The sequence below is a fragment of the Kitasatospora sp. NPDC096147 genome (assembly GCF_044763225.1).
Classification (GTDB): Bacteria; Actinomycetota; Actinomycetes; order Streptomycetales; family Streptomycetaceae; genus Kitasatospora.
In genome coordinates this window covers 4,879-118,042 of the sequence record NZ_JBIWFX010000012.1, presented here as the reverse complement: position 1 = coordinate 118,042, position 113,164 = coordinate 4,879, and the positions used below count along the sequence as shown (strand labels likewise).

General features: G+C 73.9%; 103 protein-coding genes and 1 pseudogene (1 of these 104 cut by a window edge). 58 read left to right on the top strand and 46 right to left on the bottom strand.

The genetic code is table 11. The annotated features are described in order from the left end of the window. A protein-coding gene (locus tag ACIRBX_RS29785) for an MFS transporter (protein WP_402301539.1) crosses the window boundary here: on the bottom strand, positions 1-482 show its 5' end (the start). It extends 814 nt beyond the left edge of the window; the window shows 482 of its 1,296 coding nt (coding positions 1-482); it begins with the start codon at positions 480-482; the stop codon falls past the left edge of the window. Between the two features lie 64 nt (positions 483-546). Between ACIRBX_RS29785 and ACIRBX_RS29780 the strand changes: the two genes are divergently transcribed. The 5 genes from ACIRBX_RS29780 to ACIRBX_RS29760 all read left to right on the top strand — a co-directional run bounded on the left by ACIRBX_RS29780 (position 547) and on the right by ACIRBX_RS29760 (position 6,259). Further along, the gene (locus ACIRBX_RS29780; protein WP_402301536.1) at positions 547-1,503 is read left to right on the top strand and encodes a LysR family transcriptional regulator; all 957 of its coding nucleotides are present in this window, start codon (positions 547-549) and stop codon (positions 1,501-1,503) included. Positions 1,504-1,852: 349 nt separating this feature from the next. Continuing rightward, positions 1,853-2,818: a polysaccharide deacetylase family protein gene (locus tag ACIRBX_RS29775; RefSeq protein WP_402301534.1), complete on the top strand. Its 966-nt coding sequence runs from the start codon at positions 1,853-1,855 to the stop codon at positions 2,816-2,818. 41 nt (positions 2,819-2,859) lie between these two features. Next, positions 2,860-3,882: a GNAT family N-acetyltransferase gene (locus ACIRBX_RS29770; protein ID WP_402301531.1), complete on the top strand. Its 1,023-nt coding sequence runs from the start codon at positions 2,860-2,862 to the stop codon at positions 3,880-3,882. A 550-nt stretch (positions 3,883-4,432) separates the two neighbouring features. Then, complete coding sequence (locus ACIRBX_RS29765) at positions 4,433-5,578, top strand: adenosine deaminase (protein WP_402301529.1); 1,146 nt, start codon at positions 4,433-4,435, stop codon at positions 5,576-5,578. Between the two features lie 219 nt (positions 5,579-5,797). Next, the gene (locus ACIRBX_RS29760; RefSeq protein ID WP_402301526.1) at positions 5,798-6,259 is read left to right on the top strand and encodes a hypothetical protein; all 462 of its coding nucleotides are present in this window, start codon (positions 5,798-5,800) and stop codon (positions 6,257-6,259) included. Between the two features lie 339 nt (positions 6,260-6,598). Here the strand turns inward: ACIRBX_RS29760 and ACIRBX_RS29755 are convergent, their stop codons facing one another. Continuing rightward, complete coding sequence (locus ACIRBX_RS29755; RefSeq protein ID WP_402301524.1) at positions 6,599-6,778, bottom strand: PspC domain-containing protein; 180 nt, start codon at positions 6,776-6,778, stop codon at positions 6,599-6,601. Between the two features lie 294 nt (positions 6,779-7,072). Here ACIRBX_RS29755 and ACIRBX_RS29750 point away from each other — a divergent pair, with 294 nt between their 5' ends. Beyond that, complete coding sequence (locus ACIRBX_RS29750) at positions 7,073-7,816, top strand: hypothetical protein (protein ID WP_402301522.1); 744 nt, start codon at positions 7,073-7,075, stop codon at positions 7,814-7,816. Here the strand turns inward: ACIRBX_RS29750 and ACIRBX_RS29745 are convergent. The 4 genes from ACIRBX_RS29745 to ACIRBX_RS29730 form a co-directional block, all read right to left on the bottom strand. Continuing rightward, the gene (locus ACIRBX_RS29745; RefSeq protein WP_402301520.1) at positions 7,801-8,409 is read right to left on the bottom strand and encodes a VanZ family protein; all 609 of its coding nucleotides are present in this window, start codon (positions 8,407-8,409) and stop codon (positions 7,801-7,803) included. The genes ACIRBX_RS29750 and ACIRBX_RS29745 overlap by 16 nt on opposite strands. 90 nt (positions 8,410-8,499) lie before the next feature. Continuing rightward, positions 8,500-8,823 (bottom strand): hypothetical protein, encoded by a 324-nt coding sequence (locus ACIRBX_RS29740; protein ID WP_402301517.1) that lies wholly within the window; start codon positions 8,821-8,823, stop codon positions 8,500-8,502. Beyond that, on the bottom strand, positions 8,820-10,301 hold the full coding sequence (locus tag ACIRBX_RS29735) for an ATP-binding protein (RefSeq protein WP_402301515.1): 1,482 nt from the start codon (positions 10,299-10,301) through the stop codon (positions 8,820-8,822). The genes ACIRBX_RS29740 and ACIRBX_RS29735 overlap by 4 nt, the downstream gene beginning before the upstream one ends. Before the next feature lie 41 nt (positions 10,302-10,342). Beyond that, positions 10,343-11,026: a response regulator gene (locus ACIRBX_RS29730; protein ID WP_402301513.1), complete on the bottom strand. Its 684-nt coding sequence runs from the start codon at positions 11,024-11,026 to the stop codon at positions 10,343-10,345. Between the two features lie 234 nt (positions 11,027-11,260). On the opposite strand from ACIRBX_RS29730, the gene ACIRBX_RS29725 reads away from it, so the two are divergent. Further along, positions 11,261-12,166 (top strand): SigE family RNA polymerase sigma factor, encoded by a 906-nt coding sequence (locus ACIRBX_RS29725; protein WP_402301511.1) that lies wholly within the window; start codon positions 11,261-11,263, stop codon positions 12,164-12,166. 163 nt (positions 12,167-12,329) lie between these two features. Here the strand turns inward: ACIRBX_RS29725 and ACIRBX_RS29720 are convergent, their stop codons facing one another. The 5 genes from ACIRBX_RS29720 to deoC all read right to left on the bottom strand — a co-directional run bounded on the left by ACIRBX_RS29720 (position 12,330) and on the right by deoC (position 17,090). Next, on the bottom strand, positions 12,330-12,974 hold the full coding sequence (locus tag ACIRBX_RS29720) for an ATP-binding protein (protein WP_402301509.1): 645 nt from the start codon (positions 12,972-12,974) through the stop codon (positions 12,330-12,332). A 49-nt stretch (positions 12,975-13,023) separates the two neighbouring features. Then, positions 13,024-13,428 (bottom strand): hypothetical protein, encoded by a 405-nt coding sequence (locus ACIRBX_RS29715; protein WP_402301507.1) that lies wholly within the window; start codon positions 13,426-13,428, stop codon positions 13,024-13,026. Positions 13,429-13,730: 302 nt separating this feature from the next. Next, the gene (locus ACIRBX_RS29710; protein WP_402301505.1) at positions 13,731-14,627 is read right to left on the bottom strand and encodes an aldehyde dehydrogenase family protein; all 897 of its coding nucleotides are present in this window, start codon (positions 14,625-14,627) and stop codon (positions 13,731-13,733) included. Then, positions 14,620-16,098, bottom strand: a complete 1,479-nt coding sequence (locus tag ACIRBX_RS29705) for an aldehyde dehydrogenase family protein (protein WP_402301503.1) — start codon at positions 16,096-16,098, stop codon at positions 14,620-14,622. Before ACIRBX_RS29705 ends, ACIRBX_RS29710 begins: the two co-directional genes overlap by 8 nt. A 5-nt stretch (positions 16,099-16,103) precedes the next feature. After that, positions 16,104-17,090 carry a deoxyribose-phosphate aldolase gene (gene deoC, locus ACIRBX_RS29700; RefSeq protein ID WP_402301501.1) on the bottom strand — a complete coding sequence of 329 codons (987 nt, stop codon included), beginning with the start codon at positions 17,088-17,090 and terminating at the stop codon, positions 16,104-16,106. A 567-nt stretch (positions 17,091-17,657) separates the two neighbouring features. On the opposite strand from deoC, the gene ACIRBX_RS29695 reads away from it, so the two are divergent. The 7 genes from ACIRBX_RS29695 (at position 17,658) to ACIRBX_RS29665 (ending at position 22,977) form a co-directional block, all read left to right on the top strand. Continuing rightward, positions 17,658-18,266 (top strand): TetR family transcriptional regulator, encoded by a 609-nt coding sequence (locus ACIRBX_RS29695; protein ID WP_402301499.1) that lies wholly within the window; start codon positions 17,658-17,660, stop codon positions 18,264-18,266. After that, on the top strand, positions 18,263-18,988 hold the full coding sequence (locus tag ACIRBX_RS29690) for a leucine-rich repeat domain-containing protein (protein ID WP_402301497.1): 726 nt from the start codon (positions 18,263-18,265) through the stop codon (positions 18,986-18,988). The genes ACIRBX_RS29695 and ACIRBX_RS29690 overlap by 4 nt, the downstream gene beginning before the upstream one ends. A 51-nt stretch (positions 18,989-19,039) precedes the next feature. Then, entirely contained in the window at positions 19,040-19,753 is a 714-nt protein-coding gene (locus ACIRBX_RS29685) for an ABC transporter ATP-binding protein (protein ID WP_402301495.1), read from the top strand. Continuing rightward, positions 19,750-20,547 carry an ABC transporter permease gene (locus ACIRBX_RS29680; RefSeq protein ID WP_402301493.1) on the top strand — a complete coding sequence of 266 codons (798 nt, stop codon included), beginning with the start codon at positions 19,750-19,752 and terminating at the stop codon, positions 20,545-20,547. Before ACIRBX_RS29685 ends, ACIRBX_RS29680 begins: the two co-directional genes overlap by 4 nt. Positions 20,548-20,612: 65 nt before the next feature. Further along, entirely contained in the window at positions 20,613-21,158 is a 546-nt protein-coding gene (locus ACIRBX_RS29675) for a hypothetical protein (RefSeq protein ID WP_402301490.1), read from the top strand. Between the two features lie 221 nt (positions 21,159-21,379). Continuing rightward, the gene (locus tag ACIRBX_RS29670; protein WP_402301488.1) at positions 21,380-22,057 is read left to right on the top strand and encodes a PH domain-containing protein; all 678 of its coding nucleotides are present in this window, start codon (positions 21,380-21,382) and stop codon (positions 22,055-22,057) included. After that, on the top strand, positions 22,057-22,977 hold the full coding sequence (locus ACIRBX_RS29665) for a class I SAM-dependent methyltransferase (RefSeq protein WP_402301486.1): 921 nt from the start codon (positions 22,057-22,059) through the stop codon (positions 22,975-22,977). The genes ACIRBX_RS29670 and ACIRBX_RS29665 overlap by 1 nt, the downstream gene beginning before the upstream one ends. A gap of 138 nt (positions 22,978-23,115) precedes the next feature. Here ACIRBX_RS29665 and ACIRBX_RS29660 read toward each other — a convergent pair whose 3' ends face one another. From ACIRBX_RS29660 to ACIRBX_RS29650, 3 genes are all read right to left on the bottom strand, one after another. Next, on the bottom strand, positions 23,116-24,795 hold the full coding sequence (locus ACIRBX_RS29660) for a phospho-sugar mutase (RefSeq protein ID WP_402301484.1): 1,680 nt from the start codon (positions 24,793-24,795) through the stop codon (positions 23,116-23,118). A 100-nt stretch (positions 24,796-24,895) separates the two neighbouring features. Next, on the bottom strand, positions 24,896-25,717 hold the full coding sequence (locus tag ACIRBX_RS29655; protein ID WP_402301482.1) for a purine-nucleoside phosphorylase: 822 nt from the start codon (positions 25,715-25,717) through the stop codon (positions 24,896-24,898). 160 nt (positions 25,718-25,877) lie between these two features. Beyond that, on the bottom strand, positions 25,878-26,315 hold the full coding sequence (locus ACIRBX_RS29650) for a gamma-glutamylcyclotransferase (protein ID WP_402301480.1): 438 nt from the start codon (positions 26,313-26,315) through the stop codon (positions 25,878-25,880). Between the two features lie 135 nt (positions 26,316-26,450). Between ACIRBX_RS29650 and ACIRBX_RS29645 the strand changes: the two genes are divergently transcribed. Both ACIRBX_RS29645 and ACIRBX_RS29640 read left to right on the top strand, forming a co-directional pair. Further along, the gene (locus tag ACIRBX_RS29645) at positions 26,451-27,932 is read left to right on the top strand and encodes an NAD(P)H-quinone dehydrogenase (RefSeq protein ID WP_402301478.1); all 1,482 of its coding nucleotides are present in this window, start codon (positions 26,451-26,453) and stop codon (positions 27,930-27,932) included. A 223-nt stretch (positions 27,933-28,155) separates the two neighbouring features. Beyond that, positions 28,156-29,046: a DeoR/GlpR family DNA-binding transcription regulator gene (locus tag ACIRBX_RS29640; protein WP_402301721.1), complete on the top strand. Its 891-nt coding sequence runs from the start codon at positions 28,156-28,158 to the stop codon at positions 29,044-29,046. Positions 29,047-29,145: 99 nt separating this feature from the next. On the opposite strand, the gene ACIRBX_RS29635 is transcribed toward ACIRBX_RS29640, so the two are convergent. Both ACIRBX_RS29635 and ACIRBX_RS29630 read right to left on the bottom strand, forming a co-directional pair. Next, positions 29,146-30,921 carry an acetyl/propionyl/methylcrotonyl-CoA carboxylase subunit alpha gene (locus ACIRBX_RS29635; RefSeq protein WP_402301476.1) on the bottom strand — a complete coding sequence of 592 codons (1,776 nt, stop codon included), beginning with the start codon at positions 30,919-30,921 and terminating at the stop codon, positions 29,146-29,148. Positions 30,922-31,155: 234 nt separating this feature from the next. Next, complete coding sequence (locus tag ACIRBX_RS29630) at positions 31,156-31,899, bottom strand: hypothetical protein (RefSeq protein WP_402301474.1); 744 nt, start codon at positions 31,897-31,899, stop codon at positions 31,156-31,158. Positions 31,900-32,154: 255 nt separating this feature from the next. Here ACIRBX_RS29630 and ACIRBX_RS29625 point away from each other — a divergent pair, with 255 nt between their 5' ends. Beyond that, positions 32,155-32,901, top strand: a complete 747-nt coding sequence (locus ACIRBX_RS29625) for an alpha/beta hydrolase (protein WP_402301471.1) — start codon at positions 32,155-32,157, stop codon at positions 32,899-32,901. 34 nt (positions 32,902-32,935) lie between these two features. Here the strand turns inward: ACIRBX_RS29625 and ACIRBX_RS29620 are convergent, their stop codons facing one another. The 4 genes from ACIRBX_RS29620 to ACIRBX_RS29605 all read right to left on the bottom strand — a co-directional run bounded on the left by ACIRBX_RS29620 (position 32,936) and on the right by ACIRBX_RS29605 (position 35,708). Beyond that, the gene (locus ACIRBX_RS29620; protein ID WP_402301468.1) at positions 32,936-33,532 is read right to left on the bottom strand and encodes a Maf family protein; all 597 of its coding nucleotides are present in this window, start codon (positions 33,530-33,532) and stop codon (positions 32,936-32,938) included. 150 nt (positions 33,533-33,682) lie between these two features. After that, a complete protein-coding gene (gene mmpB, locus ACIRBX_RS29615) occupies positions 33,683-33,808 on the bottom strand; it encodes a morphogenic membrane protein MmpB (protein WP_402301466.1) in 126 nt (41 codons plus the stop codon). A 53-nt stretch (positions 33,809-33,861) separates the two neighbouring features. Continuing rightward, a complete protein-coding gene (locus ACIRBX_RS29610; protein ID WP_402301463.1) occupies positions 33,862-34,083 on the bottom strand; it encodes an acyl-CoA carboxylase subunit epsilon in 222 nt (73 codons plus the stop codon). Between the two features lie 32 nt (positions 34,084-34,115). After that, the gene (locus ACIRBX_RS29605) at positions 34,116-35,708 is read right to left on the bottom strand and encodes an acyl-CoA carboxylase subunit beta (RefSeq protein WP_402301460.1); all 1,593 of its coding nucleotides are present in this window, start codon (positions 35,706-35,708) and stop codon (positions 34,116-34,118) included. Positions 35,709-35,902: 194 nt separating this feature from the next. On the opposite strand from ACIRBX_RS29605, the gene ACIRBX_RS29600 reads away from it, so the two are divergent. The 5 genes and pseudogenes from ACIRBX_RS29600 (at position 35,903) to ACIRBX_RS29580 (ending at position 41,274) form a co-directional block, all read left to right on the top strand. Continuing rightward, positions 35,903-36,652 carry a hypothetical protein gene (locus ACIRBX_RS29600; protein WP_402301457.1) on the top strand — a complete coding sequence of 250 codons (750 nt, stop codon included), beginning with the start codon at positions 35,903-35,905 and terminating at the stop codon, positions 36,650-36,652. 115 nt (positions 36,653-36,767) lie between these two features. Next, entirely contained in the window at positions 36,768-37,586 is an 819-nt protein-coding gene (locus ACIRBX_RS29595) for a biotin--[acetyl-CoA-carboxylase] ligase (protein ID WP_402301718.1), read from the top strand. Between the two features lie 179 nt (positions 37,587-37,765). Further along, positions 37,766-38,872, top strand: a complete 1,107-nt coding sequence (locus ACIRBX_RS29590) for an adenylate/guanylate cyclase domain-containing protein (RefSeq protein WP_402301454.1) — start codon at positions 37,766-37,768, stop codon at positions 38,870-38,872. 138 nt (positions 38,873-39,010) lie between these two features. Then, positions 39,011-40,195, top strand: a pseudogene (locus ACIRBX_RS29585) (diguanylate cyclase domain-containing protein); the annotation flags it as partial. 731 nt (positions 40,196-40,926) lie between these two features. Further along, entirely contained in the window at positions 40,927-41,274 is a 348-nt protein-coding gene (locus tag ACIRBX_RS29580; protein WP_402301451.1) for a hypothetical protein, read from the top strand. A gap of 3 nt (positions 41,275-41,277) precedes the next feature. Here ACIRBX_RS29580 and ACIRBX_RS29575 read toward each other — a convergent pair whose 3' ends face one another. Further along, positions 41,278-41,871 (bottom strand): TetR/AcrR family transcriptional regulator, encoded by a 594-nt coding sequence (locus ACIRBX_RS29575; protein WP_402301448.1) that lies wholly within the window; start codon positions 41,869-41,871, stop codon positions 41,278-41,280. A gap of 128 nt (positions 41,872-41,999) precedes the next feature. Between ACIRBX_RS29575 and ACIRBX_RS29570 the strand changes: the two genes are divergently transcribed. Continuing rightward, complete coding sequence (locus ACIRBX_RS29570; RefSeq protein WP_402301445.1) at positions 42,000-43,184, top strand: macrolide family glycosyltransferase; 1,185 nt, start codon at positions 42,000-42,002, stop codon at positions 43,182-43,184. 21 nt (positions 43,185-43,205) lie between these two features. After that, the gene (locus ACIRBX_RS29565; protein WP_402301442.1) at positions 43,206-43,685 is read left to right on the top strand and encodes a hypothetical protein; all 480 of its coding nucleotides are present in this window, start codon (positions 43,206-43,208) and stop codon (positions 43,683-43,685) included. A gap of 132 nt (positions 43,686-43,817) precedes the next feature. Here ACIRBX_RS29565 and ACIRBX_RS29560 read toward each other — a convergent pair whose 3' ends face one another. Next, the gene (locus ACIRBX_RS29560; protein WP_402301439.1) at positions 43,818-44,687 is read right to left on the bottom strand and encodes a MurR/RpiR family transcriptional regulator; all 870 of its coding nucleotides are present in this window, start codon (positions 44,685-44,687) and stop codon (positions 43,818-43,820) included. 198 nt (positions 44,688-44,885) lie between these two features. Between ACIRBX_RS29560 and ACIRBX_RS29555 the strand changes: the two genes are divergently transcribed. Further along, entirely contained in the window at positions 44,886-45,269 is a 384-nt protein-coding gene (locus ACIRBX_RS29555) for a hypothetical protein (RefSeq protein ID WP_402301436.1), read from the top strand. Between the two features lie 375 nt (positions 45,270-45,644). Here the strand turns inward: ACIRBX_RS29555 and hutH are convergent, their stop codons facing one another. Further along, complete coding sequence (hutH, locus tag ACIRBX_RS29550) at positions 45,645-47,225, bottom strand: histidine ammonia-lyase (protein ID WP_402301433.1); 1,581 nt, start codon at positions 47,223-47,225, stop codon at positions 45,645-45,647. Between the two features lie 95 nt (positions 47,226-47,320). On the opposite strand from hutH, the gene fdhD reads away from it, so the two are divergent. Together fdhD and ACIRBX_RS29540 are read left to right on the top strand one after the other, a co-directional pair. Continuing rightward, positions 47,321-48,139 carry a formate dehydrogenase accessory sulfurtransferase FdhD gene (gene fdhD / locus ACIRBX_RS29545; protein ID WP_402301430.1) on the top strand — a complete coding sequence of 273 codons (819 nt, stop codon included), beginning with the start codon at positions 47,321-47,323 and terminating at the stop codon, positions 48,137-48,139. Positions 48,140-48,235: 96 nt separating this feature from the next. Then, positions 48,236-48,580 (top strand): hypothetical protein, encoded by a 345-nt coding sequence (locus ACIRBX_RS29540; RefSeq protein WP_402301427.1) that lies wholly within the window; start codon positions 48,236-48,238, stop codon positions 48,578-48,580. 7 nt (positions 48,581-48,587) lie between these two features. Here the strand turns inward: ACIRBX_RS29540 and ACIRBX_RS29535 are convergent, their stop codons facing one another. Further along, positions 48,588-49,148: a Uma2 family endonuclease gene (locus ACIRBX_RS29535; RefSeq protein WP_402301424.1), complete on the bottom strand. Its 561-nt coding sequence runs from the start codon at positions 49,146-49,148 to the stop codon at positions 48,588-48,590. Between the two features lie 143 nt (positions 49,149-49,291). Here ACIRBX_RS29535 and hutU point away from each other — a divergent pair, with 143 nt between their 5' ends. The 4 genes from hutU (at position 49,292) to hutI (ending at position 54,772) form a co-directional block, all read left to right on the top strand. Continuing rightward, complete coding sequence (gene hutU / locus ACIRBX_RS29530; protein WP_402301421.1) at positions 49,292-50,965, top strand: urocanate hydratase; 1,674 nt, start codon at positions 49,292-49,294, stop codon at positions 50,963-50,965. A 17-nt stretch (positions 50,966-50,982) separates the two neighbouring features. Continuing rightward, positions 50,983-52,167 (top strand): allantoate amidohydrolase, encoded by a 1,185-nt coding sequence (locus ACIRBX_RS29525; RefSeq protein ID WP_402301715.1) that lies wholly within the window; start codon positions 50,983-50,985, stop codon positions 52,165-52,167. Next, positions 52,158-53,516: a formimidoylglutamate deiminase gene (locus tag ACIRBX_RS29520; protein WP_402301418.1), complete on the top strand. Its 1,359-nt coding sequence runs from the start codon at positions 52,158-52,160 to the stop codon at positions 53,514-53,516. Before ACIRBX_RS29525 ends, ACIRBX_RS29520 begins: the two co-directional genes overlap by 10 nt. Positions 53,517-53,605: 89 nt before the next feature. Next, positions 53,606-54,772: an imidazolonepropionase gene (gene hutI, locus ACIRBX_RS29515; protein ID WP_402301415.1), complete on the top strand. Its 1,167-nt coding sequence runs from the start codon at positions 53,606-53,608 to the stop codon at positions 54,770-54,772. A gap of 88 nt (positions 54,773-54,860) precedes the next feature. On the opposite strand, the gene ACIRBX_RS29510 is transcribed toward hutI, so the two are convergent. After that, positions 54,861-56,369: a peptide MFS transporter gene (locus ACIRBX_RS29510; RefSeq protein ID WP_402301412.1), complete on the bottom strand. Its 1,509-nt coding sequence runs from the start codon at positions 56,367-56,369 to the stop codon at positions 54,861-54,863. Between the two features lie 304 nt (positions 56,370-56,673). On the opposite strand from ACIRBX_RS29510, the gene ACIRBX_RS29505 reads away from it, so the two are divergent. Both ACIRBX_RS29505 and ACIRBX_RS29500 read left to right on the top strand, forming a co-directional pair. Further along, positions 56,674-57,348 (top strand): response regulator transcription factor, encoded by a 675-nt coding sequence (locus tag ACIRBX_RS29505; protein WP_402301409.1) that lies wholly within the window; start codon positions 56,674-56,676, stop codon positions 57,346-57,348. Between the two features lie 32 nt (positions 57,349-57,380). Then, complete coding sequence (locus ACIRBX_RS29500; protein WP_402301406.1) at positions 57,381-58,631, top strand: ATP-binding protein; 1,251 nt, start codon at positions 57,381-57,383, stop codon at positions 58,629-58,631. A gap of 63 nt (positions 58,632-58,694) precedes the next feature. On the opposite strand, the gene ACIRBX_RS29495 is transcribed toward ACIRBX_RS29500, so the two are convergent. Next, on the bottom strand, positions 58,695-59,216 hold the full coding sequence (locus ACIRBX_RS29495) for a GtrA family protein (protein WP_402301404.1): 522 nt from the start codon (positions 59,214-59,216) through the stop codon (positions 58,695-58,697). Positions 59,217-59,420: 204 nt separating this feature from the next. On the opposite strand from ACIRBX_RS29495, the gene ACIRBX_RS29490 reads away from it, so the two are divergent. From ACIRBX_RS29490 to ACIRBX_RS29480, 3 genes are all read left to right on the top strand, one after another. Continuing rightward, positions 59,421-60,578 carry a 5-(carboxyamino)imidazole ribonucleotide synthase gene (locus tag ACIRBX_RS29490; protein ID WP_402301401.1) on the top strand — a complete coding sequence of 386 codons (1,158 nt, stop codon included), beginning with the start codon at positions 59,421-59,423 and terminating at the stop codon, positions 60,576-60,578. Further along, entirely contained in the window at positions 60,575-61,102 is a 528-nt protein-coding gene (gene purE, locus ACIRBX_RS29485; protein WP_402301398.1) for a 5-(carboxyamino)imidazole ribonucleotide mutase, read from the top strand. The genes ACIRBX_RS29490 and purE overlap by 4 nt, the downstream gene beginning before the upstream one ends. Before the next feature lie 96 nt (positions 61,103-61,198). After that, the gene (locus ACIRBX_RS29480) at positions 61,199-62,149 is read left to right on the top strand and encodes a TAXI family TRAP transporter solute-binding subunit (RefSeq protein WP_402301395.1); all 951 of its coding nucleotides are present in this window, start codon (positions 61,199-61,201) and stop codon (positions 62,147-62,149) included. Here the strand turns inward: ACIRBX_RS29480 and ACIRBX_RS29475 are convergent. The 3 genes from ACIRBX_RS29475 to ACIRBX_RS29465 form a co-directional block, all read right to left on the bottom strand. Further along, positions 62,131-63,462 carry an ATP-binding protein gene (locus ACIRBX_RS29475; RefSeq protein ID WP_402301392.1) on the bottom strand — a complete coding sequence of 444 codons (1,332 nt, stop codon included), beginning with the start codon at positions 63,460-63,462 and terminating at the stop codon, positions 62,131-62,133. The two genes, ACIRBX_RS29480 and ACIRBX_RS29475, sit on opposite strands and share 19 nt — an antisense overlap. A gap of 718 nt (positions 63,463-64,180) precedes the next feature. Further along, on the bottom strand, positions 64,181-64,843 hold the full coding sequence (locus ACIRBX_RS29470) for a response regulator transcription factor (protein ID WP_402301389.1): 663 nt from the start codon (positions 64,841-64,843) through the stop codon (positions 64,181-64,183). Between the two features lie 22 nt (positions 64,844-64,865). Next, positions 64,866-66,170 (bottom strand): MFS transporter, encoded by a 1,305-nt coding sequence (locus ACIRBX_RS29465; RefSeq protein ID WP_402301387.1) that lies wholly within the window; start codon positions 66,168-66,170, stop codon positions 64,866-64,868. Positions 66,171-66,307: 137 nt separating this feature from the next. Here ACIRBX_RS29465 and ACIRBX_RS29460 point away from each other — a divergent pair, with 137 nt between their 5' ends. Further along, a complete protein-coding gene (locus ACIRBX_RS29460) occupies positions 66,308-67,507 on the top strand; it encodes a dipeptidase (protein ID WP_402301385.1) in 1,200 nt (399 codons plus the stop codon). Between the two features lie 386 nt (positions 67,508-67,893). Beyond that, a complete protein-coding gene (locus ACIRBX_RS29455) occupies positions 67,894-68,700 on the top strand; it encodes a DUF1028 domain-containing protein (protein ID WP_402301382.1) in 807 nt (268 codons plus the stop codon). Positions 68,701-68,810: 110 nt separating this feature from the next. On the opposite strand, the gene ACIRBX_RS29450 is transcribed toward ACIRBX_RS29455, so the two are convergent. Beyond that, positions 68,811-69,212, bottom strand: a complete 402-nt coding sequence (locus ACIRBX_RS29450; RefSeq protein WP_402301379.1) for a CoA-binding protein — start codon at positions 69,210-69,212, stop codon at positions 68,811-68,813. A 29-nt stretch (positions 69,213-69,241) separates the two neighbouring features. Continuing rightward, the gene (locus tag ACIRBX_RS29445) at positions 69,242-70,585 is read right to left on the bottom strand and encodes a UDP-glucose dehydrogenase family protein (RefSeq protein WP_402301376.1); all 1,344 of its coding nucleotides are present in this window, start codon (positions 70,583-70,585) and stop codon (positions 69,242-69,244) included. Between the two features lie 139 nt (positions 70,586-70,724). Here ACIRBX_RS29445 and ACIRBX_RS29440 point away from each other — a divergent pair, with 139 nt between their 5' ends. Together ACIRBX_RS29440 and ACIRBX_RS29435 are read left to right on the top strand one after the other, a co-directional pair. Further along, a complete protein-coding gene (locus tag ACIRBX_RS29440) occupies positions 70,725-71,870 on the top strand; it encodes an LCP family protein (protein WP_402301373.1) in 1,146 nt (381 codons plus the stop codon). 103 nt (positions 71,871-71,973) lie between these two features. After that, positions 71,974-73,137 (top strand): acyl-CoA dehydrogenase family protein, encoded by a 1,164-nt coding sequence (locus ACIRBX_RS29435; protein ID WP_402301371.1) that lies wholly within the window; start codon positions 71,974-71,976, stop codon positions 73,135-73,137. Positions 73,138-73,139: 2 nt separating this feature from the next. Here the strand turns inward: ACIRBX_RS29435 and ACIRBX_RS29430 are convergent, their stop codons facing one another. The 3 genes from ACIRBX_RS29430 to ACIRBX_RS29420 are packed head-to-tail and all read right to left on the bottom strand — an operon-like array spanning position 73,140 to position 76,147. After that, a complete protein-coding gene (locus ACIRBX_RS29430) occupies positions 73,140-73,616 on the bottom strand; it encodes a hypothetical protein (RefSeq protein ID WP_402301368.1) in 477 nt (158 codons plus the stop codon). A gap of 46 nt (positions 73,617-73,662) precedes the next feature. Then, on the bottom strand, positions 73,663-74,631 hold the full coding sequence (locus ACIRBX_RS29425; RefSeq protein WP_402301365.1) for an LCP family protein: 969 nt from the start codon (positions 74,629-74,631) through the stop codon (positions 73,663-73,665). Between the two features lie 55 nt (positions 74,632-74,686). Further along, entirely contained in the window at positions 74,687-76,147 is a 1,461-nt protein-coding gene (locus ACIRBX_RS29420) for an LCP family protein (RefSeq protein WP_402301363.1), read from the bottom strand. A gap of 367 nt (positions 76,148-76,514) precedes the next feature. Here ACIRBX_RS29420 and ssuE point away from each other — a divergent pair, with 367 nt between their 5' ends. From ssuE to ACIRBX_RS29405, 3 genes are all read left to right on the top strand, one after another. Beyond that, positions 76,515-77,072 (top strand): NADPH-dependent FMN reductase, encoded by a 558-nt coding sequence (gene ssuE, locus ACIRBX_RS29415; protein WP_402301360.1) that lies wholly within the window; start codon positions 76,515-76,517, stop codon positions 77,070-77,072. 264 nt (positions 77,073-77,336) lie between these two features. Continuing rightward, positions 77,337-78,068 (top strand): ABC transporter ATP-binding protein, encoded by a 732-nt coding sequence (locus ACIRBX_RS29410; RefSeq protein ID WP_402301713.1) that lies wholly within the window; start codon positions 77,337-77,339, stop codon positions 78,066-78,068. A 17-nt stretch (positions 78,069-78,085) separates the two neighbouring features. Continuing rightward, a complete protein-coding gene (locus tag ACIRBX_RS29405) occupies positions 78,086-80,650 on the top strand; it encodes an ABC transporter permease (RefSeq protein WP_402301357.1) in 2,565 nt (854 codons plus the stop codon). 77 nt (positions 80,651-80,727) lie between these two features. Here the strand turns inward: ACIRBX_RS29405 and ACIRBX_RS29400 are convergent, their stop codons facing one another. Continuing rightward, positions 80,728-81,291 (bottom strand): EF-hand domain-containing protein, encoded by a 564-nt coding sequence (locus ACIRBX_RS29400; protein WP_402301354.1) that lies wholly within the window; start codon positions 81,289-81,291, stop codon positions 80,728-80,730. 137 nt (positions 81,292-81,428) lie between these two features. On the opposite strand from ACIRBX_RS29400, the gene ACIRBX_RS29395 reads away from it, so the two are divergent. Next, positions 81,429-82,466: a hypothetical protein gene (locus ACIRBX_RS29395; protein WP_402301351.1), complete on the top strand. Its 1,038-nt coding sequence runs from the start codon at positions 81,429-81,431 to the stop codon at positions 82,464-82,466. A 10-nt stretch (positions 82,467-82,476) separates the two neighbouring features. Then, entirely contained in the window at positions 82,477-83,022 is a 546-nt protein-coding gene (locus ACIRBX_RS29390; RefSeq protein ID WP_402301348.1) for a Uma2 family endonuclease, read from the top strand. Between the two features lie 7 nt (positions 83,023-83,029). On the opposite strand, the gene ACIRBX_RS29385 is transcribed toward ACIRBX_RS29390, so the two are convergent. Continuing rightward, positions 83,030-83,161, bottom strand: coding sequence for a hypothetical protein (locus tag ACIRBX_RS29385; protein WP_402301346.1), 132 nt, complete (start codon positions 83,159-83,161; stop codon positions 83,030-83,032). Positions 83,162-83,407: 246 nt separating this feature from the next. Here ACIRBX_RS29385 and ACIRBX_RS29380 point away from each other — a divergent pair, with 246 nt between their 5' ends. Beyond that, positions 83,408-85,204, top strand: a complete 1,797-nt coding sequence (locus tag ACIRBX_RS29380) for a hypothetical protein (RefSeq protein ID WP_402301343.1) — start codon at positions 83,408-83,410, stop codon at positions 85,202-85,204. 80 nt (positions 85,205-85,284) lie between these two features. On the opposite strand, the gene ACIRBX_RS29375 is transcribed toward ACIRBX_RS29380, so the two are convergent. Beyond that, entirely contained in the window at positions 85,285-86,802 is a 1,518-nt protein-coding gene (locus ACIRBX_RS29375) for an LCP family protein (protein WP_402301340.1), read from the bottom strand. A gap of 218 nt (positions 86,803-87,020) precedes the next feature. On the opposite strand from ACIRBX_RS29375, the gene ACIRBX_RS29370 reads away from it, so the two are divergent. Further along, entirely contained in the window at positions 87,021-87,626 is a 606-nt protein-coding gene (locus ACIRBX_RS29370) for an acyltransferase (protein WP_402301337.1), read from the top strand. 18 nt (positions 87,627-87,644) lie between these two features. Here the strand turns inward: ACIRBX_RS29370 and ACIRBX_RS29365 are convergent, their stop codons facing one another. The 4 genes from ACIRBX_RS29365 to ACIRBX_RS29350 form a co-directional block, all read right to left on the bottom strand. Next, entirely contained in the window at positions 87,645-89,210 is a 1,566-nt protein-coding gene (locus ACIRBX_RS29365; RefSeq protein ID WP_402301334.1) for an LCP family protein, read from the bottom strand. 135 nt (positions 89,211-89,345) lie between these two features. Next, a complete protein-coding gene (locus ACIRBX_RS29360; protein ID WP_402301331.1) occupies positions 89,346-91,004 on the bottom strand; it encodes an LCP family protein in 1,659 nt (552 codons plus the stop codon). Positions 91,005-91,138: 134 nt separating this feature from the next. Beyond that, positions 91,139-92,431: an LCP family protein gene (locus tag ACIRBX_RS29355; protein ID WP_402301328.1), complete on the bottom strand. Its 1,293-nt coding sequence runs from the start codon at positions 92,429-92,431 to the stop codon at positions 91,139-91,141. Between the two features lie 36 nt (positions 92,432-92,467). Then, positions 92,468-93,262 carry a TIGR03089 family protein gene (locus tag ACIRBX_RS29350; RefSeq protein WP_402301325.1) on the bottom strand — a complete coding sequence of 265 codons (795 nt, stop codon included), beginning with the start codon at positions 93,260-93,262 and terminating at the stop codon, positions 92,468-92,470. Between the two features lie 101 nt (positions 93,263-93,363). On the opposite strand from ACIRBX_RS29350, the gene ACIRBX_RS29345 reads away from it, so the two are divergent. Next, positions 93,364-94,416, top strand: a complete 1,053-nt coding sequence (locus ACIRBX_RS29345; protein WP_402301322.1) for a peptidoglycan recognition protein — start codon at positions 93,364-93,366, stop codon at positions 94,414-94,416. Positions 94,417-95,008: 592 nt separating this feature from the next. Beyond that, positions 95,009-95,917: a DNA-3-methyladenine glycosylase family protein gene (locus ACIRBX_RS29340; protein ID WP_402301319.1), complete on the top strand. Its 909-nt coding sequence runs from the start codon at positions 95,009-95,011 to the stop codon at positions 95,915-95,917. A gap of 222 nt (positions 95,918-96,139) precedes the next feature. On the opposite strand, the gene ACIRBX_RS29335 is transcribed toward ACIRBX_RS29340, so the two are convergent. Genes ACIRBX_RS29335 through ACIRBX_RS29320 form a run of 4 tightly spaced genes read right to left on the bottom strand, consistent with a single transcriptional unit; the run spans position 96,140 to position 99,369 of the window. Further along, positions 96,140-96,421, bottom strand: a complete 282-nt coding sequence (locus tag ACIRBX_RS29335) for a VOC family protein (RefSeq protein ID WP_402301316.1) — start codon at positions 96,419-96,421, stop codon at positions 96,140-96,142. Further along, complete coding sequence (locus tag ACIRBX_RS29330) at positions 96,418-97,707, bottom strand: coenzyme F420-0:L-glutamate ligase (RefSeq protein WP_402301313.1); 1,290 nt, start codon at positions 97,705-97,707, stop codon at positions 96,418-96,420. The genes ACIRBX_RS29335 and ACIRBX_RS29330 overlap by 4 nt, the downstream gene beginning before the upstream one ends. Continuing rightward, positions 97,704-98,663 carry a 2-phospho-L-lactate transferase gene (gene cofD / locus ACIRBX_RS29325; RefSeq protein ID WP_402301311.1) on the bottom strand — a complete coding sequence of 320 codons (960 nt, stop codon included), beginning with the start codon at positions 98,661-98,663 and terminating at the stop codon, positions 97,704-97,706. Before cofD ends, ACIRBX_RS29330 begins: the two co-directional genes overlap by 4 nt. A gap of 46 nt (positions 98,664-98,709) precedes the next feature. After that, positions 98,710-99,369, bottom strand: coding sequence for a cysteine dioxygenase (locus ACIRBX_RS29320; protein WP_402301308.1), 660 nt, complete (start codon positions 99,367-99,369; stop codon positions 98,710-98,712). Positions 99,370-100,045: 676 nt separating this feature from the next. On the opposite strand from ACIRBX_RS29320, the gene ACIRBX_RS29315 reads away from it, so the two are divergent. The 3 genes from ACIRBX_RS29315 (at position 100,046) to ACIRBX_RS29305 (ending at position 106,057) form a co-directional block, all read left to right on the top strand. Further along, positions 100,046-100,318: a WhiB family transcriptional regulator gene (locus tag ACIRBX_RS29315; RefSeq protein ID WP_104816397.1), complete on the top strand. Its 273-nt coding sequence runs from the start codon at positions 100,046-100,048 to the stop codon at positions 100,316-100,318. 294 nt (positions 100,319-100,612) lie between these two features. Next, positions 100,613-104,383 carry a glycosyltransferase gene (locus ACIRBX_RS29310; RefSeq protein WP_402301305.1) on the top strand — a complete coding sequence of 1,257 codons (3,771 nt, stop codon included), beginning with the start codon at positions 100,613-100,615 and terminating at the stop codon, positions 104,381-104,383. Positions 104,384-104,392: 9 nt separating this feature from the next. Next, entirely contained in the window at positions 104,393-106,057 is a 1,665-nt protein-coding gene (locus ACIRBX_RS29305) for a DUF5719 family protein (RefSeq protein WP_402301302.1), read from the top strand. Between the two features lie 81 nt (positions 106,058-106,138). Here the strand turns inward: ACIRBX_RS29305 and ACIRBX_RS29300 are convergent, their stop codons facing one another. Next, positions 106,139-106,591 (bottom strand): metallopeptidase family protein, encoded by a 453-nt coding sequence (locus ACIRBX_RS29300; protein ID WP_402301299.1) that lies wholly within the window; start codon positions 106,589-106,591, stop codon positions 106,139-106,141. Positions 106,592-106,721: 130 nt separating this feature from the next. Here ACIRBX_RS29300 and ACIRBX_RS29295 point away from each other — a divergent pair, with 130 nt between their 5' ends. From ACIRBX_RS29295 to ahcY, 6 genes are all read left to right on the top strand, one after another. Further along, positions 106,722-107,087 carry a DUF3499 domain-containing protein gene (locus tag ACIRBX_RS29295; protein ID WP_402301296.1) on the top strand — a complete coding sequence of 122 codons (366 nt, stop codon included), beginning with the start codon at positions 106,722-106,724 and terminating at the stop codon, positions 107,085-107,087. Between the two features lie 136 nt (positions 107,088-107,223). Next, on the top strand, positions 107,224-108,609 hold the full coding sequence (locus tag ACIRBX_RS29290; protein ID WP_402301293.1) for a phosphomannomutase/phosphoglucomutase: 1,386 nt from the start codon (positions 107,224-107,226) through the stop codon (positions 108,607-108,609). A gap of 98 nt (positions 108,610-108,707) precedes the next feature. Continuing rightward, on the top strand, positions 108,708-108,893 hold the full coding sequence (locus ACIRBX_RS29285) for a Trm112 family protein (RefSeq protein ID WP_402301290.1): 186 nt from the start codon (positions 108,708-108,710) through the stop codon (positions 108,891-108,893). A 72-nt stretch (positions 108,894-108,965) separates the two neighbouring features. Continuing rightward, positions 108,966-110,180: an SIS domain-containing protein gene (locus tag ACIRBX_RS29280; protein WP_402301288.1), complete on the top strand. Its 1,215-nt coding sequence runs from the start codon at positions 108,966-108,968 to the stop codon at positions 110,178-110,180. A gap of 131 nt (positions 110,181-110,311) precedes the next feature. Further along, positions 110,312-111,277, top strand: a complete 966-nt coding sequence (locus ACIRBX_RS29275; RefSeq protein WP_402301285.1) for a cation diffusion facilitator family transporter — start codon at positions 110,312-110,314, stop codon at positions 111,275-111,277. A gap of 296 nt (positions 111,278-111,573) precedes the next feature. Further along, on the top strand, positions 111,574-113,007 hold the full coding sequence (gene ahcY / locus ACIRBX_RS29270) for an adenosylhomocysteinase (RefSeq protein WP_402301282.1): 1,434 nt from the start codon (positions 111,574-111,576) through the stop codon (positions 113,005-113,007). Positions 113,008-113,164 lie beyond the last annotated feature (157 nt).

The following is a 113,164-nucleotide window of genomic DNA, read 5'->3' as shown; positions in this document are numbered from 1 at the left end:
ACCTCCTCGGCCAGGTAGGCCATCGCGGTGGCCGGCAGCCCGGCCAGCGCGGCGCCCTGGAGGCCGCGCAGCACCACCAGGGTGGTCAGGTCCGGGGCGAACGGGAGCGCCACGGCCAGCAGCGAGGCGGCCAGCACCGAGCCGGTCATCACCGCCGTCCGCCCGTACCGGTCGGCCAGCGCACTGGCCGGCAGCAGGGCCAGCGCGAGCCCGAGGGTGGCCACCGAGGCGGTCCAACTGGCCTGCCCGGGCGTGATGTCGAGGTCGTCCGAGAGGATCGGCAGCAGGCCCTGGGTGGAGTACAGCAGGACGAAGGTGGCGACCCCGGCGGCGAACAGCGCGAGGTTGGCCCGGCGGAGCGTGCGGCTCCCGGGCAGGTGCCGGGTGTCGGCGCCTTCAGTGGCGGCGGTGGCGGCAGGGGACGGCGAGGTGGAGGCACCCGGCAGCTCGGCTGCGGATGCCCCGGTACTGGCAGGCGGCATGACGACGACGCTAGACCTGCCACCGCTGATGCGTCCAATGCATGGAACGGCGAGAATCGATGCCATGGAGCATGAGAGCAGTTCACCGCCGGCCACCCTCGCCGAGCTCGGCCCGGAGGGTGATCTGGCCGCCCTGGCACCGCAGTTGGCGCAGTTCGCGGCGGTGGCCCGGCTGGAGCACGTGACCCGGGCCGCCGAGCTGCTGGGCATGCCGCAGCCCACGCTGTCCCGGTCGGTGGCCCGGCTGGAGGCCGAGCTCGGGGTGCGGCTGCTGGCGAGGCAGGGGCGGACGGTCCGGCTGACCAGGGCGGGGCGGCTGCTGCTCGGCTCGGTGGAACGGGCGCTGGCCGAGCTGGAGCGCGGCGCCGAGGCGGCCCGGGCGGAGGCCGATCCGGCGGCCGGCCGGGTGGCCTTCGGCTTCCTGCACACGATGGGCTCGGACGCGGTGCCGGCCCTGCTGCGCGGCTTCCGGGCCGGGCACCCGAAGGTCCGGTTCCAGCTGGTGCAGGACTACGGCGCCGCGATGCTGGAGCGGCTGCGGGCGGGGGAGCTGGACCTCTGCCTGGTCTCCCCGCTGCCGGACGCCCCGGATCTGACGGCCCGTCCGCTGGACGAGCAGCGGCTGCACCTGGTGGTGCCGGCCGACCACCGGCTGGCCGGCCGGCGGCGGATCCGGCTGGCCGAGGCGGCCGAGGACCCGTTCGTGGTGGTGGAGCAGGGCTACGGCCTGCGGGTGATCACCGAGGGCTTCTGCGCGGAGGCGGGCTTCGCGCCCCGGATCGCCTTCGAGGGCGAGGAGGCGGAGACCCTGCGCGGCCTGGTGGCGGCCGGGCTCGGGGTGGCGCTGCTGCCGCCCGCGCTGGTGCCCCGGCCGGGCGTGGTCGAGCTGGAGGTGACCGCCCCGCGCACCCGTCGGGCGATCGGCCTGGCCTGGGTGACGGGCCGTCCGCTCACCCCGCCGGTGGCGGCGTTCCGGGAGTTCGTGCTGTCCCGCCGGGGGCGGCTGCTGGATCACGACTGAGCACGCCTGGCGGTAGCGGTCCGGGAACGGGCCGACCGTCCGGGGCGGTCGGCGGCTACCCTGGGAGCCCGAGGCACCGGGGTGGCCCCAAGGTGGTTCCGGGCAGGGGGAGTTGACGGAAGAGTTCCACTTCCCCCGGCCGGGCCTCCGCACGGCCGTCACCAGGTCTTCACCGAAGCGGTCCGGCCCGATCAGGCTCGGCCCGGTTCGTTCCCGCACCTCAGCGCAGGGCATCGGATTTTGGCCAGGAGCGATTGAAGTTCCCGAACTTATACCGCTCTTTACCAAACTGAGGGATATTGATGGGGGGAGGCAGCCCATGCCTGCGGTGAAGGGAACAGGGGGAGACGTGTCGGAGCAGGACACCGTCGCGCGCCTCGGCGCCAAGGCCGAGCCGGGTGAGGCCCGGCGCCAGCGGATCGACACTGTGCTGCGGCGTTCACCGCTGCAGCCGCTGTTCCGGGCGCGGGCCGCCCAGCGGCTCTCGGTGCTCGCCTACCACGGCGTGGACGACCCGCAGAGCTTCACCGCCCAGATGGAGCGCCTGGTGCGGACGGCGGTGCCGGTCTCGCTGGCCACCGTCGAGCGTGCCGTGCAGGAGGGACGCCCGCTGCCGCCGCGCAGCGTGCTGGTCACCTTCGACGACGGCGACCGCACCCTGCTGACCCGGGGCGCCCCGGTGCTGGCCCGGCTGGGCATCCCGGCCGCCGCCTTCCTGGTGGCCGAACTCATCGACGGGGACCAGCCGTTCTGGTGGAGCGAGGCCCCCGCGCTGGCCGCCCGGGGCGGCACCGCCGAGGCACTGGCCGGGCTCGCGCCCGGTGCGGTGGTCCGCCGGCTCAAGACCCTGCCGGACGTCGAACGGCGGCGCAGCCTGGAGGAGTTGCGCGACACCGCCGCCGTCCAGGCGCCGCGGCAGCAGCAGTTGAGCTCGCTGGAGCTGCTCGACCTGCTGGCCGCCGGTGTGGCGATCGGCAACCACACCCTCGGTCACCCCTGCCTGGACCGCTGCGAGGAGCCGGTGATCCGGGTCGAGCTGATCCGGGCGCACCAGCTGCTCACCGGCTGGCTGGGCAGCGAGCCGACCGCCTTCGCCTACCCCAACGGCAACTTCGACCCCCGGGCCGACACCGTGCTGCGGGAGCTCGGCTACCGGCTGGGCTTCCTGTTCGACCACCGGCAGGACCAGCTGCTGCCGCCGAATCCGCTCCGGATCAGCCGACTTCGGGTGAACTCCGACACCAGCCCGGCCCGGTTCGACACAATCCTCTCGGGGCTGCACCCGGCGGTGCACCGGCTGCGCGGCGGCTGCTGAGGCCCCGGGGGGTCTCGAACGGATCGGTGGGGGTGGGGCTGGTGCCGGAGCTGTACGCGCCGGGGGAACTGACGGACGAACTGATCGCCGGATGGCGGGAGTTGGTCGCCGACGACCCGGGGGCCTCGTGGTTCGCCACGCCGGACTGGGTGCTGGCCTGGTGGGAGACGCTCGGTCGGCGCGGCCCGGCCGAGATCGCCTTCTGGCGGGCCGCCGACGGCACCGTCGAGGCGGTCGCCCCGCTCCACCGCACCCGGCTGCGGCTGCACCCCCGGGCGCCGCTCACCGTCCGCTGCCTCACCCCGCTCGGCAGCGGGCCCGGCGCGGCGGACCACGGCACCTTCGCCTGCCGCCCCGGGCGGCGGGCCGAACTCCGGGCCTGGCTGGCGGCGCGCGGCGGGCGGGAGACCCTCTGGCTGCCCGACCTCGACCCCGGCGCGGCCGACCTGCTGCCGGCCGGGGCCCGGCAGGTGGCGGCGCAGTCCTGCCCCCGGGTCGGGCTGGCGGACGGCTTCGACGCGCTCGGCTCCAAGCAGTTCCGCTCCGATCTCCGGCGCTACGGGCGGAAGTTGGCCGCCGCCGGGGTCACCTTCCGCTGGGTCGCCCCGGGCACCGCTCCGGCCGACCTGCTGCCCGCGATCGTCCGGCTGCACCGGCTGCGGCGGGACGCCCTCGGCAAGTCCACCACCTTCGACGAGGACCGGCTGCCGCTGCACCAGCTGCTGGTCTCCCGCTCGGGCACGGACGCCGGCCCCGCCTTCCTGATCGCCGAGCAGGACGGCACGGTGATCGGCGGGCTCTACGGCTTCCAGTGGGGCGACGCCTTCGCCTACTACCAGATCGGCTGGGACCCGGAGTGGGCCCCGCTGCGGCTCGGCACCGCGATCATCGCCGAGGCGGTCCGGGCCGCCGCCGAGCGGAAGCTCGCCACCTTCGACTTCCTCCGGGGCACCGAGCCCTACAAGTACCGCTTCGACGCGACCGACCGCGACGACACCACCTGGCTGGTCCCGCGCGGCGCAGCCGGGTCCCTGCTCACCCTGAAGCACCGCCTCAAGGGCTGACGCGGTCTCGCCTGCGGCGGGTCGGCGGCTGTCCTGTGGGGGTGACGGGCGCGCAGCCGGTGGTGGGGTTGCGGGTCGGGTCGGGTCTGTCTGCTGTGGGGGCCGGGGGCGTGGTGTGGCGGGTCGTGTGGTCTCGCCTGTGGCGGGGCGGCGGCTGTCCTGCGGGGGTGACGGGCGCGCTGCCGGTGCCGCGTTGACGGCCAACTGACGGGGCGTCATCAGGTGGCGGGGCTGCGGATCGGGCCCGTCCGTTGCGCGGGGCGGGGCGGCGGGCGGGGCGGTCCTGCGGAGGCGACGAGCGTGCTGCCGGGGCGGGGTTGGGCCTGCGTGCGCGGGGCGCGCGCGGTGCGGCGGGCACCGGGGGCGGGGCATGGTGGTGCGTCCCGGGGGCGGGCCACCGGGCGCCGTCCGTGCCGTCCTGCGGGTGCTTGCCGCAGGCCTGCTCCCGTCCCGTCCGGCGTCGGTCCGGCGGTGGCGTCCTGCTGGGCCGTTCGGTGGAATCCGGAATTCGGCGTGGTGGATCTACGCGCGTAGGGGCTACACTCCCGCAATGGAGAAGCAGACTGCCATCACGGGCACCACAGGCCCCCGCATCCCCACCGCCGACCAGATCGCCCGCGCACCGAAGGTGCTCCTGCACGACCACCTGGACGGCGGTCTGCGTCCCGAGACCATCGTCGAGCTGGCCGCCGCCGTCGGGTACGAGGGGCTGCCGACCACTGACCCCAAGGAGCTGGGGGTGTGGTTCCGCGAGGCGGCCGACTCCGGCTCGCTGGTGCGGTACCTGGAGACCTTCGCGCACACCTGCGCGGTGATGCAGACCCGCGAGGCGCTGGTCCGGGTCGCCGCCGACTGTGCCGAGGACCTGGCCGCCGACGGCGTGGTCTACGCCGAGGTGCGGTACGCGCCGGAGCAGCACCTGGAGAAGGGCCTGACCCTCGACGAGGTGGTCGAGGCGGTCAACGAGGGCTTCCGCCTCGGTGAGGCGAACGCCCGGGAGAAGGGCCACCGGATCCGGGTCGGCACCCTGCTGACCGCGATGCGGCACGCCGCCCGCTCGCAGGAGATCGCCGAGCTGGCCAACCGCTACCGGGACCAGGGAGTGGTCGGCTTCGACATCGCCGGTGCCGAGGCGGGCCACCCGCCGACCCGGCACCAGGGCGCCTTCGACTACCTCAAGGGCGAGAACAACCACTTCACCATCCACGCCGGCGAGGCCTTCGGCCTGCCGTCGATCTGGGAGGCGCTGCAGTGCTGCGGGGCGGACCGCCTCGGCCACGGCGTGCGGATCATCGACGACATCACGGTGAACGAGGACGGCTCCGTGGAGCTGGGCCGGCTCGCCGCGTACGTCCGGGACAAGCGCGTCCCGCTGGAGATGTGCCCGACCTCCAACCTCCAGACCGCAGCGGCGAGTTCGTACGCCGAACACCCGATCGGGCTGCTCAGCCGGCTGAAGTTCCGGGTCACCGTCAACACCGACAACCGGCTGATGAGCGGCACCTCGATGAGCCAGGAGTTCGGGCACCTGGTGGAGGCCTTCGGCTACACCCTCGCCGACATGGAGTGGTTCACGGTGAACGCGATGAAGTCCGCGTTCCTGCCCTTCGACGAGCGGCTGGCGATGATCAACGACGTGATCAAGCCGGGCTACGCCGAGCTCAAGGCCGAATGGCTGTTCAGCTCGGGCGCCTGACGACCCCTCGGTGGCCCGGATGGCCGAACGGATGAGCGCGGAACCGTGACCCACGGGTCCGCGCTCATCTGACGAATGGGCCAAGTGAGTTAACCGTCTTTGATCCGCGTGCGAGGCAGTCACTACGGTGTGCCAGTCACAGCTGACACGGCGTAGCGGTGGGCACTCCTGGGTGCATGCCGTCGCGTCGGCCACCGACGAGGACACGAGGACCAACTCATGAAGCAGGCCACTCTGAAGGCTGCCGGGACCGCTGCGCTCGGCGTCGCGATCGCGGCCGTTGCTGCCGGTTCCGCCTCCGCTGCCGCGCCGGGCGGGCTCGGGGGTCCGACCAGCTTGCTCACCAACTCCGGTGCGCTGACCGGTGCGGCGACCGGCACCGTCAGCAAGCTGCCCGCCACCGGCCCGGTCACCGAGGCCGTCGGCAGCCTCAACCCGGACGTGGCCGGCCCGGTCGCGCAGGCCCCGGAGGCGGCCCAGCCGATGACCGCCCCGGTCACCGACCAGACCGCCCCCGCGGTGGACGCCGCAGCCGCCCCGGTCGCCGACGCCGCGACCCCGCGCGCGCTGCCGGTGCCGCTGCCCGGCGCGGAGGGTCTCGACAAGACCCCGGTCGGCAGCGTGACCGGCCTGGTCGGCGGCGGCCTGCCCGGTGGCGGCCTCCCGGGCATCGGCGGCTGATCCGCCCCGTCCGGCATCCGGCCCGCCGTCCGCGCCCTCGGCTGCGGACGGCGGACCTCGGTCAGGCCCGCTCCCCGTCCGGGGCGGGCCTGCGGTGTGTCCGGGCCCGTGCCGCCCGTGCCGCCCGGAGGGAAGTGCGGCAGCCGGGCCCGCGCGTCCGCACCGGAGCTCGTCCGGCTCCCGGGCCGGCCCGAGTGCCCGGACCGAGTGCCCGGGCAGCTGAGGGCCCGTCACGCCCGGGAGCCCCCGGCCGGCTCGCGGAGGAGTCGGCCGGGGGCTCCGGTCGTACGGGTCGAAGGGGCGGCGGGGGAGGCGTGGGAGTCAGCGCGGAGCCGGGGCTCACGGCTCCTGGGGCAGCAGCAGCCAGAGGGCCAGGTAGATCAGGAACTGCGGGCCGGGGAGCAGGCAGGAGACGATGGCGATGATCCGGACCGTCCACGGGGCCAGCCCGAAACGCTTGGCGAGCCCGGCGCAGACGCCGGCGATGACGCGGTTGTGGCGGGGGCGGGCGAGGGCCATTCTGATCAGCTCCGTCTGACTGGTGCCCGGCTCCGGTCTCTCCGGCGGGCATGACTCCATACTCCCGTCCGGATCGCTCCGGGCCGTCCGCCTGGATGCTGATCCCGGACCCCGCCTTCTCACCGGGCCGGAGTACGCCCGGGGTCAGGGTCCGGCTCGGGGTTACCCCGAGGCGCTCCGGCCGGGGCCGGCCGAAAGCGTTCGGTCCGGTGCGGAGCCGTTCGATAGGGTGCACCGCCCCCTCGGTCCCTGAGGCGGTGTCAGCTCTCGATCACGCTCCCGAGGTACCCACCCATGCGCACTGCCCGTGGCCTGGCAACGGCCCTGCTCACCACCGCGATCGTGACCGGTGCGGCCGGGTGCAGGCCCGGTGCGGGCACCACCGCCGAGCCGGCCGCCGGTGCCACCGCCACCGAAACCGGCGTCCTGCGGGACGGGGGCCGGCTGGCCCGCAGCGAGGGGGCGGCGGCTGCCGCCTCCTCGGCCATGGTCACGCTGGACTTCACGGTGGACGGCCGCCCGCTGACCGGTGAGGTGCTGACCGACACCACCGGCCGCTGTCTGGGCAGGCTGGCCTCCGGCGCGGGCCGGGCCGAGGTGCTGGCAGCGGACGAGACCGTCTGGATCCGCCCGGACGCCGCCTTCGCCGCCGACTGGTTCGCCCCGGGCCCGGCCGGCCAGCCTGCGGTGGGCCGCTACCTGCAGTTCAAGGGCGGCAAGGCGCCCGAGGCGCTGGCCGGGGCCTGTGCGGCCTTCCCGGCCAATGTCCAGGTCGCCCAGGCACTGCTCCTCGGGGTGACGGAGACCGGTCGCCGGACGGTGGGATCACGGGAGGCCACCGTCTACGCCGCGCGACTGCGGACCGGGGTGACCGAGTTCGCCGTGGCGGCCGACGGGGCGCCGCTGCTGGTCCAACTGGTGCGCACCGAGGGGCCGGCGCGGGGCTCGTACACCTTCGACTACTACTCCTCGAAGGTCGACGTGCCGATGCCGCCGGGCGGCGAGGTGTCCGACGGGCTGCCCTACCTCAAGGGCTGAGCCCGCAGCGGGCGCGGGTTCGGCGCGGTGGCCGACGGGGCCGGAGTGGGGGCGGGCGTCGGGGTGAGCGGCTGACCGGGCGTCAGGACCGGGGCCGGTGCGGAGCCGGCCCTCCTACGGCCGGCTCCGCACCAGGCCCGGGCGGCCGGGACGACGGCCAGGTGGGCCAGGCCCACCCCGACGGTGCCGAGCAGCAGGTTGTCCACGTTCAGCACGTGGCCCGGGGCCCAGCCCTTGAGGATCTCCAGCGCGGTGGCGATCAGCGCCGCGCAGCCGGTGGTGCGCAGCAGCGAAGGCAGCCAGCGGGCCCGCAGCCGGCCGCCGGCCAGCGGCAGCAGCACCCCGAGCGGGGCCAGCGGCAGCAGCTCGCCCGCCAACTGCCGGGCGCCCGCGGGCCAGCCGAGCTCGAACGCGTACCGGACCGAGCCGAACGGCGTCAGGTTGGCCGGGCTGGTCCATCCGACGTCCACCGGCCGCAGGATCACCCACCCGGCCAGCCCCAGGTAGGCCGCCAGCAGCAGCACACCCACCTGCCGCAGCCTGGCCGACACCTCCGCCGCCCCGCTGCGCCCCGTCTCCGCCTGCTCGGTCACACCCCCCACGACGTGGCCCTCCGGTCGAACGGTTCCACGGCGGGGCGGGTGACGCTCGTTACGGGGAGGAGGCCGAGCGGGCGGGCCGGGTCACGGGCAGGCCGAGGGGTTCACCTTCGCCGGGGGCGTCGGGGTCGGGGTGGCGGGGGTGGGCACGGGGGTCGGGGAGGCGCTGAAGAAGGGGGCCGGGGAGATCGCCGGCGCCTTGGCGGCCGGGGCGGTGGGGGAGCCCGGCGCGGTCACGGAGGGCGTGGAGACGGGGGCCTCGGGGATCCGGACCGGGCTGGGGCAGGCGGTCCGCCCGGCCGGGGCACCCGCGTCGACCGGGACGGCGGTGGGGCGGATGCCGCAGCCGGTCAGGCCGGCCAGGGCGAGCGCCAGCGCGGTGCCGGCCAGGAGCTGACGGGGGGTCACTGGGCGGCCTCCTCGGGGCGCAGCGGCAGGGTGAGGGTGAAGACCGCGCCGCCGTCGGGGGAGTTGGCGGCGGTGATGGTGCCGCCGTGGATCCGGGCGTTGGCCATCGCGATGGACAGGCCGAGGCCGCTGCCCTCGGACCGGGCCCGGCCCTTGTCGGCCTTGTAGAAGCGGTCGAAGACGTGCGGCAGCACGTCCTCCGGGATGCCGGGGCCGCTGTCGGAGACCTCGATGACCACCGACTCGTCCTCCTGACGGACCTTCACCCGGACCGGCGAGCCGCCGTGCTTGAGCGCGTTGCCGATCAGGTTGGCGAAGACCACGTCGAGCCGCCGCGGGTCGACCACGGCCAGCACGCCGCGCGGCGCGTCCAGCTCCACCGCGTCGTACCAGGCCCGGCCGTCGATGCAGGACATGATCAGGTCGGCGACGTCCACCTCGTCGGCGACCAGCTTGGCGGTGCCCGCGTCGAAGCGGGTCACCTCCATCAGGTTCTCCACCAGGTCGGAGAGTCGCCGGGTCTCGCTGACCACCAGTCGGACGGCCGGCTCGATCATCGGGTCCAGCGATTCCGCCTCGTCCTCCAGGATGTCCGTCACGGCGGTCATCGCGGTCAGCGGGGTGCGCAGTTCGTGCGACATGTCGGCGACGAACCGGCGGCTCTGCGCCTCCCGGGCGCTGAGCTCCGCGACCTGCTCGGAGAGCGCCTCCGCGGTGCGGTTGAACGTCCGTGCCAGGTCCGAGAGTTCGTCCGCCCCCTCGACCTCCAGCCGGGTGTCCAGCCGCCCCTCGCCGAGCTGCCGGGCGGCCTCGCCGAGCCGCCGGACCGGCCGCAGCACGGTGGCCGCCGCCGCCTGGGCGATCAGCGCGGAGCCGATCAGCGCCAGCAGGGTGGCGATCGCCAGCGACCAGCCGAGGGTGTTCAGGTCGGTCCGCTCGGTGGCCAGCGACTTGAACATGTAGGCGGTCAGGTCGGTGTTCACCACCCGGGTGCCGCCGACCAGGTAGGGGCCGTCCTGGTTCACCCGCTGCCAGTACAGGTGGTACTCGTACGGCTGGCCGGCGGTGACCGGGCGGGGCACGTCGACGATCCCCCGGAGCGGGGCCGGCACGTGCGCCTCGGTGAAGCGGGTCGGGTTCGAGGAGGCGACGCAGCCGGTCACCTTCGGGTCGACCACCACCACGTCGTAGTTGAGTCCCGAGGAGCCCACCTGCTGCGCCAGGTAGGTGAGTTCGGCGCAGGCGGGGTGGGCGGAGAGCGAGCTGACGTTCCGGGAGACGGAGCCCCGGAAGTCGTTCAGCGCGGTGTTCTGGGCGCGCTTGAGCACCCCGTCCCGGTTCAGCCAGTAGGCGATGCCGGAGGCGGAGCAGGCGGTGGTCAGGGCCACCACGGCGAACACCGCGACCAGCCGCACCCGGAGCGAGCGCAGGTGGTGGCCGAGCCCCGGGTGGCGGGGCGCGGTCTGGGGGTCGGTCACGTCGGCAGGTTCTCCGGTCACGTCGGCTCAGCTGGGGCGGCTCAGGGCTGGTTCGGCGGGTCGAGCCGGTAGCCCACCCCGCGCACGGTGCGGATCAGCGTCGGCGCGGACGGCACGTCCTCCACCTTGGCCCGCAGCCGCTGCACGCAGGCGTCCACCAGCCGGGAGTCGCCCAGGTAGTCGTGCTCCCAGACCAGCCGGAGCAGCTGCTGCCGGGACAGCGCCTGGCCCGGCCGGCGGCTCAGCTCCAGCAGCAACCGCAGCTCGGTGGGGGTGAGTTGGAGGTCCGCGCCGTCCTTGGTGACGGTCATCGCCGAGCGGTCGATGACCACGCTGCCGTAGGTGGAGGAGTCCGAGCTCTCCCGCTCGCCCCGGCGCAGCACGGCCCTGATCCGGGCGTCCAGCACCCGGGGCTGCACCGGCTTGACCACGTAGTCGTCGGCGCCGGACTCCAGGCCGACCACCACGTCGATGTCGTCGGAGCGGGCGGTGAGCAGGATGATCGGCAGCTGGTCGGTGCGGCGGATCCGGCGGCAGACCTCGAAGCCGTCGATCCCGGGCAGCATGACGTCGAGCACGATCAGGTCCGGACGCTGCTCCTTGAACAGCTTGAGGCCGTCCTCGCCCGAGGCGGCGGCGGCCACGCGATGACCCTGGCGGGTGAGGGCGAGTTCGAGGCCGGTCCGGATGGCGTCGTCGTCCTCGATCAGAAGGAGGAAAGGCACGGGCTCATTCTGGACCACGAGGCGCCGGGCTTCACCCACCAGGGGAGGACGTTCGAGTCCTCTGCAACCGGAACCCCGGGTTCGGGCGTCCCCGTCCGATGGGCCGTGTGCGGTGGGCTCTGTGACAGCCCTGTGACAGTCGGCGGACACCTCCATCACAACGGGGCGGCAGTATTTTCCATGTCGCCGCAGTTCCCGGGCGGCAGGAACCGTACCGACCCATGGGGGTGCACGATGAACGCCACGCTCCGGACCCGCAGCAGCAACGCGGTTGTCAACCACGCGCGTTCGTCCCGCACGCACTTCGAGGTGAGGACGGACGAGAACTCCGGTGCCGTGATCGTACGGGGGTGCGCACACAGCACCGGGTCCCGCCGCCTCGGCGGGACGAGGGGGGAGTTGTACGGGATCGGCCGCTCGGGGAGTGCGGCCGACTCCGCTCCGACCATGACGCTGCGCGGGGTGCTCCCGGTCGCCGGTCAGGGTCGGGAGAGCGCCGGTGCCACGCTGCTGCGGCTCACGCCGCAGCCCGTGGTGCCCGCCCAGCCCGCCGCCCCGGCGGCGGAGGCGGCCCCGGCCGCCACCGCGTTCCAGCAGGCGACGGTCGAGCCCGGTGACAACATCGCCGAGTTCACCGCCTACGTGCAGGCCCGCCGGGCCTCGCTGTTCGCCACCGCGTACCACCTGACCGGCGACCGCTTCGAGGCCGAGGACCTGCTGCAGAGCGCGCTGTTCTCCACCTACCGCGCCTGGGACCGGATCACCGACAAGGCCGCGGTCGGCGGGTACCTGCGCCGCACCATGACCAACCTGCACATCTCCGCCTGGCGCCGCCGCAAGGTCGCCGAGTACCCGACCGAGGAGCTGCCGGAGACCGCCGGCGACACCGACGCGATGGGCGGCACCGAGCTGCGCGCCGTGCTCTGGCAGGCGCTGGCCAAGCTGCCGGAGAACCAGCGCACCATGCTGGTGCTCCGCTACTACGAGGGCCGGACCGACCCGGAGATCGCCGGCATCCTCGGCATCAGCGTCGGCACCGTCAAGAGCAGCATCTGGCGCGCCCTGCGCCGGCTGCGCGACGACGACCAGCTCAACCGCAACGGCGACACCGTGCGCGCCTTCGGCGAGCTGGTGGCGTAACGCCGCACAGGACTCCCGTCGGGGGACGGGAAAGGTCACGTCAGGGATACCGGAGGCCGGCTCGGGGGAGCAGCATCCGGATGAGAGCGTGACCGACACGGAAGGGCCCGGTGCCGGGGAGCGGCACCGGGCCCTTCTGCGCGTTCGGCAGGGGGCGGGCGGGTCAGGCGGGCTGGGGCTGGCGGACCGTCAGGGCGCGGACCCGCTGCTCGGCCTCCGGGCCGGTGCAGGCCTGGGCGCCCAGCTCCACCTGGCGGGCCACGATGCCGCGCTCGGCGCGCATCAGCCGCCAGCCGCGCCGGATCAGCAGCGGCACCGACTTGCGGCCCTCCCGGACGTCCCGGCGGAACCGCCGCCAGGCGGTGGTGGTGGGGCGGTTGCGCAGGCAGATCGCCTCGCCGAGCAGGCCCTCGGCCGCGCAGAGGTTCACCAGCTCGGCCGCGAATATCCCCTCGGCGATGAAGGCCGGCGCCCCGCCCAGGTCGAACTCCCGGCTGCCGGCCCGCCCGTTGGCCGGGATCGAGTACACCGGCACCTCGGCCCGGCCGGCATCCGCGAGCTGCCGGAGGGTGGCCAGGGCCTGGTCCAGGTGCCAGGAGAGCGGCGAGTCCCAGTCGATCCCGCCGCCCGCCTCGGCCGGCAGCTGGGGCAGCGTCGGATCGTCGCCGTCCTTGTAGAAGTCGTCGAGCTGGAGCACCGGCAGCCCGGTCCGCTCGGCCAGCGAGGACTTGCCCGAACCGGAGGGCCCGGACAGCAGGACGACCAGCGCGCGGGACGTCGGGGCGGGGTTCACGGGGGAGTCACTCACGAGACACCAGTCTGACGCACTCCCCGGGGATACCGAAACCGACGGGACGTCAGTTCTTCGCCGCCGCCCCGGCCAGGGCCGCCCCGAGGGCCGGCAGGTACCGGCTGTGCACCTGGACGTGCACCGGGCCGCCGCCGTCCCCGGGTTCGTACCGCTTGGCCGCCCAGTCCTCGCTGTGCCAGGCCTCGGGCTCCGGGTCCACCAGCTCCCCGCCGACCGGGAACACCAGGTACGGGTACTCCCGCGACCCGAACGCCGCCTCCGCCCGCCCGGGCGTGAACAGCAGGCTCCCGTTGGTGTACCCGTCCGGCCACCCCGCCCGCCCGGACCGCACCGCGCACGGCAGCCGGACCGGCTTCCCGGCCGCCCACCGGCGGACCGCCCGCCGGGCCCGCAGCGCGCGCAACGGCCCGTCGCTCGCGAGCAGGGCCAGTTCGCCGAAGATCTCCCACATGCCGTGCCCCCAGGATCGTTCCTCTGCTCCCGACCCTAAGCCGCAGCTCAGCCGGGGTGCACCACCCCTCGGAGGGTCTCGCCCCTAGGGGGTCCGGGCGTCCCGTACGCCTGCGGGCGGAGCCCGGAGCCGGGTCCGTGCCCCGCGTCCGGCTGCCCCGCTGCCACTCGCCGGAGGCGGAGAAAGGGCGACGGGCCCGCGCAAGGGGGGGAGATGCGCGGACCCGTCCAGGCCGTCCGGGCCCTGGGGGGGTGAGGGCACTGGGGACGACCAGTCTGTGTGGAGTTTTCCCTGACGGGAGGTCAGACACCCATCGGGTGCCAGACCGTCTTGGTCTCCAGGAACGAGAGTAGCCGCTCGGTTCCGGGGGCATTGGTCCAGTCCAGGCCGGACTGGTCCGCCGCCGGGCGGAACACCCGCTTCAGGGTATCCGCGGCCAGCACCTCCAGCTCGGTCGCCGCGCCGGGGCCCTCCGGGGCGATCGCCCCGGCCAGGTCCAGCCCGTTGACGTCCTGGTGCGAGGCGAGGGTCGGAGCGATGTCCGCCGTCTTCCCCGAGATGACGTTGACCACACCGCCCGGCAGGTCCGAGGTGGCCAGCACCTCGCCCAGCGAGAGCGCGGGCAGCGGAGCCTCCGCCGCCGCCGCGACGACCACCGTGTTGCCCGCCGCGATCGCCGGGGCGATCACCGAGACCAGGCCGAGGAAGGAGAAGCCCGTCCCGGACTGCGGGGCCACCACGCCGACCACGCCCGAGGGTTCGGGGGTGGAGATGTTGAAGAACGGCCCGGCGACCGGGTTGGTGTTCCCGGCGATCTGGGCGATCTTGTCGGTCCAGCCCGCGTACCAGACCCAGCGGTCGATCGCGGCGTCCACCAGCGCGGCGGCCTTCTTGGCGCCGATGCCCTCGGCGGCGGCCACCTCGGCGGCGAACTGCTCGCGCCGGCCCTGGAGCATCTCGGCGATCCGGTACAGCACCTGGCCACGGTTGTACGCGGTGGTGCCGGACCAGCCCTTGACCGCGCCACGGGCGGCCTGCACCGCGTCCCGGGTGTCCTTGCGGGTGCCGAGCGGCGCGTTGGCCAGCCACTGGCCCTTCGAGTCGGTCACCTCGTACACCCGCCCGCTCTCGGAGCGGGGGAACTTCCCGCCGACGTACAGCTTGTAGGTCTTGAAGACGCTCAGGGTGGTCTCAGACATCGAGGTACGCCTCCAGGCCGTGGCGACCGCCCTCGCGGCCGTAGCCCGACTCCTTGTAGCCGCCGAACGGCGAGGTCGGGTCGAACTTGTTGAAGGTGTTGGCCCAGACCACACCGGCCTTGAGCTGGTTCGCCATCCAGAGGATGCGCGAGCCCTTCTCGGTCCAGATGCCGGCCGACAGGCCGTACGGGGTGTTGTTGGCCTTCTCGACCGCCTCGGCGGGGGTGCGGAAGGTCAGCACCGAGAGCACCGGGCCGAAGATCTCCTCGCGGGCGATCCGGTGCGCCTGCGAGACGCCGGTGAACAGGGTGGGGCGGAACCAGTAACCGGCGCCCGGGAGTTCGCACTCCGGGGCCCAGCGCTCGGCACCCTCCAGCTCGCCGATCTCGGACAGCTCGGTGATCCGGGCGAGCTGCGCGGCCGAGTTGATCGCGCCGACGTCGGTGTTCTTGTCCAGCGGGTCGCCGACCCGCAGGGTGGACATCCGGCGCTTGAGGGCGTCCAGCAGCTCGTCCTGGATCGACTCCTGGACCAGCAGGCGCGAGCCCGCGCAGCAGACGTGGCCCTGGTTGAAGAAGATGCCGTTGACGATGCCCTCGACCGCCTGGTCGATCGGCGCGTCGTCGAAGACGATGTTCGCGGCCTTGCCGCCGAGCTCCAGCGAGAGCTTCTTGCGGGTGCCCGCGACCTGCTTGGCGATGGCCCGGCCGACGGGGGTGGAGCCGGTGAAGGCCACCTTGTTGACGTCCGGGTGGGCGGTCAGCGCGGCGCCGGTGCGGCCGTCGCCGGTGACGATGTTGACCACGCCCTTGGGCAGACCGGCCTGGCGGCAGATCTCGGCGAACCGCAGCGCGGTCAGCGGGGTGGTCTGGGCCGGCTTGAGCACGACCGTGTTGCCGGTGGCCAGCGCGGGGGCGATCTTCCAGGCCAGCATCAGCAGCGGGAAGTTCCACGGGATGACCTGGCCGGCCACGCCGAGCGGCTTCGGGCTCGCGCCGTAGCCGGCGTAGTCCAGCTTGTCGGCCCAGCCCGCGTAGTAGAAGAAGTGCGCGGCGACCAGCGGCAGGTCGACGTCCCGGGTCTCCCGGATCGGCTTGCCGTTGTCGATCGACTCCAGCACGGCCAGCTCGCGCGAGCGCTCCTGGACGATCCGGGCGATCCGGAACAGGTACTTGGCCCGCTCGCTGCCCGGCAGCGCCGACCAGTCGGCGAACGCCCGGCGGGCGGCCGCGACCGCGCGGTCCACGTCCTCGTCGGTGCCCTGGGCGAACTCGGCGAGCACCTGCTCGGTGGCCGGGTTGACGGTCTTCAGCGCCTCGCTGCCGGAGGAGTCGACGAAGGCGCCGTCGATGAAGTGCCCGTAGGAGGTGGCGATGTCACCGGCGGCGGCCGGGGACTCGGGGGCCGGGGCGTAGCTGAAGAGGCCGCCCGCGGGGGCTTCCGCCTTGGCGTTGTTCTTGTTCTTGGCCACGAGGATCAGTCCACCGTCACGTAGTCGGGACCGGAGTACCGGCCGGTGGTCAGCTTCTGACGCTGCATCAGCAGGTCGTTGAGCAGGCTGGAGGCGCCGAAGCGGAACCAGTGCGGGGTCAGCCAGTCGTCGCCCAGCGTCTCGTTCACCATGACCAGGTACTTCATGGCGTCCTTGGTGGTCTTGATGCCACCGGCGGGCTTCACGCCGACCTGGATGCCGGTCTGCCGCTTGAAGTCCCGGACGGCCTCCAGCATCAGCAGGGTGACCGGGGGAGTGGCGTTGACCGTCACCTTGCCGGTGGAGGTCTTGATGAAGTCGGCACCGGCCAGCATGGCCAGCCAGGAGGCCCGGCGGACGTTGTCGTAGGTCTGCAGCTCGCCGGTCTCGAAGATCACCTTGAGGTGGGCGGCGGTGCCGTCGGGGCGCTTGCACGCCTCCTTGACCGCGACGATCTCGTTGAAGACGTCCAGGTACCGGCCGGAGAGGAAGGCCCCCCGGTCGATCACCATGTCGATCTCGTCGGCGCCGGCGGCCACCGCGTCGGCGGTGTCGGCCAGCTTGACCGGCAGCGCGGCGCGGCCGGCCGGGAAGGCGGTGGCCACCGAGGCCACCTGGATGTCGGTGCCGGCCAGGGCGGCCTTGGCGGTGGCGACCATGTCCGGGTAGACGCAGATCGCGGCGACCCGGGGTGCGGTCGGGTCCGTCGGGTCGGGGTTCCGGCCCTTGGTGCACAGGGCGCGCACCTTGCCGACCGTGTCCGCGCCTTCCAGCGTGGTCAGGTCGATCATCGAGATCGCCAGGTCGATGGCGTACGCCTTCGCCGTGGTCTTGATCGAACGGGTGCCGAGGGTGGCGGCGCGGGCTTCCAGGCCGACGGCGTCGACGCCGGGCAGGCCGTGCAGGAAACGGCGGAGCGAGGCCTCGGACGCCGCAACGTCCTGAAGGCCGCCGCCCGCAGCGCCGGGGGCATTGGCTGCAACAGTGGACATGGTCACCAGCCCAGCATATCTACGCGCGTAGCAACGCGCCAGACCCAGCCACGTTCGATGCACGACCGATATCTCCCGCCGGGGGCGCCCGTGTCCCGCCCCAGTGGCCCCATCAGCCCCGCCGCCTGCCCTGCGGGCCTCGCCGGTGCTGCCCCCGCCGCCGCTCAGGTCTGCCCGGCGGGGCCACCGTTCTGCCCGGCCCGGGCCACCGTCGCAGGTCGCCCGGGGCGGCGCGGCCCGCAGGTGTCCGCGGCCTCCGGGGGCGCACCTCCCGATCCGGGGTGCCCGGCGGGGTGGGGCATGGGCCGGTGCGGGTCCGTCCGGGGCGGGGGCGTCGGCCGTTTCATCGCCGCCACCCGTCGGCCCGGCGGTGCCGGCTCGCTCGGTCCACTCTCCGTGCGCTGCTCCGGCCGCTGCCCGGAGCCCGCCTGTCCTGTCTCTGTGCGCCCGCAGGTGGTGTCCTCCACGTCCGCCCTCCGCCTCGCTCGCCCGTCCCCGTGCCCACTCTCCAGGTCCGCCCTCCCCGCCTTCCGGTCGCGCCGTAGGCAGGCCACGTAGGGTGGCCCGGTGAGCACGGGAGACGAGGTGGCGCAGCCGAAGCGGACCGGGCGGCGGCCCGGTGGGGCCGACACCCGACGGACGGTGCTGGAGGCGGCCCGGGCCGAGTTCGCCGCGCGCGGGTACGAGAAGGCGAGCATGCGGGCGATCGCCCGGGCCGCCGGGGTGGATGCGGCGCTGCTGCACCACTACTTCGGCACCAAGGATCAACTCTTCCTCGCCGCCCTGGAGTTGCCCGTCGATCCGCGCGCCGTGGTGGAGCGGGCGCTGGCCGGTGATCCGGCGGGGGTCGGCGGCCGGGTGGCGGACTTCGTGCTGGACCTCTGGGAGCAGCCGGGCGTGCTGGACCGCCTGCTCGCGCTGATCCGGGCCGCCGCCACCACCGAGCAGGTCGCGGCCCTGATGCGCGGCTTCGTCACGGCCGAGCTGATCGGCCGGATCGCCGCCGCCCTGGAGGTCGAACGGCCGGAGCTGCGCGCCGAGTTGATGTTCTCCCAGATCGTCGGCCTGGCGATGGCCCGCTACGTGGTCAGGATCGAGCCACTGGCCTCCGCCCCCCGGGAGGAGCTCCACCCACTGCTCGCCCGCACCTTCCAGAACTACCTGGTCACCCCGTGACCGAGGAGCCGACCCTCAATCTCTGGAAGCACTGCCTCGGCCGCGTCCCCGAGGAGGTCTGGCGTCGCACCGAACTGCGCGTGCTGATCCTCGCCGACAACGAGCTCACCGCACTGCCGCCCGCCGTGGCCGCTCTCCGGCGGCTCCGCCTGCTCGACCTCGGCCACAACCGCCTCACCGAAATCCCGCCCGAGATCGGCGAGTTGACGGACCTCTCGGACTTCCTCTACCTGCACGACAACCACCTCACCACCCTCCCCGACGCCCTCGGTCGGCTCACCGCCCTGCGCTACCTGAACGTCGGGGAGAACCGCCTCACCCACCTCCCCGACGCCCTCGCCGAGCTGGCCGCACTGGTCGAACTCCGGGCCGAGCACAACCGTCTCGCCGCTCTCCCGGCCGCCCTCGGCCGGCTCCGAGCCCTCCGCGAGCTCCATCTGCGCGGCAATGCCCTCACCGAACTCCCGCCCTCCGTCGCCGACTTGGCGGAGCTGCGCGAGCTGGACCTACGGGACAACCGGCTGGCTGCCGTGCCCGAGGCGCTGGCCGGCCTGCCCCGACTGCGCCGGCTCGACCTGCGCTCCAACCGCCTCACCGCCCTCCCCGGCTGGCTGGCCGGGCTGCCCGCGCTGGAGAAGCTGGACCTGCGCTGGAACGCTGCCCGCCCGTCCCCGGCCCTGCTCGCCGCGCTTACCGCGCGCGGCTGCGTCGTCCTGTACTGAAATCCGCCCGCCGCCTTGACCGGGCGCCCCCGGCGGCGCAAAACTCATCACATGATGAATTCAGCGGTCCGGGTCGCCGGACTGACCGTCGTCCGAGGCGGACGCACCGTGCTGCACGGCCTCGACCTCGACATCCCGCCCGGGAGCATCACCGGACTGCTCGGCCCGAGCGGCTGCGGCAAGACCACCCTGCTGCGCTCGATCGTCGGCGTGCAGAAGACCGCCGCCGGCCGGGTCGAGGTGCTCGGCGAACAGGCCGGCAGCGCCGCGCTCCGCCACCGGATCGGCTACGTCACCCAGGCCCCGGCCGTCTACGACGACCTCACCGTCACCGAGAACCTGCGCTACTTCGCCGCCGTGCTCGGCGCCCCGCCCGCCGACCCGGCCCGGGTGATCGAGGCGGTCGGCCTCACCGGGCACCGCGACGCCCGCACCGCCCACCTCTCCGGCGGCCAGCGGGCCCGGGTCTCGCTCGCCACCGCGCTGCTCGGCACCCCCGAACTCCTGGTGCTGGACGAGCCCACCGTCGGCCTCGACCCGGTGCTCCGCCAGGAGCTCTGGCAGCTGTTCCGCAGCCTCGCCGACGGCGGCGCCACCCTGCTGGTCTCCAGCCACGTGATGGACGAGGCGGTCCGCTGCGACCGCCTGCTGCTGATGCGCGACGGCCGCCTGCTCGCCGCCGACACCCCCGACGGGCTGCTCCGCCGCACCGGTGCCGCCGACGTCGACGCCGCCTTCCTGAGCCTGGTCGGGAGCACCCCGTGAACACCACCCCGCCGAAGACCGCCCCACTGAACACCGCCCCGCGGACCGCCGCGCCGCTGAACGCCACCCGCACGATCGCCACCGCCCGCCGTGTGCTGGCCCAACTCCGGCACGACCGCCGGACCTTGGCGATGCTGCTGGTGGTCCCCTGTCTGCTGCTCACCCTGCTGCGCTACATGTTCGACGACCAGCCGCAGCAGTTCGACCGCACCGGCGCCGCCCTGCTCGGGATCTTCCCGCTGCTGGTGATGTTCCTGGTCACCTCGGTCGCCATGCTCCGCGAGCGGACCACCGGCACGCTGGAGCGGCTGCTCACCATGCCGCTCGGCAAGCTCGACCTGCTGCTCGGCTACGCCCTCGCCTTCGGCCTGGTCGCCCTGGTCCAGGCGGCGCTGGCCGCCGGGCTCACCCTCGGCCTGCTCGGCCTCGACGTCCAGGGCCCCACCTGGCTGCTGTTCGCGGTCGCCCTCGGCGACGGCCTGCTCGGCATGGCGCTCGGCCTGCTGGTCTCGGCCTTCGCCCGCACCGAGTTCCAGGCCGTCCAGTTCCTCCCGGCGGTGATTCTCCCCCAACTCCTGCTCTGCGGGCTGTTCGTGCCGCGCGACGCGATGGCCGCCCCGCTCCGCTGGGTCTCCGAGGTGCTCCCGCTCTCCTACGCCGTCGACGCCATGAACCGCCTCACCACCACCTCCGGCACCAGCGCCGCCCTGCTCGTAGACCTCGCCGTGATCGCCGGCTGCACCCTGCTCGCCCTCGGCCTCGGCGCCGCCACCCTCCGCCGCCGCACCGACTGACCCGGCAGCCGGCCCACCCCGGGAGCACCCACCCCCTGACGGACCCCGTGGCTACGGTGACGCGGGTGACTGACGATCCGTCGAAGACGCCGAAGACCCGCTACCTCGTCCTGCACGACTACGGCATGGGCGGGATTTGGTGGTGGGTGCGCGCCCGGTCCGAGCGCGAGCTGCTGGAGACCTTCGCCGAGGTCGAGGTGATGCACGACGAGGCGGCCCGGGCCAGGGCCGAGGGCTGGGGCCTGGACGAGGCGGACGTCGACGCCTCCGCCGACCCGGTCGGGCTCGCCTCGGCCCGGGCCGCGCGGGTCGCCCAGCGCGAGCTGCCGGGCTTCGGCGTACTGGCCGGCCCGGAGCCGCTCCACCTGCGGCAGTCCTGGACGGAGGACACCGACCCGGTCGACTACCTCTCGGAGGTCGGTCCGGACGGCCGTCGTCTGCGCCAGGTCGAGGTGCTGGTGGATGGGACGGCCTACCGGAGCACCCCGGAGGACTGGCCGTTCAACCCACCGCTGGTGGACCGGTTCTCGCCCGAGTGGCTGCCGTTCGTGATCACCGCAGCGGAGTTCGAGCAGGAGTGGGCCCGCGCGGTGCACGATCCGGACCGCTGACCGCCCGTCCGACGGAGGGGGAGCGGCACCGGGTGACGAGACCGGTCGTCGGAGACTGCCGCCGCTCTCCCCGCCGCACTCCCCGGAGTGCTCCACCGCCCCGCCCGGGACCGCTCGGCGCGGTGTGGCGCCCGGTGCCCGGCGGCCCCGGCGCCCCGGGCGGCGCAGGCAGCTCCGGTGGCGCCGTCACCCGTCGGGGCGGATGGGGCAGAATCGGCCCCATGACCGAATCCGACGGCAAGCCCGACCCGGGCAGAGCCGCCTCCGAGCCCCAGTACGCGGACCGCGTCTACCGCTCCGTCCCCGGTGTGATCTCCGGTGTCATGCTGCTGGCCGTGGCCGGGTGGCTGATCATCGACGCGGCGCTGAACGGCACCGGCCGCACCCCGTGGATCGCGCTGGCCTGTGCGCCGGTGTTCTGCCTGCCGGTGGCCGCGTACACCCTGCGGCCCGCCGTCCTCGCCGACGACCGGCGGCTGCTGGTGCGCAACCCCTTCCGCACCGTGCACGCGCCGTGGGCGACGGTCGAGGGCCTGCGCTCCGGCTACTCCGTCGAGCTCTTCGCGGAGGGCAAGAAGTACCAGGTCTGGGCCGTCCCGGTCTCGCTCCGGGCCCGGAAGAGGGCCGGTCGCGCCGCCGCCCGGGCCGCCGCCGGCGGCGACCCCCGCGCCTCCCGGACCGCCTCCCTCGGCAGCTCGCTGCGCGGCACGAAGCCGGGCGAGTCGGACCCGACCAAGGCCTGGTCCGACCAGGTGGTGCTCACTCTCCAGGAGCTGGCCGAGCGGAACGCCGGCAAGCCGGAGGCGGCCGGCCCGGTGACGGTCCGGTGGTGCTGGTGGATCATCGCCCCGACGCTGGTCGGCCTGATCACCCTGATCACCTTCGTCGTGGTTCTCTGATGGCCGCTCGGGGGGAGCGGCCGGCGACGGACGGGGAGGAGCCGGACCGGGACGGCCACCGCGCCACCCCGTCAGGCCCCGGCCCGTCCGTCACCGGCCCGTCGGCCGACGGTGCGTCAGCCACCACCCCGTCGGTCACCATCCCGTCAGCCCCGGGCCCGTCGGTCACCAGCCAGTCGGTCACCGGCCCGTCAGCCGACGGTGCGTCAGGCCCCGCCCCGCACCGCCCGGCCGGCCCGGAGGCCGACGCCGTCCGCCGCAGCTACGACACGGTGGCGGCGGAGTACGCGGAGCGGATCGGTGACGAGCTGGCCGGCAAGCCGCTGGACCGGGCCCTGCTGACCGCCCTGCTGGAGCAGCTCACGGACCGGCGGACCGACCCGCCCGCCCTGGTGGCCGACCTGGGCTGCGGGCCGGGCCACGTCACCGGCTGGCTGGCCGCCCACGGCGCCCACGCCCACGGCACCCATGCCCACGGCGCCCCCGGAGTCCGCGCGGTCGGCATCGACCTCTCCCCGGCGATGGTGGCCCTCGCCCGGCAGCAGCACCCCGCCGCCGAGTTCCGCGAGGGCGACCTGCGCCACCTCCCGGCCGCCGACGGCGAGTTCGGCGGCGCGGTGGCGCTGTACTCGCTGATCCACCTGCCCCCGGCCGAGCACCGCGCCGTCCTCGCCGAGATCCACCGCACGCTCCGCCCCGGTGCCCCGCTGCTGCTCGCCTTCCACCGGGGCACCGAGGCCCGCCGCCTCACCGACTGGTGGGGCCACCCGGTGGACGTCACCTTCCACTTCCTCGACCCGGACACCGTGACCGCCGACCTCACCGCCGCCGGCTTCACCCTCCGGGCCCGCCTGGACCGCGCCCCGTACCCGCACGAGGCCGAGACCGACCGCAGCTACCTCCTCGCGGTCCGTTCCTGAGACACGGCCGTCCCGCACGGCGGTCCACCCGCAGCCGCCGTGGCAGCGCCCGTGACACACCGAAGGGCCCGGAGGGGAGACATCCCCTCCGGGCCCTTCGACTCCGGGCCCTTCGACGGAGCTGCTGCGGACGGTCCGTCAGATGCCGGCCGCCGCGGCCAGGTCGCGCTTGATCGCGTCCAGCAGGCCGGCGGCCCGGCCCCGCGCGTCGCCGAGGTCGGCGGCGGAGCCGACCGGGAGGACGACCTCCAGGTAGCACTTGAGCTTGGGCTCGGTGCCGGACGGGCGCACCACGATCCGGGCGGCGGTGACGCCGTCCCCGGCCAGGAAGTAGCGCAGGCCGTCGGTCGGCGGCAGCTCCGCCGTGCCCTCGGTCAGGTCGTCGGCCCGGGTGACCTTCAGGCCGGCCAGCACCGCCGGGGGCTGCTCGCGCAGCCGCTGCATCGCCGAGGAGATGACCGTCAGGTCGGAGACCCGCACCGAGAGCTGGTCGGTGGCGTGCAGGCCGTGCTCCAGCGCCAGGTCGTCCAGCAGGTCGGTCAGGGTGCGGCCGGACTCCTTGAGCACGGCGGCCAGCTCGGCGACCAGCAGGGCGGCGGTGATGCCGTCCTTGTCGCGGACGCCCTCCGGGTCGACCGAGTAGCCGAGCGCCTCCTCGTAGCCGTAGCGCAGGCCCTCGGCCCGGGAGAGCCACTTGAAGCCGGTGAGCGTCTCGGTGTAGCCGAGGCCGGCCGCCGCCGCGATCCGGCCGAGCAGGGTGGAGGAGACGATGGTGGTGGCGAAGGTGCCGTGCACCCGCTTGGCCACCAGCGCCGAGCCGAGCAGCGCGCCGACCTCGTCGCCGCGCAGCATCCGCCAGCCGCCGCCGTCGGCGACGGCCACCGCGCAGCGGTCGGCGTCCGGGTCGTTGGCGATCACGATGTCGGGGCCGACCGAGGCGGCGGTGCGGAAGGCCAGGTCCATCGCCCCGGGCTCCTCCGGGTTGGGGAAGGCCACGGTCGGGAAGTCCGGGTCGGGCTCGGCCTGCTCGGCGACCACGGTCGGGGCGGGGAAGCCGGCCCGCTTGAAGGCGGCCACCAGGACGTCCCGGCCGACGCCGTGCATCGGGGTGTAGACCACGTCGAGGCCGCGCGGCCCGGCCGGGTCGACGACGGTGACGGCGCGGTCCAGGTAGGCGTCGAGCACCTCCTCGCCGAGCACCTCCCAGCCGCCGCCGGCCAGCGGCACCTCGGCCAGCGAGCCGATCGCGTCGATCTCGGCGGCGATGCCGGCGTCGGCGGGCGGCACGATCTGCGAGCCGTCGCCCAGGTAGACCTTGTAGCCGTTGTCCTGCGGCGGGTTGTGACTGGCCGTCACGGTGACGCCGGCCGCCGCGCCGAGGTGGCGGACGGCGAAGGCCAGCACGGGGGTGGGCAGCGCGCGGGGGAGCAGCGCGGCCCGCAGGCCGGCGCCGACCACCACGGCGGCGGTGTCCACGGCGAAGTCGTACGACTTGTGGCGGGCGTCGTAGCCGATCACCACCAGGTCGCCGAGCCCCTCCTTCTTCACGTACGCGGCCAGCCCGGCGGCGGCCCGGATCACCACGGCCCGGTTCATCCGCATCGGGCCCGCGCCCAGCTCGCCCCGGAGCCCGGCGGTGCCGAACTGCAGCCGGTCGCTGAACCGCTCGGCCAGCCGGGACCAGGCGATCCGCTCCGCGCCCTCCGGCTCGCCCTCGGCGGCGGCCAGCAGTGCGGTCAGCTCCTCGCGGGTGTCCGGGTCCGGGTCCTCGGCGAGCCAGGCCCGGGCGCGTGCGAGCAGATCGGTGGTCTCGGACATTGCTGCCAGCTCCCTCTGAGGGTGGGTGGGATGACGGAGCCGTCGTCCCGGACGATCGGGGACGACGGCTCCGGCTTACTGATTCTGCGTCAGGTCGCGGTCAGATCCGCTCAAGGACCTTCGCCAGCAGCGCGCCCATCCGCTCGGCGCTGGCCTTGCCGGCCTCCAGCACCTCTTCGTGGTTGAGCGGCTCGCCGGTGATGCCGGCCGCCAGGTTGGTGACCAGGGAGATGCCCAGCACCTCGGCACCGGCCTCGCGGGCGGCGATCGCCTCCAGCGTGGTGGACATGCCGACCAGCTCGCCGCCGATCGCCCGGACCATGCCGATCTCGGCCGGGGTCTCGTAGTGCGGGCCGCGGAACTGCACGTAGACGGCCTCGTCCAGCGAGGGGTCCACCTCGCGGCAGAGCTCGCGCAGCCGCCCGGAGTAGAGGTCGGTGAGGTCGACGAAGTTGGCGCCGACGATCGGGGAGTCCGCGGTGAGGTTGATGTGGTCGCTGATCAGCACCGGCTGACCGGGCACCCAGCCCTCGCGCAGGCCGCCGCAGCCGTTGGTCAGCACGACGGTCTCGCAGCCCGCCGCGACCGCGGTGCGCACCCCGTGCACCACGGTGGCCACGCCGTGGCCCTCGTAGTAGTGGTTGCGGCCCAGGAAGATCAGGGCCCGCTTGTCACCGATCCGCACCGAGCGGACCTTGCCCGAGTGGCCGGCCACCGCCGGGGCCGGGAAGCCGGGCAGCTCCGTGACCGGGAACTCGGCCACGGTCTCGCCGAGCGCGTCGGCGGCCGGCACCCAGCCGGAGCCCATGACGAGGGCGACGTCGTGGCGCTCGGCACCGGTCAGCTCGCGCAGCTTGGCGGCGGCCTCCCGGGCGGCGGCGTACGGATCGGCGGAGAGCGGGGACTGCGGAGATGCGTTCACGGGACCGAGGATAGACGGGAATCGCCTACGCGCGTAGACATATCCGCCCGGACGTGCCGGATCGTTACCCGGATGGGCGCTTGGTCCAAACCGGACCCGGCCGGTGAACGCCCTGTTCGGAGGAGTCTCCGAAGCCCTCGCGGACGCCGCCGACGGTGCGTCAGCAGGGCCGGCGGCGCAGGTCCAGCACGTAGTCGTCGGGGGCCCCGGCGCTCTCCGCCGCGTCGGCGATCAGCCCGAGGTAGCGGGCGGCGGGCAGGCCGCCCTCCCAGTCGTTGAGCACGTAGGTCCAGACCGGGATGTCCCCGTCCAGGGTGTGCGCGCGCAGTCGGACCTTGCGGTAGATGCCGAGCTGGACGCCCTCCCAGCGGTCCAGGCCCTCCTCGTCCATCGGCGCCACGTCGTAGAGCGAGACGAAGACCTGCTCCTTCTCGTCCTCCACCACGGTCGCCAGCGAGCCCTCCCAGCCCAGCTGCTCCCCGCCGAAGGTCAGCCGCCAGCCGGTCAGCCACCCGGTGCCGCGCAGCGGCGAGTGCGGGGCCCGGCGGGTCATCTGCCGGGCGTCGAGGTTCGTGGCGTACGCGGCGTAGAGGGGCATGGTCGTCAGCCTACGGGAGAGCACCGGCCGGGAGGGAGCACCCGGGGATCTTCCTGACGGTCCGTCCGGAACCGTCCGGAGACGGCACGGTCACCTCCTCCACCGTGCTCCCTGACACAGTGCGGCGCCCCCGGCGTGTCCTCGTCCACGGCGTACGGGACAATGGTGCGCGTGACTCGGATCGTGATCATCGGTGGCGGACCCGGCGGATACGAGGCGGCCCTGGTGGCCGCCCAACTCGGCGCGGAGGTGACCGTCGTCGACCGCGACGGCCTGGGCGGGTCGGCGGTGCTGACGGACTGCGTGCCGTCCAAGACCCTGATCGCCACGGCGGAGGTGATGACCACCTTCGACAGCTCGTACGAGGAGCTCGGCATCATCGTCGCCGACGACACCCCGCACGTGGACACCCCGGCCCGGGTGGTCGGCGTGGACCTCGGCAAGGTGAACCGACGGGTGAAGCGGCTCGCCATCGCCCAGTCGCACGACATCACCCAGTCCGTCACCCGGGCGGGCGTCACCGTGCTGCGCGGCAAGGGCCGGCTCGGCAGCGGCGGCCAGGCGGCGGACGGCTCCCGCGAGGTGCTCGTGGAGGCCGCCGACGGCACCACCGAGTCGCTGCGCGCCGACGCGGTGCTGATCGCCACCGGCGTGCACCCGCGCGAGCTGCCGGACGCCCAGCCGGACGGCGAGCGGATCCTGACCTGGACCCAGGTCTACGACCTGGAGGAGCTGCCCCGCGAGCTGATCGTGGTCGGCTCCGGCGTCACCGGCGCCGAGTTCGCCGGCGCCTACCAGGCGATCGGATCGAAGGTCACCCTGGTCTCCTCGCGGGACCGGGTGCTGCCGGGTGAGGACCCGGACGCGGCCGAGGTGCTGGAGGAGGTCTTCCGCCGGCGCGGCATGAACGTGATGTCCCGCTCCCGGGCCGAGGGGGCCAAGCGGATCGGGGACCGAGTGGAGGTCACCCTCTCCGACGGCACCGTCATCTCCGGCACGCACTGCCTGATGGCGGTCGGCTCGATCCCGAACACCGCCGGGCTCGGCCTGGAGGAGGCCGGGGTCAAGCTGAACGACTGGGGCCAGATCCAGGTGGACCGGGTCTCCCGCACCACCGCCCCCGGCGTCTACGCGGCGGGCGACTGCACCGGTGTCTTCATGCTCGCCTCGGTGGCGGCCATGCAGGGCCGGATCGCCATGTACCACGCGCTGGGCGACGCGGTGCAGCCGCTGGACCTCAAGACGGTGGCCTCCAACGTCTTCACCGACCCGGAGATCGCCACCGTCGGGTACACCGCGGCCGACGTCTCCTGCGGCAAGATGGACGCGATCGAGGTCAAGCTGCCGCTGCGCGGCAACCCCCGGGCCAAGATGCAGGGCATCCGGGACGGCTTCGTGAAGCTCTTCGCCCGCCCCGGCACCGGCATCGTGGTCGGCGGTGTGGTGGTCGCGCCGCGCGCCAGCGAACTCATCCATTCGATCTCGCTCGCCGTGGACAACAACTTGACGGTCGAACAGGTGGCCCGCGCCTTCACCGTCTACCCGTCACTCTCCGGCTCCACCGCCGAGGCCGCCCGCCAGCTGCACATCCGCAAGCGGGAGAACTCGGACTCCTGAGCTGGGCGGAGGAGTTGGGGCGGCCACCACCGGTGGCCGCCCCTTTCGTTCCGTGCCGACGGCGGAGCGTGACGATCCGTCAGCAGAGGCGCGCATTGTACGGTCGCGCGCTGCTCCGACGTGAGCATTTCCCGATACCAGCTGCAAACGCCTGAAAGCAGACGGTCATTCGGTTACCGTCGGTTCTGTGTTTGCTGCAGAACGTCGCCAGTTGATTCTCGAAATGGTGCGGGCCAACGGAGCGGTGTCGCTCCGGGAGTTGGCGCGCGTCGTCCAGACCTCCGAGGTCACCGTCCGCCGGGACGTCCGCGCGCTGGAGGCCGAGGGACTCCTCGACCGCCGGCACGGCGGTGCGGTGCTCCCCGGCGGCTTCAGCCGGGAGCCGGGCTACCCGCAGAAGACCCATCTGTCCGCCGCCGAGAAGAGCGCCATCGCCGACCTGGCCGCCGGCCTGGTCGAGGAGGGTGACGCGGTGGTGGTCGGTGCCGGGACCACCACCCAGGAGCTGGCCCGCCGGCTGGCCCGGGTGCCCGGGCTGACGGTGGTCACCAACTCGCTGCTGGTCGCCCAGGCCCTGGCGCACGCCAACCGGGTGGAGGTGGTGATGACCGGCGGCACCCTGCGCGGCTCCAACTACGCCCTGGTGGGCAGCGGGGCCGAGCAGTCGCTCCAGGGCCTGCGGGTCACCAAGGCGTTCATCTCGGGCAGTGGTCTGACCGCCGAGCGCGGCCTCTCGACCACCAACATGCTCTCCGCGAGCGTGGACCGGGCACTGGTGCAGTCGGCCTCCGAGGTCATCGTCCTCGCCGACCACACCAAGCTCGGCGCGGACACCATGTTCCAGACCGTGCCGACCGAGGCGATCACCCGCCTGGTGACGGACGAGCAGGCCACCGCCACCGACCAGACCGCCCGCGAGCTGGACGCGCTGGCCGACTGCGGGGTGCAGATCTCGGTGGCTCCGGTCGGCCCTCCGCTGGAGGCCCCGGCGCACCCGCACCCGGCCTCCTCCGGATCGGCCCCCCGCCGCCCGGCCCCGCTCCCCGGCCAGCGCCGCCCGAACCACCAACTCCCGGGCCGGATGCCCGAGCTGACGGTGACCAGGGGCCGCTGAGGCCGGGCCGCACCACCCACCTGCCCCACCCCTCCGGCAGACACGGCCGGGGCCCCGCCGCAGAGTGCGACGGGGCCCCGCTCCGGAGCTGACCGGGTGTCAGTCCTTGATCTCGCAGAGCGCCGCGCCGCTGCTCACGCTGGCGCCCACCTCGGCCTTGAGGCCGGTGATGGTGCCCGCCTTGTGGGCGTTCAGCGGCTGCTCCATCTTCATCGCCTCCAGGACCACGATCAGCTCGCCCTCGGCGACCACCTGGCCCTCCTCGACGGCGACCTTCACGATGGTGCCCTGCATCGGCGAGGCCAGCGTGTCACCGCTGACGGCCGAGCCCGCCTTCTTGGCGCCGACCCGGCGCTTGGCCTTGCCGGTCGCCGAGGTGCTCGCCACCGGGGCGGCGGAGACGCCGAGCGAGGAGGGCAGCGAGACCTCGATCCGCTTGCCGCCGACCTCGACCACCACGGTCTCCCGCTGGTCGGCCTCCTCGGCCTCCACGCCGCCGCCGGTGAAGGCCGGGATGGTGTTGGCGAACTCGGTCTCGATCCACCGGGTGTAGACGGTGAACGGGCCCTCCGAGCCGTGCACCTCGGGCGCGAACGCCGGGTCGGTGACGACCGCCTGGTGGAACGGGATGGCGGTGGCCATGCCCTCCACCTTGAACTCGCGCAGCGCCCGGGCGGCGCGCTCCAGCGCCTGCTTGCGGGTGGCGCCGGTGACGATCAGCTTGGCCAGCAGGGAGTCCCAGGCCGGGCCGATCACCGAGCCGGACTCCACGCCCGCGTCCAGCCGCACGCCCGGGCCGGACGGCGGGGCGAACAGCGTCACCGTGCCGGGGGCGGGCAGGAAGTTGCGGCCCGGGTCCTCGCCGTTGATCCGGAACTCGATCGAGTGACCGCGGATCTCCGGGTCGTCGTACCCGAGCGCCTCGCCGTCGGCGATCCGGAACATCTCGCGGACCAGGTCGATCCCGGTGACCTCCTCGGAGACCGGGTGCTCCACCTGGAGGCGGGTGTTGACCTCCAGGAAGGAGATCAGCCCGTCCTGGGAGACCAGGAACTCGCAGGTGCCGGCGCCGACGTAGCCCGCCTCGCGCAGGATCGCCTTGGAGGCCCGGTAGAGCTCCGCGTTCTGCTCGTCGGTGAGGAACGGCGCGGGCGCCTCCTCGACCAGCTTCTGGTGGCGGCGCTGGAGCGAGCAGTCACGGGTGGAGACGATCACCACGTTGCCGTGCGAGTCGGCCAGGCACTGGGTCTCCACGTGGCGCGGGTTGTCCAGGTACTGCTCGACGAAGCACTCGCCGCGACCGAAGGCGGCGACCGCCTCGCGGACCGCCGACTCGTACAGCTCGGGGATCTCCTCCAGGGTGCGGGCGACCTTGAGGCCGCGACCGCCACCGCCGAAGGCCGCCTTGATGGCGACCGGCAGGCCGTGCTCGGTCGCGAAGGCGACCACCTCGTCGGAGCCGGAGACCGGCTCCGGGGTGCCGGCCACCAGCGGGGCACCGGCGCGCTGCGCGACGTGACGGGCCGTCACCTTGTCGCCCAGGTCGCGGATGGCCTGCGGCGGCGGGCCGATCCAGATCAGTCCGGCGTCGATCACGGCCTGGGCGAACTCGGCGTTCTCGGACAGGAAGCCGTAGCCGGGGTGGACCGCGTCCGCGCCCGAGTCGGCCGCCGCCTGGAGCACCTTGGCGATGTCCAGGTAGCTGGTGGCCGGGGTGTCGCCGCCGAGGGCGTACGCCTCGTCGGCCGCGCGGACGTGCAGCGCGTCCCGGTCCGGCTCGGCGTAGACGGCGACGCTGGCGATGCCGGAGTCCGAGCAGGCCCGGGCGACTCGGACGGCGATTTCGCCGCGGTTGGCGATGAGCACCTTACGCACGTGTGGCTCCCTTCTTGAACCTCGTTGAGCTTAGGGTTTGCGGGGTCTTACCGGCGAGTAGCCCCAGGTGGTGAGCTTGCCCACACGGAGCGTGACGCGAAATCGTGACCGCCCGGACACGGAGCGGCAGGCGCTGCTGGTCGCGAGGCTACGCGGCCCGGCCGGAGGCGGCCCGGAGCGCGGGCCGAGAGCGCGTCGCGGCCCGTGGCCTTCGCCACACCGGAGGAGGGAGGCTCATCCGGCCGCCGCGAGGGCCGTCGTGAGGGCCGGTCCGGTGACGTCGGCGGCGACTTCCACCACGTCCGGCCCGTACGCACTCGGGTTGACCACCCGCAGCACCACGGCGAAGGTGCCGTGCGCGCCGTGGGTGCGGGCCAGCTCGCGGTGACGGGCGGTCAGGTGGCGGACCGCCGCGTGGTTGGAGGTGGCGGTCTGACCGGCGATCAGGAAGACCGGCCGGCTGCCGGGCGCGGTCCGTATCCGGGCCAGCAGCACGTACGCGCTCGGCCGGTCCCCGGTGTCGGTGAACGCGAACTCCTGCTCGCCGACCGTGATGGTGGAGCCGTACGTGGTCCCGCCGGGCGGCGGCGTGAAGGTCACGCCCGGCAGCCAGTTGCGCAGGTGGGCGGCGGTGCGCTCGTTGCTCTCCGGGCCGCCGAGGCAGAACTCGGCCTTGTCGCCCAGCCCCTGGCGCACCTGGTCGTGCCCGGTGACCTCGGCCTGGGCGCCGCACTCCTTGATCAGGGCGGCCAGCTCCATCAGGGCGTAGACGTCGTGGCGCGAGACGCTCTTCGAACTCGCCGCCGCCGTGTGCCGGTTGACCACCAGCAGGCAGTCCGAGCCGGCCGGCATCCCGAAGAACGCGCGGATCCGGCCGAGCCGCCGCCGCCCGCGCGCGGTGTGCGCGAGCCAGCCGAGGCCGGCGCTGATGGCGCTGGCCAGCAGGCCGAGCGCCAGGTTGATCAGGCTGTCGAGCACCGCACGCTCCCTTCCCGGCCCGATGACCGCGCCAGCCTAGCGGCCGGTCCCGGGCGCTGGCTTGGCCTTCAGCGACAGATGTGCGGGTCGGGATCTGTCCGGATCAGCAAGGACAGAACGGACGGATCGGTTCCGCTTACGGGTGCCGAACCGTAATGGTCTGGACCATTGACGGCATTTCGGCCCGCTCCCTAGCGTGGCCGCCGACGGTCGCCGCCCGGCGCCCGTGGTCACTCGACGGGGGAAGTCGAAGAGATGAAGCTCCGCACCGCCCTGCCCGCACTCGCCGCCGCCCTGCTGCTCACCCCGCTGCTCACCGGCTGCGGCTCCACCGGGGGCTCCGGCACGGCCGCCCCGAAGCCCAGCGCCTCCGACTACGGCTGCCTGGCCCGGGACCGGGCCGACAGGGGTTCGTTCGCGCTCGACAGCGTGGCCGCCCGGGACGCCTACCACCAGGACTCCGACGCCGGCCACGCCAAGGTCGCGGTGGTCCTCTCGCACGAGAACGGCGGCTCGCTCTGCGACTGGGTGCCCTTCGTCGAGGACTTCACCCGGGCCGGCTACGGCGCACTCGCCTTCACCTCGGCCGGGGACGTCGCGCTGGACGTCGAGGCGGCGGAGAAGTACCTCAAGGGCAAGGGGGTGGAGCGGGTGGTGCTGATCGGCGCCTCCAAGGGCGGCACCGCCTCACTGGCCGCCGCCGCCACCCCCGGCGCACTGCCGGTGGCCGCCGTGGTGACGCTCAGCTCGCCGACGTACCACGGCAGTTGGGACGGCAAGGCGGCGATCGGCAAGCTCACCGTGCCGCTCTTCCTGGCCGTCCAGGAGAGCGACCAGCCGTTCGCCGAGAACGCCGCCGAGCTGGCCGCCGCCGCGACCGCCGCCCCGGTGAAGGAGCTGAAGGTCTACCAGGGGACCAGCCACGGCGTCCGGTTGCTGGAGCAGGGCACCGCCAAGGCCGATCTGCTCGCCTTCCTGGCGAAGAACGCCCCGGCGGGCTGACCGGCCCCCGCGCCGGCTCCGGTCGGAGCCGGCGTCAGGCCCAGAGGTCGGTGATCCGGACGTCCAGGTCGGCCAGCAGCACCCGGAGCAGCGGCAGGGACAGGCCGATCACGTTGCCCGGGTCCCCGTCGATGCCCTCGATGAACGGCGCCGAGCGGCCGTCCAGGGTGAACGCCCCCGCCACGTACAGCGGTTCACCCGTCGCGATGTACGCGGCCAGCTCGGCGTCGTCCGGGGTGCCGAAGCGCACGGTGGTCGAGGCGGTCGCCGAGGCCTCCTTGCCGGTGGCGGTGTCGATCACACAGTGGCCGGTGCGGAGCACGCCCTCCCGGCCGCGCATCGCCTGCCAGCGGACCAGCGCGTCGGCCGCGTCGGCGGGCTTCCCGAGCGCCTGGCCGTCCAGCTCCAGCACCGAGTCGCAGCCGATCACCAGCTGACCGTCCGTCAGCTCCCCGGCCACCTTGCGGGCCTTGGCCTCCGCCAGCACCAGCGCCAGCTCGCCGGGCGAGTCCGCACTCAGTGCGTCCTCGTCCACCCCGCTGACCACGACCTCGGGCGCCAGGCCCGCCTGCCGCAACAACCCCAACCGCGCCGGCGACTGCGACGCCAACACCACCACACGCTGACTCATGCGGCCCACCTTAGGCGGTCGCCGGGGGTGCGGGTCGGTGGTCAGCCCGGGGGTACGGGGGCGGGGGCAGGACGGGCGACCGGCTCGTGCGTGCCGATCCGCCGGGCCGCCTCCCGCGCTCGCGCGGTCCCCCGCGCCCCGGGACGGGGGTCAGACCGCCAGGAGCAGCGCCGTCACGAACAGCAGCACGGCCAGCACCGGACCGGCGCGGCGGAGCATCCGTTGTGCCCGCCGCGCCTCGGCCGATGCCTCATCCTTCGGGTCTGACCAGAGCACCTCACCAGCCTGCGCCCCGATGTGCCCGTTATGCCTGAGTACGCGTACTCAACTCAGCCCGCCCACCCGGAGGTCCGCCAGGCGTGCGGCCCCGCCGCCGGCGCCTGCCGCATCCTCCGGGCCCGGTCGTTCCACGCCGAGGCCGGGCCGCCGCCCGCGCGCCGGGCCGCCTCGGCGGCCGAGGCTGCGGCGGCGGCCCGGGCTGAGACCACCGCCAGGACGGTGGCCAGCTCCTCGGGGGTCGGCTGCCCGTGCAGCACCTGAATGGGACTCATGTACCGATCCTCCTCCGGTCCGGGCTTCGCGACTACAGCGGGATGTTGCCGTGCTTCTTGGGCGGCAGCACTTCCCGCTTGCCGCGCAGCGCCCGCAGGCCGCGCACGATGTGGCGGCGGGTCTCGCTGGGGGCGATCACCGCGTCCACGTAGCCGCGCTCGGCGGCCAGGTAGGGGTTGAGCAGGGTGTCCTCGTACTCGGCGACCAGCTCGGCGCGGCGCGCGTCGACGTCCTCGCCGGCCGCGGCGGCGGCCTGGAGCTCGCGCCGGTAGACGATGTTCGCCGCGCCCTGGGCGCCCATCACGGCGATCTGCGCGGTCGGCCAGGCCAGGTTGAGGTCGGCGCCGAGGTGCTTGGAGCCCATCACGTCGTAGGCGCCGCCGAAGGCCTTCCGGGTGATGACGGTGATCAGCGGGACGGTGGCCTCGGCGTAGGCGTAGATCAGCTTGGCGCCGCGCCGGATGATGCCGTCCCACTCCTGCTCGGTGCCGGGCAGGAAGCCGGGCACGTCGACGAAGGTGAGCACCGGGATGTTGAAGGAGTCGCAGGTCCGGATGAACCGGGCGGCCTTCTCGCTGGCGTTGATGTCCAGGCAGCCGGCCAGGTCCATCGGCTGGTTGCCGACCACGCCGACCGGGTGGCCCTCGACCCGGCCGAAGCCGGTGATCACGTTGCCCGCGTACAGCGCCTGGGTCTCCAGGAACTCGCCGTCGTCCAGGACGTGCTCGATCACCTTGTGCATGTCGTACGGCTGGTTGGCCGAGTCCGGCACCAGGGTGTCCAGCTCCAGGTCCTCGTCGGTGATCGAGAGGTCGGCCTGCTCGGGGAAGGACGGCGGGTCGGAGAGGTTGTTCGACGGGAGGTAGGAGAGCAGGTTCTTGACGTACTCCACCGCCTCCTTCTCGTCCGCCGCGAGGTGGTGCGCGTTGCCCGACTTGGTGTTGTGGGTGCGGGCGCCGCCCAGCTCCTCCATGCCGACGTCCTCGCCGGTGACGGTCTTGATCACGTCGGGGCCGGTGATGAACATGTGCGAGGTCTGATCGGCCATCACCACGAAGTCGGTGATGGCGGGGGAGTAGACCGCGCCGCCCGCGCACGGGCCCATGATCAGCGAGATCTGCGGGATCACCCCGGAGGCGTGCACGTTGCGGCGGAAGATCTCGCCGTACAGGCCGAGCGAGACCACGCCCTCCTGGATCCGGGCGCCGCCGGAGTCGTTGATGCCGATGACCGGACAGCCGGTCTTCAGGGCGAAGTCCATCACCTTGACGATCTTCTCGCCGAAGACCTCGCCCAGCGAGCCGCCGAAGACCGTGAAGTCCTGGGCGAAGACCGCGACCTGACGGCCGTCCACGGTGCCGTAGCCGGTCACCACGCCGTCGCCGTAGGGGCGGTTCCGCTCCTGCCCGAAGTTGGTGGACCGGTGCCGGGCGAACTCGTCGAACTCCACGAACGAGTCCTCGTCCAGCAGCTCCGCCACCCGCTCACGGGCCGTCAACTTGCCCTTGGCGTGCTGCTTCTCGACCGCTGCGGCCGAACCGGAGTGCACGGCCTGGTCGATCCTGCTGCGCAGGTCGGCCAGCTTTCCGGCGGTGGTGTGCGGGTCGTACGGCGCCTCGGTCATCCGGTCGGCTCTCCCTGATCCTCGGCCGCTCCCGGTGCATCGCGCACGAGGGCAGGGGCGGCACAGCGAACTACCGCTGGGTAGCGTAGCCAGCCCGGGGCCCTCCTGGTTATGGCCAGCAACACAGTTGTCATTCGGCGTGTTCCTACGGAACGATGTGGCGGCTCACGACCAGTCCCGGGGGAACTCCGTCCATGCGCCCGACCAGTCCTGCCGCCCTGCCCGTCGCCTGCCTGACCGCCGCCGTCCTGCTGACCGCGGTCGGCTGCACCGCCGACCCGGCCCCGGCCCCGGCCGCCGCGCCGGACCCGGCGGGCCTGGTCGGCAAGGCCGCCGAGGCGCTGCGCGCGAGCCGCTCGGTGACCGTCGACTTCGACAGCCGGCAGGGCAACTCGGTCTACACCGGCACGCTCTCGGTGGACGCGGCCGGCACCTGCGTCGGCGCCATCACGAAGAGCGGCAAGCCGCTCGGCATCGGCAGGGTGGAGGTGATCCGCACGCCGCAGGGTGCCTGGTACCGGGGCGAGCGCTCGGTGTTCGACACCTCCGGCCTGGAGCAGGCGTGGGAGCGGTACGGCGACAGGTACGTCACCGGCCAGGGCGCCGACGACCTCTTCGACGGGGCCGGCATCTGCCGCTCGATCGGGTACTACTTCGACCCCGAGGTGGATCCGCTGAAGGAGGACGGTGCGACCCTCGGCGGCTCGCGCACCGTCGCCGGCCGGGAGGGGTACGAGGTCGCGTTCCCCGGCGGCCGGACGGTGGTGGTCGCGAAGGGGGACCGCCCGGTGGTGCTGCAGGACGGATCGGTGAGCGCGAGCAGCTCGGTCGAGCTCAGGTTCCGCGACCACGGCGGCCCGGTGACCGCGGTCGTGCCGCCCGCCGACCGGACCGTCCGGCTCGACACCGTGACGCACGAGGCCGGGGTCTTCGAGGCGAGCTGACGCCCCGTCGGATCGGTACGCTGGCCCGGTGACCGAGAGCGCCGACGAGACCCCCCGCCCCCGCCGCAGCGGCCTTCGCGGCTTCGGCCACGACGGCCCCTCGCCCTGGACCGACCTGGACCGGCCGCCGTTGGACCAGGCCGGGCTGCGCCGCGACCTGCTGGTGCCGGGCGCGCTGTGGACCGCGCTGGACGTGGTGGCGGAGACCGGCTCGACCAACAGCGATCTGGTGGCCCGGGCCAAGGAGGGGGCGCCGGAGGGCGCGGTGCTGGTGGCCGAGGAGCAGACCGCCGGGCGCGGCCGGCTGGAGCGGCAGTGGTCCGCCCCGGCCCGCTCGGGCCTCTTCCTCTCGCTGCTGCTGCGCCCGCAGGGCGTACCGGTGCACCGGTACGGCTGGCTGCCGATCCTGGTCGGGGTGGCGGCGGCCGGCGTGCTGCAGCGGATCGCCGAGGTGGAGGCCGGGCTGAAGTGGCCCAACGACCTGCAGGCCGTGGTCGGCGGGGAGGAGCGCAAGCTCGGCGGCATCCTGACCGAGCTGGCCGACGGCGCGGTGGTGGTCGGCCTGGGCCTGAACGTCTCGCTCCGGGAGGCCGAGCTGCCCGTCCCGACCGCCACCTCGCTGGCCCTGGCGGGCGCGGCGGTGACCGACCGGGAGACCCTGCTGCGGGCCCTGCTGCGCGGCTTCGCCGAGCTCTACGGCGAGTGGGTCGAGGCGGCCGGCGATCCGCACGCCAGTGGCCTGCTGCCCGCGTACGCGGCCCGCTGCACCACCCTCGGCCGCCCGGTCCGGGTCCAACTCCCGGGAGAGCGCGAGCTGTCGGGCGAGGCGGTGGCGGTGGACGGGGACGGCCGGCTGGTGGTCCGCACCCCCGACGGCACCCGCCACCCGGTGGCCGCCGGGGACGTGGTGCACGTCCGTCCGCAGCCGTCCTGACGGGCTGCCAGGTCAGCGCCCCGGGACCGTCCGACTCGTGGACCCCGGGGCGTCCGTCCAGTGGTCGGCTTCGGGTGGATGCCCCGGATCGGGAAATTCCGTGCGACGATTCCCCCTGGCAGCGGTGTGAGGCGCACCACTACCCGCGTGGTGGTCGGTCGCCCCTGGACAGGCAGGACATGAGGCAAGTGCGGCACCCGCACGGGGACGGACCGGTGGTGGACGCAGGCGGCGGCGGGCAGGACGACGGACACGGTCAGACGGTCGCGCTCGACCTGGAGCGGCTGATCCTGGACGCGCCGCGCCGGTACACGCCGTACCAGGCAGCCCGTGCCGCCGACGTGCCGATGGAGCTGGCCACCCGCTTCTGGCGGGCGATGGGCTTCCCCGACATCGGGCAGTCCCGGGCGCTCACCGACGGGGACGTGATCGCACTGCGCCGCCTGGCCGGCCTGGTCGAGTCGGGTCTGCTCAGCGAGTCGATGGCGATCCAGGTGGCCCGCTCCACGGGTCAGACCACCGCCCGGCTGGCCGGCTGGCAGATGGACACCTTCCTGGAGAACCTCACCCAGGCCGTCGAGCCGGGCCTGACCCGGGCCGAGGTGGCCTACCCGCTGGTCGAGCTGCTGCTGCCCGAACTGGAGCAGTTCCTGGTCTACGTGTGGCGCCGTCAGCTCGCCGCCGTCACCGGGCGGGTGGTGCAGGCCGCCGAGGACACCGAGATCACCAGTGGCCGGCTCGCGGTCGGCTTCGCCGACCTGGTCGGCTTCACCCGGCTCTCCCGCCGGCTGGAGGAGGAGGAGCTCGGCGAGCTGGTCGAGACCTTCGAGAACACCTGCTCCGACCTGATCGCCGGTCAGGGGGGCCGGGTGGTGAAGACCCTGGGCGACGAGATCCTCTACGTCTCCGAGGACCCGGCCACCGCCGCCGAGATCGCCCTCTCGCTGATCGAGACGCTGGCCGACACCGAGAACATCCCGGCCCTGCGGGTCGGCATGGCCTTCGGCACCGTCACCTCCCGGATGGGCGACGTCTTCGGCACCACGGTCAACCTGGCGAGCCGCCTCACCTCGATCGCCCCGAAGGACGCCGTCCTGCTGGACGGCGAGTTCGCCGCCGCCCTGGAGCACTCCGGCGCGGCGGCCCCCTCCCCGCTGGAGGAGCAGCCCGTCACCGGTCCGCACCGCTTCCACCTCCAGCCGATGTGGCGCCGCCCGGTCCGTGGCCTCGGCCTGGTCGAACCCTGGCTGCTCACCCGGCTCGGCCGCATCCCTCAGCTCGGCTGATGGGCCCGGAGCGGGGCGGCCGCGCAGTTTCGTTACGACAAATCGGACATAGTCTCCATTCACCGCCATAACCTGGGTGCAGAACGGGCAGATTCCACCACCACCCCTGGGCGAGGCGAACCGGTGAGCGAGGCGACCATGACCGAGTGCGTGCATGCACCGTCGGACCTGCGGCTGCGCGCGGTGGTCGAGCTGGCCCAGGACATGGCCGGGGCGCTCACCCCGCTGGAGGCGGTCCGGGCGGCGGCCGTCCGGGCCACCACCGCGCTCGGCGCCACGATGGCCGCCGTCTCGGTCTGGGACCGCGAGTCCGGCCGGCTGCGGGTGCTGGTGAACCACGGCGACCTCGCCCCAGGGGAGGAGGAGCTGCCCGAGGACGAGTCCTACCCGGTGGCCGACTTCCCGGAGATCGTCACCTACCTGGAGGAGCACTGGACCACCGGCCGCCTTCCGCGCGCCTGGGTCCAGACGGCGGAGAACCACGAGCCGCACACCCCGCACGCACACCCGGGCGCCGGCGCGTTCTGCCAGCAGCGCGCCGCCGGTCTGCGCCGCCGGGGCCGCGAGTGCTGCCTGGTCGCCCCGATCGTGCTGCACGGCCAGGCCTGGGGCGAGCTCTACCTGGCCCGCACCGCCGGCCTGGCCGTCTTCACCGAGCCGGACGCCGAGTACGCCACCCTGCTGGCCGCCCAGATCTCGGCCGGCCTGGCCCAGACCGAGCGGCTCGCCGACCTGCGCCGGCTGGCCTTCACCGACCCGCTCACCGGCCTGGCCAACCGCCGCGCGGTGGACGCCCGACTGGACGCGGCGCTCCAGGAGCACAACCGCAGCGGTGCGGTGATCTCGCTGGTGGTCTGCGACGTCAACGGCCTGAAGCGGGTCAACGACCGGCTCGGCCACGAGGTCGGCGACCGGCTGCTGGAGCGCTTCGCCCACCAGCTCTCGCTGGCCGCCGCCAAGCTGCCGGGGGCGCTCGCGGCCCGGCTCGGCGGGGACGAGTTCTGCCTGCTGGCGGAGGGTCAGAAGGCGGACGAGGTGGTCGCGGTGGCGGAGGAGCTGTGTGCCCGCGCGCTCCAGCTGGCCGACGGCGAGGGGGTGGCCTGCGGGGTGGCCTCGACCGGGGACTCGATCGGGCCGGTGACCACCCCGGACCGGCTGTTCCGGCTGGCCGACGCGGCCCAGTACCGGGCCAAGGCGGCCCGGGCCGCCCACCCGGTGGTGGCCGGCCGCAGCCACGGCCCCGGCTTCTCGCCCGACCCGACGGTGCTGCTGGCCGACGCGGCCGACCCGCACCACCGGGCCGACGGCCGGCGGGCCGGCGCCCGGGCCGGCACCGCGGACCGCCGCCGGTTCCGGGGCGCGGCGCACAGCGCCGACCCGGGCCAGCTGCTCAGCGCGGTGCTCGGCGCCCTGGACCGGACCGGCGCCGGCCGGGCCAGCCACCCCGCCGACACCATCAGCCGACTCGGGGTGGTCGCGGAGACCGCCTCCCGGCTGCTGGACGCGGTCGGCTGGTGGATCTCGTACGTGCCGCCGGGCTCGCAGTTCATGCGCACCGCCCAGCACGCGGTGTACCGGATGACCAGCGGTCCGACCAGCTCGGGCGCGGAGACCCAGCGGGCCCGGATCGAGGCCCCGGACGCCGTCTTCGACCTCGGCCACTACCCGCTGACCAGGCGGGCGGTGCGCGGCGGCGCGTTCGCGCTGCGGGCCGGGGCGGCCGGGAACGACCCGGCGGAGGAGGCGATGATGATGGTCAGCGGCTACCGCGCGATGGTGGTGGCGGGCGGTCAGAACGCGGCCGGGGGCTGGCTGGTGGAGCTGTTCGCGGACGAGGCGACCCTGCCGTTCGGCCAGATCGCCCCCGCGCTGCGCGCCCTGGTGGCGGTCGCGCTCTCCGGCCCGGCCTCGCCGCCCCCGTGATCCGCCGGGGCGGACGGTCGTCCCGGCTCCGTCACGGCTTCGTCCGGTGCCTGTCGCCCGGCCGTGCCCCGTGCCAGAGTTGGTGGGTCGCCCGCCGCCGTGGCCGGGCGGGAACGGGGTACACGGGGGACATGCACAGACGAATCGTCGCCACCATGCTGATGCTGGCGCTCGCCTTCGGCGGGCTGGCCACCACCACCGCGAGTGCCAGCACGACCGGATCGCGGGCCCCGCTCACCCTGACGATGGCTCAGGGTGCCTCCGCAGAGGGGGCCGTGGTGGTGCTGGGCGGCCCGGCGGTCCGGACCGAGGCGGTCCGCGAGCTGGCCAAGAGCAAGACCGCCAAGAGCAAGAGCAAGACCAAGAGCAAGAAGAAGAAGGGCTTCTCCTTCATCGCGATCCTGCTGGTCGTGCTGCTGGCGGGCCTGCTGGTCGCGGTGGTGGTCTGGCTGCTGCTGCGCCGCCGCGGGCGCCGCTGACGGTCAGGGGCGCAGTGCCCGGACCACCTGCTCGACCAGGCCGTCCGCGTAGCCCTGGTCGAGCGGTCCGAGGCCGTGCAGCCAGCGGTAGTACAGCGGGCCGTAGAGCAGCTCGACGGCCAGCGCCAGATCGGCGTCCTCGGCCACCTGCCCGGCGGCCCGGGCGCTGCGCAGCCGCTCCTCGGTGACCGCGAGCAGCGGGCCGAGCAGCCGCTCCTTGTACTCGCCCAGCAGCTGGCGGTCGGTCAGCACCTCGGCGGTGAGCGCCCGTCCGGCCTGGTCGTAGAACGGGGTGGACATCTCCTCGGCGGTGCCGCGCAGCAGCACCCGGAGGTCGGCGGCAAGGTCCCCGGTGTCCGGGAGGGCCAGGCTGCCGGCCTCGTCCGCGTTGGTGGCGAGCAGGGCGTCGAAGACCACCGCGCCCTTGGAGGGCCACCAGCGGTAGATGGTCTGCTTGCCGACCCCGGCGCGGGCGGCGATCGCCTCGATGGTCAGCTTGGCGTAGCCCAGCTCGATGGTCAGCTCGGCGGCGGCGGTGAGGATGGCCTGCCGGGAGCGCTCGCTGCGGCGGGCCGGGTCCGGGGTCTTCGAGGTCATGCGGCGATGCTAGCAGCTCGACGATACGAAACGTCTCGTCTTGACGGTCCGTCGGCCCTGGGGCATGCTGGGCGTCAAGCGAGACGGATCGTCTCGTCTCACTCATCCCTGTCGCACCGGGAGTCCGCATGACCCGCCGCCCCGCCCACATCGCCATGGTCTCCATCCCGGCCCACGGCCACGTCAACCCGAGCATCGAGGTGATCCGGGAGCTGGCCGCCCGGGGCCACCGGGTCAGCTACGCCAACGACCCCGCCTTCGCGGAGCTGATCGAGGGCGCCGGTGCCACCCTGGTCCCGTACCGCACCACCCTCCCGCTGACCGGGGAGGGCGAGGGGGACTGGCCGGCCGACCCGCTCGCCGTGCAGCGGCTCTTCCTGGCCGACGCCCGGGCGATGCTGCCGGTGCTCCGGGAGGCGTTCGAGGGCGACCGCCCCGATCTGTTCCTCTACGACATCGCCGGCTGCCCGGCCCGGGTGCTGGCGGCGAACTGGGGCGTGCCCGCGCTCCAGCTCTCGCCCACCTTCGTCGCCTGGGAGGGCTTCGACCAGGACGTGCCCGAGCTGGGCGAGGCGCTGCGCTCCGACGGCGGTGCCCACCTGGCGGCGTTCCGCGGCTGGCTGGCCGAGAACGGCGTCACCGGCATCGAGCCGATGGACTTCCTCGGCCGGCCCGACCGCTCCCTGGTGCTCATCCCGCGCGCCCTCCAGCCGCAGGCCGACCGGGTCGATCCCGCGCGGTACACCTTCGTCGGCCCGGCCTTCGGCGACCGCTCCCACCAGGGGAGTTGGGCCCGCCCGGCCGGTGCCGAGCGGGTCCTGCTGGTCTCGCTCGGCTCGGCCTACACCGACCAGCCCGACTTCTACCGGGCCTGCCTGCGCGCCTTCGGCGAGCTGCCCGGCTGGCACGTGGTGCTCCAGATCGGCAGCCACGTTGACCCGGCCGCCCTCGGCCCCGTCCCTGACAACGTCGAACTGCACTCCTGGGTCCCGCAGTTGGCGATCCTGGAGCAGGCCGATGCATTCGTCACCCACGCCGGCATGGGCGGCACCACCGAGGGCCTGTACTGCGGCGTCCCGATGATCGCCGTCCCGCAGGGCGTCGACCAGTACGCCAACGCCGACCGCCTGGTCGAGCTCGGCGTCGGCCGCCGCCTGGACACCGACGCGGCCACCCCGGAGGCGCTCCGCGCCGCCCTGCTCGACCTCACGGCCGACCCCGGGGTGGCGGCCCGGCTGGCGGCGATCCGCGAGGAGCTCCGCACCGCCGGGGGGACGGCGCACACCGCCGACCTGATCGAGGCGGCGCTCTGAGGGACCGTCAATGCGGGCAGCGTGGACCGCTTCGCGGCCGGGCTGGCCGGGGTGGCGCCTGCTGCCACCCTCAGCGTGCTGGACCTCGACCTGAACGGACTGGAGTCCTACCGGGTGCACCGGGGGGTGGTGTACACCGGCATCCGGGTCGGCTTCCTGCTCGGGGTCGTCGCCTTCCTGGTCAGTGCGCTCGGCCGGGCCGCCGAACGCCGCCGCCAGGTCGCCTCGCTGGTGGTGGTCGGCACCCCGGCCCGGACCCTTCGGGCTGTCCAGACCGCCCAGTTGCTCGCCCCGCTGCTACTGGTGCTCACCCTCGCCCTGGCCACCGGGCACCTCGCCGCCAACGCCCTGCTGCTGCTCTCCGGCCGCGAGGGCGGCTGGTACGGCGGAGCGGTCGGCCTTGCCCTCCCGATGGCCGGGGCGGCCCTGCTGCTCGCCCTCGCGGTCGGCCCGTTCGTCGCCGGCCTCCGCCCCCGGCCGGAGGACCTCCGGCGGGAGTGACGCCGACGGGAGTGACGCCGGGTCAGCTCCCGGCCCGGGGGCCCGGCGCCGCCGAGACACGTGGACGTCGTCGTCCGCCCGAGCGCCGTCGCCGCACGGTGTCACGGCCGCTCCCCGACGAGGGGTCAGCTCCTAGTCGAGGAACAGCCCCCGCGCGGCGGCCGACTGCTCGATCGCCTCCAGCCGGGCCTCGGCGCCGGGGATGTCGTCGCACATGGTCTGGAGCAGGACGCGGCCGAGCATCATCGGGGCGCAGGCGGTGTCGAAGACCAGGCCGGTGCCGACCGCGGCCGGCAGCATCAGGTCGGAGAGCTTGGCGACCGGGGCGAAGGCGCTGTCCGCGACCGTGAGCACGGTCAGGCCGCAGTCCCGGGCCACCACCAGGGCGTCCATCAGCTCGCGGGGGTAGCGGGGGAGGGCGAAGCAGAGCAGCGCGGTGGCTCCGGCCGCCGCTGCCTGCTCCAGGCGGTCGGCCAGCATCGAGCCGCCCTCGTCGAGCAGCCGGATGTCCGGGTGCACCTTGGCGGCGAAGTACGCGAAGCCCCGGGCCTGGGCGGAGGCCGCCCGCAGGCCCAGCACCGGCAGCGGCCGGGAGGCGGCCAGCAGCCGGGCGGCCCGGACGATCGGTTCGGGATCGGCCAGCAGCTCGGCCAGGTGGCGCAGGTGGCCGATCTCGGCCAGCACGGCCTGCTGGTGCTCGTTGCGCACCACGTCGGAGGGCGACTCGGGCGCACCCTGCTCGCCCGCGCCGAGCTCGCGCAGCTGCTTGCGCAGCGCCGGGTACCCGTCGAAGCCGAGCGCCACCGCGAAGCGGGTGACGGACGGCTGGCTCACCCCGGCCAGCTCGGCCACCTCGACGCTGGACAGGAACGGCGCCTCGGCCGCGTGCCGCACCAGCGAGTGCGCGATCCGCCGCTGGGTGGGCGTCAGCCGGTGCCCGTCGAAGAGCTGGAGCAGCTTGGCGGAGGGGCCGACGGAACCGCTGTCGTCGGTGCTGGTCATCGGCGCATCCTCCGGGCTGGGTGGGCGGCGGTCGGAACGTCAGAGACTGTGCAGCAACGCCGAACGCCGGGCAACGAAGTATCGAACAGTGGGATCGGACGGCCGACTCCGGGGTGTCCCTGATTTACCCCTGAGCCGCCCCCGAAACCGGTACCGGACGGTGGACCGGGCGCGGGGGAGGGGAGGACGCTGGTGCGCATGGACTCTCGGCAGGACGAACTCAAGCGCGACCTGGACGCGGCGGTGCTGACCCGCAAGGAGCTGGGCAAGGAGTACGAGGCGGAGATCGTCGACTCCTTCCTGGCCCGGCTGGACTCGCGGCTGGACGCCCGGGTCGAGCAGCGCGTCTCCGAGCAGCTCGACGGACGGCGCCGGCGCGGCGGCGGTGAGGGCGGCGGTGGCGGCGGACCGAAGCTGCCGATCGTCTCGCTCGCCCTCGGCATCCCGCTCTCCGGCGTGGCCGGCGGCACCGGGGGCGTCTGGGGCCTGGTGGTCTGCTGGATCGGCATCGTCGGCGTCAACATGGCCAACGCCCTCTCCTCCCACCGCCCGGACTTCAAGCGGCGCCGCGACGACTGGTGACTCCGGGGGCCCGGTGCGTTCGCGCAGCGACCCGGGGGTGTGGCTCGGCTGGTCGGGCGTGGACCGGCAGGTGGCCCAACGGCCGTTGACCCGCCGGCCGTTGACCCACCGTCAGTCGGGTGCCGCCGTTCTACCACGCGGGCGCGTGGTGCCGGGGGCGTCTCCGTGACGGGGCCGGGCGGGCGCTGCCGGAGCACGTGCCCTCCTTGCCCGGCATCGGGCCGGAGGGCCCTTCGGCGACGCCCGCCCACGCGGCGGAGCCGCACGGTGTCACAGTCGACCCCATCGAGGGGACGGCCCTGCCGGGGAGCGGGGCGGCACCGCTTGCCGTCCGTGCGCCCCCGGCCGGGTCCGTCCGCCGGGGGCGCCACGGTGTCAGGCCAGGGTGCCCGTGACGGTCTCGACCGCGTCGACCAGAGCGCCGGAGGCGACGAAGGCCGCTGCCGCCTCCAGGTCCGGCGAGAGGAACCGGTCGCGACCGGCCCCGCCGACCCCCGCCGCCCGCGCGGCGGCCACCGCAGCGGCCGTGGCGGGCGCCAGCGGGCCGCTGCCGTTGTCGGTGCGGATCTCCAACGCCCGGGCGGAGGCGGTCAGTTCGACGGCCAGGATGCGGGCCAGGTTGTCCACCGACTGGCGCAGCTTGCGGGCGGCGGACCAGCCCATCGAGACGTGGTCCTCCTGCATCGCCGAGGACGGGATGGAGTCCACCGAGGCCGGCACGGCGAGCCGCTTGTTCTCGCTGACCAGGGCGGCCTGGGTGTACTGGGCGATCATCAGGCCGGAGTCCACGCCCGGGTCGTCGGCCAGGAAGGCCGGCAGGCCGTGCGAGCGGGCCTTGTCGAGCAGCCGGTCGGTGCGCCGCTCGGAGATCGAGCCGAGGTCGGCGGCGGCGATGGCCAGGAAGTCGAGCACGTAGGCGACCGGGGCGCCGTGGAAGTTGCCGTTCGACTCGACCCGGCCGTCGGGCAGCACCACCGGGTTGTCGACCGAGGCGGCCAGCTCGCGGGAGGCGACCAGCTGGGCGTGGGTCAGGGTGTCGCGGCCGGCGCCGGCCACCTGCGGGGCGCAGCGGATCGAGTAGGCGTCCTGGACCCGCGGCGCGTCGTCCTGGTGGTGCCCCGTCAGGCCCGAACCGGCCAGCACGGCCAGCATGTTGGCGGCCGAGAGGGCCTGGCCGGGGTGCGGGCGGATCGGGCCGTGCAGCTCGGGCGCGAGCACCTTGTCGGTGCCGAGCAGCGCCTCCAGCGACATCGCGGCGGTGATGTCGGCGGTGGTGAACAGCCGGGCCAGGTCGGCCAGCGCCATCACCAGCATGCCGAGCATGCCGTCGGTGCCGTTGATGAGGGCCAGGCCCTCCTTCTCCAGTAGCTCGACCGGCTCGATGCCGGCCTCGGCCAGCAGCTCGCCGGCCGGGCGCTCCACGCCCTCGGCGTCGTACGCGGTGCCCTCGCCCATCAGGGCGAGCGCGCAGTGCGAGAGCGGGGCGAGGTCGCCGGAGCAGCCGAGCGAGCCGAACTCCCGGACCACGGGGGTGATTCCGGCGTTCAGCAGGGCGGCCATGGTCTGCGCGACCAGCGGGCGCACACCGGTGCGGCCGGAGGCGAGGGTCTTCATCCGCAGGAAGACCAGCGCCCGGACCACCTCGCGCTCCACCACGGGGCCCATGCCCGCCGCGTGCGAGCGCACCAGCGACCGCTGGAGCTGCGCCCGCAGCTCCGGGCTGATGTGCCGCACCGCGAGCGCGCCGAAGCCGGTGGACACCCCGTAGACCGGCCGGGGCTCGGCGGCCAGCGCCTCGATCCGGGCCCGCGCGGTCGCCATCTCGGCCAGCGCGTCCGGCCCGATCTCGACCCGGGCGTTGCCCCGGGCGACGGCGATGACGTCCTCGGCACTGACGTCGGCCTTGCCGACGACGATCACCGGAGCGGAAGGGTCCACAGCAGTGTGCATATCCATATGCACCATGACATCAGCTGAATGAAGATATGACAACAAGGTCGGGCCGAACAGCTCTTCCGGCGTAACCTGGCCCCGACGGGAAGGGGCCGGTGATGGCGCGGGCGACGGTGCGGCGGCGGGTGGTACGGCTGCGCGGGGCGGAGCGCGGGGAGCGGGCGGACGTGCTGGCGGGCGAGGAGCCGCTGGAGATCCGGGTCGGCGGCGAGGCGCTCACGGTGACCATGCGGACCCCGGGGCAGGACTTCGACCTGGTGGCCGGCTTCCTGGTGGGGGAGGGGATGCTGCACGAGGCGGAGCAGCTGGCCGCGCTGCGGTACTGCGCCGGGACGGACGCGGACGGGCTGAACACCTACAACGTGGTCGACGCGACCCTGCGGGGCGCCGCCCGGCCCGCGCTGACGGCGCACCGGAACCTGCTCACCACCAGCGCCTGCGGCCTCTGCGGCCGGGACACCGTGGACGCCGTCCGCACCCACGTCCGCTGGCCCCTCGCCGAGGACCCGCTGCGGGTGGCGCCCGAGGTGCTGTACGGGCTGCCGCAGGCGCTGCGGGCGGCGCAGAAGGCCTTCGACTCCACCGGTGGGCTGCACGCGGCGGGGCTGTTCACCGCCGACGGTGAGCTGCTCTGCGCCCGGGAGGACGTCGGGCGGCACAACGCGGTGGACAAGGTGGTGGGATGGGCCCTGCGGGAGGGGCTGCTGCCGCTGACGGGGCATCTGCTGATGGTCTCCGGACGGGCCTCGTTCGAGCTGACCCAGAAGGCGGCGCTGGCCGGCGTCCCGCTGCTGGCCGCCGTCTCCGCGCCGTCCTCGCTGGCGGTGGACCTGGCCGAGGAGCTGGGGCTGACCCTGGTCGGCTTCCTGCGCGGCGAGGGGGCCAACGTCTACACCAACCCCGCGCGCATCTCCTGAACAACGGGTCGGTCACGCCTGGTTGCTGACGATCGGTGAGCGGGCATCCCGTCAGCAAGGCCCCACGCCGGGGCCGGACGGGGGTGCTGCTCAGCCATGCGCGTCATCCACGAGATGAAACTGGTCGGCCGGCTCGCCTCGGGCGCCGACGAGTGGTCCTGCCCGACCTGCGGCCGGCGGATCGCCCTCCGCCGCCCGCCCGACCCCGACCTCACCGTCCTCGAACCGGGCGACGAGTCCGCCGTCCACGTCGGCGTCATCGAACCCGGCCCCACCTCCACCGCCGCCGTCGACAAGTACGGCCTCGGCCCCGTCCAGGAGATCCCCCGCCCCTCGAAGCGCGAGCCCGAGCGGACCCCCGCTCCGACCCCCGACGACGCCGACCGCGCCTGGCTGGCCGCCCTCGGCATCGCCTGGGACGGCGGCGACGAGGCGGCCTGACGGAGGATCAGTAGCGGGGGAGGTCCCCGGTCGGCAGGGCCGCCGGAAGCGGCGGGGGGAGGGGGACCTCGTCACCGAAGGCGCCCTTCAGCACGCCCTGGTAGGCGCCGTCGCGCGGGTGGCTGTAGAGCGTCCAGGTGGCGTGCCGGGGGTCGACCGCCAGCAGCAGGGCGACGCCCGCCGTGGCGTACCAGTCCGTCTTGTTGCCGATGTCCCGGGCCCGTTCGGAGCTGGAGATCACCTCGACGGCGAGGGCGGCGTCCCGCGGGTCGGCCAACCAGGCGTCGTCCTCCTCCCAGTCGACGGGGAGCACGACCAGATCCGGGGTGGCGTAGTCGTCCTCGTCGTCGGGCATGGCGACGGAGGAGACCTCGTAGGTGCCAAGGCCGGGCGGGAGGTGGGGCTCCAGGTGTCCGCGCAGCCGGCGGATCGCGCCCGCGCGCTTGCCGCGCGGGGTCGGTGACATCACCAGCGAGCCTCCGATGATCTGGACCCGGAGGCCGGTGCTGCGCTCGATCTGCTCGGCCGCGTCGCGCAGTCGGCCGGGGTGCACCGCGATGAGCGTCAAGGTGTCCTCCTCGGTGCGTACCGGCAGCCGGCACCCATGGTAGTCGCGAACGTCCTCGTCGCGGGGCCTGTTCGAGCCGGTAGTGATTGGATATATTCAGTCGAACAGAGTCTGAATGAATCCATCCGCAAGGAGTCCGGGACATGGTGCAGCAGCAGACGGCGAGCGGCCCGCGCGAGGTGCGCGCGGCGCGCGGGACCAAGCTGACGACGCAGGGGTGGCAGCAGGAGGCTGCCCTGCGGATGCTGATGAACAACCTGGACCCGGAGGTGGCGGAGCACCCCTCGAAGCTGGTGGTCTACGGCGGCACCGGCAAGGCGGCCCGCGACTGGCGCTCCTTCGACGCGATGGTGCGCACCCTGGAGGGCCTGAAGCAGGACGAGACCATGCTGGTCCAGTCCGGCCGCCCGGTCGGCGTGATGCAGACGCACGAGTGGGCGCCGCGCGTGCTGATCGCCAACTCCAACCTGGTCGGCGACTGGGCGAACTGGGAGGAGTTCCGCCGGCTGGAGAGCCTCGGGCTCACCATGTACGGGCAGATGACGGCCGGCTCGTGGATCTACATCGGGACCCAGGGCATCCTCCAGGGCACCTACGAGACCTTCGGTGCGGTGGCGGCCAAGCGCTTCGGCAACACCCTCGAAGGCACCATCACCCTGACCGCCGGCCTCGGTGGCATGGGCGGCGCCCAGCCGCTCGCCGTCACCATGAACGGCGGCGTGGCGATCTGCATCGACTGCGACCCGTCCCGGATCGCCCGCCGGATCGAGCACCGCTACCTGGACGTCGAGGCGAAGAACCTCGACCACGCGCTCCAGCTGGCCACCGAGGCCCGTGACAAGCGGCAGCCGCTGTCGATCGGCGTGCTGGGCAACGCGGCGGAGATGTTCCCGCAGCTGCTGGCGATGGACGCCCCGATCGACATCGTCACCGACCAGACCAGCGCCCACGACCCGCTGAGCTACCTCCCGGTCGGCGTGGCCTTCGAGGACATGGCGAGCTACGCGGCCGAGAAGCCGGCCGAGTTCACCCAGCGCTCGCGCGAGTCGATGGCCCGTCACGTCGAGGCGATGGTGGGCTTCCAGGACCGTGGCGCGGAGGTCTTCGACTACGGCAACTCGATCCGTGGCGAGGCGCAACTCGCGGGCTACGACCGGGCGTTCGCCTTCCCCGGCTTCGTCCCGGCGTACATCCGGCCGCTGTTCTGCGAGGGCAAGGGCCCGTTCCGCTGGGCGGCGCTGTCCGGGGACCCGCAGGACATCTACAAGACCGACAAGGCGGTGCTCGACCTCTTCCCGGAGAACGAGTCGCTGCACCGCTGGATCAAGATGGCCCAGGAGAAGGTGCACTTCCAGGGCCTCCCGGCGCGGATCTGCTGGCTCGGCTACGGCGAGCGCGACAAGGCCGGCGAGCGGTTCAACGACATGGTCGCCTCCGGCGAGCTCTCCGCCCCGCTGGTGATCGGCCGCGACCACCTGGACTGCGGCTCGGTCGCCTCCCCGTACCGGGAGACCGAGGCGATGCTGGACGGCTCGGACGCGATCGCCGACTGGCCGCTGCTGAACGCCATGGTGAACGTCGCCTCCGGCGCCTCCTGGGTCTCCATCCACCACGGCGGCGGCGTCGGCATCGGCCGCTCGATCCACGCCGGCCAGGTCACGGTGGCCGACGGCACCCCGCTGGCGGGCGAGAAGATCCGCCGGGTGCTCACCAACGACCCGGGCATGGGCGTCATCCGCCACGTGGACGCGGGCTACGACCGCGCCTCCGAGGTCGCGGCCGAGCGCGGTGTGCGCATCCCCATGGGCGAGCTGTGAGCGACTCCTTCCTGGAGATGTGGGCGGAGCTGCTCCCGGTGGGCCGCTCCGCCTCCTCCGGCGGCTACCGCCGCTTCGCCTGGAACTCCGCCGACGCCGAGTGCCGCTCCTGGTTCGAGCAGCAGGCCCGCAGCCGCGGCCTGCACTACGAGCTGGACCGCAACGGCAACCAGTGGGCCTGGCTGGGCGATCCGAACGGCGACGGTGCGGTGGTCACCGGCTCGCACCTGGACTCCGTCCCGGACGGCGGCGCCTACGACGGCCCGCTCGGCGTGGTCTCCTCCTTCGCCGCCCTCGACGAACTCCGCTCCCGCGAGGCCGAGTTCACCAAGCCGCTGGCGATCGTCAACTTCGGTGACGAGGAGGGCGCGCGGTTCGGCGTGGCCTGCATCGGCTCCCGGCTCACCGCCGGGGTGCTCGGCCGGGAGGCGGCGTACGAGCTGCGCGACGCGGACGGTGTCCGGCTCCCCGACGCGATGGAGCGGGCCGGCTACGACCCGGCGCTGATCGGTGCGGACCACGACCGGCTGGCCCGGATCGGGGCCTTCGTCGAGCTGCACGTCGAGCAGGGCCGCTACCTCACCGAGGCGCAGCCGGTCGGGGTGGCCAGCGCGATCTGGCCGCACGGCCGCTGGCGGTTCGACTTCCACGGCGAGGCCAACCACGCCGGCACCACCCGGATCGAGGACCGCCGGGACCCGATGCTGACCTTCGCCGACACCGTGCTGACGGCGCGTCAGAAGGCCAAGCTGGCAGGCGCGTTGGCCACCTTCGGCAAGGTCGCGGTGGAGCCGAACGGCACCAATGCGATCGCCTCGCTGATCCGGGGCTGGCTGGACTCCCGGGCGGCCGACGAGGAGACCCTGACCGCCCTGGTCGAGCAGATCCGGGAGGCCGCGTACGCGCGCGGCGGGCGGGACGGCGTCCGGGTCGAGCTGACCCGGGAGTCGTACACCCCGGTGGTCGACTTCGACGGCCCGCTCCGCGACCGGCTGGCCGAGCGGCTCGGCGGGGTGCCGGTGCTGCCGACCGGGGCGGGGCACGACGCCGGGATCCTGGCGTCCGAGATCCCGACCGCCATGCTGTTCGTGCGCAACCCCACCGGTGTCTCGCACTCCCCGGCCGAGCACGCCGAGGAGGCGGACTGCCTGACCGGCGTGACCGCGCTCGCCGACGTACTGGAGGACCTGGCGTGTCAGTGACCGAGCCGCAGACCTACTGGGCCGAGCACGCCTGGCTGCCGCACCAGGGCGGCCCGGCCGTGGAGCGGGACGTGCTGATCGCGGTGGCCGACGGCCGGATCACCGCCGTCACCCCGGACAGCGGGCCCTGCCCGCCCGGGGCGGTCCGGCTCGCCGGTCTGCTGCTGCCGGGCCAGGCCAACGCGCACTCGCACGCCTTCCACCGCGCGCTGCGCGGCAGCGTGCAGGTCGGCTCGGGCACCTTCTGGACCTGGCGGGACACCATGTACCGGTTCGCCGGTGCGCTGAGCCCGGACAGCTACCTGGAGCTGGCCACCGCCGTCTACGCGGAGATGGCGCTGGCCGGGATCAGCGCGGTGGGCGAGTTCCACTACCTGCACCACGCTCCCGGCGGTGCCCGCTACGACGACCCGAACGCGATGGGCCACGCGCTGATCGAGGCCGCCGCCCGGGCCGGCATCCGGATCACCCTGCTGGACACCTGCTACCTCTCCTCGGGCTTCGGCGCCGCGCCGACCGAGCCGCAGCTGCGGTTCAGCGACGGGGACGCGGACGCCTGGGCCGCCCGGGTGGACGCGCTGAAGCCGAGCGCACACGCCCGGATCGGCGCGGCGGTGCACTCCGTCCGGGCCGTCCCCGCCGGGCAGTTGGGCACCGTGGCGCAGTGGGGCGAGCGCGCGCAGGCGCCGCTGCACGTCCACCTCTCGGAGCAGACCGCCGAGAACGACGCCTGCCTGGCCGCGCACGGGGTCACCCCGACCCGGCTGCTGGCCGACCACGGCGTGCTCGGCCCGCGCACCTCGGCCGTGCACGCCACCCACCTGACGGAGGAGGACATCCGGCTGCTGGCGGACTCCTCCACCCACATCTGCATGTGCCCGACCACCGAGCGGGACCTGGCCGACGGCATCGGCCCCGCCCGGCAGTTGGCGAGCGCCGGCTGCCCGGTGACCCTGGGCAGCGACAGCCATGCGGTGATCGACCCGTGGGAGGAGGCCCGGGCGCTGGAGCTGGACGAGCGCCTGCGCACCCGGACCAGGGGTCACTGGACCGCCGCCGCGCTGCTGCGGGCCGGCGGCGAGGACGGCCACGCCTCGCTGGGCTGGCCGGAGGCCGGCCGGATCGAGGCCGGGGCGCTCGCCGACTTCACGGTGATCGCGCTGGACTCGGTGCGCACGGCCGGGCCGCCGCCCGAGCTGGGCGCCGAGACGGCGGTCTTCGCCGCCTCCGGCGCCGACGTCCGCCACCTGGTGGTCGGCGGCCGGCACGTGGTCAAGGACGGGGTCCACCAGCTGGTCCCCGACGTACCCCGTGCACTGAGCACGACAATCGCCGCACTCCGCCAGTAAACTGACCGGCGCGGGTCCGAGAGGGGCTGATCCTCTCGGACCCGCGCCTTTCGGCGTACCCCCGTCACCTCCCCGAAAGGCAGCCCGAGTTGAGCACCCTGATCGGCAACGTCGGCTCGCTCGTCACCAACGACCCCTCCCACGGCAGCGGCCCGCTCGGCCTGCTGACCGACGCCGCCGTACTGGTCGAGGACGGCAGGGTGGCCTGGGTCGGCCCGGCCGGGCAGGCCCCCGCCGCCGACGAGCACGTCGACGCGCAGGGCCGGGCGCTGCTGCCCGGCTTCGTGGACTCGCACGCCCACCTGGTCTTCGCGGGCGACCGGACCGCCGAGTTCAACGCCCGGATGAGCGGCCGGTCCTACACCGCCGGCGGCATCCGCACCACGGTGGCCGCCACCCGGGCCGCCACCGACGCGGAGCTGGAGGCCAACCTCACCCGCTTCGTCAACGAGGCGCTGCGCCAGGGCACCACCACGATCGAGTGCAAGTCCGGCTACGGCCTCACCGTCGAGGACGAGGCCCGCGCACTGCGGATCGCGTCCAAGCACACCACCGAGACCACCTACCTCGGCGCCCACGTGGTCGCCCCGGAGTTCACGGACGACCCGGCGGCGTACGTCGCGCTGGTGACCGGCGAGATGCTGGACGCCTGTGCGCCGCACGCCCGGTGGGTGGACGTGTTCTGCGAGCAGGGCGCCTTCGACGGCGACCAGGCCCGGGAGATCCTGACGGCCGGTGCGGCCCGTGGCCTGATCCCCCGGGTGCACGCCAACCAGCTGCACCACGGCCCCGGCGTGCAGCTCGCGGTGGAGCTCGGCGCGGCCTCGGCCGACCACTGCACCCACCTGACCGACGCCGACGTGGACGCGCTGGCGAGCGGCGGCACGGTGGCCACCCTGCTGCCCGGCGCGGAGTTCTCCACCCGCGCCCCCTACCCGGACGCGCGCCGGCTGCTCGACGCGGGCGCCACCGTCGCGCTCTCGACGGACTGCAACCCGGGCTCCAGCTTCACCAGTTCGATGGCCTTCTGCATCGCGGTCGCGGTCCGCGAGATGGGCATGACGCCGGATCAGGCGGTCTGGGCCGCCACCGCCGGCGGCGCCCGGGCGCTGCGCCGCACCGACGTCGGCCTGATCTCCCCGGGGGCCCGGGCCGACCTGCTGCTGCTGGACGCGCCCTCGCACGTCCACCTCGCCTACCGCCCGGGGGTCCCGCTCACCGCCGCCGTCTGGCAGGGCGGTGTCCGGGCGCTCTGACCGGGGTACACGGATGCACGAGACCCCCGGAGGCGCGCGGCCTTCCGGGGGTCTCCCGCGTCCGTGGTCGGGTCGCGGTGGCGGTGGGTCAGCGGATGTCGCCCATCAGGGCGTTGACCTTCTTCCGGTACATCATCAGCGCCACTCCGGCCAGCACCGCCAGCAGGCCCTGCGAGGCGAAGTACCAGGTGGAGCCGGTGGCGTCACCGACCATCAGCTGCACCACGGCGGCGGTGCAGTCGCCAGCCGTGACGGCGAGGAACCAGATGCCCATCATCTGGCTGGCGTACTTGGCGGGCGCCAGCTTGGTGGTGACGGAGAGTCCGACCGGGGAGAGGGTCAGCTCGCCGACGGTCTGGATCAGGTAGACGGTGGCCAGCCAGAGCGGAGTGACCTTGGTGCCGCCGGAGGCGGCGGCCATCGCCAGCATCATCACCAGGAAGGAGCCGCCGACCATCAGCAGGCCGAAGGCGAACTTCGCGGTGGTGGAGGGGTTGCGCCGGCGGCGGTCCAGCCAGATCCACAGCCAGGCGAAGACCGGGGCCAGCGCCATGATGTAGAGCGGGTTCAGCGACTGGAACCAGCTGGACGGGAACTCCCAGCCGAAGACGCTCAGCGAGGTGCTGTCCTGGGCGAACAGGTTGAGCGTGGAGCCGGACTGGTCGTAGATCATCCAGAAGATCGCGGCGGCGACGAAGAACCAGACGTAGCCGCTCATCTTGGACTTCTCGTCCGAGGTCAGGTCCTTGTCCCGGCGGATGCGGGAGAAGTAGACCACCGGGATGGCGATGCCGGCGATCGACAGCGGCCAGGTGACCCAGTTGATGGTCAGGCTCCCGGTCAGCGCGACCACGGCGTAGAAGACCACCGCGAGGGTGGCCCAGAAGCCGGCCTTGCGCAGCACCGCGCGCTTCTCGGCGGCGGCCATCGGGGAGGCCACCACGCTGCTCTTCTCGCTGAGGTGACGGCTGCCCACCAGGTACTGGATCAGGCCGAAGGCCATGCCGACCCCGGCCAGCGCGAAGCCCAGGTGCCAGTCGACCTTCTGGCCGACGGTGCCGATCACCAGCGGCGCGACGAAGGCACCGAGGTTGATACCCATGTAGAAGACGGTGAAGCCGCCGTCCCGGCGCGGGTCGTTGGGCCCGTCGTAGAGGTGGCCGACCATGGTCGAGATGTTGGCCTTGAGCAGCCCGGAGCCGATCGCGATCAGGCCGAGCCCGGCGAAGAAGACCGGCTTCGACGGCAGTGCCAGCGCGAAGTGGCCGGCCATGATGATCGCCCCGCCGAGCGCGACGGTCTTCCGGGCGCCCAGGAAGCGGTCGGCGATCCACCCGCCCGGCAGCGCGAGCAGGTAGACCATGGCGTTGTAGACGCTGTAGACCGCGCCGGCCGTCGCCGCCTTCATGCCGAGGCCGCCGTCGGCCACCGCGGCGCCCATGTAGAGCACGAGCAGCGCGCGCATCCCGTAGAAGCTGAAGCGCTCCCACATCTCCGTCATGAAGAGGGTGGCGAGTCCGCGGGGGTGCCCGAAGAAGGTCTTGCCGCCGCTGGTGGGGTTCGGCGAGGTGCCGACAGCCAGAGTGCTGGACGCCATGAGTGGGGTTCCTTGCTGACGTGCGATGGACCAGGCCACTGTACGTGGCGGTTTGGCCCACTATCAGACGAGAAGACCTCGGACGAACCCGATGTCCCGATAAAGATGGGATGGTAAATCCATGCTATCAACGGAAAACCTCAGGTGAATCCAAGGTGAACCGGCGAATTCTTCACCGATCCAGTGGTTTCGCGGTTCGGTTCCGCCGATCACCCTCTGTGAACTAGTTCACAGCGCCGCCCGGGCGCGGTGCACTGGCCCGAGGCCCTGATCTCCGCCTCCGGCTCGGACTACCATCTGCCTCATGACCTGTGTGCTGCTGGCCGAGGACGACCCGGCGATCTCCGAACCGCTGGCCCGAGCGTTGCGACGGGAGGGCTACGACGTCCTGGTCCGCGAGGAGGGGCCGGCGGCGCTCGCGGCCGGGCTGACGGAGGACGTCGACCTGATCGTGCTGGACCTCGGCCTGCCCGAGATGGACGGCCTGGAGGTGGCCCGCCGGCTGCGCGCCGAGGGCCGCACCTGCCCGGTGCTGGTGCTCACCGCCCGCGCCGACGAGGTGGACACCGTGGTGGGCCTGGACGCCGGGGCCGACGACTACGTCACCAAGCCGTTCCGGTTGGCCGAGCTGCTGGCCCGGGTCCGGGCCCTGCTCCGCCGTGGCAACGTGGACCAGCTGACCACCGGCGCGCACGGCGTGAAGATCGACGTCGAGTCCCACCGGGCCTGGCTGGGCGAGGAGGAGCTCACCCTCTCCGCCAAGGAGTTCGAGCTCCTGCGGGTGCTGGTCCGGGACGCCGGCCGGGTGGTCACCCGGGAGGAGATCATGCGTCAGGTCTGGGACACCACCTGGTGGACCTCGACCAAGACCCTGGACATGCACATCTCCTGGCTGCGCAAGAAGCTCGGCGACGACGCGGCCAACCCGCGCTACATCTCCACCGTCCGGGGCGTCGGCTTCCGGTTCGAGAAGAACTGACCCTCCGCACACCTGATCTGGAGTCAGCCCGCGTGAAGCGCCGGATGATCAACTCCCTGCTCGGCGTGGTGCTGGTGATGGTGGTGGTGTTCTGCGTCCCGATCGCCCTGGTCGAGAAGCAGAACATCGTCAACGCCGCCGACGCCCGGGTGGACGCCCAGGCCGTCCGGGTGCTCGGCCTGGTGGAGAGCCGGCTGGCCGCCGGGGAGCCGATCACCGGGGAGAAGTTCACCTCCCAGCTGACCGAGGGCGGCCACGTCACCATCACCGTCCCCGACCAGGAGCCCTTCTCGGCCGGCAGCGCGCCCGAGGGCCCGGTGATCAGCGCCACCGAGTACGGGGCCAACGGAGAGTCCGTCACCGTGGTGCAGTCCCGGGGCCCGGTGGACCACGAGATCGCCAACATGCTGCTGCTGCTCGGCGTGGTCGCGCTGCTCGCCGTCCAGGCGGCGGTGGCCCTCGCGGTCTGGCAGGCCAAGCGCCTGGCCCGCCCGCTCACCGACCTGGCCGAGACCGCCGAGCGGCTCGGCTCAGGCGACCCGCGCCCGCGCGACCGCCGCTACGGGGTGCCCGAACTCGACCGGGTGGCCGAGGTGCTGGACGCCTCCGCCGAGCGGATCGCCCGGATGCTCACCGCCGAGCGCCGGCTCTCCGCCGACGCCTCGCACCAGCTGCGCACCCCGCTGACCGCGCTCTCCATGCGGCTGGAGGAGATCAACGCGCTGGCCGGCGAGCCGGAGACGGTCAAGGAGGAGTCCACCATCGCGCTCCAGCAGGTGGAGCGGCTCACCGACGTGGTCCAGCGGCTGCTCACCAACCAGCGCGACCCGCGCAGCCCCACCGCGGTGGTCTTCCGGCTGGACGACGTGATCAGCCAGCAGCTCGCCGAGTGGAGCCCGGCCATGCGGGGCAACGGCCGCACCCTGCGGGTCGAGGGCCTGCGGGACGTCGCGGTGCTCGGCACTCCCGGCATGGTGGCCCAGGTGCTGGCCACCCTGATCGAGAACTCCCTGATGCACGGCGCCGGCACCGTCACCGTCCGGGTCCGCCCGTCCGGCCGCTCGGTGGTGGCCGAGGTCCAGGACGAGGGCCCGGGCGTGCCGACCGAGCTGGGCAACCGGGTCTTCGAACGCTCCGTCAGCGGGCGCAACTCCACCGGCATCGGCCTGGCGGTGGCCCGCGACCTGGCCGAGGCGGACGGCGCCCGGCTGGAGCTGCTCTCGCTCCAGCCCCCGGTCTTCGCGCTGTTCCTCACCCGGGGCGAGAAGGAGGGCGGGGCCTGACCCGGGACGAGGAACGGGCCGCCCGACCGGAGGTCGGACGGCCCGTGTCCGGGTCGGTGCGGGCTACTTGGCGAGCTGCGGCTGCTCGGCGGTCAGCAGCGCGGCCTCGGCCTCGACCACCACCTCGGCCTCGGTCAGCTCGGGTATCGCCTTGAAGACCCAGGTGCGGTAGGAGACGAAGCGGAACACGGTGCCCACGCCCAGGCCGACGGTCTTGGCGACCAGCTGCGCGAAGTGGCTGTCGAAGCCGAGCACGTAGCGGGAGAAGCCCAGGATGCCGGTCTCGATCAGCATGCCCGCGCCGCTGAAGACCAGGAAGAGCAGGATCTCGCGCTTGCGCGAGGCGGCGTCGCGGTCCTTGTAGAGCCAGTACCGGTAGCCCAGGTAGTTGGTGCCGATCGCGATCAGCGTCGCCACCACGTTCGAGCGCACCGGGGCGAACCCGAAGCCGCTGATGAGGATCCAGAAGACCAGGAAGTTGACTCCGACGCCGCTCAAGCCGACGATCGCGAAGCCCAGCGCCTCACCGCGCAGTCCCATCAGCTTCTGGACCAGCGAAGGTTTCGGTTCGGTGGTGGTCGTCATCCGGGATCTCCAGGGGCCGAGTCGAAAGGTGCGCACGCGGGCGCTGCTGCGTGAGGCCGCTCTGCATGCACATCATCCGACACTGTGCCTCGGGCCCAGCCATTCAGGCTACTCTCTCCCGTCCGTTGCACCGTTCCCGCCCACCCCGCGCACCCGGGCCCGAGCCGGTGCAACCGCCGTGACCGGCCCGGATATCCTGGGCGGGTGACTTCTGCGGGCAAGGCGAATTTTCCAGTGGTGGGCGTGGTCGGCGGCGGGCAGCTGGCCCGGATGATGCACCAGGCGGGCATCCCGCTCGGCATCCGGTTCAAGCTCCTGGCGGACACCCCGCAGGACTCCGCCTCGCAGGTGGTCTCCGACGTGGTGCTCGGTGACTACCGGGACCTGGAGACGCTGCGCCGCTTCGCCGCCGGCTGCGACGTGGTGACCTTCGACCACGAGCACGTGCCGACCGAGCACCTGCGCGCGCTCCAGGCCGACGGCATCGCCGTCCGCCCGGACCCGGACGCGCTGGTGAACGCCCAGGACAAGGGCGTGATGCGGGCCAGGCTGGACTCCATCGGGGTCCCCTGCCCGCGCCACCGGCTGGTCGCCGACCCGGCCGACGTGACCACCTTCGCGAACGAGGGCGAGGGCTACCCCGTGGTCCTCAAGACCGTGCGCGGCGGCTACGACGGCAAGGGCGTCTGGGTGGTCGACGACGAGACCGGGGCCGCCGCGCCGTTCCTGGCCGGCGTGCCGGTGCTGGCCGAGGAGAAGGTCGACTTCGTCCGCGAGCTGGCCGCCTCGGTGGTCCGCTCGCCCAGCGGCCAGGCCGTCGCCTACCCGGTGGTGGAGAGCGTCCAGGAGAACGGCGTCTGCGCCGAGGTGACCGCTCCCGCCCCGGACCTGAGCCCGGTGCTGTCCGACGAGGCGCAGCAGCTGGCGCTCCGGATCGCCGGCGAGCTGGGCATCACCGGCCACCTGGCGGTCGAGCTGTTCCAGACCCGGGACGGCCGCATCCTGGTCAACGAGCTGGCCATGCGCCCGCACAACTCCGGCCACTGGACCCAGGACGGCTCGGTCACCTCGCAGTTCGAGAACCACCTGCGCGCGGTGCTCGACCTCCCGCTCGGCGACCCGCGCCCGCGCGCCAAGTGGACCGTGATGGTCAACGTGCTCGGTGGCGACTACCCGGACATGTACCACGCCTTCCTGCACTGCATGGCCCGCGACCCCGGGCTGCGGATCCACATGTACGGGAAGGACGTGAAGCCCGGCCGCAAGGTCGGCCACGTCAACGTCTTCGGGGACGACCTCGACGACGTCCGCGAGCGCGCCCGCCACGCGGCCGCCTACCTGCGAGGAACGATCACCGAATGACCACCAGCCCCCTCGTCGGCATCGTCATGGGCTCCGACTCCGACTGGCCCGTGATGGAGGCCGCCGCCCAGGCGCTCGACGAGTTCGAGATCCCCTACGAGGTCGACGTCGTCTCGGCGCACCGGATGCCGCGCGAGATGGTCTCCTACGGCGAGCAGGCGCACGCCCGGGGTCTGAAGGCGATCATCGCGGGCGCCGGCGGGGCGGCCCACCTGCCGGGCATGCTGGCCTCGGTCACCCCCCTGCCGGTGATCGGCGTGCCGGTGCCGCTGCGCTACCTGGACGGCATGGACAGCCTGATGTCCATCGTGCAGATGCCGGCCGGCGTGCCGGTGGCTACCGTCTCGATCGCGGGCGCGCGCAACGCGGGCCTGCTGGCGGTCCGGATGCTGGCCGCCTTCGACCCCGAACTCAGCGAGAAGATGGCCGAGTTCCAGGCCGACCTGAACCGTCAGGCGACCGAGAAGGGCCAGAAGCTGCGGGCCAAGGTGGCCGGCTCCGGCTCCTTCGGCTTCGGCAAGTAGGCCCCGGGCCCGGGCGGCGGTCTGCACGACTTCCGCCCGGGCCGGGCCGTCCCGCGCCGTAGGGTGGCACCGCCGCCCCGAGCAAGGAGACCGCCCGTGCCCGCCGTCCCGCGCCGCGCGCTCCTCGCCCTGGGGGCCTCGGCGGTGGTGACGGCGGGCCTCTCCGTCTCCGGGCCCTCCGCCGCCGGGCCGCGCGGCGTGCTGCGGCTGGCGGCCGGGCCGGAGGGCGGCCCGTACCGGACCTTCGGGCAGCGGCTGGCCGAGGAGGTGCACCGGGCCCACCCCGGGCTGACCGTCGAGGTGCTCTCCACCCCGGCCAGCGTGCGCAACCTCCGGCTGATCGGCACCGGCGGCGCCGAGCTCGGCCTGGCCCTGGCCGACAGCGCGGCCGACGCGGTGGCCGGCCGGGCCGGCTTCGCCCGCCCGGTGGCGGTGGCCGCCCTGGCCCGGCTCTACCTCAACCACCTGCACCTGGTGGTCCCGGCCGGCTCCCCGGTCCTGGCCATGAGTCAACTCGCCGGGCTGCGGGTGTCGTTGGGCGCCGAGGAGTCCGGCACCTCGGTGGTCGCCGAACGGGCGCTGGCCGCCTCGGGGGTGCCGGTCGAGGCCAGGCTGCTCGGCACCGCCGAGTCGGTGGCGGCGCTGCGGGCGGGCGAGCTGGACGCCTTCTTCTGGTCCGGCGGGGTGCCCACCCCCGCCATCGCCGAGCTGGCCGCGCGCACGCCCGTCCGGCTGGTGCCGCTTGAGGCGGTGGCGGCCCTGCTGCGCCGGGCGTACGGCCCGGTCTACGAGAGCGTCTCGATCCCGGCCGGCAGCTACCGCCAGCCCGCTCCCACCCCGACCGTCGGCACCCCCAGCTACCTGCTCGCCGCGGCCGGCCTGGACGACGAGGTGGTGCGGGCCGTCACCGAGGTGCTGTTCCGCCGCCGGGACGACCTGCTGGCCCCGGACGCGCCCGGCAGCCGGCTGGACGAGCGGTACGCGATCGGGACGGGCTCCGTGCCGCTGCACCCGGGCGCGGTGGCGTACTACCGCTCGGTGTACTGAGGCAGCCTCAACTCGACCGTCAGGCCGTGCGGTTCGGTGCCGGTGAGGGTGAGCTCGGCGCCGCAGCCCCGGGCCAGCTCGGCGGCGATGGCCAGGCCCAGGCCGCTGCCCGGGAGATTGCCGTGGTCCGGCGAGCGCCAGAACCGGCCGAGGGCAGCGGTGCGCTGCTCCTCGGACAGGCCCGGGCCGTCGTCGGCGATCCGCAGCAGCCCGGCGGTCAGCGAGACCGTCACCCGGCCGCCGGGCGGGAGGAACTTGGCGGCGTTGTCGAGCGCGATGTCGACGATCCGGCCGACGGCGGCGGGCAGCGGGGCCCCGTCCAGCTCCGCCACCTCCAGGGACAACTCCTTGGCGGCGTACAGCTCCTGCCACCCCGCCAACCGGGGGAGCAGGCCACCGGCCTCCTGGTGCTCCGGCAGTGCGGCGTCCGCCTCCACCCGGGCCAGCGTCAGCAGGTCCTCCAACAGGGCGGCCAGACGGTCGAGTTCGGCCAGGGTCTCGTCGTACTCGGGCTGCCCGGCGGCGGTCAGGTGCGGTTCCAGGTTCTCCAGCCGGAGGGAGAGCACGGTGAGCGGGGTGCGGAGCTCGTGCGAGGCGTCCGCGACGAAGGCGCGCTGGCGCTCCAGCGCGGCCGAGATGGCGTCCGCCATGGCGTTGAACCGCTCCTCCAGCCGGCGCAGCTCCACCGGCCCGCGCACCGTCGCCACCCGGGCGCCCAGCCGGCCTTCGGCGATCTCCCGTGTGGTGGCGTCGAGTTCGGCCACCGGGCGGAGCACCCAGCCCGCCACCCGCCGGGCCGCCGCCAGCGACCCCAACAGGGCCAGCACCGCCCCCGCCGCGAGTGCCCCCCAGACCGCCGCCACCGCCCGCCGCACCGAGCCGGTCGGCACCCGGAGCACCACCGCCCCCGACAGCTGCCCGTCCCGCCCGGCCGGCTCCGCCACCAGCACCTCGGCCGGCCCCGTCGGCGTCAGCAGCGGCAGCCCCGCCGTGGTCCGCCCCGACAGCGCCCCCCGCAGCGCCGCCCCGCCGCCGACCGGCCGTCCCGCGATCAGCACCCCGTCCCGGTCCCGCACCTCCACCGCCGTCCCGTACACCTCCTCGTACCGCTCGACCTCCGCCCCCAGCCCCGACGGCCCGCCCTCCCGCAGCGCCCGGTCCGCCAACTCCGCGAACCGCGTCGCGTCCGCCCGCCGCGCCAGCAGCAACTGCCCGGTCCGGTGCGAGGCGTACGCGTACGCCAGCGGCACCGCCAGGGCAGCCACCAGACAGGCGATCAGCAACCCCTGGAGCAGCAACAGCCGACGCTGCATCAGGCCCCCCGGCGGGGGAGGACGGCGCCGTGGCGTCCGGCGGTGGCGGGGCGGTTCGGCGGTACCGGGGGCCGCCGCCCGCCGCAGGCGGTGCCCGGTTGGTGGCGGAGGGTCCGGGGTTCGGTGACGGTGCGGCGGCCGGACGGCTCGGCGGAGGCAGTGCCCGTCGGGCAGGGAGGCGCGGTGTTTCGGTGACCGGCCTGGGCGGAGGCTCGGGCGGTGGTGGGGCGGTTCGGCGGTACCGGGGGTCGCCGCCCGCCGCAGGCGGTGCGCGGTCGGTGGGGGAGGGTCCGGGGTTCGGTGATGGTGCGGTGGCCGGACGGCTCGGCGGAGGTGGTGCTCGTCGGGCAGGGAGGTGCGGTGTTCCGGGGACCGGCCTGGGCGGTGGTGCGGTGGGTCGGCAGTGCCGAGGTCCGCCGCCCGCCGCAGGCGGTGCGGGCCCGGCGGGGCCGCGAGGGGGCGAGGCGCGGCTGGCGGCCCGTCAGGACGCGGTGCCCGGGGCCTGTCCGCCGCGCCGCGCGGGCTCCCGGGCGGGCACGGCCGGCCACCGTCCGGGGCCCCGACTCTCCGGCACCGCCCGGCCCGACCGGAGGGTCCCCGGCCGGGCGGGTGCGCGACGGCCGCGCTGCCCCGGTCCGCTGGTGACCTCCCGTCCGGCTACCCGGTGCCGGAGGCCGGTGCCCGGCCGTGCCCGCCCGCCGTGGGCGTCCCGTTCCCATCAGTCGACGGCCAGGCGGTAGCCGGTGGCGCGGAGGGTCTGCACCAGGTGGGGGCGGCCGGTCTTGGCGCGGATGCCGGCCACGTGCACGTCGAGGGAGCGGGAGGCGGAGAGCCGGACGTCGCCCCAGAGCTCGTCCAGGATCTCCTCCCGGCTGCGGACCACGCCCGGCTCGCGGGCCAGCAGCGCCAGCACGTCGAACTCGCGGCGGGTGAGCGCGACCTCCGCTCCGGCCACCTCCACCTGGCGGGTGGTCAGGTCGATCCGTACGTCGCCGGCCTCCACCACCGGCCCGGCGGTGGCCAGCGGGCGGCTGCCGCGCCGCATCACCGCCGCCATCCGCGCCGCCAGCTCCGCCGTCCGGAACGGCTTCGCCAGGTAGTCGTCGGCCCCCGACCGCAGGCCGCGCAGGACGTCCCGCTCCGCCGTCCGGGCGGTCAGCACGATCACCGGCACCGACGACACCCGCCGCAGCCGCCGCAGTGCCTCCAGCCCGTCCAGGTCGGGCAGGCCCAGGTCGAGCAGCACGAACTCGCAGGTGTCCTTGAGCCGCAGTGCGTCGTCCGCCCGCGCCGCCCGCACCACCTGATGACCGTGCCGGGCCAGCGCCGGGATCAGCGCCGCGGCCAGCCGGTCGTCGTCCTCGACCAGGAGCACCCGCATGGCCCACCACCCTAGAGGTGTCTCAGGCCGCCGTTGCGACCTTCGGCGAAGGCGACTCCTCGGTGAGCGCCGTGCCCCGGGTCTCCCGCATCGTCAGGTAGACCACCAGCGAGACCGCCGCCAGCGCCGAGACGTACCAGTAGTACCCGGACTCCATCCCCTCGTCCTTGAACCAGAGCGCCACGTACTCCGCCGTCCCGCCGAACAGCGCGTTGGCCAGCGCGTACGGCAGGGCCACCCCGAGCGCCCGGACCCCGGTCGGGAAGAGCTCGGCCTTCACCACCGCGTTGATCGAGGTGTAGCCGGTGACGATCACCAGCGCGGTCAGCGCCAGCAGCAGGGCCTCGCCGAAGCCGCCGGCGTGCGAGAGCGCGGTCATCAGCGGCACCGTCCCGAAGGTCGCCCCGATCCCGAAGGCGATCAGCAGCGGCCGACGCCCGATCCGGTCGGAGAGCGCCCCGGCCAGGGGCTGGAGCAGCATGAAGACGGTGAGCGCGCAGAAGCTGACCAGCGCCGCGTCGTTCTTGCTCAGCCCCACCGTGTTCGACAGGTACTTGGTCAGGTAGGTCGTGTAGGTGTAGTAGGCCACCGTGCCACCCATGGTGAGCGCCATCACCAGGGCGAACTCCCGCTTGTGCGCCAGCAGTCGGCGCACCGTGCCGCGCCCGTCCGCCCCGCTCTCCGCGGACCGCTCGTACGCCTCGGTCTCCGGCAGGTTGCGCCGCAGCCAGAACACCACCGCCGCGCCGACCGCCCCGACCACGAACGGGATCCGCCACCCCCAGGAGTGCAGGTCGGCCGGGTCCATGGTGCGCTGGAGCACGATCTGCAGCCCCAGGCCCAGCAGTTGGCCGAAGGTCATCGAGACGTACTGGAAGCTGGAGACGAAGCCGCGCCGCGCGGGCACCGACGCCTCGGTCAGGTAGGTCGCGCTGGCCGCGTACTCCCCGCCGACGGAGAGCCCCTGGAGCAGTCGGGCGACCAGCAGCACCACCGCACCGAAGTAACCGACCTGACGGTACGTCGGCGCGACCGCGATCAGCAGGGCGCTGGCCGACATCATGGTGACGGTCAGGGTGAGCGCGGCCTTGCGCCCGCGCCGGTCGGCGTAGCGGCCGAGCAGCCAGCCGCCGACCGGGCGCATGAAGAAGCCGACCGCGAAGATGCCCGCCGTGTTGAGGAGTTGGGCGGTCGGGTTGCCGTTCGGGAAGAACGAGGCGGCGAAGTAGGTGGCGAAGCTGGCGTAGACGAACCAGTCGTACCACTCCACCAGGTTGCCGACCGAGCCGCCGAGCACGGCCTTCCAGGGTGTACGGGCTGAGCTCACGGGTGCCTCCCGGGTGCGGGGCGGGCGGCCACCGGGTGGGGCCGCCCCGCCCGGAAGGCTCCCGCGCCGTGCCGTCCGCCGACAGCGGCCGGGCCGAGACCTAACCTCCGGTTAACAGAGGCGGTAGAAATGTTCGTATGACTTCTGAGCTGGTGGACCGCGCCCGAGACCTCCTCCGCACCGCCCCGGTGGTGGACGGTCACAACGACCTGCCGTGGGCGATGCGCGCCCAGGCGGGCTACGACCTGGACGCCGTCGACCTGACGGCGGACCAGAGCGCCCGGCTGCACACCGACTTCGACCGGCTGCGGGCCGGCGGGGTGGGCGCGCAGTTCTGGTCGGTCTACGTCCGCTCGGACTTCGCGGGCGACAAGGCGGTGAGCGCCACCCTGGAGCAGATCGACTTCGTCCGGGAGATGACCGCCCGCCACCCGGAGGTGCTGCGCCTCGCGCTGACCGCCGACGCGATGGAGGCGGCCCGGGCCGAGGGGCGGATCGCCTCGCTGATGGGCGCCGAGGGCGGTCACTCGATCGACTGCTCGCTGGCCACTCTGCGGGCCCTGCACCAGCTCGGGGTCCGGTACATGACGCTCACCCACAACGACAACGTGCCGTGGGCCGACTCGGCCACCGACGAGCCGGAGCACGGCGGTCTGACCGCCTTCGGCGAGGAGGTGGTCCGGGAGATGAACCGCCTCGGCATGCTGGTCGACCTCTCGCACGTCTCGCCCGACACCATGCGGGACGCGCTGCGGGTCTCCGAGGCGCCGGTGCTCTTCTCGCACTCCTCCGCGCGCGGGGTCTGCGACCACCCGCGCAACGTGCCGGACGACGTGCTGGCCCAGCTGCCCGCCAACGGCGGGGTCGCGATGGTCACCTTCGTGCCGAAGTTCATCCTGCCCGCCGCCATCGAGTGGACGGCGGCGGCCGACGCCAACATGCGGGCGCACGGCCTCCACCCGCTGGAGACCACCCCGGAGGCGATGGCGGTCCAGCGCGCGTACGAGGCCGCCCACCCGCGCCCGACCGCCACCGCCGCCACCGTGGCCGACCACCTGGACCACATGCGGGAGGTGGCCGGGATCGACCACGTCGGCATCGGCGGCGACTTCGACGGCACCGCCTTCACCCCGGCCGGCCTGGACGACGTCTCCGGCTACCCCCACCTGATCGCCGAACTGCTCGGCCGGGGCTGGTCCGAGGCCGAGCTCGCGAAGCTCACCTGGCACAACGCCGTCCGGGTGCTGCGGGACGCCGAGACGGTGGCCGCCCGGCTCCGGGGCGAGCGCCGCCCCTCGATCGCCACCATCGAGGCCCTGGACGGCAAGCGTTCATAGAAGGGCGAACCTCGTCACCCCGGGCGCGCGAGGAACTGCGGGCGGGGGAACGGCAGCACGTGGCACCGGCAGGCCTGCCCCGGTCCGGTGCCGGGTCCGCCTTTCGGTGCGCGCGGTTCGTCGTGCAGCTGCGGGGGCGCGGCCGGGGGCACCGCCATGGCGCTTGCCGGATCTTGCCGACGGGCCTGACGGTCCCTCAGGGCATGGAGGCGGCAAGCCTGCCTCGGTCCGGTGCCGGGTCCGCCTTTCGGTGCACGCGGTTCGTCGTGCCGCTGCGGGGCGCAGTCGGGGGGCACGACCATGGCGCTTGCCGGATCTTGCCGACGGGCCCGACGGTCCCTCAGGGCATGGACGCGGCAAGCCCGCCCCGATTAGGGTCCGTGGCCATGACCTTCTCTGTGGTGGCCCGTTCCGGCGGCGCCTACGGCATCGCGGTGGCCAGCAAGTTCCTCGGCGTCGGCGCGGCCGTCCCGGCGGCCGAGGCGGGTGTCGGGGCGCTGGCCACCCAGGCGCTGGCCAATCTCGCCTACCGGCCGCAGGGACTGGCCCTGCTGCGGACCGGCGTCGCGGCGGCCGAGGTGGTGGCCGGGCTGACCGCCGCCGACCCGGAGCGGGCGCACCGTCAGCTCGGCGTGGTCGGCCCGGAGGGTGACGGCGCCACCTACACCGGCGGGGAGTGCCTCAGCTGGGCGGGCGGCGTGAGCGGCCCGGGCTACGCGATCCAGGGCAACATCCTGACCGGCCCCGAGGTGGTCCGGGAGATGGAGCGCGTCTGGCTGGACGGCGCCGAACTCCCCTTCGCCGAGCGGCTGGTGGCCACCCTGGCGGCCGGTGACGAGGCGGGCGGCGACAGCCGCGGGCGGCAGAGCGCCGCGCTCTGGATCGCCGAGCAGGGCGCCGGCCTCGGCGCCCCCGGCGGGGTCTCGCACGACCTCCGGGTGGACGACCACCCGGCCCCGGTCACCGAGCTGCGCCGCCTGCTGGGCATCCACGAGGTGCTGTTCGGCACCCCGGACCCGGCCGCCCTGCTCGACCTGACCGGCGCGCTGGCCGAGGAGGTCGCCGCCCTGGTCGCCGCCACCGGCTACGCCGATCTCGACCAGTGGGCGGGCGTGGAGAACCTCGAAGCCCGCCTGGTCCCCGGCCGGATCGACCCGCTGGTGCTCAACCACCTCCGGGCGAACGGGAGTTAGCGGCCGCCCCCTCAGCGGGTCGGGTGGGTGCGGCCGGAGCAGGTGCCCTCCTCGCCCTCCTCGCCCGCCGAAGGCCCGGGGCCCGGGGCCCGGCCTCAGAGCACCGGAGCTCAGAGCCGGGGCAGCTCGATCGCCGGGCAGCGGTCCATCACCATGTCCAGACCCGCCCCGGTGGTCCGGGCGTACGCCTCGTGGTCGATCACGTCCAGCTGGAACCAGACGGCCTTGGCCCCCTTGGCCACCGCCTGGTCGGCGACCGCGCCGGCCAGCGAGGAGTTCACGAAGACGTCCACCACGTCCACGTCGAAGGGGATCTCGGCGAGCGAGGCGTAGCCCTGCTCGCCGAGCACCGTCTCGGCCTTCGGGTGCACCGGCACGATCCGCTTGCCCGCGCGCTGGAGCACCCGGGCCACGCCGTACGCGGCCCGCGCCGTGTTGTTCGAGAGTCCGACCACCGCCCAGGTGTCGCCGCTCTCGGTCAGGACCTTCCGCACCACCGGTTCCACGCTCATACCGGCTGCAACCCCGCCCGCCGCCGGGGCTATTCCACCGTCGGGCGGCCCATCGCGCGGTAGGTCCAGCCGGCCGCCCGCCAGGCCGGGCCGTCGAGGACGTTGCGCCCGTCGACCAGCCGGCGCTCGGCGACCACCGCGCCCAGCTCGGCCGGGTCGAGGTCGCGGAACTCCTGCCACTCCGTCAGGTGGAGCACCACGTGGGCGCCCTGGACGGCCTCCAGCACCGAGTCGGCGTAGGCGATGCCGGGGAACATCTTGCGGGCGTTGTCCATCGCCTTGGGGTCGTAGACGGTGACCTGCGCGCCCTGGAGCTGGATCTGGGCCGCGACGTTCAGCGCGGGGGAGTCCCGGATGTCGTCCGAGTTGGGCTTGAAGGCGGCGCCGAGCACGGCCACCCGGCGGCCCAGGAAGCCGCCGCCGACCTGCTCGCGGGCCAGCTCGACCATCCGGGAGCGGCGCCGCATGTTGATCGAGTCCACCTCGCGCAGGAAGGTCAGCGCCTGGTCGGCGCCGAGCTCCCCGGCCCGGGCCATGAAGGCCCGGATGTCCTTGGGCAGGCAGCCGCCGCCGAAGCCCACCCCGGCGTTGAGGAACTTGCCGCCGATCCGCTCGTCGAAGGAGAGCGCCTCGGCGAGCTGCACCACGTCGGCCCCGGCGCTCTCGCAGACCTCGGCCATCGCGTTGATGAAGGAGATCTTGGTGGCCAGGAAGGAGTTAGCGGCGGCCTTCACCAGCTCGGAGGTGGCGAAGTCGGTGACCACGAACGGCACGCCCTCGGAGATCGGCGTCGCGTAGACCTCGCGGAGCAGCTGCTCGGCCCGCTCGCTGCGCACGCCGACCACCAGGCGGTCGGGGTGCAGGGTGTCGCCCACCGCGTAGCCCTCGCGGAGGAACTCCGGGTTCCAGGCCAGCTCGGCGGCCTCGCCGACCGGGGCCAGCTCGGCCAGCCTGACGGCCAGTCGGTTGGCGCTGCCCACCGGCACGGTGGACTTGCCGACCACCAGCGCGGGGCGGGTCAGCAGCGGGGCCAGCGCGTCCATCGCGGCGTCCACGTAGGACATGTCGGCGGCGAACTCGCCCTTGCGCTGCGGGGTGTTGGTGCAGATGAAGTGCACGTCGCCGAAGTCGGCCACCTCCTGGTAGGAGGTGGTGAAGCGCAGCCGTCCGGTCGAGCCGGGGTGGCCGGGCACGTGCTTGACGAGCAGCTCGGCCAGGCCGGGCTCGTACATCGGCACCCGGCCGGCCGCCAGCATGGCGATCTTCTCCGGGTCGATGTCCAGGCCGAGCACCTCGAAGCCGAGCTCCGCCATGCAGGCGGCGTGCGTCGCGCCGAGGTAGCCGGTGCCGATCACCGTGATGCGGAGGGTCACGCGGGTCCCCTTTGAATCATGCTGCGCGGGCGCTGGACGTCCCCGATGCTAGTCGCTCGCCCAGGGCCGATGTAACGAGTTCGCCCTAGTCCGTACCGTTCCCTCCCGGGGCCCGCCGGAGCGCGGCCAGAATGCCCGCATGACCAACGGGAACGAGCCGGATCCGGCCAGGCTGAGCATCTTCTCCGACGGCGCCGACCAGGCCGGGACCGCGACCGGGGCGGACACCGGGGACGGCGCCGGGGAGGATCCGGCCGGCCCGCCGAGGCGCCGCCGACGGGGCCGCCGGGTGCTGCTGGTGACCCTGGTGGCGCTGCTGCTGGTGGTGGGCGGCTGCACCGGCACGCTGTACTGGACCGCCGAGCACTACGCCTCCTCGGTGGCCCGGATCCCCGACGCCTTCCCGAAGGTGGCCGAGTCGGCCCAGCCCAAGCCGGTGCCGAACAGCGGCCAGACCTTCCTGCTGGTCGGCCTGGACGCCCGCACCGACCCGACGGCCAAGGCCAAGGCGCCGGTCTGGCAGGCCGGCGCGGCCCGCAGCGACACCATGATGCTGCTGCACGTCTCGGCCGACCGGAAGAGCGCCTCGCTGGTCTCGCTGGCCCGCGACACCTGGGTGGACGTGCCCGGCCACGGCAAGGCCAAGCTCAACTCGGCCTACGCGTACGGCGGTCCGCCGCTGATGGTGGAGACGATCCAGAACCTCACCGGCATCCGGATCGACCACCTCGCGGTGATCGACTGGAACGGCTTCCGCTCGCTCACCGACGCGGTCGGCGGGGTGGACATCACCATCCCGCAGACCATCGAGGGCAAGGGCGAGGCCCGCCAGTGGGACGCCGGCACCCACCACATGGACGGCGCCACCGCACTGCTCTACGTCCGCGAGCGCTACGGCCTGCCCGGCGGCGACCTGGACCGGACGCGCCGTCAGCAGTACTTCCTGCGCGCGCTGATGCAGCAGACCCTGGAGTCCGGCACCCTCGGCAACCCCGGCAAGCTGCGCGGTCTGCTGGGCGCGGTGGGCGAGGTGGTCAGCGTGGACGACCGGCTCTCCAACTCCGACCTCTACGAGCTGGCCTGGAGCCTGCGCGGCCTGCGCGGTGACGGCGTCCGGTTCATGAACGCGCCGTTCGGCGGCTTCGGCGAGGAGGGCGGCCAGTCGGTGGTCTACCTGGACCGGCGGGCGGCCGCCCCGCTCTGGGAGGCGATGCGCAACGACCGGATGACCGAGTACCTGGCCGAGCACCCGGGATCGGGCGAACTGGGTGATGTGGTCCGCTGAGAGCGGTGTCGCGCATGTCACGTACGGGGTAGGCAGGGCGCGAGCCTAGAATTACGCTTACTTAACGGTAATTAACGTGGTCCGAGTTCAAGGGGCGAGGCACATGGCGGGCAACTCCGGGGCGGATTTCGACCTCTTCCGGCTCAGCGAGGAGCACGAGATGCTCCGGGAGGCGGTGCGGTCGCTCGCGGAGGCGAAGATCGCCCCGTACGCGGCCGAGGTGGACGAGCAGGGCCGCTTCCCGCAGGAGGCGCTGGACGCGCTCCAGACCAACGACCTGCACGCGGTGCACGTCCCCGAGGAGTACGGCGGCGCGGGCGCCGACGCGCTGGCCACCGTCATCGTGATCGAGGAGATCGCGCGGGTCTGCGCCTCCTCCTCGCTGATCCCGGCGGTCAACAAGCTCGGCTCGCTGCCGGTGCAGCTCTCCGGCTCCGAGGAGCTGAAGGCCAAGTACCTGGGCGCGCTGGCCCGGGGCGAGGGCATGTTCTCCTACTGCCTCTCCGAGCCGGACGCCGGTTCGGACGCGGCGGGCATGAAGACCCGCGCGGTGCGCGACGGCGACTTCTGGGTGCTGAACGGCGTGAAGCGCTGGATCACCAACGCGGGCGTCTCCGAGTACTACACGGTGCTCGCGGTGACCGACCCGGAGAAGCGCTCCAAGGGCATCTCCGCCTTCGTGGTGGAGAAGGGCGACGAGGGCGTCTCCTTCGGCGCCCCGGAGAAGAAGCTCGGCATCAAGGGCTCGCCGACCCGCGAGGTCTACTTCGACAACGTGCGCATCCCGGCCGACCGCATGATCGGCGCCGAGGGCACCGGCTTCGCCACCGCGATGAAGACCCTGGACCACACCCGGGTCACCATCGCCGCCCAGGCGGTGGGCATCGCCCAGGGCGCGCTGGACTACGCCAAGGGCTACGTCCAGGAGCGCAAGCAGTTCGGCAAGCCGATCGGCGACTTCCAGGGCGTCCAGTTCATGCTGGCCGACATGGCGATGAAGCTGGAGGCCGCGCGCCAGCTCACCTACGCCGCCGCCGCCAAGTCCCAGCGGGTCGACGCCGACCTGACCTTCTTCGGCGCCGCCGCCAAGTGCTTCGCCTCGGACGCCGCGATGGAGATCACCGTGGACGCCGTCCAGCTGCTCGGCGGCTACGGCTACACCCGGGACTACCCGCTGGAGCGCATGATGCGCGACGCCAAGATCACCCAGATCTACGAGGGCACCAACCAGATCCAGCGGATCGTGATGTCGCGCAACCTGCCGTAGCGTCAGGCGCTGTGCAGCAGGGCCCCGTCGGTCGCACCGGCGGGGCCCTTGCGCGTCCCGATCCGGCGGGCCGGGGCGCCGGCCCAGATCTCGTTCGGCCCGGTGGAGGTGGTGAGCACCGCGTTGGCCCCGACGATGGTGCCGGCGCCGACGGTGAGCACGCCGCGCTTGCAGACGATCTTCGCCCCCGCGCAGACCATCACGCCGTCCTCCAGCACCACCCGCTCCATCGCGCTCTGCTCCTGCGGCACCCAGGGGTCGGCCCGGCCGATGGTGACGCCGTTGTAGAGCGTCACGTCGGCGCCGAGGGTGGTGTACGGGTGCAGCACGGTGCCGAAGCCCCGGTGGTAGACCTTGAGGCCGGGGCCGATCTCGACGGGGGCGGGCACCTCGACGCCGTACAGCGCGAGCAGCTCCTGGACCAGGCGGCCGAACACGCGGTGGCGGCGGTGGGCGATGAGGGTGGTCACCAGTGACATGGGCCCATTGTCACGCCGTGGTGACGGAACGTGAGGTGACGCGCGGTCAGGGGTTCGGAACGGGCCGGTCGTTCTGGATCGCCTCGAACAGGCGCTTGGACGCCTGCGGCGCCCAGAGGATCGAGGATCCGGCCGGGGTCTGGAGGTTCTGGTCGGCGATCGGCACCGTCAGCGTGCGGCCGCCGGAGCCGGAGACGCCGTCCAGTTGGCGGGCGAAGCGGGCCAGCGTCCAGAGCGAGGAGCCCCGGTCCACGGTCAGCGAGTCCAGCGCGGCGGACAGGAACGGGTACAGCGTGAAGGGGTTCGCCAGGGTGGACGGGCTCAGCACCTCGGCGGAGAGCGCCCCGAGGAACGCCTGCTGGTTCCCGATCCGGTCCAGGTCGGAGCCGGGCAGCGAGTAGCGGGTGCGGACCAGGGCCAGCGCCTGTGTCCCGCTCAGGTCCTGGCAGCCCGCCGGGAGGTCGGCACCGGACTTGGCGTCCTGCACCGGCCGCTCCAGGCACATCCGCACCCCGCCGAGGGCGTCCACCACGTCCACGATCCCGGTGAAGCCGACCTCCAGGTAGTGGTCGATCCGGATGCCGGTGTTCGCCTCCACGGTGCGCACCAGCAGGGTGGGGCCGCCGATCGCGAAGGCCGCGTTGATCTTGTTCTTGCCGTGCCCGGGGACGGTGACCCAGCTGTCCCTGGGCAGGCTCAGCAGCACCGGCCCGTTCCCGCCCTGGTGCAGCACCATGATGGTGTCGGTGTTGGTGCCGGACTCCCCGCCGACGTGCAGCTCGCGCTGCTGAGCGGTCGTCAGACCGGCCCGGCTGTCCGAGCCGACCAGCAGCCAGTTGGTGCCGGGGCCGTTGCCGGGGCGGCCGTCCCAGTCGGCGATCGCGTCCACCTGCCGCAGCCGGCCGTCGGCCCAGAGGTAGGTGCCGAGCGAGACGCCGACCAGGGCGAGCAGCAGCAGGCCCGCCGTCCACCGGATGACGCGCCACCAGTTCCGTCCGCCGCCGTCGCCGCTCATCCCCCGAGTGTGTCGCGCCGGGCCTGCGGGCCCCGGCGCGACACCCCAGTGCGGGCTACTTGAAGTCGGGCACCTTGGCGTCGTTCTTGAACGCCTCGAACAGCTGCTTCGACTTGGCGGCGTCCCACTTCACCGCGGACTCACCGGTGTTGGTGCGGAAGTCCGGGTTGGAGATCGGCACGGTCATCGACTTCCCGTCGCCGCCGGTCACCGCGCGCATGGCCAGGAAGAGCGAGCCGACGTCGCCGAGGCCGCTGTCCTCGTCCACGATCAGGGTGCCCAGGCCGGCACTGACCATCGGGTAGAAGGTGAACGGGTTGAGTACCGTGCCGGGCGAGGCGGCCTGGTGGGCCAGCGCGGCCAGGAACTTCTGCTGGTTGCGCATCCGGCCGAGGTCCTGGTCGGCCATCTGGTGGCGCTGGCGGACGAAGGCCAGCGCCTGACTGCCGGTCAGGGTCTGGGTGCCGGCCTTGAGGTCGAGGCCCGAGTCCCGGTCCTTGATGTCGTTGTCGATCTTCATCTCGACACCGCCGACCGCGTCCACCAGGCCGACGAAGCCGGCGAAGCCGATCTCGGCGTAGTGGTCGATCCGCAGGCCGGTGTTGAACTCGACGGTCTGCACCAGCAGCCGGCCGCCGCCGCCGTTGAAGGCCGCGTTGATCTTCGAGGTGGTGGCCGGGACGATCTTGCCGTTGCCGTTGGAGTTGGGGTGCTCGGGGATGGTCACCCAGGAGTCGCGCGGGATGCTGGTCAGGGTGTTCCCGTTGTCCCCGATGTGCAGCAGCATCATCGAGTCGCTGCGCTTGCCCACCGCCGAACCGGTGTGCAGCGCGTCCTCCTGGGCGTCCGACAGGCCCTGTCTGCTGTCCGAGCCGACGATCAGCCAGTTGGTGCCCTTGCCGGCCGGCGGGCGGCCCTTGTAGTCGGCCAGCACGTTCTCGTGGTTGAGCTTGGAGTCGGCCCAGAAGTAGGTGCCGGTGGCGGTCACCAGGATCGCGGCCAGGGCGGCGTAGACGCCGACCTTGATCTTGCGCTTGCGCGGCCAGGCCGGGTTGGACGGCCGGGGCGGGCGGGGTGCGCCCGGTCCGCCCGGGGTGCCCGGCGGTATCGGCGCACCGGGGGCACCGCCGGCCGGGTTGCCGTGCGGGGCCGGCGGGGTGGCCGGGGCGGGCGGGGTGTAGGCGGGCACCGGGGCGCCGGGGCCGCGCGGATTGAGCGAGGCGGGCAGCTGGCCCCGGTCCGGCTGCCGCGGCACCGGCTGCGGCGCGGGCGCGCTCTGGCCCGGCTTCAGCGGCTTCGGCGCGTTCGGCCCGCGCGGGTTCAGCCCGGCGGGCAGCGTCGGCTCGTCACGGTACGGGCGCTCCCCGCCCTGGCCGCCGCCCTGGCCGAAGGCCCCCTGGCCGCCCGCCGCCTGCGCGCGGTACGGGTTCGGCTCGCCCTCGGAGCCGAAGCCGCCCGGCGAGCCGCCGTACCCGTTGCCGCCGCCCCCCGGGCGGCCCTCCTGCCACGTGTTCATGGGGGAGAGGATGCCCGAAACCGAGCCCGCTCAGTACGGCGGGGGCACCTCCGGGGCCCCTTGTAGCCGTTTTGATGCACGTCACGGACGGCTCGGCGGCATGGTCACCGGGCGCTGCCGTGGTACGCCCACGGAGCGGACGGAGCCGGGTTCACCAGTCGGGCGAACCTTGACCCCCCTCGAAGGGCCGTGTTCCCATGGCCACCATGGAGCAGCGAAGGATTCTCACGCGGAGGCGGCACGTCGACCTGCTGCGCGTGGCCCGCTCCCTCTGTCGCGGCTGACGGCTCGTCACCATCCCCGTCCTCTCCGCCGCGCCGTCGTGCGCGGTCCGGTCCTGCCGCTTCCACGCCTCCGAGGTGCTTCCATGGCCACCGTCCTGTCCGTCTCCGGCTCCCCCTCCCCGACCTCCCGCACCACCCGGCTGCTCCGCCACGTGGTGGACGCCCGGCTCACCGCGCACGGTCACGAGGTGGTGGCGCTGGACGCCCGCACCCTGCCGGCCGCCGCGCTGCTCTCGGCCGACTTCTCCGACCCCCGGCTGATCGAGACCGCCCGGCTGTTCGCCGAGGCCGACGGCGTGGTGATAGGCACCCCCGTCTACAAGGCGGCCTACTCGGGCCTGCTCAAGGCCCTGCTCGACGTGCTGCCGCAGTACGCGCTGGCCGGCAAGACCGTGCTCCCGCTGGCCACCGGCGGCTCCACCGCCCACGTGCTCGCGGTCGACTACGCCCTGCGGCCGGTGCTCTCCTCCATGGGGGCCGCCCACATCACCCAGGGCTGGTTCCTGCTGGACCGTCAGGTGGGCTCGGACGTGGACGGATCGACCGTGCTCGAACCGGAGGCGGCCGCCCAGCTCACCCCTGTGGTGGACGGCTTCGCGGAGGCCCTGGAGCACCGGCGGGTGCCCGTTCTGACCCGCTGAACCCTGACCTCGCGTCCCTGAGACGGTGCCCGAAAACCCCTAGGGGAACCGGGGGGTAGCCCGTACATCGAGAGTTGGGCTGCTTCCTCCCGGCGGATGACGATCCGTTCGGGCGCCGCTCCTAACGTGGTTCTTACCTCGCCGGTGCGGCCATCCAAGGCCCCCACACAAGCGGGGCCACGGGTGGACACGACCGAGGAGTATCCAGTGACGACGGCAGCGAACGCCGTGCAGGACCCGCAGCTCTCCGGCGGCAACGCCGCCATCGCCGCGGCAGCGCGGCAGGTGACCAAGGCGTACGGCGACGGGGAGACCCGGGTCACCGCGCTGGACGCCGTCGACGTGGACGTCCACCGGGGCCGGTTCACCGCCATCATGGGCCCCTCGGGCTCCGGCAAGTCGACCCTGATGCACTGCCTGGCCGGGCTGGACACCGTCTCCGAGGGCCGGATCTGGATCGGCGACACCGAGATCACCGGCCTGAAGGACAAGCAGCTCACCAAGCTGCGCCGGGACAAGATCGGCTTCATCTTCCAGGCCTTCAACCTGCTCCCCACGCTCAACGCGCTGGAGAACATCACGCTGCCGATGGACATCGCCGGCCGCAAGCCCGACCAGGCGTGGCTGGACCAGGTGGTCTCCACCGTCGGCCTGGCCGACCGGCTGAAGCACCGGCCGACCCAGCTCTCCGGCGGCCAGCAGCAGCGCGTCGCGGTGGCCCGGGCGCTGGCCGCCCGCCCCGAGATCATCTTCGGTGACGAGCCGACCGGTAACCTCGACTCCCGCTCCGGCGCCGAGGTGCTCACCTTCCTGCGCCGCTCGGTGGACGAGCTGGGCCAGACCATCGTGATGGTCACCCACGACCCGGTCGCCGCCTCCTACGCGGACCGGGTGATCTTCCTGGCCGACGGCCGGATCGTGGACGAGATGTACGCCCCGACCGCCGACTCCGTCCTCGAGCGCATGCGCCGTTTCGACGGCAAGCGCACCAGCTGAGACGGGGTCAGGAACCGATGCTGCTCAAGACCTCGCTGAGAAGCTTCTTCGCCCACAAGGGGCGGATGGCGCTCTCGCTCATCGCCGTCGTCCTCTCGGTCGCGTTCGTCTCCGGCACCCTGGTGTTCTCCAACACCGCGACCGCCACCTTCGACAAGCTCTTCGCCACCACCGCCTCCAGCCTCTCCGTCCGCCCGGTCCAGCCGGACCGCGACGGCGAGGAGATGTCGGCCGGCGAGAAGGCCCGCACCGTCCCGGTCGAGACCCTGGCCAAGGTCTCCGCCCTGCCGGGCGTCAAGTCCGCCCGGGGCGAGGTGAACTCGCAGAGCGCGGTGCTGGTCGACCCGGCCACCAACAAGCTGGTCGGCCCGACCAGCGGCGCCCCGACCATCACCGGCTCCTGGCACGACGACCAGGTGATGCTCAAGATCACCTCGGGCAGGGCCCCGGTCGGCCCCGACCAGATCGTGCTGGACGCGGACACCGCCGAGAAGGCCAAGCTGGGGCTCGGCTCCAAGCTCCGGCTGATCGCCGACAGCGGCAAGCACGACTTCACCATCTCCGCCATCGCCACCTTCCAGACCACCAACCCCGGTGCGGCGCTGGCCTTCATGGACGGCCCGACCGCGCAGAAGGTGCTGCTCGGCACCACCGCCTACACCTCCGTCGAGGTGACCGGCGACGGGTCGAAGACCGACGCACAGCTGAAGACCGCCGCCCTCGGCGCGCTCGGCGAGGGCTACCAGGCCCTGACCGCCGAGGAGCAGAAGGCGGAGGGCCAGAAGGACATGGGCTTCCTGAAGTACATGAAGTACACGATGCTCGGCTTCGCCGGCATCTCGCTGCTGGTCGGCGGCTTCCTGATCATCAACACCTTCTCCATGCTGGTCGCCCAGCGCACCCGGGAGATCGGTCTGCTCCGGGCCATCGGCGGCAGCCGCAGCCAGGTCAACCGCTCGGTGCTGATCGAGGCGCTGATCCTCGGCGTGCTCGGCTCCACCCTCGGGCTGCTGGCCGGCATCGGGCTCGCGATGGGCCTGATCCAGCTGATGAAGCTGGCCGGGATGAACCTCTCCGCCTCCGAGTTGGAGATCGGTGCCAGCGTGCCGATCGCCTCCTACCTGGTCGGTGTGGTCATCACCGTGCTGGCCGCCTGGATCCCGGCCCGCCGCGCCTCCAAGATCTCCCCGATGGCCGCGCTGCGCGACCACGGCACCCCGGCCGAGGCCAAGGCCAACCGGATCCGGGCCGCCATCGGCATCGTGCTCACCCTCGGCGGCGCGGCCCTGCTGGCCGCCGCGGCCGGCGCCTCCACCGCGAGCACCGGCGGCTCGCTGCTGGGCCTCGGCGTGGTGCTGACCCTGGTCGGCCTGGTCGTGGTCGGCCCGCTGCTGGCCACCTTCGTGGTCCGGCTGCTCGGTGCGGTGCTGCCCGCGCTGTTCGGCCCGTCCGGCAAGCTGGCCCAGCGCAACGCCACCCGCAATCCGCGCCGCACCGGAGCCACCGCCGCCGCGCTGATGATCGGTCTGGCCCTGGTCACCGGTGCCTCGGTGGTCACCACCTCGATGGTCACCTCGGCCAACGACCAGCTCGACAGCTCGGTCGGCGCCGACTACATCGTGGGCGGCGGGCGCTCCGGGCTGACCCCGGAGATGGTCGCGCTGGTCCAGAAGACGCCCGGGCTCAAGGACCTGACGTTCCAGAAGGACATCGAGGCCAAGCTCACCGTCCCCGGTGGCAAGCAGGTCAAGCAGAGCCTGGCCGCGGCCACCCCCTCCTTCCTGAAGAACTTCAAGTTCGAGGCCAAGGAGGGCACCCCGGAGGCCGGCTTCGCGATCGGCGCGGTGGTAGTCGGCGAGGACTTCGCCAAGGAGCACGGCCTCGCGGTCGGCTCGAAGATCACCGCCGAGTACGCGGCCGGGGGCAGCCAGGAACTGACGGTCGGTCTGGTCTCCAAGCGCGGCAACGACGTGCTGCGCGGCCTGTTCGTCAACACCGAGACGGTCGCCAAGGCCATCCCGGCGGACAAGCTCCCGGGCGACGTGGCGGCCTTCGCCAAGGCCGCCGACGGCGCCGACCCGGCCAAGTCGCTGACCGCGCTGCAGGACTCGCTCAAGGAGTACCCGCAGCTCACCATCATCGACAAGGCCGGCTACAAGGACCTGCTGCAGAGCCAGATCAACACCCTGCTCTACATGGTCTACGGCCTGCTCGGCCTGGCCATCGTGGTCGCGGTGCTCGGCGTGGTGAACACCCTGGCCCTCTCGGTGGTCGAGCGCACCCGGGAGATCGGCCTGCTCCGCGCCATCGGCCTGTCGCGCCGTCAGCTCCGCCGGATGATCCGCCTGGAGTCCGTGGTGATCGCGGTCTTCGGCGCCCTGCTCGGCACCGGCCTCGGCCTCGGCTGGGGCATCACCTCCCAGCAGGTGCTCGCCGACCAGGGGCTCAGCCTGCTGGACGTCCCGGTGCTCACCATCGTCGGCATCCTGATCGCCTCGGCGGTCATCGGCCTGCTGGCCGCGCTCTTCCCGGCCTTCCGGGCCGGGCGGATGAACGTCCTGGCGGCCATCGCCACCGACTGACCGACCGTCACACCGCAGGGAAGAACGACCGAGGGGCCGCCACCGGGGAGCGGCCCCTCGGTCGTTTCCGGCCGTACTCAGCTCAGCGCGTCGCCGAACAGGAAGTTGCCGACGTGGTCCGGGTCCGTGGAGGTGTAGAAGCCCCGGAAGGCCGCCAGCACCTCGGCCTCGGAGAGCACCCCGTCCCGGTCGGTGTCCAGCTTCTCGAAGGCGAACCGGGCGGCCGGCTCGCTCGATCCGAAGGCCCGCTGGAAGTCCCAGAACTCCGCCGCCGAGATCCGCCCGTCCCGGTCCCGGTCCATCAGCCGGAAGACCGCGTCGGCGGCCGGTGCCAGCACGTCGTCGAACGCCCCCGGCGCCTGCGCCAGCAGCCGCATCCCGGCCCGGTACTCGTGCTCCTGGATCTTGCGGTCCCTGTTGGTGTCCAGGTCCGCCACCAGTGCCTTCCACCACCCCTGAGCCGCCGTCAGCATCGCGGTGGCCTCGGCCGAGTCGAAGGCCACCCCGGAGGCGTCGATCATCCGCGAGGCGAGCCCGAGGACGTCCGTCGCGTCGATCACCCCGTCCCCGTCCAGGTCGGCCTGGGCGAAGCAGAGGTCGATCTTCCGGTCCAGCAGGTCCCGGCTGGCGGCGATGGTCATGGCGGTTCCCTCGTTCCGTGGGCTCAGACCCGGGCGAGCCTAGGGAGCCGCCCGCACCGACCGCAACAACGGCCCCACGTACGCGTGAATGAAAAGCTGATCGCACTGCGGCCGGGCACCGTGACAGCATCGCCGCCATGCAGCACCCCGCACCGCCGCCCCTGCCGCAGGCACCCCCGCTCACCGCCGAGGCGGCCGCCCGCTGGCGCTCGGCCCGCACCGCCCACCGCTGGGAGCTGCGCCGGCTGGCGTTCGTGCCGCTCGCGCTCATGCTGCTGCTCGCCGTCGGGCCGCACGGCCCCGAACTGCCCGACGCACCGCACTGGTACGCCTCGGCGGACGCGGTGCTCGCCGCCCTGCTGCTCCAGGCACTGGCCCTGACGGCCCGTCCGGGACGGCTGCCGCTGCTGCCGTACGCCCTGCTCGCGGTGCTCGGGTACGCCCCCGGTGCGGCCCCGGACGGTCCGTTCCACCGGATCCCGCTGCTCGCCGAAGCCGCGCTGGCCGCCCTGCTGACCGTCGCCGCCGTCGGCCGCCACCGGGCCCGCCGCCGGCTGGCCGCCCTGCTCGGCCCCGAGGTCCCGTACCCCTGGACGCTGGCCGGCCAGCCCTCGCCGTTCCTGCAGGACCCCGATCCGCCGGTCGGCCGACAGTGCTCCGGCGCCCTGCTGCTCGCTGCTGCCGCGGTGCTCCAACTCACCTTCCCCGCCCTGCTGGTGGTGAGCGCGGGCCTGGCCGGGACGGGCCTGGTCGCGCTCGCCTCGGCCGCCGAGGCCGTCCGGCTCCGGCGCTCGTTGGCCGACCGGCCCGGGGCACCGGCGTTGCGCGTCGACCTCCAGGAGGAGTACGTGCCCCAGGTCGGAGCAGTCGGTGGCGAACCGCTCTGGGAGTTGTCGTTCCAGGAGTGGCGCCACTGGCAGGACGGCCGCTGGCAGGTCCGGGCAGCTCCCGAAGCGGCGGACGGTCCGGACGACGAGGACGACGAGGACGACGACGAGGACTGCGGCTGCGGCGATCAGCTTCCCGGCCCGCCCCGGCCCGCTCTCCTCTACCAAGGGCCGGACGGCCGCCGCGCCCAACTGCTGGTCCACTCCTGGCCGACCCCGGACGGCACCGCGTGGGTCGCCGCCCTCACCCGCCCCGAGGTCCGCCCCGGAGGCTCCTGGTCCGACTAGGCTGGCGACCATGAATCCCGAGCACTACGCGCTCCTGGAAGAGGCCCGTCGAAGCCTGCCCGACGGATTCAAGGTCGAGCTCTCCGGCGACACCATCGTGATGATGGTCAGCCCGTCCGGCATCCACCAGCGCAACCTGCTGACGGTCCGTCGCCAGTTCGACGCCCACCTGCCGGAGGGCCTGCTGCCCAGCGAGAACACCGATCTGGTCTCGCCGAACGTCGGCAAGAGCCGCAACCCGGATCTGACCTACCTCCCCGAAGAGGCCCTGGCCACCACCGACAACCAGGTGCCGGCCGAGCTGGCCGCCATCGCGGTCGAGCTGGTCTCGCCGTCGAACCCGGAGAACGACTGGGTCGGCAAGGTCCGGGACTACCCCGCGATGGGCATCCCGCTCTACCTCCTGGTCGACGCCCGGGAGAAGACCGTCACGCTGTTCGGCCGACCCGACGGGACGCGGTACCACCGCCGGGAGGACGTCGACTTCGGCGAGACCCTGTACCTGCCCGAGCCCTTCGGCTTCGAGCTGAGCACCGCCGGGCTGCTGCCGTACTGACGGCCGGTCAGGCGCGGTCGGTGCGCAGGGCGCCGAGGAGCAGGGCCGAGGTGAGAAGTTCGTCGTCCGGCCAGGCGGCGAGGGCGATGGTCACCACCGGGACCAGCACGAAGGGCGGCGCCCGCTCGGCAGCACGCACCACCCCACCACCCCCGCGCCAGGGCCTGACGTCACGTCAGGCCGGAGGCCGTGCCGTCGGGTGACAGGGACGCGGAGGGTGCTCGGGCAACCGCTCGCCGTGCCGAGCCGATGCCGCTGCTCTCCGGCGGGGACCGCTTCCCGGGCCGGGCCCCGTGCTCGCCCGGTTCTCCCCCTGTCCAGGGCACCGTCTCGGCCGGCGGACCCCTGGGCGGGCCCCGGAGGGGCAGGTGGGAGCATCGAGCCCATGTTCCATCCCGCTCCGCCGCTCCCCGCCGCCCCGCCCCCGCTCACCGACCCGGTCGCCGAACGCTGGCTGACCGCCCGTACCGCGCAGCGGTGGGACGGCCGCTGGCTGGCGGTGGTGCCGCTGCTGGTCTGCGTGGTGGCGATGGGTCAGGCCGCGCGGACGCCGCTGCTCTGCGGCCCGGCCCAGCCGTGCGGGCAGAGCTGGGCGGAGGACCTGATCGCCGTTGCGCTGCTGGTCGAGGCGGTCGCGTTGGCGGTCCGGCCGCGCGGGCTGGTGCTGCTCCCGGCCGCGCTGCTGCCGCTGATCTGGTACGTGCCCGACGGGCTGCCGGACGAGGTGAGCCGCTGGGTGGCGCTGGCCGCCCAGGCCGGGCTGCTGGTGGTGCTCGCACGGGCCGGGCTGGGGCGGCGGGCGGCCCGGCAGCAGCTGGCCGATCTGATGGGTGACCGGCAGCCGTACCCGTGGACCCTGGCGGGGGCACCGGCACCGGAACTGCCCCGTCCGGTGGTGCGGTTGGTGCTCGGCGGGCTGCTGCTGGGGCTGGCGGCCGTCTCGGTGGCGGTCGGGCTGGAGCGGCAGGCCGACAGCGACGACCGGGCCGCGCGGGCCGAGGCCGTCCCCGGCCGGGTGCTCTCCTCCGACGAGCTGGGTGACACGGTGGTCGAGTACCGGCTGCCCGGGGACCACCGGCCGCGCACCGGCGCGGTGGACGTGTACTGGGACGCGTACCCGAAGCCCGGCGACACCCTCCCGCTGCTGGCCGACCGGGACGGCTGGGTCCGGCCGGCCGGGGACGCGTACGACCCCACCGGCTGGCTGCTGCTGGCGACGGTGCTGGGCAGTCTCGGGCTGGTGGCGCTCGGCTGGGCCGCGCGCAGCGTGCGGCTGGTGCACCACCTCGGCGGTCCGGGCGCCCCGGTGCTGCGGGTGGTGCACCACCCGCAGCAGGACGAGGAGGTGGTCGGCCCGGAGGGCGGCGGTCCGCTCTGGCGGCTGGAGACCCGGCAGTACCTCGGTTGGGACGGCACCTGCTGGGTGCCGCTGGGCACCTTCCCGTTGCACTGGGAGGAGGAGCAGGAGCGCGTCCACGGTCCACGGACCGCCTGGCTCTACCAGGCACCTGACGGTGTGTCGGCCCAGGTCCTGGTGCGCCGCTGGACGGCCCACGACGACCGTGACGGGGTGCTCGAACTGGACTGGCTGGCGGTGGTCTGCACCCCGCAGGCGAGGGTGCTCCGCCGCCCCGCGCCGGCCACCGCCCGGCCGACGCCGGACCAGGGCATGCCGGCCCGGCTGCGGCTGGCGGTCGGCCCGGTCGCGGCGCTGGTGCTCGGCGCGCTGGTGGTGCTCCGGGCTGCCGACGGCTGGTGGGCGGGGCTCGGTCAGCCGCTGCTGTTCGGCGGGTTCGCCCTGGCCTCGGCGGTCGGGGCGCTCGGCTGGCAGGCCCGGTTCGACCGGCAGGGCCTGGTCACCTGCACGGGGCTGACCCGACGCCGGACGGCCTGGGCGGACATCACCGGGGCATCGGCGGCCAAGGGCCGGGTGACCGTCCGGACCACCGGCGAGCAGGAGCTCACCATCGGCCACCGGGCGGCCGAGTGGCTCGGGCTCGGCGACTACGACGCCGCCGCGCTGGCCGACGCCGTCGGACGGGCGGCAGCGGACCCGGCGGCCCGGCCGGCCACCGAAGTGCCGGAGGCCGCCCCGGAACTGGTGGTCAACCGGGTGGCCCTGACCGCCTACCTGCTCACCACCGTGCTGGTCTTCGCCACCGCCCGCGACTGGCTCGGCTGAGCACCCGCCGGCCCCGTCGGCCCCGTCGGCACGGGAGCCGACCACCACGGCCGGACCGCCGTCCGACCGCTGACCCGCCGTCAGGGGCAGCTGATCTCCGCCCCGGTGCTGGCGGCCACCGTCGTCGCCGGAGCGGGTGCGGACGCGGAGGCGGCGGCCGAGGCCGGGGAAGGGGTCGGAGCCGCCGACGGAGCGGACGGCAGCGGCAGCACGCCGGTGTAGTCGGCGGCGGCGATCACCTGCATGGTGGCGCCCAGGCCCGGGGCCTGGACCAGCTCCGCGTAGGGGAGGGCCGCGGCCACGGTCTTCACCGACTCGTCCCACCGGGGGTCGTACCGCACCACGGTCCGGGTGGCGCTGCCGCCGCCCGCGTTGGACGGTGCCCCGGTGGTGGCGAAGCCGGCCTTGCGCAGGTCGCCGTCGACCCGGGCGCCGAGGCCGGCCGTGCCGGCGCCGTTGAGCACCTGGATCCGGATCTGTGCGGGCGGCACCGCCCCGGACCGGCCGGGCTCGGCGGGCGGTGCGGCGCCGGGCGGCCCGGCGTCGGGCGCCCGTCCGGTGAGCGGACGGCCGGCCCGGACGGCGTCGAACAGCGCCTTGGCCCCGGCCGGGTCCCAGAGCACCGTCGAACCCCAGCCCTCCACCTGGTGGTTGACGTCGGCCAGCGGCACGGTGGCGAAGTCGGCGGTGGCGGGGGAGAGGTCCTTGAGCCGGGTGGCCAGCTCCACCAGATCGGCGGTGGAGAGGTCCTGGTCGGCCTTGACCGAGCGCAGCACCGTCTCGGTGACCCGGCTCAGCTTCGCCGGGTTGAGCAGCGTCCCGCTGCCGGTCGCCTGCCGCAGCAGCTGGGCCAGGAACTTCTGCTGACGCTGCATCCGGCCCAGGTCGGAGGAGCCGTCCACGTGCCGGGCCCGGACGTAGCGGAGCGCCCCGGCGCCGTCCAGCCGGGTGGTGCCGGCCGGCAGGTCGAGCCCGGAGTACTGGTCCTTCAACGGCTTGGCGGTGCAGACCTCGACCCCGCCGAGCGCGTCCACGGTGGAGACGAAGGAGAGGAAGTCGACCTGGAGGTAGTGGTCGATCCGCAGGCCGGTGTTCCGCTCCACGGTGCGGACGGTGAGCGAGGGGCCGCCCATGCCGTAGGCCGCGTTGACCTTGCCGTGGCCCTCGGGCACCTCCCGGCCGGTGGCCAGGTCGCGGTGGGCCGGGATCACCACGTAGGAGTCGCGCGGGACGGAGACCACGCTGGCCCGGCCGCCGCGCTCGGAGAGCTGGACGATCATCAGGGTGTCGGTGCAGTGGCAGGACTCGCCGCCGGCGTGCAGCAGGCCCTTGAGGGTGTCGGCCGGGATGCCCTCCCGGTCGTCGGTGCCGGCCACCAGGAAGGTGGTCACCGCGTCGTCGGGCGGACGCTCCCCGGCGGCGCCGAAGGCGTCCACCCGGCCGATCGCGTCGCCGACCCCGGCCAGCAGGGCGTTCCCGCCGCAGGCGGTGGCCAGCACCGCGAGCGAGAGCGAGGCCGCGAGCCAGCGGCCCCACCGGCGGCGCACCGGCGGGGTGCGCTTGCGGTCGGTCCCGGGTCGGGCGGCAGTGGGCGGCACCCTCGGATGGTAGGCGCGCGGCGGGAGCACGGAAGCAGGACGCGCCGGGCGGGTACGCCGGACGCGGGGCCCTCTGACGAAACGTCACTGCACCCGTTCGGCCACCTTCCGGTGCGCGCGGACCGGCGGGGTGAAGCTCTCCGGGACCCCCGGCCCGATCCGGCCGACCACCGGCAACCGGCCCCGCGCGAGGGCCTCGTGACGCTATCTTCGGCGCCATGGGGAATCCGGTGCGGGTGATGGCGGGCGCGGACGTCGACGAGCGGGCGCGGATCGGTGAGGGCAGTACGGTCTGGCACCTGGCCCAGGTCCGGGAGGACGCGGTGGTCGGGGCCGACTGCATCATCGGGCGCGGCGCCTACGTCGGCCCGGGGGTGGTGATCGGCGACCGGGTGAAGCTGCAGAACCACGCCCTGGTCTACGAGCCCGCCGTGCTGGAGGACGGCGTCTTCGTCGGCCCGGCGGCGGTGCTCACCAACGACGTGTACCCGCGCTCGGTCGATCCGGACGGCAAGCTCAAGCGCGGGGACGACTGGCACGCCCAGGGAGTGACGCTCCGTCAGGGCTGCTCGATCGGCGCCCGTGCGGTGATCACCCCCGGTGTGACGGTCGGCCGCTGGGCCATGGTGGCGGCCGGTGCGGTGGTGCACCGGGACGTGCCGAACTACGCCCTGGTGGTCGGTGTCCCGGCCCGCCGGATCAAGTGGGTCGGCCGGGCCGGCGAGCCGCTGGTCGAGGACGGCCGGGACTTCTGGAGGTGCCCCCGGACGGGCGAGCGCTTCCTGCAGATCAACGAGACCCTGCGGGAGCTCCCGCAGCGCTGACCGGGCGCCCGGCGGGTGTCAGTAGGTGTAGGTGCCGCCCTGCGGGTTGACGGTCATGCAGTTCCGGTCGTCGTCGGCGGTGACCGCCTCGGCGGACCTGGGCAGCCCGGTCGGCGGGGTGGCCACCGGGAAGCCGGTGCCGCTCGGCCAGTCGGCGCCGATCGCCAGCACCAGTTCGGCCTTGGCACCGCCCTCGTGCAGGGCGCTCTGCGGCAGGCCGAGGGCGGCCGCCACCGCCCTGGCCCCGGCCGCCTCGGCCGGGGGGTAGCTCAGCCGGGTGGTCTCCCGGGGCGTCCCGTTGGCGGTGGTGGCCGCCTCGGTGAAGCCCTTGGCGGCCAGCGCGGCCCGCACCTCGGTGGCCCGGCGCTCCACCCCGGAGGCGTTCTGCACGGCGATCGCCACGGTGGCGGGGGAGACGGCGGAGACCGAGGGGTCGGGGGCCGCCGACGGCGGGGCGGGTGCGGTCGGTGCACTGCCACCGGTGGCCGGACCCTTGCCGTCCAACGGCCGGTCGGCGTGCAGCAGTTGCCAGATCTGCCCGCTGTCGGGCTGCTTGAGTTCGAGCCGGTTCTCGTCGCTGGGGGCGGTCACGGTCGGTGCGGTCAGGGTGGTGATCCGCTCGGTGGGCACCTTGCGCAGGTCGCTGCCCAGGTCGTAGAGCCGCTTGAGGTCGGCCAGGTCCTTGTCCAGGCTGATCGAGCGGGAGGCGGTCTCGGCCAGCCGCATCAGCCCGGCCGGGTCGCCGAGCGTCCCGGAGGCCTTCAACTCCCGCACCATCGAGGAGAGGTAGAGGTGCTGGGCCTTGGTGCGGCCGATGTCGTCGCCCCAGGCGTCCCGGGTCCGCAGCCACTGGAGGGCCTGCTCGCCCTTGACCACGCTGGTGCCCTTGGGGAGCTTGAGGCCGGTGCCGCCGATCTTCGGCTGGTAGCGGTCGTAGAGGTTCATGTTCACGCAGACCGGCACGCCGCCGACCGCGTCGGCCATGTCCACCACCCCGGCGAAGTCGATCATCATGTAGTGGTCGACGTAGAGGTTGGTCAGCTTCGCCCAGGTGCCGACCAGGCAGCCGGGGCCGCCCCGGGCCAGGGCCTCGTTGATCATCCGCTTGGAAACCGCCGGGTAGGACTGCCGGCCGTCCTCGCTCTTGCAGGCCGGGATGTCCACCAGGGTGTCGCGCGGTATCGAGACCAGTGAGGCGTTGGAGCGGTCGGCCGAGACGTGCAGCAGCATCTGGACGTCGGCCAGACCGGGCCGGCCGGCGTCGTCGGCCGAGCCGCCGAGGGCGACGTTCTTCGCCGAGCCGCGGTTGTCGGTGCCGATCAGCAGGATGTTCAGCGGGGTCTGGCCGGCCGCGTTGGGCGCGGTCCGGGCGCCGTCGGCCTCGCTCAGGTTCCGCTGGCCGGCCTGGAAGTTGGCGTTCAGGTGCTGGTAGTACCAGTACCCGCCGCCGCAGGCGGCCAGCAGCAGGAAGGCCAGGCCGAGCGACAGCCGTCGCAGCACGCGGCCCGGTCGGCCACCGGCCCGGGCCGTCGCCGACCCGGTGGCGGTGCGGCCCCCCGGTGGCTTGGTATCGACGTTCGTCACCGGTCGCCCCCGCGAGTCCTCGTGCGCGACCCCCCGTAGGTCACCTGTTCGGAACCTACCCGAATCCGCCGAGTTCACCGCGGATCTGTTACACAGTCAGAACTCCCGCACCACGCGGCCCCTGGCCCCCGGCCGTCACTTGGCGCACACGTCGACGTCGTCCGCCTGCACCCGCTGGAGGTCCTCCGGCGCTTCGGTCGGCACCGCCACGGCGGGCTTGCCGAGCTCGGTGAAGTCCTTGCCGAGCACCAGCAGCAGCGGCTCGCCGGCACCCTGCGCGGCGCTCTCCACGGCCGCCGAGGCGGGCAGTCCGAGCGCGGCGGCCAGCGCGGCGCCCTGGGCGGCCCGGCCCTTGGGGTAGTTGACCGTGGTGGTCGTGGCAGCGGCGGTGTCCTTGCCGGTGCCGGCCAGGACGAAGCCCTTCCCCTTCAGGGTGGTGACCGCCTTGGTGGCCTGCCCGGGGACGCCGGAGCCGTTCCGCACGGTGACCCGGACGGCCGCCGGGTCCACCTGCGCGGCCGGTGCCGAGGTCTCGGCCGGTGCGGGCGCCGAGGGTTGGGCGGCGGAGGGCTCGGGGGCCGGCGCGTTCGGCACCTCGGTCAGCGAGCGGTCGGCCGCGACCATCGCGAACAGCTGCGCGGCCGGCTTGTCGTTCAGGATCACCCGGCCCTTGTTCTTCGGGTCGTCGAGCACCGGCACGGTGGCGAAGGTGATGTGCTTGGTGTCCACCTTGGAGAGGTCCAGCGCCAGGTCCTTGAGCCGGTCCACGCTCTTCAGCCCGGCGTCCACGGTGAGCGCCTTGGTGGCGGCGTCGGCGAGGTTGAACAGCTTGGCCGGGTTGGTCAGGGTGTCGCTGCTCTTCATCTTGCGGATCATCGAGCTCAGGAACTGCTGCTGGAGCTCGATCCGGGACAGGTCGCTGCCCTGGCCGACGGCGTGCCGGGTGCGGACGAAGGCCAGTGCCTGCTCGCCCTGCACCACGTGCCGGCCCTTGGCCAGCTTCAGGTGCGAGCCGGAGTCGTTGATGTCCTTGGCCACGCAGACCTCCACCCCGCCGACGGCGGTGGAGAGGCTCTTCACCGCCTCGAAGTCCACCATCAGGAAGTGGTCGATCCGGATGCCGGTCGTCTTCTCGACGGTCCGCCAGGTGCAGCCCGGGTCACGGCCCTCCTGCCCCAGGCTCTCGTTGAACAGCGTCCTGGCCGAGCCCGGGATCTTCTTCCCGCCGGCCTCGCACTCCGGGATGGTGACCATCAGGTCGCGCGGGATGCTCATCACCGTCGCGTTGCTGCGGTCCTTGGCGACGTGCATCAGCAGCGTGGTGTCGGCGTGCCCGGCGCTGCCCTCGTCGCCGTACTCGCGGCCCAGGCCCTGGCGGCTGTCGGTGCCGATCACCAGGATGTTCATCGCCCCGGTGGCGGCCTGCGGGCGCTCGGAGTCCGGGCCGACCGCGACCTCGACCGAGGAGAGGTTCCCGGTGAACCGCTGGTAGGCGTAGAGCGCCCCGCCGCAGCCGGCCACCAGCACCAGCGCGGCCGTCCCGGCGGTCCACTTGACGACCCGTCGGCGCCCGCCGCGCCCGCCGCCGCCCTGCCGGCGGGCCGACCGCCCGCCGTCCCGGGCGCCGTCGGTCGGCCGGGGCCGGGGCACTGCCGCCGGGGCCGGGGGAGGGGCGGCGTCCAGGTCCAGCCGGAACTCCCCGGTGGCCGGGTCGAGCACCCACTGGTCGGCCGGGTCCACTGCGGCCGGGGGCCGGTTCGCGTGGTGTCCGTTCTGCCGCTCTCCGCTGTTCACCTCGGACACCCTAGACGAGCACCGGCCATGATCCGGTCGCACTGTGACGGTTCCCACGGTGGTCAAAGGTCATGAAAGCGGGCAAAGTTCACGGCCCGTCGGCCCGCAATCCACCGGTTTGCCCCCGCGCGCCGTCAGTGCATCGAGCAGACCTCCTGATCGGCGGTCCGGCCCTCCAGGGTCGGCGCGGCGGTCGGCAGGGCGCTCGCGGAGGCGCCCGGCGAGCCGGTCGGCGCCCAGTCCGGGCCGTCCTCCGGGGAGGGGCTCGCGGAGGCGCCCGGCGGGGGCTCGGGCGCCGGGGACCCGTCGGCGGAGGGGTCGTAGGGGAGGACCGTGGGCACCCCCTCGGCCAGCAGGGTGGGGGAGGGCGAGGCGGGCACCTGGTAGGCCCGGACGTTCACCGTGCCGTCGGCCCGCAGCGCGGCGAACAGCCGGTCGGTGTCCGGCTGGACCAGCTGGTCCCGGTCCGGGTTCCCCGGATAGGGGCGGCGCGGGGTGGTGAGGAAGACCACGTTGGAGGTCGGCATCGAGCGCAGGTCCTGGGCCAGGTCGTAGAGCGCGCCGAGCCGGCCGAGGCCCTCGTCGGCGGTGACCGACCCGGTGGCGGCGTTCAGCAGCGGCCAGAGCCTGGTCGGGTTGAGCAGCACTCCGGTGGACTGCACCTTGCGCACCATCGAGGCCAGGAACTCCTGCTGACGGCCCATCCGCTGGGTGTCGCTGCCGTCCCCCAGGGTCTCCCGGGCCCGGACGTAGCCCAGGGCCTGCTCGCCGTCCAGGACCTGCCGCCCGGCCGGCAGGTCCAGCTTGGCGTTCCGGTCGTGGATCGCCCGGGGCACGCAGACCTCCACCCCGTCGACCGCGTCCACCATCTTCTTGAAGCCGGTGAAGTCCAGGATCAGGTGGTGGTCGATCCGGATGCCGCTGAGCCGCTCCACGGTCCGGATGGTGCAGGCCGGACCGCCCAGCTCGAAGGCCCAGTTGAACTGGACGAAGCGCGGCGTCGAGCGGGTCCCGTCCGGGAGTTCGCAGGCCGGCACCCGGACCATCGCGTCCCGGGGGATGGAGACGGCGGTGGCGTGCTCCCCGTCCGCCGCCAGGTGCAGCAGGATCGTGGTGTCCGAGCGCTGCCCGCCCGCGTAGCCGTACTCGCCGTTGGCCCCGCTGCGGTCGTCACTGCCGATCAGCAGGATGTTCCTGGCCTGCTGCGGCCCGCGCTCGGGCCGCTCCGACTCGTCCTGCCGCAGCAGCTTGCCGGTGGCGGTGTCGGTCCCGATGTTGCCGTCGAGCTTGCGGTAGCCGAGCCAGACCACCGCACCGCCGGCCAGCAGCAGCAGGGCCAGCACACCCGAGAGGATCAGCAGGAGGCGGCGGCGCCCCCCGCCGCGTACGGTCGGGGGGCGCTCGCTCTGGTCATCGTCCTCGGCCACGACGGTGATTCCTACCCGGTGGCCGGGGCGGGCGGATCAGCCCAGGCGCAGAGTCACTCGTTCGGATTCGATCCGCTTCGCCCACTGCTCCTCGGTCAGCGAGCCGGAGTTGCGGCAGAGCACCACCGAGGCGCCGGCCGCCAGCGGGGCCAGCAGCCCGGCCTCCAGGCCGGCCCAGTCGTCGTACGAGAGGGTGCTGAGCACCCGGCTGGAGGTGCCCAGCCCGAGCCGGGCCGCGCCCTCCCGGGCCAGGGCCACCGTCTGTTCCCCCGTCAGCTTCAGCGGCAGGCCGTCCTCCACCACGGTCTCCAGGGCCGGCGCCTGCGGGTCCACCGGCGAGTACGGGGCGAACCGGTCGCCCTGCCCCGGCACCTCGGCGGCGTAGTCCAGGAAGCCGTCCGGCCGGGCCGGGAAGCGCCCGCCGAGCGGACGCAGCGCGAGCGCCACCCGTTCGCCGGAGCAGTCCTTGGCGGATTCCAGCCCGTCCGGACCGCTGACCACCAGGTCGGCGTCGGCCGGGGCGCCGCCGGGCACCGCGACCACGCCCACCGACCAGCAGGCCAGCAGCCAGACGGCGGACTGCCAGTGCGCGGGCAGCAGCAGCGCGGTGCGGTCCTCCGGGCCGGCGTTCAGCTCGTCCTGGAGCAGGTTGGCGGTCTTGGCGACCCAGTTGTCGAAGGTCTTGGCGGAGAGCTCCACCCGCTCGCCGGTCGCGTCGTCGTAGAACGTGACCAGTGGGCGGGTCGGGTCCGCGTCGAGGGCCCCCGGGCGCAGGTAGGCGTGCAGCAGCTCGGCGGGGGTGCGGGCGTCGGCAGCGAATGGCGCAGTCATGGTGCGGTCCACCCTACGACCTCGCCGGGCGCCCCGGGAGGGGCGGCTACCCGGCGGAACCGACGTGGCGTCAGTTGCGGTTTGCGCGCAATATCCCTTTCATGCGCCTTGCTCTGCTTGCCACCGTCACCGCCGCCACCGCCTCCCTCCTGCTGCTCCCCCCGCCCGCCACCGCGCGGGACGGCTCCGGCGGCGTCACCACCATCCCCCTGACGGGTGCTCAGCGAGGCCTCCCGCAGCACTCCACCGCCCCGTTCTCCCTGGTCGGCGTCAGCTGGGACGACCCGACCGCCACCTTCGACGGGACCGTCGAGGTCCGCACCCGCGCCGTCGCGGGCACCTGGAGCCCCTGGCACCCGCTGGCCGTCGAGCCCGACGACCGCCCCGACCCCGAGGGCCCCGAGGGCGCCCGGCGCGGTGCCACCGCCCCGCTCTGGGTCGGCCCCAGCGACGGCGTCGAAGTCCGCCACACCGGCACCGCACCGCGCGGCCTGCGCGCCGAACTGGTCGACCCCGGCCGGGACGTGCCGGTCCGCCGGGCCGGCGGAGCGGGGCCCCGTCCGGGGATCGTCACCCGGGCCGGCTGGGGCGCCGACGAGACCATCCGCGAGCCCGACTTCACCTACACCGGCCCGGTCCGGGCGGTCTTCGTCCACCACACCGACACGGCCAACGACTACGCCTGCGCCGACGCCCCCAAGGTCATCCGGTCGATCTACCAGTACCACGTGAAGAGCAACGGCTGGCGCGACCTCGGCTACAACTTCCTGGTCGACCGCTGCGGCACCGTCTACGAGGGCCGGGCCGGCGGCGTCGCCAACCCCGTCCTCGGCGCCCACACCCTCGGCTTCAACACCGACACCGCGGGCGTCGCCGCGCTCGGCCGCTACACCGCCGACGCCGTCCCGCAGGCCCAGCTCGACGGCATCGCCAAGCTCACCGCCTGGAAGCTCGGCCTCACCGGCCAGCCCGCCAACGGCAAGACGCAGCTCACCTCCGCCTCCGACAGCAGCCGCTACAAGAAGGGCACCACCGTCACCTTCGACACCGTCTCCGGCCACCGCGACGCCTTCAACACCGAGTGCCCCGGCGAGGCCCTCTACACCCGCCTCCCCGCCATCCGCACCTGGGCCACCCACCTCCAGACCCGCTAGCCAGGCGCTCGGCACACGAGCACCCCGGAGGCGCGGGGCACTGCGGCACACGGGCACCCAGGGGCGCGAGGAACTGCGCGGGTCGGAAGCCAGACCACCGTGAGGTCGGGGCAGGCAGGTCAGTTGCACGTGTTGCCGTGTTCGTGCTCCAGACCCGCTAGGCAGCAGTGCGGCACATGGGGACCCAGGGGCGCGAGGAACTGCGCGAGTCGGAAGCCAGACCACCGTGAGGTCGGGGCAGGCAGGTCAGTTGCACGTGTTGCCGTGTTGGTGCTCCAGACCCGTTAGGCAGCAGTGCGGCACATGGGGACCCGGGGGCGCGAGGAACTGCGCGAGTCGGAAGCCGGACGTCCGTGAGGTCGGGGCAGGCGGGTCAGTTGCACGTGTTGCCGTTCCCACCGGGGTACCGCCGCACGTGCAACTGACCCCTGTGCCCTCAGCGGAGGGCGTTCACGTTCCCCCGCGCGCAGTTCCCCGCGCCCCTGGGGCGCTGCCCTGCCGTTCCGATGCGTCGCAGTCCCCCGAGCCCTTGGCTCGCTGCCCTGCCGGGCCGCCGCGTCGGCGTATCCTCCCTGGCGGGAGGTGCGGCAAGGTGCCGGAGGCGGTGCGGTGTTGGGAGCCGGGGTACCCACTGGACCTCGGGCGGACCCTGCTGCCGCTGCGCCGGGGCCCCGCCGATCCGGCGTACCGCGCCAGCGGCGACGGCGCCGTCTGGCGGGCCTCCCGGACGCCGGCCGGCGTCGGCACCCTCCGGGTGGCCCAGCGCGGCGGCACCGTCGAGGCGCACGCCTGGGGCCCGGGCGCCGGGTGGCTGTTGGCCCGGCTGCCGCTGCTGCTCGGCGCGTCCGACGACCCGTCAGGGCTGCACCTGCCGCCCGGTCCGCTGCGCGAGGCACAGCGCACGCACGCCGGCCTCCGCCTCACCCGCACCGGTCTGGTCCTGGAGTCCCTGATCCCCGCCGTCCTGGAGCAGAAGGTCACCACCGACGAGGCGTACCGCTCCTGGCGCACCCTGCTCAGGGACTTCGGCACCCCGGCTCCCGGCCCGGCCGAGGGCATGCGGGTGGCGCCGTCGGCCCGGGAGTGGGCGATGCTGCCGTCCTGGGAGTGGCACCGCGCCGGTGTCGACCCCAAGCGGGCCGCCACCGTGGTCCGGGCGGCCCGGCTGGCGGCCCGCCTGGAGGAGGCGTCGGGCCTTCCACCGGCCGAGGCCGCCGCCCGCCTCACCACCGTCCCCGGCATCGGCCCGTGGACGGCGGCCGAGACCCTCCAGCGCAGCAACGGCGACGCCGACGCCGTCTCGGTCGGCGACTTCCACCTGCCCAACCTGGTCGGGTGGGCCCTCGCCGGGCGCCCCCGCAGCGACGACGCCCAGATGCTCGCCCTGCTGGCCCCGTACGCGGGCCACCGCCACCGGGTCTGCCGCCTGATCGCCCTGACCGGCGCCCGCGCTCCGCGCTACGGGCCCCGGCTCACCCCGAACGACCACCGCCACCGCTAGGGGCCGTCTCCATGGTGGGGCCGGGCGGTCGCCGCCGGAGCACGCGTCCTCCTCACCCGGCATCGGGCCGGAGGGGGCCCTGCGACGACGTCCGGCCCCACCAAGGAGCCGCACGGTGTCACAACCGCCCCCACCAAGGAGACAGCCCCGGAGCCCGTCCGGCCTCCGGCCGGGAGGCGCTTCCCCGGCCCACCCGCCCGCGAACGACCCGCCGGGCCGGTCCTAGGACGCGGCCCGCACCTCGACCGTCCGCCCGTCCGGATCGGTCAGCAGCCGCACCCCGTCCGCCCCGTCGATGCTCAGCCCGAGCCGGAGCGCTCCCGTCTCGCGCCCCGGCCGTGCGGGGTAGAGCTCCAGCACGGTGCCGTCGGCCAGCTCCGCCGCGTAGTGCTCCGGTCCGGTGCCGTGCCGCTCCGCGGCGAACCGCAGCCCGAGCCCCCGGTAGAAGTCGACGCACTCCGTCAGCCGCGCGGTGTAGACGACCACCAGCCCCAGCCCGCTCACCGCACCGTCAGGAAGGCGTCCGCCGACCGCGCCTGACGGGCCGTCGGTGCCTCGGCCGGCCGGCCGACCGCCACCGCGCCCATCGGGTCCCACCCGTCGGGCAGGTCCAGCGCCTCCCGGACGGTGTCGCGGCAGAACATCGTGGACGACACCCAGGCCGAGCCGTAGCCCTCCCCGGCCAGGGTGACCAGCAGGTTCTGCACGCCGGCCCCCATCGCCACCACGAACATCTCCCGCTCCGCCGCCGCCCGCCGGGCGTCGGGGTAGTCGTGCGAGCCGTCCATGACCAGGCACGGCACCACCAGGTACGGCGCGGCCCGCAGCACGTCGCCGCGCGCCGTCCGCCGGGCGATCTTCGCCTCGTCCCAGCCGTCCAGCCCGGCCAGGTCCCGCCGCCAGGCGGCGAGCATCGCGTCCAGCAAGCGCTCCCGCACCTCGGCGGTCTCGACCAGCACGAAGCGCCAGGGCGTGGTGTGGTGCGGGGCCGGGGCCGTCACGGCGGCGGCCACCGCGCGCCGGACCGCCTCCGGGTCGACCGGCTCCGCCGTGAAGGAGCGGACGGTGCGCCGCAGCGTGACGGCCTCCCGCAGCGCCTCCGAGGTCCCCAGCCGGAACAGGTCGTCGACCACCGGGCGCAGCAGCGGCCGGATGCCGTCGCCGTCCTCCTCAGTGACCACGCCGTCCAGGCCGCGCACCACCGCGACCGGCACCCCGCTGGCCTTGCCCTTCACCAGGTCGCCGGCGGCGGCCAGTTCGTCGGCGGTGGCGGTGACGGTGAGGGTGAGCTCGTTGCCGTGGCTGTCCTGCCGTCCGCGGTGGTCCTCCAGCACCGCGACCCCGGCCGCGCCGATCGCCACGTCGGTCAGGCCGTTGCGCCAGGGGCGGCCGAAGGTGTCGGTGACCAGCACGCCGAGCCGACGTCCCGTCAGCTGCCGGAGCCGGGCCCGCAGCGCGCGGGCCGATGCGTCGGGGTCGAGGGGCAGCAGGAGGACCGTGCCGGGCGCGGTGTTGGAGGCGTCCACCCCGGCGGCGGCCATCACCAGCCCGTTGCGGTTCTCGACGATCCGGGACCGGCCGCGCCGGGCCACCACCCGGACGGTCTCGGCGTCGATCGCGGCCTCCCGGTCGGCGGCCTCGACGATCCGGCCCTCCGCCTTGGAGACGATCTTCGAGGTGACCACCACCACGTCGCCGTCCTCGAACGTGCCCGCCTTGGCGATGAGTTCGGCCAGGTCGGTGCCGGGCTCGATCTCCGGCAGCCCGGTCACCGGCAGGACGGTGATCACGCCCGCACCTGCTCGGCCAGCTCCAGTGCCGCCCGGGCCATCTCGGCGGTGGCGGGTACGTCGGTCATCAGCAGCGGCACCGCCCGGCAGGCGATCCCGGCCGCCTCGACCGGCTCGACGGAGGCCGCGTCGGCGGTGTCCACCAGCCAGCCGTCCAGCAGCCCGGCGCCGTAGTGCAGCGCCACCGCCTCGGCGGTGGCCGGCACGCCGACGGCGGCCAGCACCTTGTCGGCCATCCCGCGCACGGGGGCGCCGCCGATGATCGGGGAGAGCCCGACCACCGGGGCGGCGGCCGAGGCCACCGCCTCCCGGATGCCGGGCACGCCGAGGATGGTGCCGATCGAGACCACCGGGTTGGACGGCGGCAGCAGGATCAGGTCGGCCGCCGCGATCGCCTCCAGCACGCCGGGGGCGGGCTTGGCGGTCTCGGCGCCGACGGCGACGATCGCCTCGGCGTCCACCGAGGCGTGCAGCCGCACCCAGTACTCCTGGAAGTGCACCACCTTGGGAGCGCCGTCCTCGGTGATCCGCACGTGGGTCTCGACCCGGTCGTCGCTCATCGGCAGCAGCCGTACGCCGGGCTGCCAGCGGGCGCAGAGCGCCTCGGTGACGGCGCTCAGCGGGTACCCGGCGGCCAGCATCTGGGTGCGCACGATGTGGGTGGCGAAGTCCTTGTCGCCGAGGCCGAACCAGTCCGGCCCGACCCCGTAGGCCTTCATCTCCTCCTTGACCGACCAGGTCTCGTCGGCCCGGCCCCAGCCCTGCTCCTCGTGGATGCCACCGCCCAGGGTGTACATCACGGTGTCCAGGTCGGGGCAGACCTTCAGCCCGAAGAGGTGGATGTCGTCGCCGGTGTTGCCGATGACGGTGATCTCGTCCTGAGGGCCGGTCAGTTCCCGGAGCCCGCGCAGGAAGCGCGCCCCACCGATGCCGCCTGCCAAAGCCACGATGCGCATGCGCCCATCCTGCCAGGCGGCACCGGTCACCGGGCCCGACGGAGCGTCAGTGCGACTCGATCCGCTGCTCGGCGGGGGCGTGCTCGCCGGCCGGGGCGCCGACGTGCCCGGCGGTGGCGCTGCCGTACTGGTTCATCTCCACCAGGCCGGGCGCGTACAGGTGGATCGAGACGGCGGGCTCCAGCGAGGCGTTCACCATCTCGTGCAGGTAGCCGGAGGAGAACACCCGGCGGGCGCCCTCGGGCATCGGCCGCTGCTGCTCGCCGTCCTGGGTGAGGGCCCGCTCGACCAGCTCGCCCTGGACCACCGTCATCACGCCGGAGGAGGTGCCGTGGTCGTGGAAGCCGCTGCCCTGGCCGGGCAGCCAGCTGAGCAGCCAGACCTCGTAGCCGGGGCCGGTCTCCAGCCGGGAGTACCAGCGGGTCAGGGCGTCGTAGCGGACCAGTGGCTTCCAGCGGGACTCGTCGGCGGCGATCTCGCGGACCAGCCGTGCGTAGCCGGCCACCGTGGTCGGGTGGGCGGGCAGGTCGGTGCGGGCCAGGTGCTGGAAGGCGGTCGGGTCACCGGCGATCGAGACGTCGCTCAGGCCGTCGGTCCAGCGGACGGTGGTGGAGGCGGCGGCCGTGGCCGCGGCAGGGGCGGGGGCGAGCAGGCGCTGCTGCCGGGCGCGGTCACGGTTGCGCTTGCGGAGGCGGGGCATTCGCATCGGAAGGAATCCTCGGTTGCGGATGGTCGGCGGGTGCTCAGCCGGTCCGCGGGGATTCAGGGGGGACTGTCGCGCGGGCGGCCTCGGTGCTCCTGGGGCGGCGCGCGGTGGGACGCGTGCGCCTAGATACAGGAACAGAGGCGACAACAGAGGGAGTTCGCGGCACGCCGGAGCATCGCCTGGCGGCGGCTCACGAGGGTGGCGGACTCTGACATGGGAGCAAGGAGACCGCAAGAGGGGCCACAGTGTCAACCTGATCCGGGCCGCATTCCGGTCACATCACCCACGAACCACCGGATGGGGTGATAAATCACCCTCTATGTTTCGATGTGAAGATCGCCGGGAAGGGAGGCGGTGACCAGCGGCAACCGAGTGCGCTGCGGCCCGCGTCCACCCGTTCGGGGGGTGGCAGGGCTGAGGGTGCGTCAGGTTGACTGCGTGTCAGGCGGTGGGTGCTTCCGGCCGGTTGGCCCGATTAGGGCGGTAAGACCGTCATGTCCGGATCTGTACACTTGTCGTAGTGCCTTGGTTCCGGGGAGTGAATCCTCGACCCAATACCAGGGCCCGGCTTGACTGGGCCAGAGTGACGCACTTGTAATTTCACTCGTGTCGTTCCGCCGCTCCAGGCAACGGCAACACCACGGGGACGCCAAAAGGGGCAGAGGAGGCGCCAGAGATGAGCGAGCTCTTTGAGCTGTTGATCGGTGAGGGCATCGAGGAGGAGGAAGAGGAACTCGGCTGGCAGGAGCGTGCGCTCTGCGCCCAGACCGACCCCGAGTCCTTCTTCCCGGAGAAGGGCGGCTCCACCCGCGAGGCCAAGAAGGTGTGCCTGGCCTGCGAGGTCCGGTCCGAGTGCCTGGAGTACGCCCTCGCCAACGACGAGCGGTTCGGCATCTGGGGCGGGCTCTCCGAGCGCGAGCGCCGTCGTCTGAAGAAGAGTGCGGTCTGACCGTCCGCACTCGGGTTCGTGCAGCGCCTCACCGAAGACGGTGGGGCGCTTCTGCATTTCCGGCGTGATTTCCGCACGACTTCCACCGGTTCTCCCGCCACCCCTCACGGGATCGCCTCCCCGCATATACCGGAGGCCCTTCCGGAAGTCGTTCCGCGGGACGTTCCCCACCCCTTTCCACCTGCTTCCCGATCGTCTCGGCGGTACACCGGGGACGAGCCCGCCATCCGGAGCCGTTAGTGTGGGGCGCCAACTCCCTTGGCCGCACCGAGAAGCTTGGGGCTCACGCACTCGATGACCGTCTACAGCCACCAGAGCGGCTTCTCCGCTGCCCGGCCACCCGCGTACCCGCGTCACCTGGTCACCGCCGTGATCGTCTCCCACGACGGTGCCCGGTGGCTCCCGCAGGCCCTGGCCGGCCTGCTGGGCCAGGACCGCACGGTCCAGCGCATCCTCGCCGTCGACACCGGCTCCACCGACACCTCCCCGCAGCTGCTCCGGGACACCCTGGGCGACTGGCTGCCGGAGAGCGGTCCGCTGGTGCTCGGCCGCCGCTCCGGCTTCGGCAACGCCGTCGGCCAGGCGGTCTTCAACTCGCCGCCGCTGCGCCCCGAGGACCTGCCGTACAGCCTCGACCCCTCCGGCTACGACCCGGTGACCGGCGGCTGGGACGACTTCGGCGACCCGCTCGGCGCCGAGGACGACCTCGGCCGGGGCGGCCCCCGGGAGACCGAGCCGGTCGAGTGGCTCTGGCTGCTGCACGACGACTGCGAGCCGCAGACCGACGCGCTGCGCCGGCTGCTCCAGGTCGCCGACTCCACCCCGACCGCCGCCGTGGTCGGCCCCAAGCTGCGCAGCTGGTACGACCGCCGCCAGCTGCTCGAGGTCGGCGTCACCATCGCCCGCTCCGGCCGCCGCTGGACCGGCCTGGACCGGCGCGAGCAGGACCAGGGCCAGCACGACCAGGTCCGGCCGGTGCTCGCCGTCTCCACCGCCGGCATGCTGGTCCGCCGGGACGTCTTCGAGGAGCTCGGCGGCTTCGACAAGGCCCTCCCGCTGATGCGGGACGACACCGACTTCTGCTGGCGGGTCAACGCGGCCGGCCACCGGGTGGTGGTCGCCCCCGACGCGGTGCTGCGGCACGCCGAGGCGGCCAGCCGCGAGCGCCGCGCGATCGACTGCGGCTCGGCCCACCCGCACCGGGTGGACAAGGCCGGCGCGGTCTACACCCTGCTGGCCAACTCCAAGGGCCTGCTGCTCCCGTACGTGCTGCTCCGGCTGGTGCTCGGCACCCTGCTCCGGATGCTGGTCAACGTGGTCGGCAAGGACCCCAAGCAGGCGTTCGACGAACTGGCGGGCCTGGGCCACGAGCTGGTCCGGCTGCCCCGCCTGCTGGCCGCCCGCAAGCACCGGGCCAGGACCAGGTCCGGGGACCCGCTGGACGACCGCACGCTCTTCCCGGCCCCCGGCGCCACCACCCGGCTGGCGGTCGAGGGCGTGATCGGCGCCCTCGGCATCGGCGGCGGCGAGGACCCGGGCGCCGGCCGGCACGGCACGGCCGAGTCCGGCCCGGGCGACGAGGACGCCGACGACCTGGTGGTCGAGCAGTTCGCCCTGGTCAAGAAGCTGGCCCGGCGCCCCGCCCCGCTGCTGTTCACCGCCCTGCTGGTGGTCTCCCTGATCGCCTGCCGCGAGCTGTTCGGCAGCGGCAGCCTGCTGGGCGGCGCGCTGCTGCCCGCCGCTGACGGTGCCTCAGGGCTCTGGTCGATGTACGCGAGCGCCTGGCACCCCGTCGGCGGCGGCTCGGACGCGACCGCCCCGCCCTACCTGGGCGTGCTCGCGGTGCTCTCCTGGCTGCTGCTCGGCAACGCCGACCTGATGGTCGCCCTGCTGGTGGTGCTGGCCATCCCGCTCGCGGCGGTCAGCGCCTACCTGGTCTCCCGTCCGCTGATCGAGTCCAAGCTGGTCCGCGCCTGGGCCAGCGCCGGGTACGCCCTGCTGCCCGCCGCCACCGGCGCGCTGGCCCAGGGCCGGATCGGCACCGCCGTGCTCGCCGTGCTGCTGCCCCCGCTCGCCCGCGCGGCGGCGATCAGCGCCGGCCTCGGCATCCGGGCCGAGACCGCGGCCAAGGGCGCCCGCCCCGGCTGGCGGTCCAGCTGGATGACGGTGCTGATGCTCACCGTCTGCACCGCCTTCGTCCCGCTCACCTGGGCCATCGCCGTCCCGCTCTGCCTGGCCGCGCTGGCCCACGCGGTGGTCCGGGGCGGGGCGTACGGCTCCGGCGGCGAGGCCGTCCGGCTGCTCGGCCTGCGGGTGCTGGTGATCCTCGGCACCCCGGTGCTGGTGCTCGCGCCCTGGTCGCTGGAGGTGCTCGCGCACCCGTCCCGGCTGCTGCTGGAGGCCGGCCTGCCCGGCCTGGAGGGCCCGGCGGCCAGCCCGCTCGGCCTGGTCCTGGTCAATCCCGGCGGCGCCGGGGTGCCGCCGGTCTGGCTGTCGGCCGGTGTGGTGCTCTCGGCACTCGCCGCGCTGCTGCGGGCCGACCGCCGCCGCGCCGTGCTGGCCGCCTGGGGCGCTGCCCTGGCCGGTCTGCTCTTCACCGTCGTGGTGGCCGGCACCAGTGTCACCCCGGCCTCCGGCGGCCTCCCGGTCGCCGCCTGGGCCGGGCCCGCCACCCTGCTCAGCGGCGTGGCCCTGCTGGCCGCCGCCGCGATCGGCGCCGACGGCGCCAACGCCCGGGTCTCCGGCATCGCCTTCGGCTGGCGCCAGCCGGTCGCCGCGCTGGTGCTGGCCGCCGCCGTGCTGGCCCCGTTCGGCACCGCCGTCTGGTGGGCCGTCAGCGGCGCCGACGGTCCGCTGCGCCGGGGCGAGGCGGCCCAGGTGCCCGCCTTCATCGCGGAGGAGGCCGGCACCACCGACCGCTCCCGCACCCTGGTGCTCACCGGGGACGGCGACGCGGTGCGCTACTCGCTGGTCCGGGGCTCCGGCCTGACGCTCGGTCAGGCCGAGGGCACCGTCGCGGTGGCCGACGACCCGGCGGGCACGCTGGATGGCCTGGTCGGCCGCCTGCTCGGCGGCTCCGGCGGCGAGCAGGCCAAGGCGCTGGCCGGCCGGGGCATCGGCTTCGTCGAGCTCAAGCAGCCGCTCACCGCCAAGGCCCGCGAGGTGCTGGACACCACCCCCGGGCTGACCAAGCTCAGCGAGGAGAACGGCATCGGCCTCTGGCAGGTCTCCGGCGCCACGGCGACCCGGGCCCAGCTGGTGGATGCCAAGGGCGCGGCCAAGCCGTTCCCGGCCGGGGTCCGCGAGGTGCACGGCAAGCTCCCGGCCGGCGAGGCCGGCCGCACCCTGCGGCTGACCGAGCGGGCGGCCCCGGAGTGGAAGGCCACCCTGGACGGCACCGCCCTGGAGCCCGTCACCCTGGACGGCTGGGCGCAGGGCTTCAAGCTCCCCGCCACCGGCGGCACCCTGGACGTCACCCGGAGCGGCAGCCTGCTGCACACCGGGTGGATCTGGGCCCAGGTGCTGCTCGGCCTGACCGTCCTGGTGCTGGCCCTGCCCGGCCGGCGCAACCACAACGACGACGACCTGCCCGAGGAGGTGGTGGCCGCCGCCGCGCTGGCCGCCGCCGCCCAGGCGCAGGCCCCGGTGCCCGGCAGCCGCCGGGCCCGCCGGATGGCCGAGCGCGGCGAGGGCGAGGAGCCGGCCGGCGCCGAGGAGGCCGGCGTCTACGCCGCCGTCCCGGCGCAGACCACCGCCGAGCCCGCACCGGCCCCGCCGGTCGAGCAGTACCAGGACCCGTACCAGCAGCAGGCCGACCCGTACGGCTGGGACCAGTACGCGGTCCAGCAGCCGGCCGCCGTGCCCTACGGCTACGAGCAGCAGCAGCCGTACGGCTACGACCCGTACCAGCAGGGCTACGAGCAGCAGCCGCAGCAGCAGGACGGGTACCCGGGCTACGACCAGCCGGAGCAGCAGCCCTGGGTGCCGGGGCAGCCGCAGCAGGAGCCCTACTACGACCCCAACGACCCCTACGGCCAGCAGTACCGGCCCGGATCGGGGAGCTGACCCGCCGTCATGAAGAAGCCCAGTTTCAAGTCCGCCAAGCAGGGCGCCGCCGAGCCGGCCGCCCCCCGCCCCGTCGAGCCCGGGGCTCCCGGCGCCGAGGCGCCGGGCGGCCGGCCCTCCGGCGGCGCCAGCCGGACCGGTGTCTCGCTGCTGGCCGGTGCGGTGGCGATCGGCGCGGTGTTCGGCATCGCCGAGCTGCGCCCGCCGAGCGGCCCGACGGTCGTCCCGGCCGTCGCCGGCACCGCCAAGGTGGAGCGGACCGCCCTGGTCTGCCCGCAGCCCCTGCACGGGCTGACCGGCTCGACCGCGCTCACGCTGTTCTCCCCCGAGGAGGGTGGTAGCGGGGGCTACGGCGCGCTGTCCAACGCGGCTCCGCACGCCCCGGTGGCCGACGCCCCGTCAGGATCCCCGTCGGCGGCCCCTGCGACGCCCGCCCCCGCGACGCCCGCCCCGGCCGACGCGGCGCCCGCCGACGCCAAGGTGGCGCTGACCAAGCCCGGCGTCCCGGCCACCGGCCCGGCCGACAACGGCGACGTGGCCCCCGGCGCCACCGCGGTGGCCACCGGTGGCTACGCCCCCGGCTTCTCGGTCTCCCAGGTCACCGCCGTCACCGACGAGCAGGCCCGCGGCCTGTCCGGCGTCGAGTGCACGCCGACGGGCACCAGCTTCTGGTTCGCCGGCGCCGGTACCTCGGCCGAGCGGGTGGACTACATCAGCCTGGTCAACCCCGACCCGCTGGTGGCGGCCGTGGTGGACATCAAGCTGTACGGCGACAAGGGTCCGATCGAGAACCCGGCGGCGGAGGGCATCGGCCTCGCCCCCGGCGCCTCGCAGTCGATCCGGCTGTCCTCCCTGACGAAGGACCAGAAGGACCTGGCCCTGCGGGTGGTGGCCCGCAGCGGCCGGATCGGCGCGGGCGTGCACGCCGTCGAGACCGGCAAGGGCGCGGACTGGATCCAGCCCTCGGCGGTCCCGGCCGCCACCCAGGTGCTGCCCGGTCTGGTGGCCGACGCTTCGGCGGCCCGGCTGGTGATCGTCGCCCCCGGCGAGGAGGACGCCGACCTCAAGGTCCAGGTGTCCGGCCGGAACGGCTGGTTCACCCCGGCCGGCTTCGAGACCGTCCACGTGAAGGCCGGCATGGTCAACGCGGTCGACCTCGGCCAGATCACCCGGGGCGAGCCCGGCGCGCTGCGGCTCAGCCCGAGCGACGAGACCCACCCCACCCCGGTGGTCGCCACCCTGCGGATGGACCGGGTGCAGAACAACAAGGCCGAGGCGGCCTGGATCACCGGCGCGGTGCCGATCGGCCCGCGCGCCTCGATCGCCGACAACCGGGGCGGGAACGCCACCACCCTCTACCTCACCTCCACCGGTGAGGAGGCCAAGGTGAAGGTCACCGCCTCGGCGGGCACCGGCGGCGGCACCCCGGCGACCAAGGAGGTCACCGTCCCGGCCGGTGCCACCGTGGCCCTGCCGGCCCCCGAGCCGGCCGGACTGAACGGCTCCTTCGGCCTGACCGTGGAGACGGTCTCCGGCGGCCCCGTGACGGCCGCCCGGATGCTCGCCCTGCCGGTGAAGGACGCACCGGGCTTCACCGTGCAGTCCTTCCGGGACGACCGCAGCACCGTGCGCATCCCGCAGTCCCGGCCGGACCCGGCGGTCCTGCTGCGCTGAGCGGTCCCGTCGCGGCGGTCCCGTCGCGCTGACGGAACGTCAGGAGCCCCCGACCCGGCCGGGTCGGGGGCTCCTGACGTCTCACTCCTCGTCGTAGCGCGGGTCGATCGCGTCCGGCGACAGGCCGAGCAGATCGGCCACCTGCTCGATCAGGATCTCGTGCACCAGCGCGGCCCGGTCGTCCCGGCTCTTGGCCCGGATCTCCACCGGCCGCCGGTAGATGACGATCCGGCTCTTGCGCCCCTGGTCGGCCGGCACCAGCCGCCCGAGCGGCACGCCGCCCTCCTCGCCGTCCTCCTCCTCGCCGGGGGCCGGCACCTCCTGCACGGCGAACTCCACGTCCACCAGCTGGGGCCAGCGCCGCTCCAGGCGTTCCACCGACTCGCGCACGTAGTCGTCGAACAGCTCGGAGCGGGTCAGCGAGATGGGTACCTGGGGCGGGGCGAGCGGTCCGCGCAGGCCACGGCCGTGCCGGTCGCGGTGGCGCCGGAGGCGGGGCTGGTCCGCCGGGGATCGGGGTGCGGAGCTGTCCATATCAGTGTCGAGCGTAGTCCTTGGAGCCCCAGAAGTGGACCACCCCGGCGGTGCCCATGTCGGCGACACGTGACACTCGGCGGGGGCGGGTCTTCGCGGCCTGGTCAGGAGTGCGGTACCGTCCACCCTCGTGAGCTCTGTACGTCGTTGTTCGCGGACCGCGTGCGGCCGACCGGCCGTCGCCACGCTGACGTACGTCTACGCGGACTCGACCGCCGTGCTCGGGCCGCTCGCCACCTACGCCGAACCGCACTGCTACGACCTGTGCGCCGAGCACGCCGAGCGCCTGACCGCCCCGCGCGGCTGGGAGGTCGTCCGGCTGGCGGCCGACACCAATCCGCTGCGCCGCTCCAGCGACGACCTGGAGGCGCTCGCCAACGCCGTCCGGGAGGCCGCCCGCCCCCAGACGCCCCGTCAGCCCGGGCCCCGCGAGCACGAGTCCACCGAGGCGGGCCGCCGCGGCCACCTCCGGGTGCTCCGCTCGCCGGACAGCTGACCGCTGCCCCGGGCGCCCGCGCCGGGCGAGCTGACGGCACCCGCAGGCGGAGCTGACGGAGGACTCTCCGTTCACCGACCGTCCATCACCTCCCGGTACGCTGCCCTGGTCCGAGTACCCAACAAGTGGAGCGGTTGTGCGGGACCTGAAGCAGCTGGTGAAGGCGTACGACGTCCGGGGTGTGGTGCCGGATCAGTGGGACGAGGTGCTGTCGTGGGCGTTCGGTGCGGCGTTCGTGCGGGTGGTGGGTGCGTCGGCGGTCGTGGTGGGTCATGACATGCGTCCGTCGTCGCCGTCGTTGTCGCGGGCGTTCGCGGAGGGTGCGGCGGCGTCGGGTGCGGACGTGGTGGAGATCGGGCTGTGCTCGACGGATCAGCTGTACTACGCGTCGGGGTCGTTGGATCTGCCGGGGGCGATGTTCACGGCTTCGCACAATCCGGCGCGGTACAACGGGATCAAGCTGTGCCGTGCGGGGGCGGCGCCGGTGGGGCAGGACACGGGGCTGTCCGAGATCCGTGAGCTGGTGGAGTCGTGGACGTCGGCGGACGGTGCGGTGTCGGTGCCGGCGCTGGACGTGAAGCCGGGCTCGCTGTCGCGGCGGGACAGTCTGCGCGGGTACGCGGACCACCTGCTGTCGCTGGTGGACCTGACGGCGATCCGGCCGTTGAAGGTGGTGGTGGACGCGGGCAACGGGATGGGCGGCCACACGGTGCCGACCGTGTTCGGGGGTCTGCCGCTGGACGTGGTGGAGATGTACTTCGAGCTGGACGGGACGTTCCCCAACCACGAGGCGAACCCGCTGGACCCGGCGAACATCGTGGACCTGCAGGCGAGGGTCCGCGAGGTGGGTGCGGACATCGGCCTGGCCTTCGACGGGGACGCGGACCGCTGCTTCGTGGTGGACGAGAAGGGCGACCCGGTGTCGCCGTCGGCGATCACCGCGCTGGTCGCGGCCCGGGAGATCGCCCGGGCCCGCGCGCAGGGCGAGGACAACCCCACGGTGATCCACAACCTGATCACCTCGCTGACGGTGCCGGAGGTGGTCCGCGAGCTGGGGGCGACCCCGGTGCGCACCCGGGTGGGGCACTCCTTCATCAAGCAGGAGATGGCGGTGACCGACGCCGTCTTCGGCGGCGAGCACTCCGCGCACTACTACTTCCGCGACTTCTGGCGCGCGGACACCGGCATGCTCGCCGCGCTGCACGTGCTGGCGGCCCTGGGCGGCCAGGGGCGGCCGCTGTCGGAGCTGACCGCCGCCTACGACCGCTACGCGGCCTCCGGCGAGATCAACTCCACCGTCACCGACCAGAGCGGCCGCACCGACGCCGTCCTGGCCCACTACCGCGACCGCCAGGACGTCACCGTCGACACCCTCGACGGCGTCACCGTCACCGGCACCACCTGGTGGTTCAACCTCCGCGCCTCCAACACCGAACCCCTGCTGCGCCTGAACGTCGAGGCCAAGGACCCGGCCGTGATGGCCGAGATCCGCGACACCGTCCTGGCCATCGTCCGCGCCTGACCCCACCGCGCCCGACCCCGGCCGGTAAGGTTGCCACCGGCCGGGGCACCGCTGTACCGGCGCGTCGTACCTCACCGCACCCTGGAGCCTGACACCCCATGAGCAACCTGCCGTCCTTCCTGCTGGAGATCCTGGTCTGCCCGGAGTGCCACTCCGCGCTCGACGAGCAGGACACGGCCGAGGCCCACGAGCTGCGCTGCACCGGCGAGAGCTGCGGCCTGGCCTACCCGGTCCGGGACGGCATTCCGGTGCTCCTGGTCGACGAGGCCCGCCGCCCCTCCTGACCCGCCACCCCTCCTGATCCGGCGTCAGACCGACCCCACCGTCCGCCCAGCGCGAGGCCGGAGGCCAGCCGCATGATCGACGACGTCCTGCTCGACGACCCGGCCGCCCTCCAGCGCGCCGACCGCGACCACGCGCTGCTCGCGCTGGCCGGTGCCGGAGCCCGGGTCCGCACCGCCCTCCGGCTGGCCGACGAGGCCGGGATCTCGGCGCTGCGCCCCGACGGCCGCCCGCGCTCGCTGCTGGTGGCCGGCTACGGCAGCGCCCTGGCGGTCGGCCCCGCGCTGGCCGCGCTGGCGGTGGAGTCCACCCTGGTGCTCCCGCTCCCGCCGGTCGACGCCGAGCCCGTCCCGCGCGACCGCACGGTGGCCGCCCCGCCGTTCACCGCCGGGCTGCGCTGGCAGCTCCCCGGCTGGGTCGGCCCGCTGGACCTGCTGGTGATCGCCTCGGCCGACGGCCGGGAGGAGGGCCTGACCGGCCTGGCCCAGCAGGCGTACGCGCGCGGCTGCACGGTGGTGGTGATCGCCCCGTCGGACAGCCCGCTGACCGAGGCCGCCCGCCAGGTCCGGGGCCTGCCGCTGCCGTACGTGCCGACCACCGTCGAGGACGACCACCAGGCCGAGGAGCCCGACCTGCCGGCCCTCGACCCGGGCGCGCTCTGGGCCATGCTGCTCCCGCTGCTGGCCCTCACCGAGAAGCTCGGCGTCACCCAACTCCCGGCCGGCTCCCTGCAGTCCACCGCCGACCGGCTGGACGAGGTGGCCGTCCGCTGCCGTCCGGACGCCGCCGCCTACGTCAATCCGGCCAAGGACCTGGCCGGCAAGCTCTCCGGCACCGTCCCGCTGCTCTGGACCGACGGCCCGGTGGCGGGGGCGGTGGCCGTCCGGTTCGCCGCGATGCTGGCCGACCGGGCCGGGCGCCCCGCGCTGCCCGGCGCGCTGCCGCAGGTGCTCACCGCCCACCGGGGCATGTTCGTCGGCCAGTTCGGCTCCGGCTCGGACCCGGAGGACTTCTTCCGGGACCGGGTCGAGGAGCCCGATCCGCTGCTGCTCCAGGTGCTGCTGCTCCGTCAGGCCCCGGGCCGGGCCGCCGATCCGGCCGAGGAGGAGGAGACCGGCTTCGCCGAGCCCAGCCACCCCGTCCGCCGGGCCCACCGGCTGGCCGAGGCGCACGGCGTCCGGTTCACCGAGTACCGCACGGTGGAGGCCGACCCGCTGCACGCACTGGCCGAGCTGACCGCCCTGACCGACTTCGCCGCCGTCTACCTCGGCCTGGCCGCCGGGGAGTGAACCCGACGCGCCGGGGCAGCCGTTGACCGCGCCTCAGCTCCCCGGCCCGGTCGGGATACTGTGTGCGCTCGTCAGCGCAGAGCGTCGGCCGGTGCGGGGCACCGGCCCTGTCGGAGGGACCCGACCCCAGCATGAGCACCGAAGGCGGCACCAAGGCCCTGGTCGCGGCACTGTCCGCGAACCTGGCGATCGCGGTCAGCAAGTTCACCGCCTTCGCCTTCACCGGCTCCTCCTCGATGCTGGCCGAGGGCGTGCACTCCGTCGCCGACTCGGGCAACCAGGTGCTGCTGCTGGTCGGCAGCAAGCGGGCGGCCCGGGACGCCGACGAGGAGCACCCCTTCGGCTACGGGCGCGAGCGGTACATCTACGCCTTCGTGGTGTCGATCGTGCTGTTCGCGGTCGGTGGCCTGTTCGCCGTCTACGAGGGCGTGGAGAAGATCCGCCACCCGCACGAACTGGACGGCTGGTACTGGGCGGTGGGCGTGCTGGTCTTCGCCATCGCGGCGGAGGGCTGGTCCTTCCACACCGCGATCAGCGAGGGGAGGAAGTCCAAGGGCTCGCTCGGCTGGGTCGAGTACGTACGCCGGGCCAAGGCCCCCGAGCTTCCGGTGGTGCTGCTGGAGGACTTCGGCGCGCTGATCGGCCTGGTGCTCGCCCTGTTCGGCGTCGGCCTCACCGTGATCACCGGCGAGGGCGTCTGGGACGGCATCGGCACCCTCTCCATCGGCCTGCTGCTGGTCGCCATCGCGGTGGTGCTCGCCCTGGAGACCCGCTCGCTGCTGATCGGCGAGTCCGCCGACAAGACCGAGGTGGCCAAGATCCGGGCCGCCCTGGTGGACCACGACTCGGTCACCCGCATCATCCACATGCGCACCCTGCACCTGGGCCCCGAGGAGCTGCTGGTCGCCGCCAAGATCGGCGTCAACGCGGAGGACAGCGCCACCCAGGTCGCGCAGGCCATCGACCTGGCCGAGGCCCGGGTCCGCAAGGCCGTCCCGATCGCCCGGGTGATCTACCTGGAGCCGGACATCTACTCCGCCGAGAAGGAGGCGGCCGGCCCCGACCGGGAGGCCACCCCCGGCGGACCGTCCCACTGACGGACCTCTCGACGGACCGCCTGACGGCGCGTCAGTCCCGTCGCTGGAACGGCTGAATCCGCTCGTACGAATCCGTCCGGCACCGCCATCGGTGTAGATTCGTCAGCAGAGCCAAGAACGTCGCTGCTGATGGCGGTCGATCGGCGCACCCGCTGGCGGGTCGGCGCGGTCGAGGGAGAGAGGTCCTCCGACGGGATTGTGCCGCAGCAGCGGAGCCCCGCATCCCGTCGGGCGCGCCGCCGCTCAGCACACCCGTAAGACGACCCGACCCCGCACGCAGCGAGGAGCGCACCACCATGTCCGACTTCAAGGTCGCCGACCTCTCCCTGGCCCCGTTCGGCCGCAAGGAGATCCAGCTCGCCGAGCACGAGATGCCCGGTCTGATGTCGATCCGCAAGGAGTACGCCGCCGCGCAGCCGCTGGCCGGCGCCCGGATCACCGGCTCCCTGCACATGACCGTGCAGACCGCCGTGCTGATCGAGACCCTCACCGCCCTGGGCGCCGAGGTCCGCTGGTGCTCCTGCAACATCTTCTCCACCCAGGACCACGCCGCCGCCGCCATCGCGGTCGGCCCGGAGGGCACCCCGGAGGACCCGCAGGGCGTCCCGGTCTTCGCCTGGAAGGGCGAGACGCTGGAGGAGTACTGGTGGTGCACCGAGCAGGCGCTCACCTGGCCCGACGGCCAGACCCCGAACATGATCCTGGACGACGGCGGTGACGCCACCCTCCTGATCCACAAGGGCGTCGAGTTCGAGAAGGCCGGCCAGGCCCCGGACCCGTCCACCGCGGACAACGAGGAGTACCGCCTGATCCTGGAGGTGCTCAACCGCACCCTCAAGGACAGCCCCTCCAAGTGGACCGAGATGGCCGCCACCATCAAGGGCGTCACCGAGGAGACCACCACCGGCGTGCACCGCCTGTACGAGATGCACCGCGACGGCAAGCTGCTGTTCCCGGCCATCAACGTCAACGACGCCGTCACCAAGTCGAAGTTCGACAACAAGTACGGCTGCCGCCACTCCCTGATCGACGGCATCAACCGCGCCACCGACGTGCTGATCGGCGGCAAGGTCGCGGTCGTCGCCGGCTACGGCGACGTCGGCAAGGGCTGCGCCGAGTCCCTGCGCGGCCAGGGCGCCCGGGTCATCGTCACCGAGATCGACCCGATCTGCGCCCTGCAGGCCGCCATGGACGGCTACCAGGTCACCACCCTGGAGGAGGTCGTCTCGATCGCCGACATCTTCATCACCACCACGGGCAACAAGGACATCATCCTTGCCAAGCACATGGAGCAGATGAAGCACCAGGCGATCGTCGGCAACATCGGCCACTTCGACAACGAGATCGACATCGCCGGTCTCTCGAAGCTCCCCGGCATCGTCCGGACCGAGGTCAAGCCGCAGGTCCACGAGTGGAAGTTCGCGGACGGCCACACCATCATCATGCTGTCCGAGGGCCGCCTGCTGAACCTGGGCAACGCGACCGGTCACCCGTCCTTCGTGATGTCCAACTCCTTCGCGAACCAGACCATCGCGCAGATCGAGCTCTTCACCAAGACCTCGCAGTACCCGGTCGGCGTCTACGTCCTCCCGAAGCACCTGGACGAGAAGGTCGCCCGCCTCCACCTCGACGCCCTCGGCGTCAAGCTCACCACCCTCACCCCCGAGCAGGCCGACTACATCGGCGTGGCGGTCGAGGGCCCGTACAAGCCGGAGCAGTACCGCTACTGATCCCGGGTCAGCAGCCGTGAACCGACCGTGGGGGCGGGGGGCCCCCGGGCCCCCCCCCCCCGCCCGGGGGGCCCCCCCCCCCCCCGGCCCCCCCCCCCCCCCCCCCCCCCCACACCCCGGCAGGGGGGCGCCCCCGCCGGGGGGGGCCCGGGGGGCC

Coding starts and splice junctions, on each gene's coding strand:
- ACIRBX_RS29780 (WP_402301536.1), top strand. CDS start 547: ATGGAGCATGAGAGCAGTTCACCGCCGGCCACCCTCGCCGAGCTCGGC.
- ACIRBX_RS29765 (WP_402301529.1), top strand. CDS start 4,433: ATGGAGAAGCAGACTGCCATCACGGGCACCACAGGCCCCCGCATCCCC.
- ACIRBX_RS29760 (WP_402301526.1), top strand. CDS start 5,798: ATGAAGCAGGCCACTCTGAAGGCTGCCGGGACCGCTGCGCTCGGCGTC.
- ACIRBX_RS29755 (WP_402301524.1), bottom strand. CDS start 6,778: ATGGCCCTCGCCCGCCCCCGCCACAACCGCGTCATCGCCGGCGTCTGC.
- ACIRBX_RS29750 (WP_402301522.1), top strand. CDS start 7,073: ATGCGCACTGCCCGTGGCCTGGCAACGGCCCTGCTCACCACCGCGATC.
- ACIRBX_RS29725 (WP_402301511.1), top strand. CDS start 11,261: ATGAACGCCACGCTCCGGACCCGCAGCAGCAACGCGGTTGTCAACCAC.
- ACIRBX_RS29715 (WP_402301507.1), bottom strand. CDS start 13,428: ATGTGGGAGATCTTCGGCGAACTGGCCCTGCTCGCGAGCGACGGGCCG.
- ACIRBX_RS29710 (WP_402301505.1), bottom strand. CDS start 14,627: ATGTCTGAGACCACCCTGAGCGTCTTCAAGACCTACAAGCTGTACGTC.
- deoC (WP_402301501.1), bottom strand. CDS start 17,090: ATGTCCACTGTTGCAGCCAATGCCCCCGGCGCTGCGGGCGGCGGCCTT.
- ACIRBX_RS29685 (WP_402301495.1), top strand. CDS start 19,040: ATGATGAATTCAGCGGTCCGGGTCGCCGGACTGACCGTCGTCCGAGGC.
- ACIRBX_RS29670 (WP_402301488.1), top strand. CDS start 21,380: ATGACCGAATCCGACGGCAAGCCCGACCCGGGCAGAGCCGCCTCCGAG.
- ACIRBX_RS29665 (WP_402301486.1), top strand. CDS start 22,057: ATGGCCGCTCGGGGGGAGCGGCCGGCGACGGACGGGGAGGAGCCGGAC.
- ACIRBX_RS29660 (WP_402301484.1), bottom strand. CDS start 24,795: ATGTCCGAGACCACCGATCTGCTCGCACGCGCCCGGGCCTGGCTCGCC.
- ACIRBX_RS29650 (WP_402301480.1), bottom strand. CDS start 26,315: ATGCCCCTCTACGCCGCGTACGCCACGAACCTCGACGCCCGGCAGATG.
- ACIRBX_RS29640 (WP_402301721.1), top strand. CDS start 28,156: ATGGTGCGGGCCAACGGAGCGGTGTCGCTCCGGGAGTTGGCGCGCGTC.
- ACIRBX_RS29625 (WP_402301471.1), top strand. CDS start 32,155: ATGAAGCTCCGCACCGCCCTGCCCGCACTCGCCGCCGCCCTGCTGCTC.
- ACIRBX_RS29620 (WP_402301468.1), bottom strand. CDS start 33,532: ATGAGTCAGCGTGTGGTGGTGTTGGCGTCGCAGTCGCCGGCGCGGTTG.
- ACIRBX_RS29610 (WP_402301463.1), bottom strand. CDS start 34,083: ATGAGTCCCATTCAGGTGCTGCACGGGCAGCCGACCCCCGAGGAGCTG.
- ACIRBX_RS29605 (WP_402301460.1), bottom strand. CDS start 35,708: ATGACCGAGGCGCCGTACGACCCGCACACCACCGCCGGAAAGCTGGCC.
- ACIRBX_RS29600 (WP_402301457.1), top strand. CDS start 35,903: ATGCGCCCGACCAGTCCTGCCGCCCTGCCCGTCGCCTGCCTGACCGCC.
- ACIRBX_RS29590 (WP_402301454.1), top strand. CDS start 37,766: ATGAGGCAAGTGCGGCACCCGCACGGGGACGGACCGGTGGTGGACGCA.
- ACIRBX_RS29580 (WP_402301451.1), top strand. CDS start 40,927: ATGCACAGACGAATCGTCGCCACCATGCTGATGCTGGCGCTCGCCTTC.
- ACIRBX_RS29575 (WP_402301448.1), bottom strand. CDS start 41,871: ATGACCTCGAAGACCCCGGACCCGGCCCGCCGCAGCGAGCGCTCCCGG.
- ACIRBX_RS29570 (WP_402301445.1), top strand. CDS start 42,000: ATGACCCGCCGCCCCGCCCACATCGCCATGGTCTCCATCCCGGCCCAC.
- ACIRBX_RS29560 (WP_402301439.1), bottom strand. CDS start 44,687: ATGACCAGCACCGACGACAGCGGTTCCGTCGGCCCCTCCGCCAAGCTG.
- ACIRBX_RS29555 (WP_402301436.1), top strand. CDS start 44,886: ATGGACTCTCGGCAGGACGAACTCAAGCGCGACCTGGACGCGGCGGTG.
- hutH (WP_402301433.1), bottom strand. CDS start 47,225: ATGGATATGCACACTGCTGTGGACCCTTCCGCTCCGGTGATCGTCGTC.
- fdhD (WP_402301430.1), top strand. CDS start 47,321: ATGGCGCGGGCGACGGTGCGGCGGCGGGTGGTACGGCTGCGCGGGGCG.
- ACIRBX_RS29540 (WP_402301427.1), top strand. CDS start 48,236: ATGCGCGTCATCCACGAGATGAAACTGGTCGGCCGGCTCGCCTCGGGC.
- hutU (WP_402301421.1), top strand. CDS start 49,292: ATGGTGCAGCAGCAGACGGCGAGCGGCCCGCGCGAGGTGCGCGCGGCG.
- ACIRBX_RS29525 (WP_402301715.1), top strand. CDS start 50,983: ATGTGGGCGGAGCTGCTCCCGGTGGGCCGCTCCGCCTCCTCCGGCGGC.
- ACIRBX_RS29510 (WP_402301412.1), bottom strand. CDS start 56,369: ATGGCGTCCAGCACTCTGGCTGTCGGCACCTCGCCGAACCCCACCAGC.
- ACIRBX_RS29505 (WP_402301409.1), top strand. CDS start 56,674: ATGACCTGTGTGCTGCTGGCCGAGGACGACCCGGCGATCTCCGAACCG.
- ACIRBX_RS29495 (WP_402301404.1), bottom strand. CDS start 59,216: ATGACGACCACCACCGAACCGAAACCTTCGCTGGTCCAGAAGCTGATG.
- purE (WP_402301398.1), top strand. CDS start 60,575: ATGACCACCAGCCCCCTCGTCGGCATCGTCATGGGCTCCGACTCCGAC.
- ACIRBX_RS29475 (WP_402301392.1), bottom strand. CDS start 63,462: ATGCAGCGTCGGCTGTTGCTGCTCCAGGGGTTGCTGATCGCCTGTCTG.
- ACIRBX_RS29470 (WP_402301389.1), bottom strand. CDS start 64,843: ATGCGGGTGCTCCTGGTCGAGGACGACGACCGGCTGGCCGCGGCGCTG.
- ACIRBX_RS29460 (WP_402301385.1), top strand. CDS start 66,308: ATGACTTCTGAGCTGGTGGACCGCGCCCGAGACCTCCTCCGCACCGCC.
- ACIRBX_RS29455 (WP_402301382.1), top strand. CDS start 67,894: ATGACCTTCTCTGTGGTGGCCCGTTCCGGCGGCGCCTACGGCATCGCG.
- ACIRBX_RS29450 (WP_402301379.1), bottom strand. CDS start 69,212: ATGAGCGTGGAACCGGTGGTGCGGAAGGTCCTGACCGAGAGCGGCGAC.
- ACIRBX_RS29440 (WP_402301373.1), top strand. CDS start 70,725: ATGACCAACGGGAACGAGCCGGATCCGGCCAGGCTGAGCATCTTCTCC.
- ACIRBX_RS29435 (WP_402301371.1), top strand. CDS start 71,974: ATGGCGGGCAACTCCGGGGCGGATTTCGACCTCTTCCGGCTCAGCGAG.
- ACIRBX_RS29430 (WP_402301368.1), bottom strand. CDS start 73,616: ATGTCACTGGTGACCACCCTCATCGCCCACCGCCGCCACCGCGTGTTC.
- ACIRBX_RS29425 (WP_402301365.1), bottom strand. CDS start 74,631: ATGAGCGGCGACGGCGGCGGACGGAACTGGTGGCGCGTCATCCGGTGG.
- ACIRBX_RS29420 (WP_402301363.1), bottom strand. CDS start 76,147: ATGAACACGTGGCAGGAGGGCCGCCCGGGGGGCGGCGGCAACGGGTAC.
- ssuE (WP_402301360.1), top strand. CDS start 76,515: ATGGCCACCGTCCTGTCCGTCTCCGGCTCCCCCTCCCCGACCTCCCGC.
- ACIRBX_RS29405 (WP_402301357.1), top strand. CDS start 78,086: ATGCTGCTCAAGACCTCGCTGAGAAGCTTCTTCGCCCACAAGGGGCGG.
- ACIRBX_RS29400 (WP_402301354.1), bottom strand. CDS start 81,291: ATGACCATCGCCGCCAGCCGGGACCTGCTGGACCGGAAGATCGACCTC.
- ACIRBX_RS29395 (WP_402301351.1), top strand. CDS start 81,429: ATGCAGCACCCCGCACCGCCGCCCCTGCCGCAGGCACCCCCGCTCACC.
- ACIRBX_RS29390 (WP_402301348.1), top strand. CDS start 82,477: ATGAATCCCGAGCACTACGCGCTCCTGGAAGAGGCCCGTCGAAGCCTG.
- ACIRBX_RS29380 (WP_402301343.1), top strand. CDS start 83,408: ATGTTCCATCCCGCTCCGCCGCTCCCCGCCGCCCCGCCCCCGCTCACC.
- ACIRBX_RS29370 (WP_402301337.1), top strand. CDS start 87,021: ATGGGGAATCCGGTGCGGGTGATGGCGGGCGCGGACGTCGACGAGCGG.
- ACIRBX_RS29350 (WP_402301325.1), bottom strand. CDS start 93,262: ATGACTGCGCCATTCGCTGCCGACGCCCGCACCCCCGCCGAGCTGCTG.
- ACIRBX_RS29345 (WP_402301322.1), top strand. CDS start 93,364: ATGCGCCTTGCTCTGCTTGCCACCGTCACCGCCGCCACCGCCTCCCTC.
- cofD (WP_402301311.1), bottom strand. CDS start 98,663: ATGCGCATCGTGGCTTTGGCAGGCGGCATCGGTGGGGCGCGCTTCCTG.
- ACIRBX_RS29320 (WP_402301308.1), bottom strand. CDS start 99,369: ATGCGAATGCCCCGCCTCCGCAAGCGCAACCGTGACCGCGCCCGGCAG.
- ACIRBX_RS29315 (WP_104816397.1), top strand. CDS start 100,046: ATGAGCGAGCTCTTTGAGCTGTTGATCGGTGAGGGCATCGAGGAGGAG.
- ACIRBX_RS29310 (WP_402301305.1), top strand. CDS start 100,613: ATGACCGTCTACAGCCACCAGAGCGGCTTCTCCGCTGCCCGGCCACCC.
- ACIRBX_RS29305 (WP_402301302.1), top strand. CDS start 104,393: ATGAAGAAGCCCAGTTTCAAGTCCGCCAAGCAGGGCGCCGCCGAGCCG.
- ACIRBX_RS29300 (WP_402301299.1), bottom strand. CDS start 106,591: ATGGACAGCTCCGCACCCCGATCCCCGGCGGACCAGCCCCGCCTCCGG.
- ACIRBX_RS29285 (WP_402301290.1), top strand. CDS start 108,708: ATGAGCAACCTGCCGTCCTTCCTGCTGGAGATCCTGGTCTGCCCGGAG.
- ACIRBX_RS29280 (WP_402301288.1), top strand. CDS start 108,966: ATGATCGACGACGTCCTGCTCGACGACCCGGCCGCCCTCCAGCGCGCC.
- ACIRBX_RS29275 (WP_402301285.1), top strand. CDS start 110,312: ATGAGCACCGAAGGCGGCACCAAGGCCCTGGTCGCGGCACTGTCCGCG.
- ahcY (WP_402301282.1), top strand. CDS start 111,574: ATGTCCGACTTCAAGGTCGCCGACCTCTCCCTGGCCCCGTTCGGCCGC.